This is a genomic window from Vibrio sp. OPT20 (assembly GCF_963889365.1).
Classification (GTDB): Bacteria; Pseudomonadota; Gammaproteobacteria; order Enterobacterales; family Vibrionaceae; genus Vibrio; species Vibrio splendidus.
Map to the genome: position 1 here is coordinate 26,820 of NZ_CAWPOA010000078.1, position 115,343 is coordinate 142,162.

104 protein-coding genes are annotated in these 115,343 nt (G+C 45.2%); 55 read left to right on the forward strand and 49 right to left on the reverse strand.

What is annotated here, in order from left to right:
* The 3 genes from secD to rlmJ all read left to right on the forward strand — a co-directional run.
* On the forward strand, positions 1 to 618 hold a 618-nt coding region (gene secD, locus AACR09_RS17235; protein WP_228010732.1), incomplete at its 5' end, for a protein translocase subunit SecD.
* Positions 619 to 620: 2 nt separating this feature from the next.
* A complete protein-coding gene (gene secF / locus AACR09_RS17240) occupies positions 621 to 1,559 on the forward strand; it encodes a protein translocase subunit SecF (protein ID WP_004732672.1) in 939 nt (312 codons plus the stop codon).
* Positions 1,560 to 1,795: 236 nt separating this feature from the next.
* Positions 1,796 to 2,662, forward strand: a complete 867-nt coding sequence (gene rlmJ, locus AACR09_RS17245) for a 23S rRNA (adenine(2030)-N(6))-methyltransferase RlmJ (protein ID WP_017077084.1) — start codon at positions 1,796 to 1,798, stop codon at positions 2,660 to 2,662.
* 307 nt (positions 2,663 to 2,969) lie between these two features.
* Here rlmJ and AACR09_RS17250 read toward each other — a convergent pair whose 3' ends face one another.
* The 3 genes from AACR09_RS17250 to AACR09_RS17260 all read right to left on the reverse strand — a co-directional run bounded on the left by AACR09_RS17250 (position 2,970) and on the right by AACR09_RS17260 (position 6,155).
* Positions 2,970 to 4,058: an alkene reductase gene (locus tag AACR09_RS17250; protein ID WP_193835430.1), complete on the reverse strand. Its 1,089-nt coding sequence runs from the start codon at positions 4,056 to 4,058 to the stop codon at positions 2,970 to 2,972.
* An 84-nt stretch (positions 4,059 to 4,142) separates the two neighbouring features.
* Positions 4,143 to 5,381: an MFS transporter gene (locus AACR09_RS17255; protein ID WP_193835431.1), complete on the reverse strand. Its 1,239-nt coding sequence runs from the start codon at positions 5,379 to 5,381 to the stop codon at positions 4,143 to 4,145.
* A gap of 90 nt (positions 5,382 to 5,471) precedes the next feature.
* Positions 5,472 to 6,155, reverse strand: coding sequence for an SDR family oxidoreductase (locus AACR09_RS17260; RefSeq protein ID WP_102511672.1), 684 nt, complete (start codon positions 6,153 to 6,155; stop codon positions 5,472 to 5,474).
* 173 nt (positions 6,156 to 6,328) lie between these two features.
* On the opposite strand from AACR09_RS17260, the gene AACR09_RS17265 reads away from it, so the two are divergent.
* The 5 genes from AACR09_RS17265 to AACR09_RS17285 all read left to right on the forward strand — a co-directional run bounded on the left by AACR09_RS17265 (position 6,329) and on the right by AACR09_RS17285 (position 10,172).
* A complete protein-coding gene (locus AACR09_RS17265; protein ID WP_193835432.1) occupies positions 6,329 to 7,258 on the forward strand; it encodes a LysR family transcriptional regulator in 930 nt (309 codons plus the stop codon).
* Positions 7,259 to 7,371: 113 nt separating this feature from the next.
* A complete protein-coding gene (locus AACR09_RS17270; protein ID WP_193835433.1) occupies positions 7,372 to 7,764 on the forward strand; it encodes a GFA family protein in 393 nt (130 codons plus the stop codon).
* 29 nt (positions 7,765 to 7,793) lie between these two features.
* A complete protein-coding gene (locus AACR09_RS17275) occupies positions 7,794 to 8,261 on the forward strand; it encodes an OsmC family protein (RefSeq protein ID WP_102482905.1) in 468 nt (155 codons plus the stop codon).
* 122 nt (positions 8,262 to 8,383) lie between these two features.
* Entirely contained in the window at positions 8,384 to 9,616 is a 1,233-nt protein-coding gene (locus AACR09_RS17280) for a MalY/PatB family protein (protein WP_193835434.1), read from the forward strand.
* 211 nt (positions 9,617 to 9,827) lie between these two features.
* Entirely contained in the window at positions 9,828 to 10,172 is a 345-nt protein-coding gene (locus tag AACR09_RS17285; protein ID WP_193835435.1) for a ribosome recycling factor family protein, read from the forward strand.
* Between the two features lie 150 nt (positions 10,173 to 10,322).
* On the opposite strand, the gene AACR09_RS17290 is transcribed toward AACR09_RS17285, so the two are convergent.
* The 16 genes from AACR09_RS17290 to AACR09_RS17365 all read right to left on the reverse strand — a co-directional run bounded on the left by AACR09_RS17290 (position 10,323) and on the right by AACR09_RS17365 (position 23,081).
* Positions 10,323 to 10,562: an RNA recognition motif domain-containing protein gene (locus tag AACR09_RS17290; RefSeq protein ID WP_004732698.1), complete on the reverse strand. Its 240-nt coding sequence runs from the start codon at positions 10,560 to 10,562 to the stop codon at positions 10,323 to 10,325.
* A gap of 112 nt (positions 10,563 to 10,674) precedes the next feature.
* Positions 10,675 to 11,349 (reverse strand): SDR family NAD(P)-dependent oxidoreductase, encoded by a 675-nt coding sequence (locus AACR09_RS17295; protein ID WP_193835436.1) that lies wholly within the window; start codon positions 11,347 to 11,349, stop codon positions 10,675 to 10,677.
* A gap of 261 nt (positions 11,350 to 11,610) precedes the next feature.
* A complete protein-coding gene (locus AACR09_RS17300; RefSeq protein WP_004732701.1) occupies positions 11,611 to 11,874 on the reverse strand; it encodes a hypothetical protein in 264 nt (87 codons plus the stop codon).
* 330 nt (positions 11,875 to 12,204) lie between these two features.
* Positions 12,205 to 12,747, reverse strand: coding sequence for a DUF3833 domain-containing protein (locus AACR09_RS17305; RefSeq protein WP_061021164.1), 543 nt, complete (start codon positions 12,745 to 12,747; stop codon positions 12,205 to 12,207).
* Positions 12,744 to 13,331 (reverse strand): chalcone isomerase family protein, encoded by a 588-nt coding sequence (locus AACR09_RS17310; RefSeq protein WP_061021166.1) that lies wholly within the window; start codon positions 13,329 to 13,331, stop codon positions 12,744 to 12,746. The genes AACR09_RS17305 and AACR09_RS17310 overlap by 4 nt, the downstream gene beginning before the upstream one ends.
* 3 nt (positions 13,332 to 13,334) lie before the next feature.
* Entirely contained in the window at positions 13,335 to 13,856 is a 522-nt protein-coding gene (locus AACR09_RS17315) for a DUF2878 domain-containing protein (RefSeq protein ID WP_121602100.1), read from the reverse strand.
* Positions 13,834 to 15,114 (reverse strand): SAM-dependent methyltransferase, encoded by a 1,281-nt coding sequence (locus AACR09_RS17320; protein WP_193835437.1) that lies wholly within the window; start codon positions 15,112 to 15,114, stop codon positions 13,834 to 13,836. Before AACR09_RS17320 ends, AACR09_RS17315 begins: the two co-directional genes overlap by 23 nt.
* A gap of 118 nt (positions 15,115 to 15,232) precedes the next feature.
* The gene (locus AACR09_RS17325; RefSeq protein ID WP_102501649.1) at positions 15,233 to 16,039 is read right to left on the reverse strand and encodes a DUF1365 domain-containing protein; all 807 of its coding nucleotides are present in this window, start codon (positions 16,037 to 16,039) and stop codon (positions 15,233 to 15,235) included.
* On the reverse strand, positions 16,036 to 17,307 hold the full coding sequence (locus AACR09_RS17330; protein ID WP_193835438.1) for an NAD(P)/FAD-dependent oxidoreductase: 1,272 nt from the start codon (positions 17,305 to 17,307) through the stop codon (positions 16,036 to 16,038). The genes AACR09_RS17325 and AACR09_RS17330 overlap by 4 nt, the downstream gene beginning before the upstream one ends.
* Positions 17,308 to 17,309: 2 nt before the next feature.
* On the reverse strand, positions 17,310 to 18,041 hold the full coding sequence (locus AACR09_RS17335) for an SDR family NAD(P)-dependent oxidoreductase (protein WP_054546096.1): 732 nt from the start codon (positions 18,039 to 18,041) through the stop codon (positions 17,310 to 17,312).
* Positions 18,041 to 18,472 (reverse strand): nuclear transport factor 2 family protein, encoded by a 432-nt coding sequence (locus tag AACR09_RS17340; RefSeq protein WP_017090021.1) that lies wholly within the window; start codon positions 18,470 to 18,472, stop codon positions 18,041 to 18,043. Before AACR09_RS17340 ends, AACR09_RS17335 begins: the two co-directional genes overlap by 1 nt.
* Positions 18,473 to 18,486: 14 nt before the next feature.
* The gene (gene phrB / locus AACR09_RS17345; RefSeq protein ID WP_193835439.1) at positions 18,487 to 19,932 is read right to left on the reverse strand and encodes a deoxyribodipyrimidine photo-lyase; all 1,446 of its coding nucleotides are present in this window, start codon (positions 19,930 to 19,932) and stop codon (positions 18,487 to 18,489) included.
* Positions 19,929 to 20,876 carry a YbgA family protein gene (locus AACR09_RS17350; protein ID WP_017077064.1) on the reverse strand — a complete coding sequence of 316 codons (948 nt, stop codon included), beginning with the start codon at positions 20,874 to 20,876 and terminating at the stop codon, positions 19,929 to 19,931. The genes phrB and AACR09_RS17350 overlap by 4 nt, the downstream gene beginning before the upstream one ends.
* Positions 20,877 to 21,020: 144 nt before the next feature.
* Positions 21,021 to 21,710 carry a ChrR family anti-sigma-E factor gene (locus AACR09_RS17355; protein ID WP_054541972.1) on the reverse strand — a complete coding sequence of 230 codons (690 nt, stop codon included), beginning with the start codon at positions 21,708 to 21,710 and terminating at the stop codon, positions 21,021 to 21,023.
* Positions 21,703 to 22,350, reverse strand: a complete 648-nt coding sequence (locus AACR09_RS17360) for a sigma-70 family RNA polymerase sigma factor (RefSeq protein WP_193835440.1) — start codon at positions 22,348 to 22,350, stop codon at positions 21,703 to 21,705. Before AACR09_RS17360 ends, AACR09_RS17355 begins: the two co-directional genes overlap by 8 nt.
* Before the next feature lie 110 nt (positions 22,351 to 22,460).
* Positions 22,461 to 23,081 (reverse strand): LON peptidase substrate-binding domain-containing protein, encoded by a 621-nt coding sequence (locus AACR09_RS17365; RefSeq protein WP_054541971.1) that lies wholly within the window; start codon positions 23,079 to 23,081, stop codon positions 22,461 to 22,463.
* A gap of 277 nt (positions 23,082 to 23,358) precedes the next feature.
* On the opposite strand from AACR09_RS17365, the gene AACR09_RS17370 reads away from it, so the two are divergent.
* Entirely contained in the window at positions 23,359 to 23,745 is a 387-nt protein-coding gene (locus AACR09_RS17370; protein WP_004732720.1) for a tautomerase family protein, read from the forward strand.
* Between the two features lie 140 nt (positions 23,746 to 23,885).
* On the opposite strand, the gene AACR09_RS17375 is transcribed toward AACR09_RS17370, so the two are convergent.
* Positions 23,886 to 24,683, reverse strand: a complete 798-nt coding sequence (locus AACR09_RS17375) for a DUF4344 domain-containing metallopeptidase (protein WP_193835441.1) — start codon at positions 24,681 to 24,683, stop codon at positions 23,886 to 23,888.
* Between the two features lie 392 nt (positions 24,684 to 25,075).
* On the opposite strand from AACR09_RS17375, the gene AACR09_RS17380 reads away from it, so the two are divergent.
* Together AACR09_RS17380 and gltS are read left to right on the forward strand one after the other, a co-directional pair.
* Positions 25,076 to 25,432 (forward strand): YibL family ribosome-associated protein, encoded by a 357-nt coding sequence (locus tag AACR09_RS17380; protein WP_004732722.1) that lies wholly within the window; start codon positions 25,076 to 25,078, stop codon positions 25,430 to 25,432.
* Positions 25,433 to 25,748: 316 nt separating this feature from the next.
* Positions 25,749 to 26,975: a sodium/glutamate symporter gene (gene gltS, locus AACR09_RS17385; RefSeq protein WP_004732723.1), complete on the forward strand. Its 1,227-nt coding sequence runs from the start codon at positions 25,749 to 25,751 to the stop codon at positions 26,973 to 26,975.
* 99 nt (positions 26,976 to 27,074) lie between these two features.
* Here gltS and norW read toward each other — a convergent pair whose 3' ends face one another.
* From norW to AACR09_RS17405, 4 genes are all read right to left on the reverse strand, one after another.
* Positions 27,075 to 28,244, reverse strand: coding sequence for an NADH:flavorubredoxin reductase NorW (norW, locus tag AACR09_RS17390; RefSeq protein WP_193835442.1), 1,170 nt, complete (start codon positions 28,242 to 28,244; stop codon positions 27,075 to 27,077).
* 1 nt (position 28,245) lies between these two features.
* Positions 28,246 to 29,751: an anaerobic nitric oxide reductase flavorubredoxin gene (norV, locus tag AACR09_RS17395; RefSeq protein ID WP_193835443.1), complete on the reverse strand. Its 1,506-nt coding sequence runs from the start codon at positions 29,749 to 29,751 to the stop codon at positions 28,246 to 28,248.
* Between the two features lie 385 nt (positions 29,752 to 30,136).
* A complete protein-coding gene (locus AACR09_RS17400; protein ID WP_017077057.1) occupies positions 30,137 to 30,793 on the reverse strand; it encodes an NAD(P)H-dependent oxidoreductase in 657 nt (218 codons plus the stop codon).
* Between the two features lie 324 nt (positions 30,794 to 31,117).
* Complete coding sequence (locus AACR09_RS17405; RefSeq protein ID WP_017077056.1) at positions 31,118 to 31,984, reverse strand: hypothetical protein; 867 nt, start codon at positions 31,982 to 31,984, stop codon at positions 31,118 to 31,120.
* A 569-nt stretch (positions 31,985 to 32,553) separates the two neighbouring features.
* Between AACR09_RS17405 and AACR09_RS17410 the strand changes: the two genes are divergently transcribed.
* The 3 genes from AACR09_RS17410 to AACR09_RS17420 all read left to right on the forward strand — a co-directional run bounded on the left by AACR09_RS17410 (position 32,554) and on the right by AACR09_RS17420 (position 36,379).
* Positions 32,554 to 34,461: a PTS mannitol transporter subunit IICBA gene (locus AACR09_RS17410; RefSeq protein ID WP_193835444.1), complete on the forward strand. Its 1,908-nt coding sequence runs from the start codon at positions 32,554 to 32,556 to the stop codon at positions 34,459 to 34,461.
* Between the two features lie 182 nt (positions 34,462 to 34,643).
* A complete protein-coding gene (locus AACR09_RS17415; protein WP_193835445.1) occupies positions 34,644 to 35,792 on the forward strand; it encodes a mannitol-1-phosphate 5-dehydrogenase in 1,149 nt (382 codons plus the stop codon).
* A 50-nt stretch (positions 35,793 to 35,842) separates the two neighbouring features.
* Entirely contained in the window at positions 35,843 to 36,379 is a 537-nt protein-coding gene (locus tag AACR09_RS17420; protein ID WP_193835446.1) for an MltR family transcriptional regulator, read from the forward strand.
* A 263-nt stretch (positions 36,380 to 36,642) separates the two neighbouring features.
* Here AACR09_RS17420 and nagB read toward each other — a convergent pair whose 3' ends face one another.
* Together nagB and AACR09_RS17430 are read right to left on the reverse strand one after the other, a co-directional pair.
* Entirely contained in the window at positions 36,643 to 37,443 is an 801-nt protein-coding gene (gene nagB / locus AACR09_RS17425; RefSeq protein ID WP_004732731.1) for a glucosamine-6-phosphate deaminase, read from the reverse strand.
* A gap of 564 nt (positions 37,444 to 38,007) precedes the next feature.
* Positions 38,008 to 38,361, reverse strand: coding sequence for a DUF413 domain-containing protein (locus AACR09_RS17430; RefSeq protein WP_009846107.1), 354 nt, complete (start codon positions 38,359 to 38,361; stop codon positions 38,008 to 38,010).
* Between the two features lie 156 nt (positions 38,362 to 38,517).
* Between AACR09_RS17430 and AACR09_RS17435 the strand changes: the two genes are divergently transcribed.
* Entirely contained in the window at positions 38,518 to 39,408 is an 891-nt protein-coding gene (locus AACR09_RS17435; RefSeq protein ID WP_004732733.1) for a LysR family transcriptional regulator, read from the forward strand.
* A 211-nt stretch (positions 39,409 to 39,619) separates the two neighbouring features.
* Here AACR09_RS17435 and AACR09_RS17440 read toward each other — a convergent pair whose 3' ends face one another.
* Entirely contained in the window at positions 39,620 to 39,823 is a 204-nt protein-coding gene (locus AACR09_RS17440) for a hypothetical protein (RefSeq protein ID WP_004732734.1), read from the reverse strand.
* Positions 39,824 to 40,059: 236 nt separating this feature from the next.
* Here AACR09_RS17440 and AACR09_RS17445 point away from each other — a divergent pair, with 236 nt between their 5' ends.
* The 3 genes from AACR09_RS17445 to AACR09_RS17455 all read left to right on the forward strand — a co-directional run bounded on the left by AACR09_RS17445 (position 40,060) and on the right by AACR09_RS17455 (position 42,594).
* Positions 40,060 to 41,490 carry a DNA-3-methyladenine glycosylase 2 family protein gene (locus tag AACR09_RS17445; RefSeq protein WP_017094214.1) on the forward strand — a complete coding sequence of 477 codons (1,431 nt, stop codon included), beginning with the start codon at positions 40,060 to 40,062 and terminating at the stop codon, positions 41,488 to 41,490.
* A gap of 64 nt (positions 41,491 to 41,554) precedes the next feature.
* A complete protein-coding gene (locus AACR09_RS17450) occupies positions 41,555 to 42,037 on the forward strand; it encodes a methylated-DNA--[protein]-cysteine S-methyltransferase (RefSeq protein ID WP_193835447.1) in 483 nt (160 codons plus the stop codon).
* A 170-nt stretch (positions 42,038 to 42,207) separates the two neighbouring features.
* Entirely contained in the window at positions 42,208 to 42,594 is a 387-nt protein-coding gene (locus AACR09_RS17455) for a hypothetical protein (RefSeq protein WP_102489210.1), read from the forward strand.
* Positions 42,595 to 42,608: 14 nt separating this feature from the next.
* On the opposite strand, the gene nhaD is transcribed toward AACR09_RS17455, so the two are convergent.
* Positions 42,609 to 44,048 carry a sodium:proton antiporter NhaD gene (gene nhaD, locus AACR09_RS17460; RefSeq protein WP_193835448.1) on the reverse strand — a complete coding sequence of 480 codons (1,440 nt, stop codon included), beginning with the start codon at positions 44,046 to 44,048 and terminating at the stop codon, positions 42,609 to 42,611.
* 285 nt (positions 44,049 to 44,333) lie between these two features.
* Complete coding sequence (locus AACR09_RS17465; protein ID WP_004732739.1) at positions 44,334 to 44,510, reverse strand: hypothetical protein; 177 nt, start codon at positions 44,508 to 44,510, stop codon at positions 44,334 to 44,336.
* A 528-nt stretch (positions 44,511 to 45,038) separates the two neighbouring features.
* Between AACR09_RS17465 and AACR09_RS17470 the strand changes: the two genes are divergently transcribed.
* The 4 genes from AACR09_RS17470 to AACR09_RS17485 all read left to right on the forward strand — a co-directional run bounded on the left by AACR09_RS17470 (position 45,039) and on the right by AACR09_RS17485 (position 47,812).
* Complete coding sequence (locus tag AACR09_RS17470) at positions 45,039 to 45,776, forward strand: nucleoside recognition domain-containing protein (protein WP_017082976.1); 738 nt, start codon at positions 45,039 to 45,041, stop codon at positions 45,774 to 45,776.
* Complete coding sequence (locus tag AACR09_RS17475; protein WP_004737023.1) at positions 45,776 to 46,243, forward strand: YjiG family protein; 468 nt, start codon at positions 45,776 to 45,778, stop codon at positions 46,241 to 46,243. The genes AACR09_RS17470 and AACR09_RS17475 overlap by 1 nt, the downstream gene beginning before the upstream one ends.
* 643 nt (positions 46,244 to 46,886) lie before the next feature.
* The gene (locus AACR09_RS17480) at positions 46,887 to 47,273 is read left to right on the forward strand and encodes an MAPEG family protein (RefSeq protein ID WP_017081300.1); all 387 of its coding nucleotides are present in this window, start codon (positions 46,887 to 46,889) and stop codon (positions 47,271 to 47,273) included.
* Between the two features lie 8 nt (positions 47,274 to 47,281).
* Positions 47,282 to 47,812: a DNA mismatch repair protein gene (locus AACR09_RS17485; protein WP_193835449.1), complete on the forward strand. Its 531-nt coding sequence runs from the start codon at positions 47,282 to 47,284 to the stop codon at positions 47,810 to 47,812.
* A 43-nt stretch (positions 47,813 to 47,855) separates the two neighbouring features.
* On the opposite strand, the gene AACR09_RS17490 is transcribed toward AACR09_RS17485, so the two are convergent.
* Both AACR09_RS17490 and AACR09_RS17495 read right to left on the reverse strand, forming a co-directional pair.
* Positions 47,856 to 48,491 carry an START domain-containing protein gene (locus tag AACR09_RS17490; protein WP_193835450.1) on the reverse strand — a complete coding sequence of 212 codons (636 nt, stop codon included), beginning with the start codon at positions 48,489 to 48,491 and terminating at the stop codon, positions 47,856 to 47,858.
* Positions 48,492 to 48,751: 260 nt separating this feature from the next.
* A complete protein-coding gene (locus AACR09_RS17495) occupies positions 48,752 to 49,228 on the reverse strand; it encodes a YHS domain-containing (seleno)protein (RefSeq protein ID WP_017077045.1) in 477 nt (158 codons plus the stop codon).
* 110 nt (positions 49,229 to 49,338) lie between these two features.
* Between AACR09_RS17495 and AACR09_RS17500 the strand changes: the two genes are divergently transcribed.
* Both AACR09_RS17500 and AACR09_RS17505 read left to right on the forward strand, forming a co-directional pair.
* A complete protein-coding gene (locus tag AACR09_RS17500; protein ID WP_004732746.1) occupies positions 49,339 to 50,178 on the forward strand; it encodes a helix-turn-helix domain-containing protein in 840 nt (279 codons plus the stop codon).
* 231 nt (positions 50,179 to 50,409) lie between these two features.
* A complete protein-coding gene (locus AACR09_RS17505) occupies positions 50,410 to 51,288 on the forward strand; it encodes a 6-pyruvoyl trahydropterin synthase family protein (RefSeq protein ID WP_102497116.1) in 879 nt (292 codons plus the stop codon).
* 125 nt (positions 51,289 to 51,413) lie between these two features.
* Here the strand turns inward: AACR09_RS17505 and AACR09_RS17510 are convergent, their stop codons facing one another.
* Together AACR09_RS17510 and AACR09_RS17515 are read right to left on the reverse strand one after the other, a co-directional pair.
* The gene (locus AACR09_RS17510; protein WP_193835451.1) at positions 51,414 to 52,454 is read right to left on the reverse strand and encodes an acyltransferase; all 1,041 of its coding nucleotides are present in this window, start codon (positions 52,452 to 52,454) and stop codon (positions 51,414 to 51,416) included.
* A 123-nt stretch (positions 52,455 to 52,577) separates the two neighbouring features.
* Positions 52,578 to 53,534, reverse strand: a complete 957-nt coding sequence (locus AACR09_RS17515; protein ID WP_017065068.1) for an AEC family transporter — start codon at positions 53,532 to 53,534, stop codon at positions 52,578 to 52,580.
* A 160-nt stretch (positions 53,535 to 53,694) separates the two neighbouring features.
* Here AACR09_RS17515 and AACR09_RS17520 point away from each other — a divergent pair, with 160 nt between their 5' ends.
* Both AACR09_RS17520 and AACR09_RS17525 read left to right on the forward strand, forming a co-directional pair.
* Entirely contained in the window at positions 53,695 to 54,288 is a 594-nt protein-coding gene (locus AACR09_RS17520) for a TetR/AcrR family transcriptional regulator (RefSeq protein ID WP_004732750.1), read from the forward strand.
* Between the two features lie 193 nt (positions 54,289 to 54,481).
* Positions 54,482 to 55,330, forward strand: coding sequence for an alpha/beta hydrolase (locus tag AACR09_RS17525; protein ID WP_017067239.1), 849 nt, complete (start codon positions 54,482 to 54,484; stop codon positions 55,328 to 55,330).
* A 334-nt stretch (positions 55,331 to 55,664) separates the two neighbouring features.
* Here AACR09_RS17525 and AACR09_RS17530 read toward each other — a convergent pair whose 3' ends face one another.
* Both AACR09_RS17530 and AACR09_RS17535 read right to left on the reverse strand, forming a co-directional pair.
* Positions 55,665 to 58,199, reverse strand: coding sequence for a glycosyl hydrolase family 18 protein (locus AACR09_RS17530; protein ID WP_193835452.1), 2,535 nt, complete (start codon positions 58,197 to 58,199; stop codon positions 55,665 to 55,667).
* Positions 58,200 to 58,637: 438 nt separating this feature from the next.
* Positions 58,638 to 59,102: a DUF2850 domain-containing protein gene (locus AACR09_RS17535; RefSeq protein ID WP_017092427.1), complete on the reverse strand. Its 465-nt coding sequence runs from the start codon at positions 59,100 to 59,102 to the stop codon at positions 58,638 to 58,640.
* 307 nt (positions 59,103 to 59,409) lie between these two features.
* Here AACR09_RS17535 and ppnP point away from each other — a divergent pair, with 307 nt between their 5' ends.
* Positions 59,410 to 59,691 carry a pyrimidine/purine nucleoside phosphorylase gene (gene ppnP, locus AACR09_RS17540; RefSeq protein ID WP_017089998.1) on the forward strand — a complete coding sequence of 94 codons (282 nt, stop codon included), beginning with the start codon at positions 59,410 to 59,412 and terminating at the stop codon, positions 59,689 to 59,691.
* 230 nt (positions 59,692 to 59,921) lie between these two features.
* On the opposite strand, the gene AACR09_RS17545 is transcribed toward ppnP, so the two are convergent.
* Complete coding sequence (locus AACR09_RS17545) at positions 59,922 to 60,794, reverse strand: pirin family protein (protein ID WP_017085025.1); 873 nt, start codon at positions 60,792 to 60,794, stop codon at positions 59,922 to 59,924.
* 177 nt (positions 60,795 to 60,971) lie between these two features.
* On the opposite strand from AACR09_RS17545, the gene AACR09_RS17550 reads away from it, so the two are divergent.
* On the forward strand, positions 60,972 to 61,253 hold the full coding sequence (locus tag AACR09_RS17550) for a hypothetical protein (protein ID WP_029221923.1): 282 nt from the start codon (positions 60,972 to 60,974) through the stop codon (positions 61,251 to 61,253).
* Between the two features lie 28 nt (positions 61,254 to 61,281).
* Here AACR09_RS17550 and AACR09_RS17555 read toward each other — a convergent pair whose 3' ends face one another.
* Positions 61,282 to 62,472 (reverse strand): GGDEF domain-containing protein, encoded by a 1,191-nt coding sequence (locus tag AACR09_RS17555; protein WP_050546407.1) that lies wholly within the window; start codon positions 62,470 to 62,472, stop codon positions 61,282 to 61,284.
* A gap of 352 nt (positions 62,473 to 62,824) precedes the next feature.
* Here AACR09_RS17555 and AACR09_RS17560 point away from each other — a divergent pair, with 352 nt between their 5' ends.
* The 7 genes from AACR09_RS17560 (at position 62,825) to AACR09_RS17590 (ending at position 73,151) form a co-directional block, all read left to right on the forward strand.
* The gene (locus tag AACR09_RS17560; RefSeq protein WP_102557155.1) at positions 62,825 to 63,163 is read left to right on the forward strand and encodes a DUF1840 domain-containing protein; all 339 of its coding nucleotides are present in this window, start codon (positions 62,825 to 62,827) and stop codon (positions 63,161 to 63,163) included.
* A gap of 402 nt (positions 63,164 to 63,565) precedes the next feature.
* Entirely contained in the window at positions 63,566 to 64,960 is a 1,395-nt protein-coding gene (gene uhpT, locus AACR09_RS17565) for a hexose-6-phosphate:phosphate antiporter (RefSeq protein ID WP_065111768.1), read from the forward strand.
* Between the two features lie 147 nt (positions 64,961 to 65,107).
* Entirely contained in the window at positions 65,108 to 65,716 is a 609-nt protein-coding gene (uhpA, locus tag AACR09_RS17570) for a transcriptional regulator UhpA (protein ID WP_004732761.1), read from the forward strand.
* Positions 65,716 to 67,212, forward strand: coding sequence for a signal transduction histidine-protein kinase/phosphatase UhpB (uhpB, locus tag AACR09_RS17575; protein ID WP_193835453.1), 1,497 nt, complete (start codon positions 65,716 to 65,718; stop codon positions 67,210 to 67,212). The genes uhpA and uhpB overlap by 1 nt, the downstream gene beginning before the upstream one ends.
* Positions 67,213 to 67,220: 8 nt before the next feature.
* Complete coding sequence (locus tag AACR09_RS17580; protein ID WP_065681013.1) at positions 67,221 to 68,561, forward strand: MFS transporter; 1,341 nt, start codon at positions 67,221 to 67,223, stop codon at positions 68,559 to 68,561.
* Positions 68,562 to 68,827: 266 nt separating this feature from the next.
* A complete protein-coding gene (manA, locus tag AACR09_RS17585) occupies positions 68,828 to 70,033 on the forward strand; it encodes a mannose-6-phosphate isomerase, class I (protein WP_193835454.1) in 1,206 nt (401 codons plus the stop codon).
* Positions 70,034 to 70,235: 202 nt separating this feature from the next.
* A complete protein-coding gene (locus tag AACR09_RS17590) occupies positions 70,236 to 73,151 on the forward strand; it encodes an alkaline phosphatase family protein (RefSeq protein WP_193835455.1) in 2,916 nt (971 codons plus the stop codon).
* A gap of 44 nt (positions 73,152 to 73,195) precedes the next feature.
* On the opposite strand, the gene AACR09_RS17595 is transcribed toward AACR09_RS17590, so the two are convergent.
* The 6 genes from AACR09_RS17595 to AACR09_RS17620 all read right to left on the reverse strand — a co-directional run bounded on the left by AACR09_RS17595 (position 73,196) and on the right by AACR09_RS17620 (position 77,676).
* Complete coding sequence (locus AACR09_RS17595) at positions 73,196 to 73,720, reverse strand: GNAT family N-acetyltransferase (RefSeq protein ID WP_193835456.1); 525 nt, start codon at positions 73,718 to 73,720, stop codon at positions 73,196 to 73,198.
* A gap of 96 nt (positions 73,721 to 73,816) precedes the next feature.
* Positions 73,817 to 74,074 carry a YdcH family protein gene (locus AACR09_RS17600; protein ID WP_010432560.1) on the reverse strand — a complete coding sequence of 86 codons (258 nt, stop codon included), beginning with the start codon at positions 74,072 to 74,074 and terminating at the stop codon, positions 73,817 to 73,819.
* Positions 74,075 to 74,275: 201 nt separating this feature from the next.
* Positions 74,276 to 75,265, reverse strand: a complete 990-nt coding sequence (gene trhO / locus AACR09_RS17605) for an oxygen-dependent tRNA uridine(34) hydroxylase TrhO (protein WP_017082996.1) — start codon at positions 75,263 to 75,265, stop codon at positions 74,276 to 74,278.
* A 267-nt stretch (positions 75,266 to 75,532) separates the two neighbouring features.
* Positions 75,533 to 75,964, reverse strand: coding sequence for a GNAT family N-acetyltransferase (locus AACR09_RS17610; RefSeq protein WP_193835457.1), 432 nt, complete (start codon positions 75,962 to 75,964; stop codon positions 75,533 to 75,535).
* A 73-nt stretch (positions 75,965 to 76,037) separates the two neighbouring features.
* Positions 76,038 to 76,373: a 5-carboxymethyl-2-hydroxymuconate isomerase gene (locus tag AACR09_RS17615; RefSeq protein WP_102447851.1), complete on the reverse strand. Its 336-nt coding sequence runs from the start codon at positions 76,371 to 76,373 to the stop codon at positions 76,038 to 76,040.
* 154 nt (positions 76,374 to 76,527) lie between these two features.
* The gene (locus AACR09_RS17620) at positions 76,528 to 77,676 is read right to left on the reverse strand and encodes an aminotransferase-like domain-containing protein (RefSeq protein ID WP_017081297.1); all 1,149 of its coding nucleotides are present in this window, start codon (positions 77,674 to 77,676) and stop codon (positions 76,528 to 76,530) included.
* 115 nt (positions 77,677 to 77,791) lie between these two features.
* Here AACR09_RS17620 and AACR09_RS17625 point away from each other — a divergent pair, with 115 nt between their 5' ends.
* The 7 genes from AACR09_RS17625 (at position 77,792) to AACR09_RS17655 (ending at position 85,787) form a co-directional block, all read left to right on the forward strand.
* The gene (locus AACR09_RS17625; RefSeq protein WP_017083000.1) at positions 77,792 to 78,661 is read left to right on the forward strand and encodes an AraC family transcriptional regulator; all 870 of its coding nucleotides are present in this window, start codon (positions 77,792 to 77,794) and stop codon (positions 78,659 to 78,661) included.
* Positions 78,662 to 78,906: 245 nt separating this feature from the next.
* Positions 78,907 to 80,241: an MATE family efflux transporter gene (locus tag AACR09_RS17630; RefSeq protein WP_193835458.1), complete on the forward strand. Its 1,335-nt coding sequence runs from the start codon at positions 78,907 to 78,909 to the stop codon at positions 80,239 to 80,241.
* A gap of 201 nt (positions 80,242 to 80,442) precedes the next feature.
* The gene (locus AACR09_RS17635) at positions 80,443 to 81,201 is read left to right on the forward strand and encodes an ATP-binding cassette domain-containing protein (protein ID WP_193835459.1); all 759 of its coding nucleotides are present in this window, start codon (positions 80,443 to 80,445) and stop codon (positions 81,199 to 81,201) included.
* The gene (locus AACR09_RS17640; RefSeq protein ID WP_193835460.1) at positions 81,198 to 82,049 is read left to right on the forward strand and encodes an ABC transporter ATP-binding protein; all 852 of its coding nucleotides are present in this window, start codon (positions 81,198 to 81,200) and stop codon (positions 82,047 to 82,049) included. The genes AACR09_RS17635 and AACR09_RS17640 overlap by 4 nt, the downstream gene beginning before the upstream one ends.
* An 82-nt stretch (positions 82,050 to 82,131) precedes the next feature.
* A complete protein-coding gene (locus AACR09_RS17645; RefSeq protein WP_193835461.1) occupies positions 82,132 to 83,643 on the forward strand; it encodes an ABC transporter substrate-binding protein in 1,512 nt (503 codons plus the stop codon).
* Between the two features lie 4 nt (positions 83,644 to 83,647).
* Positions 83,648 to 85,384, forward strand: coding sequence for an ABC transporter permease subunit (locus AACR09_RS17650; RefSeq protein WP_193835462.1), 1,737 nt, complete (start codon positions 83,648 to 83,650; stop codon positions 85,382 to 85,384).
* 160 nt (positions 85,385 to 85,544) lie between these two features.
* On the forward strand, positions 85,545 to 85,787 hold the full coding sequence (locus AACR09_RS17655) for a hypothetical protein (RefSeq protein WP_193835463.1): 243 nt from the start codon (positions 85,545 to 85,547) through the stop codon (positions 85,785 to 85,787).
* A 122-nt stretch (positions 85,788 to 85,909) separates the two neighbouring features.
* On the opposite strand, the gene AACR09_RS17660 is transcribed toward AACR09_RS17655, so the two are convergent.
* The 3 genes from AACR09_RS17660 to AACR09_RS17670 all read right to left on the reverse strand — a co-directional run bounded on the left by AACR09_RS17660 (position 85,910) and on the right by AACR09_RS17670 (position 92,358).
* Positions 85,910 to 88,765 carry an FAD-binding and (Fe-S)-binding domain-containing protein gene (locus AACR09_RS17660; RefSeq protein ID WP_193835464.1) on the reverse strand — a complete coding sequence of 952 codons (2,856 nt, stop codon included), beginning with the start codon at positions 88,763 to 88,765 and terminating at the stop codon, positions 85,910 to 85,912.
* A gap of 448 nt (positions 88,766 to 89,213) precedes the next feature.
* On the reverse strand, positions 89,214 to 90,353 hold the full coding sequence (gene lldD, locus AACR09_RS17665) for an FMN-dependent L-lactate dehydrogenase LldD (RefSeq protein WP_010432610.1): 1,140 nt from the start codon (positions 90,351 to 90,353) through the stop codon (positions 89,214 to 89,216).
* 313 nt (positions 90,354 to 90,666) lie between these two features.
* A complete protein-coding gene (locus tag AACR09_RS17670) occupies positions 90,667 to 92,358 on the reverse strand; it encodes an L-lactate permease (protein ID WP_017083008.1) in 1,692 nt (563 codons plus the stop codon).
* 247 nt (positions 92,359 to 92,605) lie between these two features.
* On the opposite strand from AACR09_RS17670, the gene AACR09_RS17675 reads away from it, so the two are divergent.
* Together AACR09_RS17675 and AACR09_RS17680 are read left to right on the forward strand one after the other, a co-directional pair.
* Positions 92,606 to 93,523, forward strand: a complete 918-nt coding sequence (locus tag AACR09_RS17675) for a LysR family transcriptional regulator (protein ID WP_017081288.1) — start codon at positions 92,606 to 92,608, stop codon at positions 93,521 to 93,523.
* Positions 93,524 to 93,534: 11 nt separating this feature from the next.
* Positions 93,535 to 95,595 (forward strand): prolyl oligopeptidase family serine peptidase, encoded by a 2,061-nt coding sequence (locus AACR09_RS17680; RefSeq protein WP_193835465.1) that lies wholly within the window; start codon positions 93,535 to 93,537, stop codon positions 95,593 to 95,595.
* 119 nt (positions 95,596 to 95,714) lie between these two features.
* Here the strand turns inward: AACR09_RS17680 and AACR09_RS17685 are convergent, their stop codons facing one another.
* Positions 95,715 to 95,915 carry a hypothetical protein gene (locus AACR09_RS17685; protein WP_193835466.1) on the reverse strand — a complete coding sequence of 67 codons (201 nt, stop codon included), beginning with the start codon at positions 95,913 to 95,915 and terminating at the stop codon, positions 95,715 to 95,717.
* A gap of 53 nt (positions 95,916 to 95,968) precedes the next feature.
* Between AACR09_RS17685 and AACR09_RS17690 the strand changes: the two genes are divergently transcribed.
* From AACR09_RS17690 to AACR09_RS17730, 9 genes are all read left to right on the forward strand, one after another.
* On the forward strand, positions 95,969 to 97,258 hold the full coding sequence (locus AACR09_RS17690) for a carbohydrate porin (protein ID WP_004732783.1): 1,290 nt from the start codon (positions 95,969 to 95,971) through the stop codon (positions 97,256 to 97,258).
* A 198-nt stretch (positions 97,259 to 97,456) separates the two neighbouring features.
* A complete protein-coding gene (locus AACR09_RS17695; protein WP_193835467.1) occupies positions 97,457 to 99,475 on the forward strand; it encodes a methyl-accepting chemotaxis protein in 2,019 nt (672 codons plus the stop codon).
* 446 nt (positions 99,476 to 99,921) lie between these two features.
* The gene (locus tag AACR09_RS17700) at positions 99,922 to 100,929 is read left to right on the forward strand and encodes a LacI family DNA-binding transcriptional regulator (protein WP_009846150.1); all 1,008 of its coding nucleotides are present in this window, start codon (positions 99,922 to 99,924) and stop codon (positions 100,927 to 100,929) included.
* 18 nt (positions 100,930 to 100,947) lie between these two features.
* Positions 100,948 to 102,195: an ABC transporter substrate-binding protein gene (locus AACR09_RS17705; RefSeq protein WP_017083012.1), complete on the forward strand. Its 1,248-nt coding sequence runs from the start codon at positions 100,948 to 100,950 to the stop codon at positions 102,193 to 102,195.
* 66 nt (positions 102,196 to 102,261) lie between these two features.
* A complete protein-coding gene (locus AACR09_RS17710; RefSeq protein ID WP_193835468.1) occupies positions 102,262 to 103,248 on the forward strand; it encodes a carbohydrate ABC transporter permease in 987 nt (328 codons plus the stop codon).
* A gap of 46 nt (positions 103,249 to 103,294) precedes the next feature.
* Entirely contained in the window at positions 103,295 to 104,143 is an 849-nt protein-coding gene (locus AACR09_RS17715; RefSeq protein WP_017077012.1) for a carbohydrate ABC transporter permease, read from the forward strand.
* Positions 104,144 to 104,160: 17 nt separating this feature from the next.
* Positions 104,161 to 105,510: a GH1 family beta-glucosidase gene (locus tag AACR09_RS17720; RefSeq protein ID WP_193835469.1), complete on the forward strand. Its 1,350-nt coding sequence runs from the start codon at positions 104,161 to 104,163 to the stop codon at positions 105,508 to 105,510.
* On the forward strand, positions 105,510 to 106,601 hold the full coding sequence (locus AACR09_RS17725; protein WP_004732790.1) for an ABC transporter ATP-binding protein: 1,092 nt from the start codon (positions 105,510 to 105,512) through the stop codon (positions 106,599 to 106,601). Before AACR09_RS17720 ends, AACR09_RS17725 begins: the two co-directional genes overlap by 1 nt.
* Positions 106,602 to 106,694: 93 nt before the next feature.
* Positions 106,695 to 109,109, forward strand: coding sequence for a GH36-type glycosyl hydrolase domain-containing protein (locus AACR09_RS17730; protein WP_193835470.1), 2,415 nt, complete (start codon positions 106,695 to 106,697; stop codon positions 109,107 to 109,109).
* Positions 109,110 to 109,182: 73 nt separating this feature from the next.
* Here AACR09_RS17730 and AACR09_RS17735 read toward each other — a convergent pair whose 3' ends face one another.
* Positions 109,183 to 110,130: an aldose 1-epimerase gene (locus AACR09_RS17735; RefSeq protein ID WP_193835471.1), complete on the reverse strand. Its 948-nt coding sequence runs from the start codon at positions 110,128 to 110,130 to the stop codon at positions 109,183 to 109,185.
* A gap of 64 nt (positions 110,131 to 110,194) precedes the next feature.
* On the opposite strand from AACR09_RS17735, the gene AACR09_RS17740 reads away from it, so the two are divergent.
* Both AACR09_RS17740 and AACR09_RS17745 read left to right on the forward strand, forming a co-directional pair.
* On the forward strand, positions 110,195 to 113,293 hold the full coding sequence (locus tag AACR09_RS17740) for a GH116 family glycosyl hydrolase (protein WP_193835472.1): 3,099 nt from the start codon (positions 110,195 to 110,197) through the stop codon (positions 113,291 to 113,293).
* A 96-nt stretch (positions 113,294 to 113,389) separates the two neighbouring features.
* Positions 113,390 to 114,403 (forward strand): LacI family DNA-binding transcriptional regulator, encoded by a 1,014-nt coding sequence (locus AACR09_RS17745; protein WP_108150116.1) that lies wholly within the window; start codon positions 113,390 to 113,392, stop codon positions 114,401 to 114,403.
* 466 nt (positions 114,404 to 114,869) lie between these two features.
* Here the strand turns inward: AACR09_RS17745 and AACR09_RS17750 are convergent, their stop codons facing one another.
* A complete protein-coding gene (locus AACR09_RS17750; RefSeq protein ID WP_102284712.1) occupies positions 114,870 to 115,133 on the reverse strand; it encodes a helix-turn-helix domain-containing protein in 264 nt (87 codons plus the stop codon).
* Positions 115,134 to 115,343: the final 210 nt, after the last annotated feature.

The window sequence follows — 115,343 nt, forward strand, 5'->3', positions numbered from 1 at the left end:
GCTGGCAGCTTAGCTGATGCGCAAGAGCTCGCGTTACTGCTGCGTGCGGGGTCATTGACTGCGCCTGTGACCATCATTGAAGAACGTACCATTGGCCCATCTTTGGGGGCTGAAAATGTAACTAACGGCTTTGCTGCTTTGGCACTTGGTCTTGGCCTTACACTGACGTTTATGGCGCTATGGTACCGCCGCTTAGGTTGGGTCGCGAACTGTGCATTGGTGGTTAACATGACCACATTGTTTGGTTTGATTGCGCTGCTACCGGGTGCGGTATTAACTCTGCCGGGTATTGCGGGTTTAGTACTGACCGTCGGTATGGCGGTGGACACCAATGTGCTTATCTTCGAGCGTATTCGAGACAAGATGAAAGAAGGGCGCAGCTTTGCTAGCTCTATCGATCGTGGTTTCGATAGCGCATTCTCGTCAATTTTCGATGCTAACGTCACCACCATGATCGTTGCTGTGGCTCTATATACCATTGGTAATGGACCGATTCAGGGCTTCGCTCTGACACTGGGCTTAGGTCTTCTAACCAGTATGTTTACGGGTATTTTTGCTTCACGAGCGATCATCAATTTGGTTTGGGGGCGTGACCAACGCCACGATGTAAGGATTTAAGCATGAGTACTTCAAAAATGACTATTTCAGACCGCTATTTTTCAAATAGCAATATGACTCGCCTTCGTAAGGTGATGTCTGTGATTTCTATTGTGCTGTTCATGAGCTCTGTGATGCTGGTGGCAGTGAAAGGTTTTAACTGGGGTTTGGACTTTACTGGCGGTGTGGTTGCCGAGGTTCAACTCTCTGATCAAGTAACCAAAGATGCATTAAAAACCAAGCTCGACACGGCTTTCCAACAAGACGTTCAAGTGGTCGGCATGGCAGAGCAAGATCGCTGGACAATTCGTTACAGCCAACTGACAGACGCTCCACAGCCAAACTTAGTGGATGCTTTGTCTTCTGTAAGTGACCAAGTAAAAGTGCTGAACAGCAGCGTGGTTGGCCCTCAGGTGGGTCAAGACATGGTTGATCAAGGTGGCTTGGCGGTATTGGTGTGTTTCTTGATGATCATGCTGTACCTGAGTGTGCGATTTGAATGGCGTTTGGCTCTGGGTGCGCTTGCCGCGATCATCTATGACGTGACGCTTATCTTGGGTCTGTTCGCTTTTACTCAGTTTGAGTTTAACCTGACCGTATTGGCGGCCGTGCTAGCGATTCTCGGTTACTCATTGAATGACTCGATCATCATCGCCGACCGTGTGCGCGAAATGCTGCGCGGCAATCCAAACGGTGATACTGATAACCTGCTTAACGAATCGGTTAAAGCGACCTTCTCACGCACCATGGTGACTTCAGGAACAACGCTAATCACCGTATCAGCGCTTTGGCTACTGGGTGGCGCTGCGCTGCAAGGTTTCGCTATTGCACTCGTGGTTGGCATTGTCAGCGGTACGTGGTCTTCAGTTTCTGTCGGCATCACACTGCCTAAGTTACTTGGCCTACAGCCTTGTCACTACCAAGTGAAAGCGCCAGTAGAAGTTGAGGGTGAGTACCCTTAGTCAAGCTAAGCTAGCTTATGCACGGTAGGCCGATTTACTTACGCTATTAACCGAAACCAATAATGAAAGCCCTTGAACTCACTTAGCCCCATAAGTAAGTTCAGGGGCTTTATTTTTATATAAGAGTCAATTGGTTAGAGAAAAGTGAGCCTATTTCAAAAAACGATGGATTGAGCAGGCAAGCCCTCATGATATGAAGTATGTTTAGATGACGTTAGTAGAAATGAGGCAAGGGAATGGAATATCGACATCAATGTCATGTAGGCGACCATGGTGATGCACTGAAGCATCCAGTATTGAGTGCACTTGTTCAGTCATTAATGCAGCAGCATTCACGCCTCAATGTTATCGACACGCACTCAGGTACAGGGTGTTATGACCTCACCACCGCACCAAGTAATCACGCAGGTGAGTTTGCTGAAGGAGTCGGGTACTTGTGGCGCAATAAGGCTTATCTTCCTCCGGCATTCGCTTCTTTTATGTCGGTACTGGAATACTACAATCCGAATCAACTTATCTCTTTGTATCCGGGTTCTGCCGCCATCACTTACCAACAAGGCCGCAGCCAAGATAGTTTCTATTTTTCAGACATTCAGCAAGATGAAGCTGATTTACTGCAAACCAATATTGAGAAGTTACAATGTAACCTAGATATTTCAAGCAAGCTTACGATTAGCGCAGGTGATGGGCTTAAAGCGTTACCTGATGACGTTGCTAAACATGACAACCACCATCTGATTGTTATCGACCCACCCTATGAAACCGATTCAGAATATCTCGCGGTGATTGATGCCTTAGTTAAGGCGTATCAACAATCTGAGAAGGTATCTGCACTAATTTGGTACCCGCTCTACACGGATGACAAGAGCTCACTGATTTTGAACCACTGTGTGACCGCAGTGAAAGATGGTTTGCTGCCAAGCCCGATTAAGTCGGAACTTCGCCTTCGTGATCCTAAGGGGGATGATCGCCTGATCGGTAGTGGTTTACTGTTGTTCAATCCACCCCAAGGCATTGCGGGAACGGTCGCGGATACGCTTGATTATTTACACAGCCAACTCGCGACTAATGGTGAAGGGTATTGGCAAATGAGAAGTCTATAAATCTGATTTCTATGGATTTTATGATGATTTTCTAGACGTCGTTCACTAAATCACTGTTATTTATGTGGTTTAAATTGACCAAACGCTAACTTTTATCGATTGATTAATTGCAGTGAATCATTTAAAAATAGAATATCAATGCGCACAAGTGCATAATGGCTCATAAGTTAAATAATTAATCTTAAGATTAAACTAGATTGTGGTTTACCCCCTAAACTGCATAAGGCTCGCACTAGTCATGCGAGCCTTTCTTTTGCCTGTCGGAAATGTTTCTAGTGGTTAGAAACCATCACTTCCTCCAAATTCACTACAACGCTGGGTAATCGATATAGCCTTTTTCGTTGCCGCCGAACAGAGTCGCGCCATCAAGATCGGATAGTTCTCTGCCGTTTTGTAGGCGTGAAACGAGATCTGGGTTTGCTACGAATGGGCGACCAAATGCGACAAGGTCGGCGTAGCCTTTGCTTAACACTTCTTCGGCGCGTTCTGGTGTGTAACTGCCAGCGACGATGATGGTGTTAGAGAATAGCTCTCTTAGCTCTAAACGGAAGCTTTCAGGTATCACAGGTGCGTCATCCCAATCTGCTTCTGATAGATGCAGGTAAGCCATGTCGCGTGCTTGTAGCGCCTTTGAAGCTTCTAAAATAGTTGGCACGATGTCTGGGCAGTTCATGTCTTTGAAGGTGATGAACGGAGCTAAACGAACACCCACCTTATCGGCACCAATCGCATCAATCACTGCATCCACCACTTCGATTAGAAAACGAAGTCGGTTCTCGCGGCTGCCTCCATAGTTGTCGGTGCGCTTATTTGAATTGGTTCTTAGGAATTGATCGATGAGGTAGCCATTACCACCGTGGATTTCCACTCCGTTGAACCCTGCCTCGACTGCTTTTTTCGCTGAGTTAGCAAAATCTTGAACAACACGATCGATGTCTGCTTGGGTCATCTCTCTTGGTTGGATGCAATCCACCATGTTGCCGTTACCATTCTCATCAGAGATCCAAACCTGCGTTTCTATAGGTGCCAGTGCTGAAGGTGCAATCGGCAACTCGCCTTTTTGAAAGGTAGGGTGTGATACTCGGCCTACGTGCCATAGTTGGCAGAATATCGCGGCACCTTGCTCTTTTGCTGCTGTTGTTACTGATTTCCAACCTTCGATTTGCGCATCGGTATAGACGCCGGGTGTGAATGAGTAACCTTGAGAGTCATCTGAAATTTGTGTGGCTTCAGTGATGATTAGCCCTGCACTTGCTCGTTGTTGGTAATAAGTCGCCATCATGTCGTTTGGCACGTTTCCAGGCTGGCTGGTGCGAGCGCGTGTCATGGGTGCCATAACCACACGGTTTTGCAGCTCTAGGCCTTTCAGTTCTGATGTTTCGAATAACTTGTTCATGATCTCTACCTTTATGAATTTTTAGTGCTGTGCCAATTCCAGTTTGATAATGAATTGGCACTTTGAAGTTACGGAGTTCTTAAATTATTTAGCTTCTGTGGGTGCAAATATTGAGTTGCTTTGTGGTTTCTCTTTTCGGTTAGCTTTAGCGATTAAGAACAAGCCGACGATAGGAACCACAACGGCTGCGAACGGAATCATGCCTGCGCCTAGTTGGCTGTCGAGTACCATGCCACCAAGGAATCCACCAAAGGCATTGGCTAAGTTAAACGCTGAGATATTCGCAGTTGCTGCTAGCTCTTGCCCTTCGCCACCGTGGTTCATTACTCGAAGTTGCATGGCAGGGACGTTCGCAAATGATGCAATACCAAAGACAAATGCAGCTGCAACGAAGAGGATTTTGTTGTCTACCACAAGGCCAACTACCACCAATGAAATGATCATCGCGATAGCCCAAAACATTGAAGCTTTGCCTAGGTTTTTATCTGAAGAGCGTCCGCCCAAGGTGTTACCGATGATTAAGCCAACACCTACAATCACTAAGATCCAAGTCACTGATTCTTGACTGTAACCTGTGATGTGCATGGCGATTGGCGCAAGGTAGCCGTAAAGCGTCATGAAGCCAGACCAAGCAAAAGCGGTGATTGCTAAGCTGATCAGTAACATTGGATTTTTGAACGCTAGAAGCTGAGTTTTGATGTCTTTCGCTTCACTGTGACCTGTCGATTTAATCGAAGTCAGAATGGCAAGCATCGCGATAGTGCCAAGTGTTGCCACGGTAAAGAAAGTGGTGTGCCAGCCGAATTGCAAGCTGACCCATGTACCCGCTGGAACGCCAAGAACGTTAGCGAGTGTTAAGCCTGCGAACATCTGGCCAACGGCACGACCTGCCATTTTTTCAGACACTAAGTTGGTTGCAACAACCGCACCGATACCATAAAAAGGGCCTTGCACTAAGCCTGCGATAACACGGCTGGCAAGTAGAAGTGGGTAGCTAGGAGCAAGGGCTGATAAGACATTACCGATGATGAACAGTGCCATTAAGCCAATCAGCACCATCTTCTTGTTAAAGCGAGCAAGGTAGATGGTTAAGATCGGGCCGCCGATAACGATAGCCAACGCGTAAGCACTGATTAGGTAGCCAGCTTGACCTTCTGTGATTGAAAGTGATGTGGCGATCTGTGGAAGAATACCTGCGATAACAAACTCAGCCGTGCCGATTGCAAATGCAGCGAGTGTCAGTATCCAAACTTGGAATGGAATCTTTTCTTTATGGGTAGTTTCTTTATGGATAGTTTCTTGGTTGACGGTTTCTTGTTTCATGATGATCTACCTATGTAAATTCTTGTTTGTTAGGACGTGAGATACACGCCCTAACGATTGTTCTTTATGTCTTTGCTTCTTTGCGGAGTGTTAGCCGAGTAGAGCGCCGCCATCGATATCGATGATTGACCCTGTGACGTATGGGTTATTAATTACGAACAGGTAACCCATGGCTATCTCTGAAGGCTCGCCAACCTTGCCTGCGGGTAGGTTGTTTTTGGCGTTGTCGTACATGCTTGTACGAGCGGAATCGTCCATGTTTTTGTAGGCTTCCGTCATGGTTAAACCCGGGCTAACGGCATTGACTCGAATGGGTGATAGCTCTTTCGCCAGTATTTTGGTTACGCTTTCTAGTGCGGCGTTGATGGCGGTTTTTACGTAAGTGCCTGCCACAACCTTGCGTGACAACATGCCAGTTGTGAACGTGATAGACCCGTTTGGTGTCATGTAACGAGCGGCATGTTTGGCTACGTTTAAGCTGCCCCAAAACTTAGTGTCAAAAGCTGTCTTGGCGTCTGCGGTTGCTACGTCTGTTACTTTTCCTGCGGGAGCGGATGAGCCAGCCGTTACGATTAAGTGGTCAAACACGCCAATCGATTCGAAGTATTCACAAATCGACTTTTCATCGGTGATATCAACGCCTGTGTGTCGGCTGGCAATATGTACCGTGTTGTTCTCGTTTCTTAGTTGCATCGCTAGTGCTTTGCCGATACCTGATGTGCCACCAATGATGACGAAAGTGTGTTTCTCTTGTTTAGTCGATTCGTTAGTCATGCTCTGAATTCCTGCGTTGTTCTGTTGATGTTTGTCATTATATTTATTCGACTAAAATTGATAATTGGTTAAAATATAAATTCATTATTCGGTTAAACTGAATAGTGTGGTTGGGTATTCAAATCGAGCATTAAGATCGAGAAGTAAGACGAAGAGGTGGAAGCGAGAATCGTATGGATAAGTTTTCAGATATGGCGATGTTCGTGAGCATTGTTAAGCATCACGGGTTAGCGGCGGCTGGGCGAGAGTTAGGGCTTTCTCCTGCGACGATGACAGCAAGGCTGCAGGCGCTTGAAGAACGATATGGTGTGAAGTTGTTGAATCGAAGCACGCGTCATGTGTCTTTGACCGACTCTGGCGAGCTGTATCACAAGGCATGTTTGGAGATTTTAGACAACGTCAGTGAGGCCGAAAACCTGATTCAAAATGGCGTAAAAGAAGTCAAAGGCTCGCTAAAAATTGCCGCGCCAAAAGACATCGGAAAGCAGTACATTCTTCCTATACTTTCGGAGTTTTGTCAGCAGTATCCGGACGTTATTCCTTACCTGTATTTGAACGATAACCTCTCGAACATTGCTGAATCTGGCATGGATATCGTGGTCCGTTATGGTGAATTGGTCGACAGCAGTTTGATATCCAGACGCTTATCTCCAAGCCGACGTGTGCTGTGCGCTTCTCCTGAATATCTTGCTAAACATGGAACACCGTTAACACCACAAGATTTGGTCGAACACGACTGTTTAGCCATGCTGCGTAGCAATGAAGAGCTCAAGACATGGCACTTCCAAGATCATGATATGAAGAAGGCTGTGACGGTTGTGCCGAAGCGATTTTCAGACGATGGCGAAGTGATTCGGTATTGGGCATTAAAAGGTGAGGGCATTGCGTTGAAGTCGGTACTCGATGTGCAAGACGACATCAATAACCAACGCCTTGTGACGCTACTTAATGGCTACATGAAAAACTTCAATACCGCGATGTCGGTGTCGAGCGCCGACTTGAATGTGGTGTACATCAGCAAGAAATATCAGCCGAAGCGTATCCGACTGTTTTTGGATTTTCTGTTTGAGCGGTTTGGCGATTGGGTTGAAAAGTCTAGTTAGATTGGCGAATCGGCCGCACATGACAGATCTCTCGAACTCAGCACCCGGCTACGGACAGAGAACATTGAACTGGTTATGATACGAGCAACATAAGGACGTGATTGGAGAGAGAAATGAAAGTCGTCGGTAACACGGTTATCAAACCTTTTCATAAGGCAACCTGCCATTGCGGTGCGGTTGAATTAGAGCTCAGCTTACCTAACGGGATAGAAAAACCACGCCGCTGTGATTGTTCTATCTGTCGTCGCAGGGGAGCGATTGTGGGCTCTGTTGCGCTAGATGGTATCAAGATCCTCAAAGGTGCTGAGCATCTTAAGCTTTATCAATTCAATACCAATACCGCTAAGCATCACTTCTGCTCAAACTGCGGTATCTATACCCATCACCAACGCCGCTCAAGCCCAAATGAATACGGTTTTAACATCGGTTGTTTGGAAGGGGTAAACCCGTTTGATATTGGCGATGTGGTGACCAATGATGGCGTCAATCACCCTGCTGATCGCTAAGTCGTGACACAATATAAAAGGAATTAATTATGTCTGAATATGGAGCGGTCATTCGCTGGCAAAAAGCGGAAGATGAAGCCTTTAGCGACAACCAATACAGTCGCGGTCATACGTGGGAGTTCGATGGTGGTATCACTGTGCCAGCTTCATCTTCTCCTCATGTTGTGCCACTGCCGTTTTCGGTGGAAGCGAATGTCGACCCAGAAGAAGCCTTTATCGCGGCACTTTCTAGCTGCCATATGCTGACGTTTTTGGGCATTGCCGCAAAGCAGAAGTACGTGATCGACTCTTACGTGGATGATGCGATTGGTGTGCTGGAAGAAGATGAATCAGGCCGCTCATCGGTCACTAAGGTGACTCTGCGACCTGATATTGTGTTTTCGGGCATTAAGATACCAACTGCTAAACAACTCGACAAACTGCATCATTTAGCGCACAAAAACTGCTTTATCGCGAACTCGGTCAAGACTGAAATTGTGGTCGAGATGCGAGGTTAATTTTAATTAATCACAAGATTTCTTTAAAAGCTTCGTCCTTTTTATCTCGCTATCGTCTTAAGGGTATTCAGGCAATCCAGTTGATTGCAAAAAGACCGAACACACTATTTAAGGAATCCTCCATGACAGCGTTTAACAGTGCATCGAATTACGGTGAAAATGTGTTTATCAAAAGCAAACCAGAGATGCTAGAGAGCATTTACAACACTGTCGATGTATTTCCTTACTGGATTGCCGACATGGACTTTCAGGTAGCGGAACCGATCACTCAAGAGCTTAACCGATTGGTTGAGCGTGGAGTGTACTCGTATGAGTTTAACGAACAGGCGGTGTTTGAGGCGCTATCTCAATGGTATTCAAAGCGTCATGGTTTAAATCTGTCTTCAGACAAATTCGTTCAGGTTCCGGGAGTATTACCAGGCATCGCGTTGTTACTGCGTCAGTTTACCAACGAGGGTGATGGTGTACTTATTCATACGCCGGCGTATCATCAGTTCGCTAATTTGGTGAATAAAGCAGGTCGTCAGGTCGTGAATAGCCCGTTGATTAATGACGGACAGAGTTATCAGATTGATTTTGCTGGTATGGAGCAACAGATCATCGACCAACAAGTGAAGACGATGATTTTCTGCAATCCGCACAACCCAACTGGACGAGTGTGGACACCTCAAGAAATTGAACAAGTCATCGAAATCGCCAAGCGCCACGATGTGTTGATCATCAGCGACGAAGTCCACTCCGACATTATTTTTGAAGGTCATTCTTTTACGAGCTTAACCAGCTTTGATTACGACAAGGTCATTGCCTTGATTGGCTCTCCGGCGAAAACCTTCGGTATGCACAGCATCTCAAATGGCTATGTGTACACCAACGATCATGAGTTATTTGAAGCGTTCAAAACCAATGTGGTGGCGATGTATCTTGATCATGGTAATGCGTTCAGTACGTTTGCAACCGTGGCGGCCTTTGAGAAAGGTGGAGAGTGGCTAGATGGCATGTTGGTGTATTTGCAAGACACGGTGAAATGGATCTCTGAATTTGCTGAGCAGCGCATTCCTCAGTTAAAAGTCTTCCAGCCGCAAGGCACTTACCAAGTGTGGTTTGATTTCTCAGGCTTGGATTTTTCGGAAGAAGAGCTAAAAAATGTGGTGTTTGAACAGGCTAAAATGGGCTTAACCCCAGGAGGTTGGTTTGGTGCACAAAGCCCTAACTTCATGCGAATGAACATCGCGACCTCACGCGATAATATCGAGCAATCATTTACGGCTTTAGCGGATGCAATAGAGGGTTTTGAGCGAGGAAGTCAGGAGAGTTCAAACTGCTGTGATAGCGGAAATTCAAAAAGCTGTTGCTGATTATCCATGTTGAATTGAAAACGCTTAGCTGTTGATGCTGAGCGTTAGGCTCTAAAAGAACGAAAAACCGCGAGGCTGCTTAGCGCATCACTGGCGGTTTTTTTATGTCTGTGTAATCCTACGTACGGTTTTATTGAGTGACAGTTAGAAAGTACTGAGAGATAGGTAGCGATCTCTTGGATGGTAGGAATATATTGGTTAGCAGAGAGTTATGTTTAGCGTCCCACTGAATAGTTTTGTACATCGTGTGAGTGATAAAAGCCAAGTGATGGCGCATGCTGCAGAATGTGGATGCAAGTTGAAACGAGTTCGTCGCTCGCGTAATTGGCTTTTGGTCGCTCAAGAGCATCAACTCGTTGAATTTAAAACGATGTTAACTCACGAAAAAGACGATTGGATAGCAATCGCAATCGACAAAGTGCTGCCTAAACCTGTGGTGTGTTTGGCATCTCTGTTGGTCGCGACACCCTCAATGACGGTGGCTCAGCTGGTGATGGAATCTGGATGCTCAATGGCAGAAGCAAGGCGTGCCATTGATGAATATGAAGGGCTGTAGGCGTATTCGAATCGTGTGAAAAGAGAATCGCGATCAGCAAAAAGCCCGTAACGATATTGCGCTGAAAAACGTCATATCGTTACGGGCTTTATCATCTGTGCTTGTGCTGCTATTAAGCTAAGCCATGTGGCTTATAAAGCGTTTACTCGATTAAGAGTTAGCTACTTTTACACGAATCGTGTTTTTGCCAAGCTTTGACAAGTTCAGCTTGTTTAGTGCCGCTTTAGCTTCTTCGTGCTCTGGCATTTCAACAAATGCAAAGCCTTTAGATTCGCCAGTTTCTTGGTCTAAAACTAGGCTGCACTCTTTTACTGAGCCGAACTCAGAAAATAGAACACGGATGTCTTGCTCTGCAGTAGAGCGCGATAGGTTACGAACTAGAAGTTTCATAATAAACCTTGAATATGAATTTACGCTGAGCATTGTCGCACACTTTCGTGCTCACCCTCACAAATAATTAGCGGAATAGCTCGGTTTACCTGTTCGCTGCTCTCATTAGCCGTTAACCGCGGTTTATCGTGATATCTGACACATATCCATGCTCGGTACTGGTTAACGCCTGCTGCAGCATTTGAGCGGCTTCTTGTGCGGTCATAAAGCTTGAGGTATCCATTGCTTTGCCGCTGGTTCCCCAAAACTCGGTTGCCATCCCGCCGGGGTAAACTGCAACGATCTTCATCGGGTGACCTTTGAGCTCCAACCTGACCGATTCGATAAAGCCTTTAACGGCCCATTTGGCTGCGCAGTAAGTAGACTCTTCTGCTTTAGCGCCTTGAGCCGCGGTCGACATCACAACAGCAATGGTGACGGGTTGATCTTTGTAGCGCTGCACAAGCTCGCGAATCAAAAAGATCGAAGACTCGATGTTGTTTTTCAGCATGTCGTTGATGGCGGCGGGATCTTGTTGTTCAATTTTACCGAAGTACCCACTGCCTGCGCTATGAACCACCAGCTTTGGTGTTTCAGGCAACGCATCCAATAACTCGCTCACTGATTGTGGATCACACAAGTCACAGGCTTGGCTAACAGTGTTCGCTGGCAGGCTTTTCGCTAATTCAGCTAAACGTTGGGAGCTGCGGCCAGTGATCATTAAGCGCTGGCGGCTGTTCGATGTGTTCGCATATTGCTTGGCTAAAGCTGCGCCTAAACCGCTGCTTGATCCGGTGATTAAAATCATGGTGACTCGGGATTGTTGAATTGAATCGAGATAGTAAGGCTTTGAATATCTGTTTGCTGAGATCTAAGACCAAGATGCAGAGATCCATGAGTAAGATCGATAAAACAGAGGTTTGAGAAAGTCGTAGGAAGATAGGAAGATAGGAAGATAGGAAGATAGGAAGAAAAGCAGAAAGGAAAAAATGCCTAAAGGTAAAGCTCGCAAAGGTAACGCGCGTAAAGGTAAAAGCGCCGGCATAGAGCCAGCGCTTTTGAAATCAGATTACTCTTCGTCGAACTGTTTGGTCGTGAATGAGTCTTCGATTCTGTTGAGTTCTTCTTGATCTTTCACTCGCTGTTCTTCTTGGCGAATGACTTTTGCTTCATTGAAGCGTTTCTTTTCCGACTTAGTCAGAAATTTTACAGCTTTCTTGTTGGTCAGTGCGTAAGCAACTACGTCTTCGCCTTTTTCTCTGCGGTCGTTTACACGTTGTGAGAAACGTTCATTGTCGCGAGCTTTACGCTCCGCTGAGGTCAACTTGCTCATGCTTTAAAGCCTTTTCAATTATTCATGGTAGGGAATCTACACTTAGCGAAACAATGGGGAAGTGCTCTTAATTGGTGGAACTGTGTATCACATCCGCTCAACTGAGTTTAGCCCATTTGTATGCTGGTGGCGCATCTTAGCACAAAGGCTTGAGCATGCAGGTATGCTATTCGAGGGATTAAGCAGAGCAACCCACAATTTTCTGTTGTGGGTTGAGATTGCATTGTGGGCTGAGATTGTTTGCGGGATGAGATTATATGGTGGGCTGAAAGTGTCTTTCGGGGTAACGGTTACCGTTGATGAAAATGGGAACAGGAAAGAGAGGTTAAATTAAATCTTCTCGATATATAAGATCACTTCGCCTACTTTAAACCCAAATTTAGACATCTCAGTTTTGTTGAACAAGCGTTTGTCGTCCATCAAGAACATCCAGTCGTCTAATACGACCTCATAGGTGCTGCCGTCGACTTCGATTTCTAAGTCATATTTCCAATACAGAGCAGAACCTAGAGTCTCGCCATAAGCGGTACCGACTACATCATTAGCTGTGCCCGAATAGGTGTTTTCGCCGGTTTTTATTAGGTTCCAAACACGTGTTGAGCGCTCGCCATCAGCAAAAGAGAACCACTCTTTGATTTCTCCTTTGTCACCGTCCCAAGTCGCGACAAGCTTAGCGTCAAAACGGCGTAATAGGTTACCAGAGCGGTCGAGTACCATCCCGTAAGCCATTAGCTCGCCATTGAAAAAGGTTTCAAGCTTGAGCTCTGGCGTAGTATCTACGTGGTTTTCTAAACTTGCAGAGCCACAACCCGCTAGCCAAGTGAGTGAAAACAGTGCCAAAGCAAATTTTGTTATTGTTGTTTTTGGATTCATTTGTTCAAACCTAATAGTTGTTTGCGTAGACCGGGCTCAGATGTGTTTTCAGATAACCAAATCGCGAGAAAGGCTTCACCAAATTGCTTGTCTTGGATGGTGCCGATGGGTTGCTCATCGAAATAGAAGCGACTTACGTTGTCTTCAGCAACTCGGATAGTCAGCGTGCTGCCTTCCTCAACGTTGGGCCACATTGCGTACAAAGGCTTCAACCAACGCTGGATATTGTTGTTGGAGTAACCAAGTTTGCTCCACTGGTCTTTGGTTGCGTCTACAAGGTCTTTGCTGTCAATTGCTCGGTAGTACTCAAGTTTCAAAGCACGCTCAGAGTTAGATGGAGTGGTGTAGAACTCTGCAGAATACAAAGTCCAAAATAAGTAACTCATCTCACCTTGGCCACGCTTGTTTAAATCATCGACAGCAGAAGCGTTGGCATTCCCGGTAAAAAGGAGTGCTGCGCAAATGAGGGTTAGGGTGACTAAGCTAAATAGTCGGTTTCTTGATTGCTCGCTTGTTTGAGTGCGAACGCGACTAACATCGCTCTCAGATTTGAACGCTTGCGTAGGGTTGCGTGGAAAAGCCATAAGTCACCTCGTTGTTGCCATTTTGGGTTGTACTAAGTTGGAGTAAGCGGCCACCAGTAAGGGCAACAAAATCCCCCAACTTATTGCAAGGGCAGCTAACACCGATGCGTCTGGCCAAGTAGTCAGAAGGGCGCCTGCTTTGATGCCTCCCCAATAACTACTAGTACCTGCTACGAACCCTATGACAAACAAGATCACTTTCGAGCATTTTAAAAGCCAATTTAGGCTGTGGTTAAAACTGATTAAGAACATGATCCACAGGCAGACTAGCCACACTGGGAACCAAGATTGATTTGCAATTTCAGAGTCGACGGCAAACACGCCGAAGTGAAGTAAGAGGCTATCAAGCAATAGCCCCAGTGGTAATAAAATGAGTATTTTCAGATCGCTACTGCGAGTAGGAGAGAGAAGGAAGTGAGCGGCCACAATCAGTGGTGCCACGAACGGGGCTTGCGCGGTAAAGAATGCGCTGCAAACCCAGGTCGCTTGAAACAGAACGAGATTAATAATCCAAAACCGTTTCATCTTTTACTCCAAAGTAACGAGGTTTTCGAGCAACTAAGTGATGAGTACTGATCACGCGCTCTTTGAATGCACCTTCACAGTAGCAGAAATAAAAGATCCACAAGCGCTTAAACTCTTCTGAATAGCCGAGAGACTCTAACTCTTCCCAACTGTTTTCAAAGGCAACATTCCAATCATTAAGCGTTCGAGCGTAGTGCAGGCCAATGTCATCAATTTCTTGAACCACAAGGTCTGTACTGGTCGCGAGGTGTTGGGTCATCACTGAAACCGAAGGGAGACAGCCGCCAGGGAAGATGTACTTCTGAATAAAGTCGACGCCTTTGCGATATTTGTCGTAACGACTGTCGGCAATAGTGATCGCTTGAATCAGCATTTTGCCTGATGGTTTCAACAGTGAAGAACATTTCTCAAAGAAGGTCTGTAGGTATTCATGGCCGACCGCCTCAATCATCTCGATAGAGACCAACTTGTCATACTCACCAGTGAGGTTACGATAATCCTCTTTAAGCAGGGTGATTTTGTCGGTTAAGCCAAGCGCTTTTACTCTCTGTTCTGCAAGCGCGTGTTGGGCATCTGAGATTGTGGTTGTGGTGACATGGCATCCGTAGTGTTGCGCCATGAATATCGCTAAGCCACCCCAGCCGGTACCTATCTCGACCACGCTGTCTTTCTCTGACAACTCTAATCGCTCACAGATGGTTTTCATTTTGTTTTGCTGAGCTTTGGATAGGGTTTCTGCTTCTTCGCTGTAGATAGCGGAAGAGTATTGCATCGAGCTGTCTAAGAAGCGTTCATACAACTCATTGCCAATATCGTAGTGCGCAAGAATATTACGTTTAGAGCCTTGCTCGGTGTTGGCATTCTTACGACGCATCAATAGGTTTTTGATGCGAGAAATCCATTGTGTTTTATCGTCAAGCTCGTCGAGTTGAGATTGATTTCGAGCCATGATTTGAATCACTTTGGTGAGATCTGGGCTTGTCCATTTTCCATCAATGTAGGCCTCAGAGGCGCCAATACTGCCGTCAATCACGACATCTCTAAAAAAGGTTGTATCGTGAATCACGATTCGACCTTTCAAGTCTGCTTCTCGATCGCCGAACACCGAATGCTGGTCGCGCTCAATAATCTCAAGCGTCGCGAATTGCAGGCTTTCTAGAACCTTAAAGATTAAAGCTCGATATTTACAGTTGCTTGAAACAGCAACGGCTTTAGCTTGTTGTTCAATGTTGTTGTTTTGTTTGGCAAGCTGTTCCATGTAAACCTCGCTGATAACTCATTCTAATATTTTGTGCCAACTAAGCTGGGTTGTGCCCCTTGGTTGGAGCGAACCCAAGCTTGGGTCGAGTTCTATTATTTGGTTGCTGTGAAGACACTTAAGATGTTGAGTCTGGATGCCCCACAAACGGTACTTTTTTCAGGAATAATTTGAGAGCCTGATAATAAATGCCCATCACGACTTTGATTGTCATCGCCGGAATCTTAAATACCGTTCGTCTAATGTTTGTCTTGGTTACTGACTGTTTCGTCAGAGCCAGGGTCGCATCGAAAAGCTTGTCGTCTCGGCGGCTTTCGATATGAACTAACGTGCGTTTCGCTGGTGGCTTAATTTTCCAAAAATAAGTCATGTTCAAATCCATGAACGGCGAAACGTGAAACTCTTTTTTTACCTTTAATTCTTGGTGCATGTCGATCAGGTAGTAATGTCGTTGGCGCCAAGGCGTGTTACTCACCTCAGCCAACATGTACTTACAATCTCCAGTCTCGTCATAACAGAAGAAACAGTTGATTGGGCTGAAATAGATACCTAAACAGCGGCATTGAGCCAGCATCGTCACACGGTTTGAATCAGACCAAACCCCACCAAGTTTTTGCACTTTGGAAGCTATACGTTGTTTAAGTGATTTTGGTTCATCCGTGGTAGCATTTTCTTTTTTTTCAGCGAGATAATCCGATTCGACGAAGCGAATCGGGTTGTACCATCGAGTTCCGAACAGCGCACTACGCGCTGTGGTTTGGGGCAGCTCATCAAGATCTAACCCCATCATATACAGCTGATAGCTGAACTCATGAGTGATGTCGCCAAAGCGGCGGTGTCTGACGTTGCCCCAATAGATACCGCTGAGCTCTTCACTCTTTTCGGATGCGATCTCCATTTCGGATGTCAGGGTTTGACTGTTCATAGCGCTGAACTCGTACTCAAATCTAAACCGAAGCGTTTGGTCACATCGAGTGCACTGTGGACACCGTCTTCATGGAAGCCGTTGTACCAGTATGCGCCGGCGAAGTGCGTCTGGTTTTTGCCACAAATCTGCTCACGCTTGTGCTGAGCTTCGACCGTGTTCGAGTTAAGTACCGGGTGATGATAAACAAAGCTGCGAATGATTTTTTCTGAGTCGATGGCTTCGCTCTGATTTAAGGTCACACAGAAGGTGTCTTGGCTTTCAATGCCTTGCAGAATGTTCATGTTGTACGTGACACAAGCAGGTCGTTTACTGTCACCATCCAACATGTAGTTCCAGCTTGCCCAAGCCAGTTTCCTGTCTGGTAACAAGCGAGTATCGGTGTGCAGAACCACTTCATTACGGCTGTATGGGATTTCGCCCAATACCTGCTTCTCTTGCTCTGTTGCATCGCCGAGTAAACGTAACGCTTGGTCTGAGTGACAAGCAAATATCACTTCGTCGAAGTCTTGTGTAGCGCCATCTTCAAATTCAATCGTGACGCCCGTTTCTTGACGAGTCACTTGTTTGATCGATGTGTTCAAAGCGACGGATTTGTTCAAGCGTGAAAGGATGATTTCAACGTAAGAGCGCGACCCTTTAGGAATTACATACCATTGTGGACGGTTCGCGATGTCGAGTAGCCCGTGGTTGTAGAAGAATTGAATGAAGAATTTAAGCTCAAATTCTTCCATCTCTTCTAAGCTTGTCGACCAAATTGCTGCGCCCATCGGTAGGATGTAATGCTGGCTGAAAAAGTCGGAAAACTGGTTTTCACGTAGGAAGTTGCCCAAGGTAACATCCGGTGTGAACTCGTTACTTTCAAATTGAGCCTTACACAGTTTGTTGAACTTGAGAATGTCAGAGACTAAAGACCAAAATTGAGGTTTGAAAATATTACTTCGTTGAGCAAACAGAGAGTTGATGCTGTGACCGTTGTATTCGAATTTAGTCGTGGTGTTGTGGACGCTGAAACTCATCTCAGTCGGTTGCCTTTCGACACCGAGTTGTTCTAGAAGCTGATTGAAATTCGGGTAAGTTCGATCGTTGAATACGATGAAACCTGTATCTATCGAAAACGCCGAGCCTTGATGTTCAATATCAACGGTGGCGGTGTGGCCCCCAACATAATCGTTCTTTTCGAATACGGTCACGTCGTGGTGCTTATCTAATATGTGTGCGCAAGTGAGTCCAGAGATACCTGACCCAATAATGGCGATTTTCTTCATTGTTATACCATCCTTGAAGCGAGTTTTTGCCAAACTGGAGTTGGAAGCATTCTTAGTAGCTTCATCAACATGATGAATCGTCTTGGGAAATCGATTTCACTCTTTCCTTGAGCAATACCATTTACGATTCGCTGAGTTGCGGCCTCACTACTAATAATCATAGGCATAGAGAACGTGTTTCGCTCGGTTAATGGCGTTTCAACAAAGCCTGGGTGCACAATTGAGACATGAATATTGTGCTCGGCCAGATCAACCGACAGTGTTCTGCCTAAGTAGGTGAGGGCTGCCTTTGAAGCGCCATAAGCCTCGGCTCTTGGCAAAGGTAAAAAGCTGGCGCTGGAGCTTACTAAAACCAAACGGCCGCCGGGCTTGATGTTTTTTAGCCAGGCTTTAAGGGCGTAGCCAATTGAAATTAGATTGATGTTGATGACGCGCTCGAAAAGCTCAGCATCAAAATTCACTGGGTCGTTGATGTATTCACAATCACCCGCATTTAAAATCAGCAGATCGAGCGGCTTGTCTTGGTCGAGCTCTGGGAAGTTGTGGTAATCGGTCAGATCGAAACAGAGCGGCGTAATGGATGAATGCGCGATGTCTGTCTCATGAGAATCAACCAAGGCTTGCAGTTTGTCTGGGTTACGGCCACACGCAATTACCTGATGCCCTTGTTGAGCGTAATCGATAGCGAGTGATTGGCCGATACCTGAGGTCGCGCCTGTGATCATAATACGCATTATTGGCTCGCTCTCTTTTTGATGGATTTGATGGCGCAGCCCAGAACTGGAATGTGTTCGTACAACATAGAGCCGACATCAAGATAGTCTCTGTGATAAACCACTTGGCCGTCGAGCATCTTGAGGTGGCTGTGTCCTTGTACTTCGATTGGCTTTTGCCCATTTAATTGCTTGTGAGCAAACTGCATCGTCCAATACACCGAAGCTTCGTCGTTCACTTCGAAAGTGTGTTCGATATGGAAGTAACAGCTCGTTACCTGGGTGTAGAGGTTCTCGAAGTAGTGCGTAAGCGCCGAAATACCGCTGACATGATGCAGTGGGTCTTGGAATTCAATATCAGGGTGATAAACCGTCTTAAGCACGTCGAAATTGTCGGTTCCGAGTTCTCGATACATGTTGAGAAAGTTATCAAGCCATAGAGAGTTATCCATAATATTCACTCTAATTATTTGAAGAAGGCTAAGGCTCTCAATCGTGCTTCTTTGTGCTCAACGATGGGTTGCCAGTATTCGCTGTCTATTCCGTTTTTAGCGATAAAGTCATGTGGGAAATGAACATGTTTATCTGGGATGTTTTGCAGCTCTGGTATGTACTTACGAATAAAAATTCCTTTTGGATCAAACTTTTCACTCTGAGTGATTGGATTGAAAATTCGAAAGTAGGGTTGAGCATCACAGCCAGTACTTGAGGCCCACTGCCAGCCACCATTATTCGCGCTGAAATCACCATCGATAAGGTGCGACATAAAGAAACGCTCACCCCAACGCCAATCGATCAGCAGGTGCTTGGTTAGGAAGCTTGCCACCACCATTCTGAGCCTGTTGTGCATCCAGCCTGTCTCAACCAATTGACGCATCGCTGCATCAACTAATGGGTAGCCTGTTTTTCCTTCGCACCACGCCTTGAAGCTAGGGTTGTCGTGATACCAATCTAAGCCGTTGTATTTCTGCTGAAAGTTCGCACCTTTAACCAGTTTAGGATGATGAAACATCAAATGCTTATAAAAATCTCGCCAAATCAATTCATTAAGCCAAGAAAAGGCTGGTAGTTGTGTGTCAAACAACAAATCGGGTTGTTGCTGTATCAACTGAATCGCTAACCAACGTGGGCTCACAGCGCCAATCGCCAAGTAAGGAGAAAGGCCAGACGTGCCTTTTACCGATGGAATGTCTCTAAGGCGAGAATAGTCATTAACTTTATTGGCTAAGAAATTGGGAATCACATTGCCCAGCACATCTTGGCTTAATGGCCAACGGCTTGAATCAACACGCGGAAAGTCGAAATCGTACTCGCCAGAAAAACCACTTAACGATTGTTTCAGTTGTGATGGATTCTGAAGCGAATCCGTTTCAGATGAACCTGCTTGCGCTGATCCTGTTGAATGCACTGGAGCGTGGCTGCAAATGATGCCTTTCGCTTGCACTTCTTTTAACCATGCGTTTTTGAAAGGTGTGAAAACCTTGAACATCTCACCTTGTTTATTCAGCACGCTACCTAATGGCAGAATCGTATCGCAGTCGGTTATCTTCAGTTTTATACCGCTAGCGATTAAGCGTTTGTCACGTAACTGCTCGTCTACTTCAGGCTCAGAATTTGCGTAAACACACGTCGCATCAAGCTGTTTGCACAAGTTGATGAGTTGAGTGGCTTGATCGTTAAAGTCTGTGGCTTTGAGGTGCAGAAGATCGATCCCAAATTCAGCGAGTTGGGATTCAAGTTGCTGCAGGTGACGATAGATTAAATCGGCTTTGATTGGCGCAAGGTGGTGTTGCTGCCATTGCTGTGGCGTTGAAATGAAAACGGCGGTCGTCACACCGTTTTCAACTGCCGCGACGAGCGCAGGGTTATCTTGAATCCGCAGGTCTCGTCTTATCCATAGAATGTCGCTCAATATCCGTATCTCAGCTTAAGCTCTTGTGGGTGCGGGTTTAGGTAAACCTGTGATTCAAGGTACTCGTTTGGATATTCCATCAAGTAGTGGTTAATCAGTGTTAGTGGAACTAACAGAGGAACAAGACCTTCTCTGAATGATGAAATCTGATTGGTAAGCTCTTGCTTGTGCGCGCTACTCAATTGTTTCTTAAAGTAACCTTGCAAATGATGCAGAGTATTGGCGTGGCTACCACGGTTCGCGTGGTGAGATAATGCCGTCATCAAGCCTTCAATATATTGTTTTGCCAACTCATCGATTTCAAGATCGTTGCTTGCTAATAATTTCCCAAGTTTCTTGTAGCCTTCAATGTGGTGACACATTACCAGGTACTTGTGAGCGCTGTGGAATTGAATCAGCTTGTGTTTAGTTACGCCTTCGTCAACAAGGTTGAGCCACTTCTGGTAAGTGAAGACACGTGTCATGAAGTTTTCGCGCAAAATAGGGTCATTGAGGCGACCATTCTCTTCAACAGGAAGTAATGGGTTGCCTTCCATCACTTGTTTGGTGAACAAGCCAACGCCTGTCGATTCAGAGCCACGTCCATGGTGGTGGTAAATTTTTACTCGCTCCATGCCACAGGTTGGGCTTTTCTGACACACAATAAAGCCAGCGATGTGTTGGTTGTTCTTTGAATAATTTTGACCGAACTCGATCAGTTCATCGGTGACATCGCCAGAACCATCTGGGCGAGAAACATGGATGATATCGTCTAACATTCTTGTTTGACGGATGGTTGGTCGAGGCGTTGGAAGACCAATGCCCATCTCTGGGCAAACAGGTTCCAACTCTACGTAATCTGCAAGATCGTCGGTGCAGAAGCGCGAACGTTTATGACCAGTATCGAACCGAACTTTATGACCGGCGACACATGCACTAATGCCTATTTTTATTTTTTTATCCATTGGTCAATTCCTTACGCTCATTGCTCGTTGTTATTCTTATGTTGTGTGTTTTGTTGCTTATTAAACATTACTTTAGTTCGGTTTTTACTTTGCTTACTAGCCAACTCTATGAATCTTGTGAGGTACCCGGTAAATCTTTTCAATCTAATAAATGTATTTACCCAGTGGGTTGAATAACTGGCTCACACCTTTTGTGAAGTAAAGCGCATCACTTGAAACAGTTAAACACACACAACCTTCTTTGGTGGCTGGTTGGTGGGTGTGGTCACCATCTAACCAGATGAAGTCGCCTTTGTTGTAGACGCCCATTTCGTCTTCGAAACTGCCTTCTAAAAGAAGCGTAATCTCAAAGCCTTTGTGGGTGTGGCATGGCACTTGTCCATCTTTGTCGATGTGCAGCAAACTGGTGTGGTGTGCTTCGTCGTCAAAATCGAGTCGCGCTCGCGAAATTTTGCCTAAGTTCATCCAGTCTTTTCTCGCCACTGAGTTCAACGCGCGAGGAATAGTGAACGTGGTGTCTGCAACCGTAACTTGCTGAACTTCGGGTGTCACTTCGATAGCTTGAGATGAATCAGCAGTGATCTGGTCGATAGCGTCAAAATCAAATTCTTCGTCATCGGATAGGAGCGCATCCATTTCGCTGTCAGAAAGTTGAAGCCCTGATGTATCACTTTCAAAGACTGAGTCAGCAGCTTGCGCCGTCAGCATGCTTACTTGTTGTTGGCAGTGTTCACACAGTTCTACATGGCTAGAGACAATCAAAGAAACTGAGTCTGCAAGTGTGCCATCGACAAAATCTTTCAAAATTGCGGCATTTGGGTGGTGTTTAATCATGATCTTGTTCCCCCATGTGAACCTTAAGTTTGGCTAAAGCGAGTCTTAGACGTGATTTCACGGTTCCAAGTGGGACGCCAAGTTGTTGAGCGAGTTGCTCTTGTGACAACTCCTGAAAGTAAACGCCTTTAACAATCGTTTTCTGAGCCAAAGGCAACTTCTCTATTTGAGTCATTACATGGCGGCTCATCAAATGATCACCAAACGGTAATTCATCACTTTGAGATTCCGCGACCATTGCATCTATTGGCCAAATGTCGTCAGCGATGGTTTGCTCTGCTTTAGCTTTTACCTTTCTTAGCATGTCGAAAGCAGCGTTTCGCATCACGGTGTAGACCCAAGTAGTCCCAGCGCCTTTCTCTTCGTTGTAGAGATGTGCTTTCTTCCAAACGTTAGTCATTGTGTCTTGAACTAGCTCGTTTGCAGCAGCCTCGTTGCCCAATTTGCTGATTCCAAAACGCTTGATCTTAGGTGCGAAGAACTTAAACAAACAGGTGAAGGCTTGTTTGTCTCGGTCTGAACCAACCAAAATCAACCAGCTTGAGAGCTCTGTAGGTACCTTATTTTCATTAGGTAGTTTGTTGTCGGGGATAATGACATGCTCCTTGCCGTTCCCTGAACTTCTGCTTTCGACTTGCATAGTACTTAACCATCATGCGAATTTGAGTGGCACTACGTGAAAGGAGAAGGTCGGGATCACTTTAATTTAAATTAATTTCCACTATACAAAATTATAGTGAAGAAAAGTGCTTATTGCCCCGTAATGATTTGATTCAAAAAAGGAACTAAAGAAGGAAAGCTAGCGGGTTCGGTAAATTCTGTTTTCTTTTCCAATGGGATAGGCATCATTTCGAGTAATCGCGCACAGATCCATCGTGGACTTTCGAAGTCTGGAGTGGGGTAGAGCGTTCTGATTGAATCGTGGTCTCGAAACAGCTGTATCAAGAATGCAGTAAATACGTTCGGTACTTTGCATTCTAGATCTGGCCAATGAGGTAATAACCTGAATTGGCTTTTTATCAGGTCATCGTCGTCTCGAAATGATCCCTGAAGCTGAACCAGTTGTTGACCTTCGACATCGATTTCCAAAATTTGGTCGTCAGACATGTTGAAATCAACGATGGACACTTTGGTTCCCCAAGAACTGAGATGTTCAGAGTTGGTGCTGTCTTGGGTGGCAATAATGAACCCATCTCCTTGGGCCGCATGTACAACCATAGCAAGATATTTTGGTTCAAAGATGCGTAGCCTCTGACGACCTCCGGGCAGAAGGAATATCGGAAGGGGAAATACGGCGAGCTTGAGAGAAGACTCTACGAGTGCCTCTGGTTCGGCGTCTGTCCGTGTGGTCTGGCTCGATGAATTCGGCACATAGCACTCCTTAGTTCAAATGTAATTTGAGAAGATATACGTGGACTCGGTGGTGTTCGATCAATTGATTGTGGCTGTTGTTATTGGGTGATGAGCTACAGACACGAGCCAAAGCAGATGATTTTTTGTTGCACATGCTCATAAATTCATTGTTTTTACCTTCTTTCATACGCGTCATTAGGTAATATATGTACGAATAGTAAGCGGATGGGTAGTCGCCAGACGATGCTTCTATCTAACCTTCTTCTTTACCTGACATCGCATCAAAGGAATGGTCATGATTGTTATATATGGTATCAAAGAGTGCTTGAATCCAATTAAGTTGCAGCTCTCTAATGTGCTGCAACAGTGCTTAAACAGTGAAATGGGTTTACCCGATGACAAGCGAGCGCATCGATTTGTACCATTGGAGCGGGATGATTTCTTTTATCCAGAAGGAAGAACAGAAGCCTATACCGTTATAGAGATCAATATGATGGAAGGTCGAGCGGTCAACACCAAGAAGCGCTTAATTAAGAAGATATTTTCTGAGATAGAGAAGCAGTTAGCTATCTCTCCTATTGATATCGAAATAACCATCAAGGAACAACCTGCACACTGTTGGGGATTTCGAGGCATGACCGGTGATGAAGCGCAAGACCTGAAGTATAAAGTGAAGGTCTAAGGTCTCTGGTTTAAGGACTCTGGTTTAAGGTTTCAGGTATATTCCACTTCAAACATTGGATTTATAGATTACTGAGAGCGGCTTTAGAAAAACACTAAGCCGCTTGTTATTGAAGAAGACCAATAGAGAAGGTTAAACCATTAGCTCTCGTCGTTCTCTTTTAGGTAACGGTGCCAGTTGGCATTGATGACATCAAAGTGCTCCACACAGAACTCTTTCCTATCTTTCAAATAGTCGTTTTCCACTTCATCGAGCAAGTTCTTGTAGGCATCAGGATCGCTGCCATACACCAAGCATAACGTGGAGAAGTAACGCTGTAGATCAAAACTGTGCTCATCAATGTATTCACCCAAGTCGTAATACTCAGGGCGGTCTTCTGACTCGAAAGCGAACATGTCAGCGGCGCTGATTGCGGCATCGCCTCCATGTTCTACATAGTTAAGTAAAAGCACGGTCGCGAGGTTATCAACGGCATCTTCCTCTTTGCCCAGTATGGCAATATTCTGGTCTTCGATATAAGCGTGCCCAGCTTCGTGCAGTAGAGTATGAAACAAGGTATCGATAGCACCAGTTTGCGCGGTCTTTCCATACTCTTTTTTGTATTGATTCTTTTCAAAGTAATTAAGCGACTCAGAGTAGAAGCTATACGGGATAAGCACTTGATGCGTTTGTGGATCGTAGAGTGGACCTTCTTCCCCGCCGTATTGAATGGTTAATGGCTTTTCAAACATGAAGAGTTGGTTTGACAGGTCAATCACAGTGTCATTGACGCCACTGTTTTGAATTTCACGTTTGAGCTGCTCTTCTTCAGTATTTTGTGGTGAAGAGAACTCAACGATTAGGTTACTTTGGGTTGTTTGTTCACTAGATGCATAAGTGGCGGCAAACACTGAGCTAAGGGCTAGGCTGTAGGTCAGTGTTTGTTTCAATAATGTCATCGGCTATCCTTGTGATTATGCTGCGATTCAGGCTCGGTGTTAAGGTGAACCCCCTAAGTCATGTAACTCAAGTTACGCGATCCAAGTTATGTACCTTAAGCTGTTTAAGCCGTTTAAGTTATTTGAGTTAATTAAGTTATTTACGGTGGTTAGATTACAAGTTTAGACTGAATTTTGAAGCATCGAGGACAGCAATTTTTGAAGTCGACACTGGCTGATTAATGAGTGACCCGCTTTGAGGTTTGGGTACAAAGAATTGGCGAGCTGAATGACCAGCGTTGATGTGATTCGTTTCTATTGGTAATTGATAGATAAATTTCGGTTCAAGTGAACCCTTGTGCTATACTCCGCGCCCCAATCCGAATTGGCTTGTTAAATCTTAGGAAATTATTATGAGTGTTAAAAACGAACTTCAACAAATTAACAACCGTCTAGACAAATGTCGCAACAAGTTAGCGGCTGCTAAAACTCGTAATGATCGTCCTGTTGTTCGTCAATTTGAAGACGAGATTAAGAAGCTAACCAAGAAAATTGCTCAGTTGAAACACAAAGAAAGCTTCGATGTAAATCAAGAGCGTAAGTCTTTGGTTGATATGCCATTTAGCCGTGAGATTACAAAAGCTGAGCAAGCGGATATGGGTAAACTTAAGAAGTCTGTAAAAGGGCTCGTAATTGTTCACCCAATGACGAAGATCGGTAAAGAGCTTCGCATTGAGGTTATGACTGGTTACGCACCGAAAAAATTCTAATTACCAGTGATGGTGATGAAAGAGGAGCTAGCAATAGCTCCTTTTTGCTTTTTTAGGTATTAAAAAAGCAGAGTCAGCGGCAAGGATACTCACGCCGTTATCAACTTTTTGGAGGTGATTGTTGTCACAAATCCTTTTATCTCCTATAAAAGTTAACGTGTCACTAACATGGCACTAAGTGAACGCAGTAATGTGTTCGCTTTTCGAATCTACAATTTCTCTCCAGTTTGTATAAATATAGGTAGAGCAGCACAGATAATTACAGATAAAACTAGACTCATTAAGGAAGATGAGAACGTAAAAAAATAGAGGTTATATGAATCAATTAATTTCAATTGGACCACTAGAATCCTTCCTAATCGCGATTAGTGTTTTGTTTCTAGGTCATTTCGTCAATGCAAAGCTTCCGGTTCTCAAAAAGTACAATATTCCAGAGCCCATTGTCGGCGGCTTGATTGTCGCTTTTGCTATTACGGCCCTGCACTTTAACGGCCTTGATCTTGAGTTTTCCTTGCCCCTGCAGAACACGTTTATGTTGATGTTCTTTGCAACGGTCGGCCTTGCGGCTAACTACACGCAGCTGATAAAAGGTGGTGCTAAGGTATTCCTATTCTTAGGGGTGGCTTCGGTTTACATCATTATCCAAAACGGTGTAGGCGTAACACTTGCGACGGCACTAGGCCTTGAACCCTTAATGGGTTTGATTGCTGGATCTATCACGCTTTCGGGTGGTCACGGCACGGGCGCAGCTTGGTCTCAAACTTTTTCAGACACGTTTGGCATTGCCAATACTCTAGAAATCGCGATGGCTTCAGCGACGTTTGGTTTGATTATCGGTGGTATTATCGGTAGCCCAGTAGCACAAAAGCTGATTGATAAAAACCAGCTTGAATCTGAGTACGGCACTGGCACACAAACCCACGAACGTTTTCCTGAGCTTGTTACTTACAACGAGTATGAAGAAGACAAAGTAACAGCGAAGAAGGTGATTGAAGTATTGTTCATTCTTCTTATCTGTATCTCGGGGGCGAAATACCTAGAAGAGTGGGTGGCGACTTTTGAAATTTCTTGGTTGATGATTCCTGACTTCGTTTACGCGTTGTTTATCGGTGTGTTCATCACTAACGTTTTTGAAGTGACTAAACTGCATAAGACTGACAGCGAAACGGTCGATATTCTTGGTACGGTGTCATTGTCGCTGTTCCTAGCGATGGCGCTAATGAGCCTTAAGCTTTGGAACATCTTTGACCTTGCGATTCCGTTCTTGGTTATCCTTGCGGTTCAGGCTGTGGTGTTGGGTATCTTCTCTTACTTTGTGACGTTCAAAGTAATGGGTTCTAACTATGACGCAGCGGTTATGGCCGGTGGTCACTGTGGTTTCGGCCTAGGTGCAACACCAACAGCGGTAATGAACATGGGTTCTTTGGTGAACCGATTCGGTCCGTCGCCACAAGCCTTCATGGTTGTGCCAATCGTTGGTGCCTTCTTTATCGATATCGTTAACCTGATCATCCTTCAAGGTTACATCTCGTTTATCGGTTAATGTTCGGCTGTGCTTAAATGCGATGAGCTAATCGCACTAAGATGAATACAAGAAAGCCAGTCTGTTGACTGGCTTTTTTTGTATTAGCGCCTCTAGGACTTATGCGGGTGAGCTTGCTTGTAGCTCTTTAAGAAGAGGGAACGCGGCTTTGCTGTGCTCTCCCGTGACAATGAATCCAACCAACTGGTTATCTTCATTGAAGCCTTTGGCGACAATGCCTTTAGGATCGAATCGCGTTTCCCAGCTCTGAGCAGTGTGAATATCGCGCCCTGCGAGCTGAATAGGATAACTCGGTGTTTTCACCTTGGTGATCATATGAGGCAAGCTGAGCTTTGCTTCGCCCACTTTGATCTCTCCTTTATCCTTAGTCAGCTGCTTCGCCAACACGTTTGCAGACAAAATAGCGGGCTGCAAATAGGCCATCACACGACCTTCAATTTCAGCGCAATCACCAATCGCATACACATTGTTAGCACTGGTTTTCAGGGTGTCATTGACCACAATGCCTCTGTTTACTTCTATTCCCGCTTGCGTGGCTAACTGCGCGTTTGGCCTTAATCCTGCTGCAGCAATCACAGTATCTGCTCGTATTAGCCGAGAAGAGGTGGTTTGTAGCCTAACTCCATCAGACAGGTAAGTCGCTCGACGAATCACAGAGTCGGTTTCGACGGTAACCCCTGCTTTTGTCAGTTCCCTTTCCAATTCAAGCGAAACGAAAGGTGGCACAAGGCTATTCAACAGATAACTTGCGGGTTCGATAATCGTGACATCTTTGCCCGCAGCTTGAAGGTCGAATGCGAGCTCGACCCCAATCAAGCCTCCACCCATTACGGTGATGCGTTGAGCGTCATCGATCTGAGCTTTGTGTTTCTCGAACTCTTCCAAACTATTTAACGTAATGGTCGCGCTGTGTTTAAGCCCTTCCGCTGGTGGTATAAAAGGCGTCGCGCCCGTTGCTAATACCAACTTCGAATAATGGATAGTTTGTCCATCAACACGAACACACTGCTGCTTGGTATCGATTTCGCTGACTAAAGCCTTGGTTTTGACGACTACGTTGTACTGCTCAGCCAATTGTTGAGCGTTATTAACGGCTAAGGCTTGTGGTGTTTGAGCTTGGCTGAATACGTGTGAAAGATTCGGCTTACTGTACTCAACTCCCGCATCTGCCGTGATCATGGTTATCGCGATATCTTGGTCAATTTTACGTACCATCTTTATGGTTTGTAGGGCGGCGAAACCACCACCCACAATCACAATGTTCGACATGTTACTTCTCCACAAATACTTCTTTGCCTAAATGGCATTCTGGGCAAAGGAAGTCATCCGGCACTTGTGCCCAAGGTGTTCCTGGTTCAACGCCTTGGTAGGGTTCACCCAATTGTGGGTCGTACACCCATTCACACACTGTGCAGCGCCAGCAAGTGCAATCTGCGCTGTGGTTTGACTTATCTTGAGCTACTTCTGTTTCCTGCTCTGTCGTGTCTTTGAGCTCGGCAGTGGTGTTTGCCGGTGCTGGTGTGGCTTCAAGCGGTGTAACATTGCGTGATACTTGCTTTGGTGCGCTGACTTCGTCTGGATTCACACGCCAAACCTCGGCCAGTGTTATACCGTAATCAATACATTGACGAAGTGCGTCTGTATCTGGTTTCCAGTGGATATGCTGAGGTGCGCTCACTTCGAAGTTGGCTTCACGTAAGCGAGCGTCGATACGTTTTACCGCGCCGCCAGTCCACCCTGAAGAACCAAATGCTGCGGCTCTTTTACCAGCAAAGCGCAGGCCGTGTACTTCTTCAAGTAGCGCGGCGATTTGCGGCATCATCACATTGTTCATGGTCGATGAGCCAACGAGTACACCCTTTGAACGGAAGATATTGGCAAGGATGTCATTCTTATCGTGCTTAGAGATATTAAAGACTTTGATTGCTGTTTCTGGGCTGCCTTTACGGATACCTTTTGCGATTGCGTCAGCCATCATGCGAGTGTTGTTCGACATGGTGTCGTAGACAATGGTGATACGATCTTCTTTGTAGGCTTTAGACCACTCGTAATATTGCTCAACAATTTGCGTCGCGTTGTCGCGCCAAATACAGCCATGAGAAGTAGCAATAACATCGATTGGCACGCCTAAACTCAGGACTTCTTCTATCTTCGCTTTCACCAAAGGCGCGAAAGGCGTCAGGATGTTTGAGAAGTAACGCAGACATTGGTCATGCAGTTCTACTTGGTCTAGTTGGTCATTGAATAGGTTCTCGTCGCAGTAGTGTTGGCCGAAAGCATCGTTACTAAACAGGATTTCATCACCGGTTAGGTAAGTCGCCATTGAGTCTGGCCAGTGCAGCATTTTCATCTCTACGAAGATCAGTTGTTTTCCGTTACCGACGTCAAGAGTGTCACCGGTTTTGACGGTTCTGAAGTTCCAGTCTGGTTGGTGGTGGTGACCAACGATGGAGTTCACTCCCGCTTCCGTACAGTAAACCGGCGTGTTCGGAATTTTAGCCAGTAGCGCAGAGAGGGCGCCTGAGTGATCTTCTTCTGCATGCTGACAAATGATGTAGTCGATCTCGTTGATATCGATTTCCATCTCTAGGTTTGAAAGGAATTGTTCAGTAAAGCGATGATCGACAGTATCGACAAGCACTGTCTTCTCTTCACGGATCAGATACGAGTTATAGCTCGTACCTTTGTTCATGTGGTATTCCTTACCGTGGAAGTGCTCGGTTTCCCAATCATGGACGCCGACCCAATGAACATTTGATTTAACGTGAATAGTCATAATGATAATACCTTATTTAAATATCTAAGGCTCTCATTGCACTAGTTGTGCCATGTTTTTAAGTATTTGTTTTTATGGTGTTTGTTTGGTTTTTGATCGCCATGATGTGTCTTTATGACATTGTGGTTTATGTAATCAAAATAGACTTGGTGTGTCTTTATGACTAAGTGGTTGATGGTTGATGGTTGATGGTTGATGGTTGATGGTTGATGGTTGATGGTTGATGGTTAATAGTTGGTAATTGCTTGGATAAATAACAGATACAAAAAAGGCCAGACGAGAGTCTGGCCAAATAAGGCAGTGTGATTTAACTGTTAAAGCTATTAGCTTTATTAAAATTAACTAGACCTATTAGTGCTTTGAAGCCACTAATAAATACAAGCTATTAAAGCGTAGTAACCACTTCATCAAGCGCTAGACGCGCTTTTGGTTTACCGTGGTTGTAGTCTTCGCCGTCTTTGTGGAAGCCGATAGCCAGTGCTACATCAACAACGTGACCTTCCAGTTCGTCAGCAAACTCTTCGCCGATCATAGCGGCATCTACGCCTTCCATCGGTGTTGATGCAATACCAAGACGAGCCAGTGTGTGCATTGTGTTACCTAGTGCGATGTACACTTGAGACTTAGTCCAGTTACCGTTGAAACCCGTTTCGTCTGTGTTCATTTCTGCGAATGCGTAAGCACCTAAGAATTGCTCGTACATTTCAGCAGGTAGGTGACCAGAACTTACTTCTGTATCAGCACGCTTCGCGAATTTCTCTTTAGTGTATTTAGGATCGTGAGCAAACAGGATCGTGTGTGACGCTTCTTTCGCATGTGGTTGGTTAAACTGGAACATGTTCTCGAAAGTATTGTGGAAACGTTGTTTTGCTGCGTCGCTCTCAATGATGATGAATTTCCAAGGCTGAGAGTTGATAGAAGAAGCTGATAAACGAAGTGCTTCTTTGATTACTTCCATGTCTTCCGCAGAGATGCGTTTGTCGGCATCGTATTTTTTAGCTGTGTAACGAGTGTTTAGATCAGTAATGATTGGATGAGTCATGTTGAATCCTAATATCTATCAATAATAAATGTTGTAGGGTTTTATGTTCGGTAACGTCAACAATAAACGGATAACGCATTTAGGCAGTATCTCTATCAAAATCGTTGCTAGAACCGTCAATTTCTAAAAGACCTAACGCTTAAATGGCTATCGAACATGCCCCCATAAATCGAGTATCTGCGGTAGCTCAAGTCGATGGGTGTAAGATAATAGAATAATGACTCGGGAAAAATAGCGAACACATCAAATCACTATGGTTGATAATGTCCATAATGATTTAATTAGTGTGATCTGGATGTGTGTTGGTTTTCTACAATCAGCCAGTTAGTACGCTTTGATTCCATATTGGCGTAATAAAGAGGGAAGTACGCTGTCGAGGTTTGGGATATCTTCAGGGTTAAGTTCAATCAAGCTAAAACCGTGCTCTTGGTAAATTTTCTTGGTCGCATTTCGTTTGTCTTCTTCTATAGGGCCTGAATCTGTTCCCCAGAACTGAATGTATACCTTGCCGCTTGGCAGGTAGAAATCGCTCATTACTTCTTTTGAGATCGGCAGCGGACGTTCGTACGCATGAACCACTCCTGCCATATAAAGCCAGTTATCGATGATCAGCTCTCCCTTTGAACGAACATAATGCCCATCTAAGCTTCGGTGCTTCGCTTCGAATTTTTGACGAAAACTGGAAAATGACACGTCAGTAGAGTGGCTTTCAGCATCATGCCCTAGGAATTCAACAACAGACTGCTTCAAACGTTTATTGCGAACCAGTGAGTCGTGCCATACCACGAATAAGTTTTGAGTCGCTTTATCTTCTCTTTGTTCACCACCGGCTTTTAAGCCTGTAGAGGTGACATGCCAGCCGTCGTCTTCTTTTGTTATCCAGCCAAGCTCATTGAGCAATAAGTTGATTTTCTTTGCGCTGAGTTGAAAGGCACCGCCGAGCTGAGTGGCGGTCAATGTGTTGCCTGAGAATGAATCTAAATCGATAAGCAGTTTCTCTGGCCAGACAATAAAGACACCGAACTTCTTATGTTCGACATATTCCCCACCAAAGCTTTCTCCTCGTTCTGTAAGAACCCAGCGCTCTTGTGAGCGCACGATATAACCCGCTGTTTTTAGATCGCTAAATAAAGTTTTAGCTTCTATGCCTTTTTGTTTAGCAAGTGCGGATGTGGAAATTTTGTCTGACATAGTCTTTTCTCAAATAGCAGAGTGATCCGCTGATGGGTTTTGGAGGGATACATGATGTGATAGCACTGGTAACTACCATATCACATCTACTAATGCTAACTGCAGCTCACTGGTCTATGTTTTTAGTAGAAAGTCATGTCTGGTTTTGATGTTGTGGGAAATGTGGTTCTTTTGTAATTAAATTACATAATTAGCGATTTTGCTCATCTAGGTGCATACTTTCTATACGTGACACGATGTTCTTTTATACGGTTTATATAGATATTAGATGCTGCATTTTATTAAGTGTGATTTGCATCACTATTTATTTTTAAGTATTACAAAATAAAGTGTGATCTAGATCTTGTGTTAATGATATTTATTCTCATCAATTTGGCTTTGTAATTTAAATTCATGGTGTTTTTGTGATCTAAAGTGCTCTTGTTAACCCTAAAGTGTTTTTTGTGTGTGATGTTTGTCGCAAAAGTTGGGCTAAGGTGCATTTTGGAAATGTTGTGATACATTTTAATCGACTTTTGAGTACACACTTTCGGTCATTTGACCAACCAATACATTACGGGGTTCTACCTATGTTATCACCAGAAGCAAAGATTAAGGTTCAAAACTTTGGTCGTTTCTTATCCAATATGGTAATGCCAAACATCGGCGCATTTATTGCGTGGGGTTTCATTACTGCACTATTCATCCCAACCGGTTGGTGGCCTAACGAAACGTTAGCATCAATGGTTGGCCCTATGATTACATACCTACTGCCACTATTGATTGGTTACACCGGTGGTAAAATGGTTGGTGGTGACCGCGGTGCGGTAGTGGGTGCCATCACGACAATGGGTGTTATCGTTGGTACTGATATCCCAATGTTCATGGGTGCAATGATTGTGGGTCCACTAGGTGGTATCGCAATTAAGAAATTCGATGAAGCTGTTCACGGTAAAGTGAAGAGTGGTTTCGAAATGCTAGTGAATAACTTCTCTGCGGGTATCATCGGCATGATCTGTGCGATCATCGCGTTCATCGTGATTGGTCCTGCGGTTAAGATTCTATCTGGCGGACTTGCTGCTGGCGTAAACGCAATGGTAGAAGCAGGTGCATTACCTCTAGCATCTATTTTTGTTGAACCTGCGAAAATTCTATTCCTAAATAACGCAATCAACCACGGTATCTTCTCTCCACTAGGTATCCAGCAATCTGAAGAGATTGGTCGTTCAATCTTCTTCTTAATCGAAGCAAACCCAGGTCCTGGTTTTGGTCTTCTACTTGCTTACATGGTGTTTGGTAAAGGTAGCGCGAAGCAATCTGCTGCTGGTGCATCTATCATCCACTTCCTAGGTGGTATCCACGAAATTTACTTCCCTTACGTTCTAATGAACCCACGTCTAATTCTTGCGGTAATCGCAGGTGGTATGGCGGGTGTATTCACTAACGTAGTGTTCGATTCTGGCCTTATCTCTCCAGCATCTCCAGGTTCTATCTTCGCAGTCTTACTGATGACGCCAAAAGGCTCTTACATCGGTGTTGTACTTTCTGTAATCGCTGCAACGGCTGTGTCTTTCATCGTAGCTTCAATCCTACTTAAGACTTCAGCTCAAGGTGATGATGAAGATTCACTAGAAAAAGCATCGGCTCAAATGAAAGACATGAAAGCGTCTTCTAAAGGTGCAGCATCAGAAGCTGGTGTAAACCTAGCGGATGTGAAAGCTGTCTATGTGGCTTGTGATGCAGGTATGGGTTCGAGTGCAATGGGTGCTGGTCTACTACGTAAGAAAGTAGCAACAGCTGGCCTAGACATTGAAGTGACCAACTACGCAATCAACAACCTGCCGGCTGATTCGCAAATCGTTATTACGCATAAAGACCTAACAGACCGTGCTCGTAGCACTGTGCCAGGTGCGATGCATATGTCTCTAAGCAACTTCCTAGACGGCGGCGTATACGACCAACTAGTTGCTGAGCTGACAGAAGCTCAGGCTACAAATGATCTAAGCGGTGAAGCGAAAGTAGAAGCTCCGGCGCCTGCTGCAGCTGCAGCACAAGAAGGCAACAAGCTTGCACTGACAGACGACAGCATCTTCCTTGGCCTAAAAGCGACTCAGAAAGAAGACGCAATCAAGTTTGCTGGCGAACAATTAGTAAAACTTGGCAACGTATCACCGGAGTACGTAGACGGCATGTTTGCTCGTGAAGAGCTTGTGTCTACTTACCTAGGTGAGTCTATCGCTGTGCCACACGGCACAATCGAAGCGAAACAATATGTACAAAAAACCGGCATTGTTTTCTGTCAGTACCCTGAAGGTATTCAGTGGGGCGAAGATGAAGATGATATCGCGAAGATGGTTATCGGTATTGCCGCACAAGGCGATGAGCACAACATGGTGCTGATGGCTATTACCAATTCACTCGATGATGAAGAAGCTGTGGAATGCTTACAGAACACAACAAACCCTGCTGATGTTCTACGTATTCTCAACGGAAACTAAAAAGCTCTAGTCAAGCTCCTGAGTGAAGGAGGCCAGTATCCCCCTACTGGCCTCATTTCGGTCTTAATCTTTCTTACAAGGTTCAGTCTGAATAGCTTACTGCTTAATGCCTAAGGCACATCGCCAAGGTATGTTGTTGAGCCGTTAGCTATCTAGATTCAAATATTTATAAGGTCAAAATTATGAAAGCGTTACATTTTGGTGCAGGTAATATCGGTCGTGGTTTCATTGGTAAGCTTCTTTCTGATGCAGGTATGAAGGTTACGTTTGCTGACGTAAATGAAACGGTTGTAAATGCGTTAATTGAACGCCAAGAATACCCAGTTAAGATTGTTGGCGAAGAGTGTGTTGTAGAAGTGGTTAAGAACGTGACAGCAGTAAACTCAGCGACAAGCGCTGTAGTAGATTGCATCGCTGAGTCTGATCTTGTGACGACAGCCGTTGGCCCTACTGTTCTTAAAATCATCTCTAAATCTATCGCTCAAGGCATTGAAAAGCGTGCAGCAGCAAACAACACGGCACCAATGAACATTATCGCGGCAGAGAACATGGTTCGCGGTACTAGCCAATTAAAAGCAGCAGTGTTAGAGCACCTTTCTGATGAAATGAAAGCCTTCACTGAAGAGCACATTGGCTTTGTTGATTCAGCGGTCGACCGTATTGTGCCACCGGCAGAAGCGGGCGAAACAGACCCTCTAGCCGTAACCGTTGAAACGTTCAGCGAGTGGATCGTAGATCAAACACAATTTAAGGGTGAGATTCCGAACATCCCAGGTATGGAATGCACTGACAACCTAATGGCTTTCGTTGAGCGTAAATTGTTCACGCTAAATACGGGTCACTTGGTAACGGCATACCTTGGTGTACTTGCGGGTCACGAGACAATCAAAGACTCTATCGAAGATGACGTAATCCGAGCTGAAGTAACAGCAACGATGGAAGAGAGTGGTGCGGTTCTGATTCAGCGTTACGGCTTTGATCCAGAAGCTCACGCTGCCTACATCCAAAAGATTCTTGGTCGTTTTGCTAACCCGTTCCTACGTGATGAAGTAGACCGTGTTGGTCGTCAGCCAATTCGTAAACTGAGCCCACAAGACCGCCTAGTTAAGCCTCTGAATGGCACATTAGAGTACGGCCTACCGAATGTTCACTTAGTAAAAGCAATCGCAGCTGCGTTCCATTACAAGAATGAAGACGACCCACAAGCGGTTGAACTTCAAGCAATGTTCGCAGAAAAAGGGTTTGCTGAGACATTAGGGCATTATTCTGAGCTGAATAGTGACTCAGAAGTTGTTAAACTAGCGGAAGAAGCTTATCTAGCATTGAAATGATAAACCATCAAAGTGCCACACCAGTGGCACTTTCTTATTGTCGAGCCGTTATGCCAATACAAACTAGCCACGAAACTGAATTACTCGAAGCTCTATCTGAAGCTGAGAGCGCTAGCGCCTGTCTAATGGCGGCTTACGATGCATTGGACGACACGGTAGATGCCGTATTAAAAAACATTTTCAAGAAAGACGACACGGCAATTAAATTTGTTGTTGAACCACTTCTCAACAGTGGCGGTCCGTTGGGCGAGATTATGATCCGCGCTAAGCTGCTATTAGGGCTTGGTGTGATCAGTAAAGAGCTCTACGATGATTTAGAGATTTTCGTTACTTTGAAAGAGTGGGCGAAAATACAAGGTGAAGACACCAGCTTCACAGAAGTCGACGTGATATTTGAGCTCAACAAGGTGCAGGCGATTCAACGCATAATGCCTATCGAATATGACTCGGAGATGGTGGAAACCATGTCGGGCCCAATGCTTCAAATGTTCTTGGGTCGACACAATCAGAAAGTGAAGTCGACGATCGTTTTGGCTATCACTGACATTATCACGACCTTATGCCGAGATAACGCTCTGAGTTCTTAGTTCTAGTTTGCAGTCCTGCTTATCTTGTTCCACATCCTACATATCTTGTAGCTGTTCGTTCGTTTCAATCCAAAGCTTAAAATGATGGCGGTTTCTCTCGTTGGAGAAATCGCTTTGTTGTTTTTGTGTCTATCAAAAACTCTCGACACTTTCCCCCGCTTATCAAATACAAAAGTAGCAGGTACAAAAAAAGCCACACTCAGTGGCTTTTTCTATTCAAGACGCTTTTCTATTAAAAACGGCTTTCTATTCAAGACAACCGATTATAGGTCTTGGATGTTCTCAGCTTCTAGCTCTTGGAAGTAGCGTAGAGTCTTAACTTTTAGCTCTTGTTGAGCTGGCTCATCAGCAACGATGATAGCTTTACGGTGCATCTGTAGAGCGGTAACAGTCCACATGTGGTTTACAGAACCTTCGATAGCCATTTGAAGCGCTTGCGCTTTGTTGTGGCCTAGAGAAAGGATCATTACTTCTTCAGAATCTAGAAGAGTAGCAACGCCGATAGTTAGTGCGTATTTAGGAACTTGGTTGATGTCGCCATCGAAGAAACGAGAGTTCGCGATACGAGTGTCTTCAGTCAATGTTTTGATACGAGTGCGTGAAGATAGAGAAGAACCTGGCTCATTGAATGCGATGTGACCGTCGATGCCTACGCCGCCCATGAACAGGTTGATTTTGCCGTATGAACGGATTTTCTCTTCGTATGCTGCACAGTGAGCATCGATGTCTTCAGCTTTTCCGTCTAGCAGGTTGATGTTTTCTGCTTGGATATCAACGTGGTTGAAAAAGTTCTCGTGCATGAATGTGCGGTAAGACTCTGGGTGGTTAGGGTCGATACCAACGTACTCATCCATGTTGAATGTTACAACGTGCTTGAAGCTTACTTCGCCAGCTTTGTGTAGCTCAATTAGCGCAGCGTAAGTAGTTAGAGGTGTGCTACCAGTAGGAAGACCTAGTACAAATGGACGCTCAGCAGTAGGAGCGAATTTGTTGATAGAATCTGCGATGTGACGAGCAGCCCATTTACCTACTTTAGCTTTGTTGCTTAATGGAATAAGTCTCATTGATTTTGCCCCTAGAAATAAAATTTTATAGTGTTCTGAAACATTAATTCGCATTATAAAATAAGTTATTAAATTCCGCTATTGTTTTAGGTCAAGTTTTTGCTTTTTTCGTCGTATCTGTGACTAGAACTCTCAAATTTGCACAATTATTGTATGGATATTTGGTAGCGTTAAACAAGATTAATACGTTTGTCATATATCGTCAGGTGGGTTTGATTCAGGGTCTGAAAGATCAACAAGCTTTGTTGAGTGGATGAGTGGTTGGATGGTTGGTCAGGAGTGCAATGGACGTATGATCAAAGAGTGATGCTTATGTGGCACTGCCGTGCAAAAATAGGAGAAAAAGTGAGGAAGTATCACCGACAGGCGTGAATGAGCATGGGTATATTTAAGAATAGTGATTATTCAAAGCTATCACTATGAATTTTCTATAAATATTGGTAAAACTGGACAGGTTGGCTAAACTTACCAATTATGAAGAAGATGCGTGTTTTTTTTAAGTTGCCGCTAATATGCTATGAAAAAAAAGCCCAAAGTGATTAGGTATCACTTTGAGCAGTTTTACTAATCTTCTAACACTAACTCTCTTTCGTATTCTTCCCTAGGCACTTCACCGCGTTTGCAGCCGTTTAGGGTATGAAAGCGACGGCGTCCACGAGCCAGTTGAATGTACTTCAACCAAACACGGTCTAACTTGGACTTAGCCTTATGCGGGTGAGCCAATACTTTGATGAAATGTCTTTCTTCAGCATTGGTCGGTGTTAGTTCACCAGTCTCAAGTGCAAGCATAGTGTCGCCAAACAAGGTTAGGATTTCTTCTTCTGAAAGAGTAAAATCACCTGACTTAGCGAACCCTCGTGGGAATTTAATGGTGTCATAAAAACGTTTTTTTCCGTGTCGGAATTCGGTCTCAGACATATCAGCCTCAGTAATGTGGTTAGATAGAAATTAGTGTTTATTGCTCACGCGAAAATATTGTTAAAAGGCTAAAATAGGAAACAAAACGTTTTTGCCTTTACGATAAACAATCCTAGATCGGCTAGTTAGCAGATTTATTACAGAGATGTATTTTTGATGGATGTGAAAGTATTTAGAACCTTTCTTGAGGTTGCAAGGGTGCGCCACTTTGGGCGCGCAGCTGAAAACTTGTATTTAACACAAGCAGCGGTGAGTGCGCGGATCAAACAGCTTGAAGGCTATTTTGATACTCAGCTCTTCATTCGTGACCGCAATAACATCAAGCTTACCTCTTCCGGTGAGCGTTTGATTGGTTATGCTGAAGTGATGGTATCCACCTTACAACAAGCCAAGTTTGAGCTGTCGTTAGAGAGTGGAAAAGCCTTGCAGTTAACACTAGGTGGCACTCCGAATATTTGGGATGCGTATCTGCAAAACTGTTTAAGCGTAGTGACCGATTCGTTTGGTGGTTATGGCTTCATGGCTGAGGTGATGGGGCGCGAGCAACTGAACCGTAATTTGCTAGAGCGAACCTTAGATATGGCTTTCGCCTTCGATCAAATTAAAGCGGAAGAGCTAAACTGTAAAAAAGTCGCTGATTTGGTTTTGGTGTTGGTATCAACGCAGCAAGATGATCTGGAATCTGTGTTCCAACATAAGTATGTGTATGTCGATTGGGGAACGCGCTTCGGTTCAGAACACGCAGAACGTCACCCAAAAGTTCCAGCTCCGTATTTACGTACCTCTACGGCTCGTATTGCCCTCGATTTCATTTTAGAGAAAGGTGGCAGTGCGTATTTACCTGTTTCTATGGTTGAACCTTTTATCGACTCAGGTCAGCTGCATAAGGTGAAAGGGGTAGAAGATTGGTATCGCCCAATTTATCTCAGCTACCGCAAAAGCAGCACCTCGGTTGATGCGATCATGCAGGTCGAGAAGTTGGTTAACGAGATTGATCCATCGACCGCTTATACGTTGCAACAAGCCGCTGAACAAGCACCAGAGTAGCGGCATTCGCGGTAAGCAACGGCTTTGTTGATTAGATTCAATAAAAAATGGCTCCTAACTAGTTATATAGTTGGGAGCCATTTTCGTTTTAAACCAGAGATGATCCTCATTGCCAAGTCAGAGATAACCCTAACTCGGATAAATCAGTTTAAGCCTGGTATGCGTAACCTTTTAAAGCCCTATCACTTCAAAGCACTATTCTTCGAAAATTCTAGAGATTCATTAGATTCTCAATAGACTCTTCAAGAGAGTGTGACAGGTATGAATGGATTTGATTGCCATCCGTTGCGTCAATCTCAATTTTAGAAATCCCCTTACTCGCTTCGTCTTCAAGAAAGCTGAGAGACTGCTCGACTGATTGACTGGTGAGAACCTGTTGGTTTGATAAAACAATACGACACGTGTGAAGAACCATAGCCTTTTCCTTTTTATATTCGACAGGTCTCTGCATCTTAGTGTGCTAAGTACCTATCGTTGACGTTGTGAGAAGAGTTTCTTCTCAAGGTTAAATTTAGTCGAATTGCGTGAAAAGAAAACCCTTTTTTGTGATTTATCTAACCTTCAGTTCCGAAAGTGGCTAGCGACAATGACAGTTCACGGTAAACTTTTAGGTATCGGAGTAAAAGTTATGGCAAATGGGAAGAGCACAGCATGTCGAGAAATATTCATCACAACAGTACGTTAACGAGTGAACAGTGCCATTTGGCTCGATATGCGCGAGACGCTCGCTTTGATGGGATGTTTTTTACGGCGGTAAAAACCACCGGAATTTTTTGTCGTCCGATTTGCCCAGCAAGCCCGCCCAAAGAAGAAAATGTCGAGTATTTTTCTCATCAAGCTCAAGCCTTGAAGGCTGGGTATCGCCCATGCTTACGTTGCCGGCCAGACAGCGCGCCTTTTTCTCCAGCTTGGAAAGGTGTTGAAACGACTTTCTTGCGTGCTTTACAGTTGATTGATCATGGTGCGCTGAACTCAGGGTCAATCGTCGACCTTGCCACTCGATTAGGCATTTCAGACCGCTATTTACGAACCTTATTCGACAATTACATCGGCGTGTCGCCGAAGCAATATAGCCTTTATAGCCAATTGATGTTTGCCAAGCAGTTGCTGCACACCAGTAGCATGAGCATTACCGATGTTGGCTTTGCGAGTGGTTTTAATAGCACGCGTCGTTTCAATGATGCCTTTCTAAAAGAGCTTCAGCTCTCGCCAAGCCAAATCCGACGAACAAAGCTAAGTGAAAACCTGAGCAATCATATTCAGCTAGTCTTTCACGGCCCATTAGACTGGAACCATTTGCTGGGTTTCTATCGACGAAGAATGATTGAAGGTGTAGAGGACGTTGGCGAAGATTATTACAAACGCACAGTGAATGTTAATGGGTCAAAGGGTTGGTTCAAGGCTACTTTGGCCAAAGAGAACCGCTTAGATATTGAATTTGAGTTGGACGATATAAGCCAGTTAAGAAGCTTGATTACCAACATTCGACGTATGTTCGACCTTGACGTCGATATCGCCAAGGTCGAGGCCTTCTTTACGACTATCGATCCTAACTTGGTGGCTAAGAGTGGCATCCGCATTCCTGGCGTGTGGAGTGCTTGGGAAGCAGGAGTAAGAGCGATTCTCGGACAGCAAGTCTCGGTAACCGCGGCCATTGGTCAGCTTAACTTGTTGGTGCGAGAGATTTCTGGAACGCATTCGGCATCTTCTTTAGAAGATCCTGCTAATTCACAAGAGTCGTCTGTAATCCAAGAGAAAGCCTACTTCCCAACTCCTAAACAGATAGCGGAGGCTGATGTCAGCTTCTTAAGAATGCCGGGAAGTCGCAAAGAGACCTTAAAGCGCTTTGCCGAATACATGGTCGACAATGAAGCCGAACATCCTTCTAAGTGGATTGAGCTAAAGGGCATTGGGCCTTGGACGATTCAATACGCGCTACTTCGCGGGTTAAGTGAACCTAATCATCTGTTGGTTGGCGACCTGGTGGTGAAGAAGTTCATTGAGCATCGCCCAGCCATCAATACAGAGAGTGTTTCGCCTTGGGGAAGTTATGCCACGTTCCATTGTTGGAATCAGTCTTAATAGAAAGAGCGCCCAAAAACATCTGCAACCCACAAACATATGCAATAGCAGGCTAGGAGATATTATGGCTAACCGTTTTACTTATTATGAGAGCCCGTTGGGCACGGTGACTTTACAGGCGAACGATGAAGGGCTGCTCGGCCTTTGGTTTGAAACATACACCACCAAGCCAGAACAGTTAGGCGTTCAAGATGATGGCTTTCCGATCTTTGAATTGGTCGCCGACCAGCTCAATCGTTATTTTTCTGGTGAATCAATCCAGTTTTCTGTGCCGATCGCCGCAAAGGGCACGCCATTTCAGCAATCGGTTTGGCAGGCTCTTACTACCATTCCTTATGGAGAAACATGGAGCTATGCACAATTGGCCGACGCGATTGGTAACCCCAAAGCGGTGCGAGCCGTGGGTTTAGCGAATGGAAAAAATCCGGTGTCAGTGATTGTGCCGTGTCACCGTGTGATTGGTAAAAATGGCAAGCTGACCGGGTATGCGGGTGGTGTAGAACGTAAACAGCGCTTATTGGTGATAGAGGGAAGAGAGCAAGACTAGCAAGCGATTTAGCAATGAGCCTGTCGAGATGCAGACCGAGGATCACGTATCACTCATGGTGAAAACTAGTGGTTCTTAAAATGTGACTTTGCATTAAAATCAACGCTTTCTGGAAAATATCGATTTGGTTGCATATTCTTTGACTATGTTCTCTAGGCAAGGATGCCCAAATGAATAGATTCCCCTTACTTATATCTGGCTGCAGCTCTGTATTATTGCTGACCGGTTGTTTAACTGATACCAGCCGACCTTTTGAGCTTCCACAGCTTGCTCTGTTCAAAGGTATGTATGAGAACGCAGATAATGACAGTTATCTACTTTTTGAATCCGGGCAAGTGACTTATCAAACAGCGGATAAGTCCGTTACTCGAACCTATCGTGTTGATGATGACTTGATCACCATTGAGTTCAATTCTGGAAGCAGTCGAACTGACTCTAGACTAGTTATGCGCATTCAACAACAGGGCGAGATGCTAACTTGCAACCAATGCCCAGCGATACAATTGAGTAACGTCTGGACACTTGTTGAGAAGCCTTTGAAAGACAGTTCGAATTAGAAAAGATCTCCGAATTAGAAAAGATCGCCATTCAGCCATAGGTGAGCGGCGATACTGACGGCATAGCCAATCATGATCACTGGCATCCATTTCAGATGTCCAAAGAAGGTGTATTTTCCATGCGCTGCCCCCATCAATGCCACACCTGCTGCACTGCCTATAGATAACAAGCTACCACCGACACCTGCGGTTAAGGTGATCAGTAGCCAGTTGCCCATCGACATTTGGGGTTCCATGGATAACACGGCAAACATCACCGGAATGTTATCGACAATAGCCGATAAGATCCCCACCATGACGTTGGCCCAAATTGGATCCCATTGGCTATACATCACGCCCGAGGCTAACTCCAAGTATCCAAGTAAACTCAAGCCACCGACACACATTACGACACCGTAGAAGAACAGCAATGTGTCCCATTCGGCATGCGAAACTCTTCGAAATACATCGAATGGTACAACAGACCCCAGTCGTTTCAGGGCGCCTTCATCGTTATTGGCGATCGCCACCGCTTTTTTCTTCGCGAGTGAGTTGGGTAAAGTCTTACGTAAGTAATAACCAAAGAACTGCAGGTAGGCGAGTCCCATCATCATCCCCATCACAGGAGGGAAGTGGAGTACGGCATGGAAAGCAACCGCGGTCGCTATTGTCATGATGAACAAGAATACGATTCGTCTTGCACCACGTTTTAATTCAACGTGTTGATGAACCGTGTCGGGCTGAGTCGTGGGTACAAAATAAGACATGATCAACGCAGGGACGAGGTAATTCATCACCGAAGGGATAAACAAAGGAATGAACTCACTAAAACTCACATAACCAGCCTGCCACACCATTAGCGTTGTGATGTCACCGAATGGACTGAACGCGCCGCCAGCATTGGCGGCTATCACGATATTCACACAAGCGAGATTAACGAATTTAGGGTTAGAGCCTGCAACCTTGAGAACAACGGCACACATCAATAGAGCTGTCGTAAGGTTGTCGGCAATAGGCGAGATAAAGAAGGCGAGAATACCGGTTATCCAGAACAGAGAGCGGAAATTGAAGCCTTTGCCTACCATCCACGCTTGCAGCGCATCAAACAGTCTTCTCTCTTCCATAGCACTAATGTATGTCATGGCGACGAGCAGAAAGAGTAATAGCTCGGCATATTCCAGCAGGTTGTGTTCGAGCGCTTGTTTCGCTACCTCAGTGAGGTTGTGTTCTTGGTAGGTGAAGCCAATGATGATCCAGATCAGGCCCGCAGCAAGTAAAACCGGCTTGGATTTTCGGAGTTTTAGGTATTCTTCCATCATCACCACGATGTAGGCGACAACGAAAATAGTCAGCGATAGGTAGCCAGCAAATGAACTGGTTAGCTTAAGTGGCTCTCCCAACTGAGAAGTGGCAGCGCCTGCTACCGTAGAAAAAAAGAATAAAGAGAGAACAGCAGAAAGCTGGATACCTAACATGGATTACGCTCCGAAGTTAATAAGTTATTAACACGGGTAAAAGCGTAGACCTAAATAACCATGTGCAGTGTGATAGATATCTTAATAATTCAATAGATTATATAGAAAACAGTAGATTGGGTGAAAACGTGAGGTCACAGTGAAAGCCGTTGATTATAGGAACCCTGTCGTTCATAGGAAAACGGTCGATCATCGGCAACTCGTCAATCATAGAGAAAATAGAGATTATAGGGAAAAAGCCCTACCGAGTTTAGTACCGATAGAGCTTATTCGCCATTGCCAATATTATGCAGCATTGAGATCAAACGTCAGTGTTTGTTCTGCGGCACATACTTCAACAGGCCAGCCGTAGGATTGATATTCCAGCGCAAGCTTGTCCGCTACTGCGCGAGATACCGTTGCAGTGATCCACATGCCTTTGCCCATTACTTGATATTTAAGCGTTCTCATTTCCATCATCATCACCACCGTTCTCCTTCGATATTGGCAGCGCGAAGTCTATAGCACCTCTAAGGGTTGAAATTTCGAATTAAGCTCAAATTCTTTATAAAATGGCTCACGGTTTAGCCACGGTTCAAAACTCGACCAACAATAGGTAAACGATTGCATTTTAGAAGAGTAACCATGATTTAAGCCGCTGTATTATAATCGAATTAAAATTGAACAAAAAAGCATGTAAGAGATCACTTACATCATTATCAGAGATCAGACTAGGTAAAAACCTGTCATTTGAAACCTTACTTGTGTGGTGATTGTGTGCGTTTTTGGTTGCGCTGTTGAAGCGAATTTTGTTTAGTTTTGTATGTGAAATATTCTAATTATTTTAGCGTATGTCTCTGCTTTTAAATCTAAATCACAGTTTTATATGTTGCTGTGGTTCTTTTGTTCAAACCGATACGCTATTTGATTTTGGTCATTAACCTATTGCTCATTAGTTTGCACTATCTATACGTGTTCTGTTCCACATAAACGAGATGTATAGAGGTCCTTATGACTAATCCAACTAAAACCGATCGTAAAGTTACGATCGGCAGCTATATCGCACTCGCATTCGCGATTGTGTTCTTTTCAGGTTTAATGCAGTCCAATGAATGGTATGGAGTGCTCGATTTTACAACGCTCAACGGTTCATTTGGTAAGGTCGCTTACGATGTCAGTGAAACGGCCGATGGTATCCAAGCGGCAACGACGTCATTGCGCGGTAAAGGCGGTAGTGGTGCTCGCGACGGTTTCATTTTTGCTTTGACACTTATTCCGACAGTGATGTTTGCACTGGGTATGATCAACGTACTTGAGCACTACGGTGCACTGGACGCGGCTCGTAAACTACTGACACCTCTACTTCGCCCTCTAATGGGTATTCCGGGTAACTCAGGCTTGGCACTGATTGCTTCTTTGCAAAGTACCGATGCGGGTGCTGCGATGACCAGACAACTGAAAGATGAAGGGCATCTGACTAAGCGTGAAACCGATGTCTTCACCATGTTCCAGTTTACGGCGGGCGCGGCGATCGTTAACTTTTTCTCTTCAGGTGCGGTTCTGTTCACTCTAACGGCGATGGATGGTTCTTTGGCGGTAACATCGTCAATTGGTTTGGCTGTGGCTGTGATGTTCATCTTCAAGTTTGTCGGTGCGAACCTGTTCCGTATTTACCTCAACATTACTGAAGGCAAAGAAGACAAACCAAAATCAGACAAAGAACAAAAACTGGAAGAGGAAGTAGCATAATGAGCGAAGTTAAAGCAAAGAAACCAATGGTTACTGATATTTTCGTTGAAGGTGCTAAGAAAGGCTGGGTTATTGCGACTACCTCTACGGTACCGAATGTTCTGATGGCGTTTGTGATCATCAAGGCATTGCAGATCACCGGTGCGCTGGATTTGATGGGCAGTGTATTTGCTCCAATCATGGCGGTATTTGGTTTACCTGGTGAAGCGGCAGCAGTATTGATTGGCGCTTGGATGTCGATGGGTGGCGCAGTGGGTGTGGTTATCACGCTGTTTGACCAAGGCATCCTGAACGGCAACCATATCGCTATCTTGGCGCCAGCTATCTACTTGATGGGCTCTCAGGTGCAATACATGGGTCGTATTATGGGACCAATTGGTACTGAAGGTCGTTATATCCCGGTGATGATCGCGATTTCGGTATTGAATGCCTTTGGTGCAATGTTCTTGATGAACATTATTTTGTAACGTGACTTTTAACGGTTAGCTACTATTAACGGTCAGCTACTAACAGCTTTTAGACGTTACAAAAAAGGAAACCCCGTTTGGCTTTCACCAAACGGGGTCTATTCTTTTCGTAGCCATCCTGCTACTGCGCGTTACTTATCTTTCAATAGGTAACTGGTGCTCCCTGCATCGTTCCTTGACGTGGCTAAATCCTTTAACCTATCCAATTCATCGCCTTCCTAGCGGTGTCCTTGCTAACTCATCATCCTGACAAGCGACTCTATCCTAGAGCAAAACTTCCTTGCTGATAACTCATCCTAAGCCATCAAATCTTCATCCTGAAGATACCTAATCCGTTAGGCTTTTTCCTGTTCCTGCCAACTCCCTGTCGACATGTGTATTAAACACTGCAGAGGCTTTACTCACAATCCACCTCAAGAAATAAATGTACTCACTAGCCGAAAGAAATATGCGTGGATTCATACAAAACAAGGGGTTGGGTTTGTATTTTAGGAATTTTCTGCGAAGCTTGATTGTGATCTCTTACGTTCGGTGTGAGAGATCTCTTACAAGTGCTCGGGCGTGATTATCATTTTATCTTGGCGGTTAATGTCGAAAAGATAGAAAAGAACACTGAGTTAAGACAAAACAATAGGGAAATATGATGGTTACAGCACTTTACGCAGCTCTGCTGACGGTAGTAATGATTTGGTTGGCGGTTGAAGTTATTAAACAAAGACGAATCAATCTTGTTGCTCATGCCGATGGCGGTGTTGAGTCGTTACAGATAGCACGTTCGGCACAAAGTAACGCGATGGATTACATCCCAATCACGGTGATTTTGATGGGGTTGCTAGAGATGAATGGGGCTGGTGTGTGGCTTATTCATGTCATTGGTGTGGCGTTTATTCTGGGGCGAGTGATTCACGCTAAAGGGATCTTAGCGAAGAATTTCAAAGGCAGAAAAGTGGGTATGGTGTTAACGCTTATCTGCATGATCTCCTTGATTGTCCTAAACTTAGCTTACCTACCTTTTGATAAAATGTTCTAGGGAGCATTATGGCATTGCGCCTTCCTCCTGCTTGGGCGATTGTCCTTGCAGGGCTAATACTCAACATCATGGCGATTGTCATGTCGAGCTTGGTGTTGGACAAAATTGAAGCGGAGAAATCGGAATACAACGATCGTAAATACGGCAATGTGTATTCTATACAACTGTCCTGGAATACGATCGAAACCTTAGAGCGTAAGCGTGAAGCGATTCTGATTCACCTTGATAAGCTATCCTCAGAAATCGCTCAACCTGCCACTGTTCTTGATGAAGCGCTTCGCGGACAACTTCGGAGTTGGGTGAGTGATGAGGTGCCGGCCATCTCGTTGGCTAATTTACCTAAGCTTATGATGCTGATAAACAATGCCCAAGAATCGCAACGATCACGAATTGATGACTACTATTTGGATAATCTGACCTTGGTTGAGTTAATCCAAAGGCTTGATGAGAAAATGGCTTTCTACAAGAATATTGCCCTGTTTCTTCAGGTGTTTGGTTTAGCACTTATCTTGGCTCGCGATCTAGCCAGAAGACCATAGCCTATCTGGCTTTTTCGGTTAGCGACTGGAATTATCTCTACAGCTAACGAGATTCGCTTGGCAGGTTAGGGTGCTGTTGATCTTGGTACTTTGGTAGCTGTTCTTTCAATCCTTTAAACGTGCTCAGTGCACTGCCAATCGATAATTTATTCATCAACCAATTTGGCAAGATGCCACCTGCGTTCGCATATGCGGTGTAGGTGATGTAAGTATTGCCATTAGTGAGCGGTTGCAGCGTCCAAAGTGCGTCCACATCGTAAATTCGAATATACCCCGACTCTTTCGCCAAATAGTTAGAGGCATCTTTAATCGACAAGACAAACTGCCCATCCTCAATGCTGTATTTTGAGTAGGTCACCATATCGCGATCTCTAGCAGGCCAAGGCGCTTTGAATTGGGTATAGACGATGTTTTCTGCCTCAGATATCTGCATCAAGACACGGCTTTGCGACACATTGTCTATCCAGTTTGGCACGTTCTCGCTGTCTTCCAATAACAGTAAAAAACCGGAGTAAGTGGTGGGCGTTTGCATTTGTGCTCGTATCTCTACTAAGCCTTCACTGTGAGGCCTCTTATCAATGATGATGCCGTCTTCACTTTTTACGAACTGCCATGGAGCTGCATAAGTCAGTGTTGATAAGGCGCAGAGCCCGAGTACCAAAATCCTAGGTAATATCATTATTCTTCCATAAAAAGAAAAGCTTATCTTCTAGGAGTATAGAATAGAAATGGGCTTGATTCGTGCTAAAGGCTGACGGGTTTTTCCTGATTTGAGCTGCGCATCGCTATTTATTGTGGTGATAGCAATAGCTGGAGGCTTATTAAGATTTGGAACGTCGAAATGAAAACGGAAGCGTTCGGCCGCTTCCGTTTTTATTAATGGGCAATGGATAAAGGTTAAAGTTACTAGGCTAAAACTTGTAGGTTAAAGCTTATAGACTAAAGCTTATAGGCTTCTACGGTTTTGATGGTTGTCCAGTTGCTGTTGGCGTCTTGGATGAACTCTTGCGTATCTTCCAACCATCGTTTTTGTACTGATTTGTCTAAGTTCAGATACAGCTTTCCATCTTCGACTTTCCATGCGTTAGGGTCGGTCTCAAATTTCTTACCCATAGCCACACCAAAGGCACAATAGCCACCGTATTGAGGCGCATAAGCTTCAGGATTGGTGCGGAACTGATCTCGGTTGTCACTGTTTGCGAACTGATAAATAGCGTTCTTATAAGTAGCAGTGAATTCTGATGAACCTTGAACGGCACCAGCATCAGTAAAGTAAGCCACTGGGTCATAGCCTTTGATCGCGATGTCATTGCTATCAACGCTCATGTCGATGTCTGCTGCCATCAGTGAAAAGCTGGTTCCTAGTAACGCGGCCAATAGAGTGATTTTTTGACTGGTCGATTTCATGTGTGACATATCAAGTTCCTTGTCAGTGTTGGTTATCTTGTTTGAAATAATTTAGCCCACTCGTCCGGTCTATAGAGGGACAAAAGAACTTAAAAGTAAGCGAATCGTTCGGAGGATGCATGGATCTGCTTTCACAACTAATGGAACACTTCTCGATACGTACCGGTGTTTTCTATTCTGGCAATTTGTGCGGAGTGTCGTCATTTAAGCCGCAGCAGGGTAAAGAAGGGCATCTTCATGTATTGAGCGCGGGTGAGTTGACCTTGTCTAGTGCGCACACGGAGTACAGGCAACTGTCACAGCCCTGCATTGTTTATCTGCCGAATAGCACACCACATGTGATTGAAGGTGTGGGAGACGGTGCTGAGGTCGTGTGTGCGAATGTCGAATATCGTTCAGGGCAGATGAATCCTTTATTGTCTGCTCTGCCTGACGTGATAGTGATTCCGTTTGCGGATGCACCTAACTTAATGCCAGTGATAGAGGTGCTGTTTCGAGAGTCGGGGCAAGCATCTTCAGGACAACAATCGTCGGGGCAACAATATCTAATGGATAAGTTAAGTGATGCCTTGATGGCTTTGATTTTTCGTCACCTCATTGAACAGCAGCAAATTGATCAAGGGGTATTCTCAGCCCTAGCTCATCCACGATTGGCTTCGGTGGTTACGGCCGTTCACCTACTGCCTGCTCGTCATTTTTCGATTGCGGAAATGGCGTCACTGGCCGCGATGTCTCGAACTCAGTTTATTGAAGCGTTCAAACGAGAAGTCGGTGAGACACCCGGAGATTATGTGCAAAAGTGGCGAGTCTCAGTGGCTCAATCCCTGTTATTGCAAAATAAGCCCATCAACTGGGTCGCTGATGAAGTGGGTTACAGCAGTTATTCGGGATTTTCACGCGCTTTTCAGCATGTTGCTGGGGTGTCACCGCGCCTTTGGCTAAAGCAAAATGTATCGTGAAACGCTCGGCAACCTTACCCAAGATATGGCTATTCGCATTGGGCTGGTCTATGTTTTAGCGGAAATTGTGCAGAGTTTGTTCTTTTCTCAAAAGAGGGTCTAAAAAGGTGGACTTTTTAAGCTTGTCGTAACATCCTGCTCGTCCTATTTTATCTAGACACCAATGAGACGAAGTGCCTGCTGGACATTATTCAGCCTCCCGTATCTCATTAAAGTATTAAGGAGTTCAACTTGAACCTATTTGTAAGAGACCTTACCGTTATCGATTCTTCATACATCTGTGAACACAGAGGGGTCGTAGGAGATAGTTGGATTTTAGATGTCACCATGTCTGGTGAACTTAATGAAATGAGCATGGTGCTGGATTTTAGCAAGGTCAAAAAGCAGATCAAACAGCTTGTCGATGAGCACGTTGATCACCGTTTGCTGCTGCCAATGCAAAGCGCTGCAATTGTTCTTCAAGCGAGCAAAGCGGGCTACTCTAAGGTTGATGTGTTGCGTGGTGACAAGAGTCTTCATCTACATTGCCCTGATGAAGCATATTGCCTGATTGATGCAGAAGCGATCACCATCGAGAGTGTGACCGCACACGTTTACAATATTCTTCGCGATAACCTACCAAGTAACGTCACAGGGTTAGAGATCACCCTACGTCATGAGAACATTAATGGCGCGTTCTACCACTACACCCATGGTTTGAAAAAGCATGATGGTAATTGCCAACGCATCGCCCATGGTCACCGTTCTCCAGTAGAAATCGTGGTCGATGGTCAGCGTGACGAGCAACGCGAACAAGCATTTGCTCAGCGTTGGGAAGACATTTACTTAGGTTCTAAAGAAGACCAAGTTTCTGTTTCATCACTTAACCTGAGTGAACACGCGAAAAGTGTTAATGATGAAAGTCACTATGGTTTTTGCTACACCGCGCCACAAGGCGAATTTGAGCTAGCGATTGCTAAGAGTGAGACGGAAATTTTACCGACAGATACCACGGTGGAATTACTGGCAGGCTATATTGCGGATCAAGTTGAGCCTAGCCTAGCGGAAAGCCAATCACTACAAATCGTCGCTTATGAAGGTGTTGGTAAGGGCGCAATGGCGTTCCGATAACACTTCAACGAGTGACACAGTCTCGTTACTGACATGATGAAATAAAGGCAAGATAATCCGTTATCTTGCCTTTATTTTTTGTGGCTCTTTAAAACTGATTTAGCGGATAGTTTTAGGCATAAAGACTAGCGAAGTAGCACGCGTCGCAGTGGTGTTTTCTCGATTCCAACAACCAACCCGAAGCTCAACAATACGGTGCCAAAAAATACCGTAACGTCTTTTGCCAATTCCGTAATCCCTAAAGCTCCACAGACATTGAACAACACGATAATGATCAGCAGATGGCAAACGTAGATACCCAGCATGCGATTTGAAATGGCACGAACCCAAGCGTAGTTACCCATGTTTGGATTAGCCAAAAGCCACATAAACACGCCCATCCCCCATAGCGCCGTGCCAAACAAGAAATCATTCGTGTTGAATCCGACGTCGAACGTGGTGAGCCATGCCGTTTCAGCAAAGTGAATCAACATGCCTAACGCTAATAATACCAACGCTTTAGTTGATGACACCTTCCATTGATTCTGACGAATAAGGAAACCTAAGGTCACCATTAACGTGCCAAAGAACGGGCCATTTCGCGTGAAGAAGGGTGCTTCTAATCCGGTCAGCGTTGCGTAGCTTCCTGCCAAAACACCATAGCCATAGAGTGCAATCGCGATCGGTAATAGCAGTTTGTTGAGTTTCAATTCAATCAATAAAGCGATGATCAACACTGCGCAAACAAGGGCAGGAATGAACCACAGATGCACCAGACCTCCCTCTAAGAATGAGTTAAGAGGAGTGCTCATTAAGAAACCCCAATAGCCTTCACGTTCACCTAGATAGCCAAACTCTTCTACCTTCGCGAGATTGAATGGCATCACTAAGCAAATGATGCTCCATGCCAACCAAACCTTAAGCAGTGGTTTAGAGTAGTTCAGGACGGTTTCCCATGGCAATGCAGCCAACTTGGGCTGAATAAGGTAACCAGAAATCAGGAAGAACAGAGGTACCGCAAAACGAGCGGCTTGGTTGAGCACATAACCGATCCAAGGCACTTCATCTATTTGCCAATAAGTGAGTGCCATTTGGCCGTGTAAACCAATGATCGCCAAGATAGCAATCACTCGGCCTAACTCGATACTGGCGATGTGTTGTGAAGGCGTATGTTGAACGGAAGACATATCAGATCTCTTAGTAAAATTTTTACGAAATCTAGCAGCCTTTATGCCCAATCAGTTAGTCCTAAATCAAGGCTTATGACCTTTATTTCAGGGCTTGTGTCGGTTTTTTGAAGCCTGTCGCAGCTATATTAAACCCATTGCGGTGAGTGCAAAAATACCTAGTGTGCAAGTGATAAGAGAAACAACGGTCGTGAGCGCGATGATGTTAGCCGCCAGGGTTGAATTTCCTCCCATTGCACGAGCCATAACATAGCTTGCCGCTGCCGTTGGTGCAGCACTCATCAAGAAGATAAGCCCGAGATCGAGCCCTTCAAACCCTAAGTACCCAGCAGCCAATGTAATCAGTAACGGTGAGGCAATTAACTTGTAGCTAGAGGCGAACCACGTCGACAACTTTTCTTGTTTGAGCGAGCTAATATCCAGCGACCCGCCAGTACAGAGCAGGGCTAAAGGTAATGTCATATTGGCAAAGTATTGCCCAGCGTCAGCCACCATTTTTGGAATAGGAATTGAAAGCGCATAGAAGACGACCGCTAAGAAAATAGCGATGATCAACGGGTTTTTGGTGATGGACTTGACGATTACTTTAATGGCTTTAGCGCCGGTGTCTTTGCCTTTGGGTGTCAGTGCAATCACAGCTTGAATGTTATACAGCACGGTTAGGGATGCGACATAGATAGCCGCCAATGCCACACCTTGGTTGCCATAGATATTAGCCACATAGGCGAGGCCGATGATCGCGGTATTAGCGCGGAATCCACCTTGGACAATCACACCTTGATCTTTCGAACCTTTGAATACCAACTTGGTTGAGAAAATCGTGAACAAGAAAAAGATAAAATTTGCGATGACGCCAAACGCCACTAACGCGCTACTGGCTGAAAAGTTGTGATTCGATTGAACAATGCTTAGAAATAGCATCGCGGGTAGAGTGACTTGAAATACGACCTTAGATGCGACATCAATGAAATTGTCATTGATTAAGCCGATTCGCTTGAGCATCACACCGAGAAACAGCATTAAACAGATAGGGCCTGTTACTGACGCCGAAAACGCAAACTGTTCCCAAAGTGTGTTCATTGTTTTTCCTTTGTTAGTCGATTTCAATTTCCTTTGAATACTGTCGCATTTTTCCACAATTCTTTGATAATACAAAATGAATACCAAGGGTTAATTAAAAAACTTGAAAAAAAGTACGAACGTGCTAAAAATAAAGAATCAGATTTATTATTGGTGAATAATGAGCAAAGGAAAGATAACTAAAGAGTATATTTTGAGCCATGCATTTGCACTTGCGAGTGAGAATGGTCTTGAGAGTTTGACGATTGGCGAATTAGCCAAGCAGTGTGGTATGTCTAAGAGTGGATTGTTTGCGCATTTCAACTCTAAAGAGAACCTGCAACTCTCTGTACTCGAATATTCCAACGCCATATTCACTGAAAGAGTCATCATTCCGGCGAGAGAGTTGGGCGACGGTGATATTGAAGCCAAGCTGAAACAACTGCTCGATAACTGGCTGGGCTGGAACCATTCGTTCCAAGGCAGCTGCATGTTTATTGACGCTTGGAAAGATGCAGGCAGCGAAACCTCTGTGATTCAGAAGGCACTGCAGAAAACCATTTCAGTGTGGATTGACTACTTGACGATTCAGGTAGCAAAAGCGGTTGAGAGCAAACAGTTCAGGGCTGATTTAGACCCTAAGCAGGCAACTTTTGAGTTATATGGTCTGTATTTAAGTGCGAACTTGTTTTACTCATTGCGAGGGCAGCAAGCGAGCCATACTCATTTTTGGAGTGGTGTTGAGCGCTTGGTCGCTAGCTGGAAAGCGGTTTAATACATACAGCAGGTTAACTCGCAAATCATGTGAGTCTTGCTGAGGTAAGGTTTACAACAAAATTTTAGAGAAGTGGTGGTAAGCGATGATAAATCGCAGTAGCGCCATTTTTTATATCAACAAATAGCACGGTCGTTCGATTTTTAGGGCCGAGCTCGATCCGCCAATAATGATGGCGATACAAGGAACGGTCATGAGTGACAAAATCTATTTCAATACATCGAACAAATTCAGCTTCAAGCGTAGCTTGATTGGCGCTACAACCAATCTGCACTACATTTTAGCGCCGAGCCACGCAAAGAAAACGGCACGTAAACTGCTGCTCACTCCGATGCGTACCGAGCAAAAGAATGCCGATCCAAAAGGTTTGATTAAAAGTGAAATCAAAGGTCGTGACGGTGTATTGAAGACATACTCTCTGGGTACGGGCCCCGTTTGGGTGCTGACCCATGGTTGGTCTGGCACCGCGAGTCAGTTTTTCCCTCTGATGGAGCATATTGCTGCTAATGGTTTTACGGCCTTGGCTTACGATCATCCTGCTCATGGTGGCAGTGATGGCGTACATGGTCATATCCCAGCGTTTGTGAATGGTTTGGAAGCTGTTCTAGATTCGGTGGGGGAAGTGGCAGGTTTGGTCGGTCACAGTATGGGTACCGCTTCTGCGTTGGAGTGTAAGCACGTTAAACTAGAAAACAAACCTTTGTTGCTCATTGCACCTGTGTTGGATTATCTAGAAAACCTATTTGGTAGCGTTGCGCGTTCTGGTTACTCAATGAAGTTGTTTGAGGCGGTCGTGGGTGAAGTGGAAGAGCAGTTTAACTACCCAATTCAGTCTGTTGATCCCTATGGAAAGCTAGCGCTTCGTGAGTCTCAGACGATCATTGTTCATGACGAGCAAGACAAGTTTACTAAGTTTGATGTGTCTCAGCGTGCTGCTAATGAAATGGGTCGCGTTACCTTGATTGCGACTCAAGGGCAGGGTCACGGGCGAGTAATGAAGTGCCCACAAGTATTCGAGAGCTTTGATAACTTGATTGGCTAAGTCTAATACCAATCGTAGTAAATAACTGTTCACCCTAGCTTGTTAAAAATCTCGATAACGTCGTTAGATTTTTTGATTGTAGAATAACTACTTATCGAAACTATTTATTGAAAAGAGCAGCCTTGTTCTCAAGCTTTTTTCCTGCGCTATTTTTGAACACTTGCTTACTGTGATTGGTATAACGAGCGCAAGTCAGTAGGACGCCAGTAAAAAGATCGTAAGCTCAAAGCTCAGAAAACATAAATAAAAAGGCCAACCAGACAGTATCTGGTTGGCCTTTGTTTTAGGGATTTAGTTGATGCTTAGTCAGTATCTAACTAAGCACTATTTTTAGTTAGCAGCTTGCAGGACCGATCTCTTTCCACACGCCCCACTGGCCTGTCGTTGTTGGATCTTCACCTGTTGTCCACCATTTCGCTTCCCAAACCTTACCGCCTTGAGTTACTTGGTCGCCGCCAGTGTAGACCGCACTTGAATCCCAAGCGTTAGTACACGTACCGCCGCCTGTGGTTTTCTTAAGAACGTTCACTGATGCAGCAGCGACTGATGTATCTGTACCATCACTCACTGTTACTGAGAAGTTCAGTACCGTGTCTTGCGTGTATTCCGCCGCGACAAAGCTCACTGAAGAACCTTGAACCGTTGCATCAATACCAGCAGGTACATCCCATGTGAAGGTTAATGTGTCTTGGTCAGCATCGCTCGAAGCCGAAGCATCAACCACGACTACGTCACCCGCATTCACTTCAGCCGGAGCCGTAACCACAGCAACTGGTGCTGTATTGACTGGGCCTGTGTCTTTAGGAGTTACCGTTACAACAACGGTGTCAGTTGCAGTAGCACCTTCATTATCAGTTACCGTTAGGCTGAACGTTAGTACTTCTTGTTGAGCGACTTCAACCACATCGAAGCTTGCAACTGTTGCATTCGAGTTGGCCAGCGTTACTGCCGTACCGCTTACTTGTGACCAAGCGTAGCTCGCAATCGTGCCGTCGCTGTCTTTTGAAGCGCTACCGTCTAGAGAAACAGAAGCTGGGCCTTCAACCGATTGGTCTGCGCCCGCTGCTGCGGTTGGTTTACGGTTTACAGGATCTGTTGTTCCGCCCGCTAGGCCTTCATGCATTGCGTTGAGGATGTCGCCGTTATCTGCATCAATTTCCCAAGAGAATAGACCCGCAAGGCCAAGGCTACGAACGTACGCGCCTTTTGCTTTCACTGAACGGTCATCATCAAATGTGATTAGCTTGCCCGAAGTACGGTTCCAAACGTAAGGCGCTTCTGCCATTTCGTCGTAACCATATTCAAAGCCGTTGATGCCTTGGTTGTTTGCACCAAGCATGTTCGCTTTAATGCCTTTGTAGTCAATAACGCCATCTTCCCATACGCCTTGCGCTGAGCTGCCGGTTAGTTTGCCATTACCTACACCCGTCATTGGGTCTGTAGGATCGGTGAGTGATGAAGGTAATACGCCTTCCCAACCACGACCGTACATCGCTGTACCAACCACAAGTTTGTTCGCAGGAACGCCTTGCTCAAGCAGCAACTGGATGCCGTTGTCAGTGGTGTAAGCTGGGCCAGTGTATTGTTCGCCATTTTCATCAAGCCCTGTGCCATCACATTGACCAGGGCGCATGAAGTTACCGCAGTTGAGTGCTGTTTGGTGACCTAACACGTTGTTCCAACCGCCGTAGAAGTCGTAAGTCATTGCGAAGATGTAATCCATGTATTGGATAGCATCGCCGTAGTTCACGTCTTCAATCTTGTCGTGACCAACACCAATCGCAGAAGTTAGCTCGTAAGTGCGACCATTTTCCGCTTCTAGCTCATCTAACATAACGCGCAGCTCTGCCATCAATGCAATGTAAGCAGGGCCGTCATTTACAGGGTCACCAAGATCGGGAGCAGCACCGCCTCCACCTGGGAATTCCCAGTCAATATCGACACCATCGTAGAATTTCCATGTATTTAGGAACTTCTTAACCGATGCAATGAAGGTGTCGCGGTTGGCTTTTGTAGTGAAATCGAAGAACGGGTCAGACAGTGTCCAACCACCAATTGATGGGATGATTTTCAAGTCTGGATTGCGCTGTTTTAGCGCCATCATCATTGCGTAGTTACCCTTGATAGGTGAGCTGTATTCGTGACCAGCTTGCGGGAAACTCTTTTGGAAAGCTGCCCAAGGGTCATGAATCACCACTTCGTAATCGTTTACACCCTGACAGGCTGTCATGAGTGCGTTGTAGCTGTTGCCGCCTACCGATTTTACTGATTCATTAGGACCACAAATTGGGATGAAGCCATAAAGGATATGGGTCAAGTTGTCAGCGGGTAGGTTATCAACCGTGTAATCACGACCATAAATACCCCACTCAACAAAGTAAGTGCCTACTACCGTGTTTGGGTCGGTGTTGTATGACTTATTGTTCGGATCAACATTCATTGCAAGTGGCGCTAAGTGTGAACCATCGGTATCTGCAATCGTGATCTGAGCGGGAGCACTCTTGGCGCAGCCTGTTTCGTCACACGCCTCGATTTCCATCTGAAATAAGCCGCCTTGGCCGTATTCGAATGAAGCTGTAGTTTGGCTACCAGTAATAGGGCCAGTGGCAACTTTAACGCCATCGAAGTAGATGTTGTACGTGTTTCCTGACGTTCCGCTCCATTGGTTGAACTTGACGTCGACCTTTGCTTTGTCGTGATATTTAACCATCTGGTTGTAGCCTGATGTGGTTTCCATCGCGAGTTCAATTTTAGAAAACTGCAGGTTGTTGGAACCGTACATGTCGATGCTAGGTGCTGTTGGAGCAGCTAATGCTGTACCAGATAGCGCTAGAGCAATGCTTGCCGCACAGGTATTTATACGAATCATACTATTTCTCTCATTCCTTGAAGGTTACGAGAACCAAATGGCCCCATAAACGGCTCCAGTCAGTTTTGAAGGAGCTTCCCAGTCAGTATTCGAGAGAGTTTTAATTTTATAACTGAAAATAAATCCGTTTTCGATGGACAACTAAAAAATAGTATTTCGTTACAATTCTGTTGCTTAATGAGTGAGAGGCTGAGTCCATGTTTTATAAAATAAAACACCCTTCAGAAGTAAAATCTCATAAGTGAAAATCCACGACATGAAGTTATGCAAAGATGCGACAAACGATAAGAAAATATCGCAAGTTGAAGCAGTATCACAAAGCGAAGTGTGCTGGGTGAGCGGTGCAGATCGGTAGGTAAATATGAAAGTAGTGATGCGGAGAATACTTTTTACGGAGAAGACTATTATTTAGACGACTGAAGAAGACTGAGAAGGGGATTATCTTTTGAATTGCTCGGCTAAGGAAGCGCGTCTTTGTTGCATAACACTGTGGGTATCACCAGCTGCAGTATCCTCGTAGCCTTCTTTAATAAATTGCTGAGATGGTACGCTTGGCTCTAGTCGCTTCAAGCGAGGAGAATCGTAAGTACCACTGATGGTGTAAACGGTGGTTCCAGAGCCTGTGCTAATCGTGACAATCTTGCCATCAAAATCAAACGAGGTAGCAATGAGGCGATGATTCATCATCACACCATTATCTGAAAGTGTCAGGGTATCAGTATTGTAAGGTGGTGCTGCAATCTCTATCCATGTGCCATAGACATTGCTTGGGCTGACAGATTGTTGGTGGGCTTGGTAAGCAAAATAGCCCGCGGTGAGGGCAATCATAAAACCAGCTAATAGGAAGCTGTAGAGTAACGAGTTGGCAAATAAATCTCTGCTTTTGACCGACTTTTTTGCCATTATTTCTTCATTTTCCCACTGATATTATTTTAGATTCTATTAACTAAAACCTTAGTTTGCAAAAATTGTTATAAGAGTTAGAAGCAGGATCGAATGTTCCAATAAATTTGGTTGCGTTGGCGATTTTTTGCCTGATTCCTTGGTATTTACGTTATCAATGAAAGCGAATTCAAGAAATGCCTAAGCTATGCGTATTTATTTCTTGTAGGACAGTCTCGAATTGGTTAAAACAATTATCACCTAGATTTACGCATAGGCTCATTCGTTGAGTCCAATAATTGCAATTTTGAGATAACAAGGAAGTACAATGATTAAAGAAAACACATACTTTGAAGGTGGCGTTAAGTCGTTAGCGTTTAACCAAGCAGGCGCTGATGTGAGTGTTGGTGTGATGGCAGCTGGCGAATACACATTCGGTACTGCGGCTCCAGAAAAGATGACCGTTGTTAAAGGTGCTTTAATTGTAAAGCGTGTTGGTGATGATGACTGGACGACATACCAATCTGGTGAGTCCTTTGACGTTGCGGGTGATTCTTCATTCGACCTACAGGTAAAAGAAGCGACAGCTTACCTGTGTGAATATCTGTAACTCGCTCTAAATTCGTTTAATTAGGGCACCGTTGGTCTCTGATTTAATAGAAAAAAACCACGCTCTAGGAGCGTGGTTAAATAAGTGATAGTAACCGGCAGTGGATAGTGTCACTTGTTTTTGCAGTCATCAAATGGATGACCAAATCGTTGTTCGTTGCAAAATCTCTTCAATCTTCAATCTTCAATTCTCGATTCAAAATTCAAAGCTCAAAAACAGACATTGGTAAATCAGTAAGTCTCAAATACGCCGTTGTTGTAATCCTGAATCGTTTGTTCAATCTCTTCCATTGAATTCATGACGAACGGACCATAGTGCACAACAGGTTCATTAATCGGTTCACCAGAAAAAACCAGTACACCTGAATCTTCTAAGCTGTCTAAAGAAAGCCAGTCAGCTTTGGTGAGCAGGGCAAGCTGACCTTGCTTGATCACTTTGTCGCCGATCTTAATGCTGCCTCGGTACACATAAGTCATGGCATTGTGATTAACATTAGTCCCTAACGTCACTTTTTGCCCAGAATGAGAGCGCCAATCCGCAACGCTTAATGGCACACCTGTCTTTTGCAATGGACCTTGCGCTCGTAAAGCCTCTGAATCATCGTCAGTTTGGTTATGCAGTTCAAACCCACCGGCTATCACTCTCAATAAACCACGTTGTTCGCTTTGGTGTTCTGTAATGCTTTCACTCTGGAAGTCGTGATATTGCGCGGGCAGCATTTTGTGTGACGCAGGTTGATTTATCCAAACCTGAAAGCCATGCAGTGCGCCTTCTTCCATCATTGGCATTTCGCTGTGAATAACACCACGACCTGCGGCCATCCACTGCGCGCCACCGCTGCGTAGCTCTCCAACATTCCCCATGTGGTCTTTGTGTTGGAAGTGACCTTGGAGCATGTAAGTGAGCGTTTCTATCCCACGGTGAGGGTGTGGAGGAAAGCCTCCAACATAGTCTTTGCTTTCATCCGACTTAAGTTCATCAATCATCAAAAATGGAGAGAAACGCGTGTTATTGAAGCCAGCGAGTCTTTGGATTTTGACGCCATCACCATCGGAGGTGGCATGTGCTGCAATCACATGATCTACTGTTCTTACACTCGTCATTTTGAAATCCTCATAAACTTGAATAGCTGTAGTTTATGTAATTCGATTTAAAAAGAAGATGGCATAGCGTTGAGTGACTTATTCGAAAATTTTGAACAGGTAACAATAATTTTGAACAGGTAACAATATGAAATTATGTCTATACTCAATATAGAGTAGACCGCCAAGGAGGCCGCTATGGCAGTACAGCAAAAACATGGCGAAAGGCAAGGTCGGATGGGCTTTGATAACGATTTTACAACGGAGCAAGGGCAGCGTTTTACCGAGGTTGCGAACAGCGCGGTTAAACGTCGCGTAAAAAAACGTGCGATTGAAGCACCGTTTATTCAGTCGGCTAAGCAAGCTGCTTTTAAAACGGTAGTGAGACCTAGAGGCAATAACCCAAACCGAACACGACAAGTCGTATGGATGATTGTGATCGGGTTAGTGAGCCTATGGCTTATGTATATGGCAGGTTAGTGCGTTTAGCAGTCAGCGATATTAATGGTTAACGTTGACGCGTTTTTAACAGCGTAACATTGTTCCCTTCGACTTTTGCTTCAAGACAATCTTCAAGCTCAGATGAATCCGATTCTGAGAAGGTTAGGTTCGTCGGTAGTTCTTCGATCAATGTCGATACTGGATTGTCGTGATAATAAGCGTATCGGTTTTTTCCTGAATGCTTGGCAACATACATCGCTTTATCTGCACATCTCGTCAGTTCATGTAGCTCTTGAGCATCTTGCGGATACAAAGACACCCCAACACTGAGCGTCAATTCCTTGATTCTCTCGTTTGTCTGGCAACCACTTTCGAATAACCCACAAATCCTATCTAAAATACCGTCTAGATCTTTACGAGTAGGTACATCATAGAGCATCAAAACAAACTCGTCGCCAGCAAAGCGCGCAATTGAATAGTCGTATTCATGGCTTTTTCTGTCTCTGGTTCGAATGTTGTTACTCAAGCGATTGGCAAAGTGCTGTAAGACACTGTCTCCTACGTCGTGCCCGTAGCTGTCGTTAATGCCTTTAAAGTCGTCAATATCTAAAAAGACCAATGCCGTAAGTGATCGCTCACTATCCACTGTCGCAAGCTTTTCCACCGCCCAGCGCTCAAAGCTCCAACGGTTTGCCAATCCGGTAAGTTGGTCTCTGTAGGCGAGATCTTCAATGCCTTCTTTATAAAGACGTTGGATATAACTGACGGCTTTTGTGTAGTAATAAGCGGATGTGTGACACACCAAGCTCATGGTAAACAGGCTAAGAATAAATCGGTGTGTGCTGTTAAATGGCAAAGAAAAGTTGTTGGGCATCGCCGTAATTAAGGTGCTGATAAACAGGCAAAATGAGGTGCTGAAGATAATGCCAATTCTGAAATCGTTAATGAAAATGACGGCTGCCAGAATCGGATAGAGCCAAAGTATCCGGTCGGGAATCGCGTGACTGTACAAGAATAGGATAACCCCTTGTACTAGAAGAACGCCACTCAGAATCAATTCGGAATATTCAGGGTTAATGACTTTTCTTACGTAAAATGCATTGGAGATAGCGATCAGTGCAAAACACAATTCGAAAACCGACAGTGTGTAATGTTGGCCTTGGAAGTAAGCCCAAGTGTAGAAAATGAATAACGCAGCGGCAGTCAGTGAAAAGGAGTGGACAATTTTTTGCTTGCGGGTGGATCGTATGTCCGCCATTTCTTCTAGGTGTCTGCCGACCAGCCTTTTCATGTGATTTGTGCCAAAGATTTTGATAATGGAGTTAATAGTAGATTAAATAATAAGCTACGCAGAGGTTTAGATGGCTATTTAGTGTGATTGTTATCAAGGTTTTATATTAAAAAGTAATCAACCAATAATAAATAGTGATGTGTATCACTGACGGCGCAAGCTTGTCCGAGCGTGAGGATAATCAAGGTTCGATTTGGCAAAAGCGATTTAGTTATTATGTACTTGCTTTCCAATGATTTACTCAACATAGTTTGTATATAGCTAAATGCTTGTAGATAGCTAAATGTTTATAGATACCTAAATTTGATAGAGGCTCATTATGTTAATTACTTTTAGTTGCAAGGCTCATGCTAGTGTCACGATGTTTGGTGAAGTCGGTCTTCAGTTCATTAAGATGCTTGGACATAGTGGCGCGATCCCAGGAGCCATTGATGCTCCAGACGTTCCTCAAGCTCTGGATAATTTACGTACTGCGATCGCCGCAGAGCAGAGCAAACCGGTAGAGCAAGAAAATGCGGATGACGACAATGAAGAAGAGGTTGTTGAAGCGCCTGTTAATATCGGTAGCCGAGCTTTTCCGCTAGTCGAACTATTGAAAGCAGCTATCAAAGATGAATGCGAAGTGATGTGGGAAGACGGCAGCGGTAAACGACTGTAGTTCGATTCGCGCAAAGCGTAACAAGCCTATCGAATCTATTTCAATAGGAATGAATGTTGAGCCAGTATCGGGCATACCATGGAGTTTGATGGTGATGAATCGACACTGGCGCTTTTTTTAGGCGAAGTGTTTCACTTGTGTCTGTTCGTTTACAAAGTTCATCAGCCTTGAAATGAGTAACTTTTGTTATCGTAATATCAATACATAACAGACCGTAAACAAAGTGATGCTGTTCACGCTTTCTTGACTCCCAATTCTGAACTAGGAATTTTTCCTAGTTATTCTAAGACCCTCTCTCATGCGGTCGATTTTTAGACTCCTTATTATTTCACGGTCAACTAACAAAGAATGCATGGTCGCAATTATGCCGTGCAGACCTCATAAATAATAAGAGAGTTCACAATGTTAAAGTTCCTAGATCAGGTTCGAAAACCGACACTGGATCTTCCGGTCGAAACCAGAAGAAAAATGTGGTTTAAACCCTTCCTACAATCTTACCTAGTCGTGTTCATTGGTTATCTAACCATGTATTTGATCCGTAAGAACTTCAATGTCGCGCAAAACGACATGATTTCTACTTATGGGTTATCAATGACGGATCTAGGTCTTATCGGTCTTGGTTTCTCAATTACTTATGGTATTGGTAAAACCGTCGTTTCCTATTACGCCGATGGTAAAAATACCAAACAGTTCCTGCCATTCATGCTTGTCCTTTCTGGTATTGCCATGTTGGGCTTCAGCTTCAGTATGGGTGGCGGCAGTGCTAGCTTATTCATGATGGTTGCCTTCTACGCATTGAGTGGTTTTTTCCAAAGTACGGGTGGCCCTTCAAGTTACTCAACCATCACTAAATGGACGCCTCGCAATAAGCGTGGTTCATATTTAGGTCTTTGGAATATGTCGCACAACGTGGGTGGTGCGGGTGCTGCTGGTGTTGCTCTGTTTGGCGCAAACTACCTATTTGATGGCAACGTAATTGGTATGTTTGTTTTCCCATCTATCATCGCGATTGTGGTCGGCTTTATTGGCATGCGTTTTGGTAATGATTCTCCAGAAGCATACGGTCTAGGTACGGTTGAAGAGTTGTTTGATGAAGAAATTAGCGAAGAAGATACCGCTGCTGAAGAAAATCAAATGACCAAGAAAGAGATCTTTGTTGAATACATTCTAAAAAACAAAGTGATCTGGTTGCTCTGCTTCGCGAATATCTTTTTATACATTGTTCGTATCGGTATCGATCAATGGTCTACCGTTTACGCGTATCAAGAGCTAGGCCTATCAAAAGAAACGGCTATTTCAGGCTTTACTCTGTTTGAAGTCGGTGCTCTGGTTGGCACATTGATGTGGGGTTATTTATCAGACCTTGCGAACGGACGTCGTGCTTTAGTTGCTTGTGTATCGCTTGGATTGATTATTGTCTCTCTAGAGTTCTACCAAAATGCAACGAGTGAGTTCATGTACCTAGCGTCACTATTCGTACTGGGCTTCCTAGTGTTCGGTCCTCAACTGTTGATTGGTGTTGCTGCGGTAGGTTTTGTACCTAAGAAAGCAATCAGTGTTGCTGACGGCGTGAAAGGCACATTTGCTTACCTAATTGGTGACAGCTTTGCCAAACTTGGCCTAGGTATGATTGCGGATGGAACGCCAATTTTTGGCTTAACGGGTTGGAAAGGGACATTCGCAGCACTCGATACGTCAGCTGCCATTTGTATCGTGTTATTACTATTCGTTGCGGTTGCGGAAGAGAAGAAAATTCGTCACGCGAAGAAGATGCACCTAGCTGCTCAAAACGCGTAATTATTATCACGTGCTTTATTTGATTAAAGCACGTGAGATCATACCAATCGCTAGTTCGATTCAGTATCATCTCTATCAATAAACTTAATATTAAATAGCTCCTGTCGGGGCTATTTTTCTTTCTTACTCTTAATTCTGGTTAATATCATGATTAATGTTGCGCTTGTTGATGACCACGTCATTGTTCGTTCGGGCTTTGCTCAATTACTCAGTCTTGAAACTGATATTACGGTCGTGGGTGAATTTAACTCTGCGGCAGAAGCGCGCCTCGGATTGCCAAGTTGTCACCCTGATGTCGTTATCTTGGATATTTCAATGCAGGATGAAAGTGGCTTGAGCTTATTGGAAGAAATTCCATCAGGCATTGCCAGTATCATGCTGAGCGTACATGACTCTCCGGCAATGGTTGAGAAGTCATTAGAGTTAGGAGCTAAAGGCTACCTCAGTAAGCGCTGTAGCCCAGATGAGTTAATCCAAGCCGTACATACGAGCGCAAATGGTGGCTGTTATCTCACGCCCGATATCGCTATAAAGCTTGCGACACCAATGAAGAATAAAGCCTCTTTAAACCAACTCACCCGCCGAGAAAGCGAAGTGTGTCAGTTATTGGCAACAGGGCTCGATGTGAAATCTATCGCCGTTGAGCTAGGGGTTAGTCATAAAACGGTGCATGTACACCGTGCCAATGCGATGGACAAACTCAATGTTAAGAACAACGTTGAGTTAGCTAAATTGTTCACTCAAGATCAGTACTAATGCGCTCCTATCTAGCCACTTCACTATGTGGGGTTTTTATGGCTGGCTGTGCATGGTTTTGTTTATGGGTTATTGCCTTCTATTTTATTAATGACCCTGAGTTAGCCATTCTGCTTTTCCCATTCTCACTTCGATTGGGAATGACGCTGCACACTCGTACTCACTATTGGCCTGCTATCTATATTGCAGAGTGGGGACTTGCGATCGCGTTAGCGTTATTGCTTGATGAACCCCAATGGCTGACCATACTAGTCGCCAGTGGATTAAGTATTCCTGCCACTCTATTTGCCAAGCGTTATTACTATGGTGATCAAAATCGTCACTTGTTAGTGATGGCGAGCTTAATCATGGTTACCGCATTAATTAACGTTGCCGTGGTGGGTTCTCATGTTCCAGCCGTTTACATGGTGTGGTTAGCGAGTATCACGGGTGGATTGATGCTGGTGCCTATGTGTTATCTGGTATGGAATTACCTATTCCAAAATAAGTGGGCGCCACTGAGCTCTTACTTAATCCATAATGTTGTAGAGTTCAAAATCCGTCACATCGCTTTATACAGTGTGTTGCTGGTGGCCAGTATTTTGATACAAACCAGTTTGCCTGATGAACTAAGGCGCTTCGCCCCATTTTGTATGGCGATCCCTATTATCTTGCTGGCCGTACGTTACGGGTGGCAAGGCGCTTTACTGGCGACTCTGTTAAACAGTGTTGCGCTGATTGCTGCTCATAGCGGAACGTCTAAACTCGAAATTACCGACTTACTCTTGTCTCTATCGGCTCAAACTATTACCGGTATATTGCTTGGCCTTGCGGTTCAAAAGCAAAAAGACCTCAATTCGAAATTGCGCAGTGAGCTCTCCAGAAATCAAAATCTTTCACGTCAGCTAATCACGGCTGAAGAATCGGTTCGTCGTGACATTGCTCGTGAGCTACACGATGAAATCGGTCAGAACATCACGGCGATTCGCACTCAAGCAAACATTATTAAGCGTGTTGATGCCGCTGAAATGAGTATTCGTTGTGCGGGCACGATTGAGTCGTTGTCTTTGAATGTTTATGACACCACCAAACGTCTACTTACAAAACTAAGACCTAAGATGTTGGACGATCTTGACCTAAAAGATTCCGTGGAACAGCTTATTCGAGAGATGGAGTTTTCGGATCATGGCGTTGATATCCAGTTAAATTGGCAAGGTGATTACTCGTGTTTGAGTGACACGCTCAAGGTCACTATCTTCAGGCTGTGCCAAGAATCTCTAAACAATGCCTCTAAATACGCCAACGCGAGCGAAATCAGAATTGAACTGATTTTAGATGATCAGGCTTATCTTCGGATCTCAGACAATGGCGTTGGTTTTACAGCGCAAGACCTTCTCAAAGGAATGGGGGTTCGTGGTATGCAAGAGCGTGTTCAGGCGCTCGGTGGCAAGATGACAATCAACGCTAATGGCTCATCTTCGGGTACCAATATCAGCGTTACATTACCTAAAGTGTGAGAACGAATATGTTTGGATTTCTGCGCTCGACAACGTCAAAGAGTGATGCTCTAACTGATGATGAGATCAATCAGAGTTATCGCTACTGGCGCCTCCACATCATGATAGGAATGTATGTCGGCTATGCCGGTTTTTACTTCACTCGTAAAACCTTTAATTATGCCGCGCCAGCCATGATCACCGACCTTGGCTTGGACAAAGGCGATATCGGCTTAATTGGCACGCTCTTTTATCTTTCTTATGGCTTATCTAAGTTTATCTCAGGCACGATATCGGATCGGTCGAACCCGCGTTACTTCATGGGGCTCGGCCTAATCGCGACAGGTTTGATCAATATCGCGTTTGGTTTTTCTAGTTCGTTGGCTGCTTTTATCTCGCTTTGGGTGCTTAATGCATGGTTCCAAGGTTGGGGCTGGCCATCGTGTTCTAAGTTATTGACGACTTGGTATTCTCGCTCCGAAAGAGGCTTTCGCTGGGCTATATGGAATACAGCACACAACGTTGGTGGGGCGCTAATTCCTATTCTCGTGGGTTATCTAACGCTGCAATTCAGTTGGCGAGCTGGGTTTATCTGGCCAGGTGTGATTGGTGTATTTATCGGTCTTATCGTTTGCTGGCGCTTACGTGACAAGCCCACCACCATGGGACTCCCGACGGTAGGGAAGTGGCGCAGTGACCATCTAGAGTTGGCGCAAGAGAACCATGGACAAGGGTTAAGCTATCGAGAAATATTGAAAACCTATGTGTTCAGCAATAAGTACATTTGGTTGCTCGCCTTTAGCTATGTGCTGGTTTACATCGTAAGAACGGCGGTCAACGACTGGGGTAACTTATACCTAACCGAAGAACACAATTACAGTTTGATAAACGCCAACGCTGCCTTGTCTCTGTTTGAGATTGGCGGTTTCGTTGGTTCACTTGTTGCTGGGTGGGGCTCGGATAGGCTGTTTGGTGGCAACCGCGGTCCAATGAACATCTTGTTTGCCATCGGCATATTTCTTTCAGTTTCAGCATTGTGGTTAATGCCTTTAACCAACTTTGTGTTTCAAGCGGCTGGGCTGTTTTGTGTCGGCTTTTTTGTTTTTGGTCCTCAAATGCTTATTGGCATGGCGGCGGCAGAATGCTCGCACAAAGACTCTGCTGGGGCGGCGACAGGTTTTGTTGGCTTGTTTGCTTACATGGGTGCAGCACTTTCTGGTTACCCATTAGCGCTCGTTCTAGAAACTTATGGCTGGAGTGGATTCTTCATTACCATCTCGACTTGTGCGGCCGTTATTGGCTTGCTGCTACTGCCTTTCCTACAAGCTCAATCACCTCAGAAAAGCGCAGAGGCTCGCTCTGGTTTTTAAGGGGCTTCTTCGTTAATAAGATAGCTGCTAATGGTCCTCTGGTTATTGTGCAGCTATCCTATCTTCAGCGTTTTTTATACGTAGCATTCGAATGTGACTCTTTTCACGCTTTTCACCGTTCTCACCCGTTTCTAAGAATTTTTCCTATTGCGTCTAAGACCTCATCTCATGTGGGTTCTAGCTGCTCTCTGTAGTCTTTCTAATTATTTACGTTATTAGAATCAGCTCTCTGAATTGTGTTCAAAGGGCTCACTACGGAAAACGCCATGTCACTCAGCCACTTCTCAGAACACTCATTTTTCCCAATGGAAAACACCATCCAAAATTATGCATGGGGGAGTATTTCTTCGATACGTGAACTGTTTGGCTTTAAGAATGAGTCACAAGAGCCGCAAGCGGAAGTTTGGATGGGAGCGCATCCAAAAGGTTGCTCAATGGTCAAGCTGGACCAACATTTGGTGCCTCTATCTGAATTGATTAACAAGAATAAACCCGCTTATCTATCAAGCGATATTGCGCAGGAGTTCGGTGAGCTACCGTTCTTGTTTAAGATCTTGGCTGCAGAAAAAGCGTTGTCTGTTCAGGTTCACCCAAACAAGCGTCAAGCTGAAATTGGCTTTGCTAGAGAAGAGCAAGCAAGCATTCCTCTGACCGCAGGGCATCGTAATTACAAAGACTCGAACCACAAACCTGAATTGGTTTACGCGATCACTGAATACCAAGCGATGAATGGCTTTCGAGAGTTCGATGAAATATTAGGTCTGTTCAGAAAGTTGGATTCGAGCGAGCTGGCTAATTTGGTTGAAGAGTTTGGCAACCACCTTGATTCTCTAGGCTTAGAAGCATTTTTTCGAGATCTGCTAACGTTGAATGACCAACGTAAACACCGAGCATTAGAGCAACTTCTGACTTACGCAGCATCTCATCAAGACCAAGCTGAGTTTGCTTTGGTTACTGAGCTTAGCCAGCAATACCCGAACGATATCGGTCTGTTTTGTGTTCTTCTGCTTAACTTGATCACACTGAAGCCAGGTGAAGCTATGTATTTGAATGCGAACACTCCGCATGCTTACATTAAGGGAACCGGGCTTGAGATTATGGCAAATTCAGACAACGTGCTACGAGCCGGTTTAACGCCAAAACACATTGATGTCGCTGAGTTAGTCGCCTGTACAAAATTCACGCCAATTCCGTTCGAACGCTTGTTGTTAGCGCCCTCAAAACTGGGTCAATGTGATAGTTATGATATTCCTGTCAGTGATTTTGATTTCAATATCTTTCATCGCCCTCATCAAGAAGAAGTCATCACAAGCGGTGCTGAAATTTTAATGGCGATAGACGATGATTTAACGTTAATGAGTCAGAAAGGTGAGCATTTAACCCTTACTAAAGGGCAATCGGTATTTATCCCAGCCTATATTGGCCATTACGAATTGAGCAGTAACGGCCGAGTGGCCAGAGCGTTTAATTAGGGGAATAGCTGTCGTCTAACATTAGAAAGCTTTCGGGCTTTGGGTATGCGGTAAAGTCGTAGAGATATTAGTAAGAATGAACATTTCATAACAATAAGAGCTCTTCGAATCAGAAAACAAACGTTTTCATAGGTTGACTAATAAATGCAAACTGAAACAATAAGTCGCATTTATAGAAGTGTGTTGATCTAAAGGAAATTTGATGAGCTCTTATTCTCACGTTCGCAGTTACGCCAGTTTATTCAGTGTCTTATCGTTGGCGGTTACGTCAGCTCCGAGTGCCGCTGATATATCAACAACGCCCGTCATTGGTGGCGTTTTTAGCTCCAGTGAAGTGTTGAAAAATGAGGTGCTTTCAAGCCTAAGTTATTCTGCCAAACTCACTCGTGATGCAGCTCTTTTCACGATTGGTGGCGTTACATTAGATGCGTATATTCTCGCTCTCCCTTTAGATGTCAAAACAAAAGCCAGAGTCGTTGCTCAGTTATCTAACCCGACGTACTCAATTCCTCTGGGTTATTTTCTCTATAGTTATTACGACCGCTATTCAGGCTTGGGCAGTGAAGATGTGTTCAAATCTTACTTGTCGACGGTTTATGATAAGCAGGCGCTAAAGGGCTTTGAACATAGCCTCTATCATGTTGGAGATAAGCCAGCCTCAGATCATCACGAGCCAGATACCTCGACTGAAGCAACGGGACATCATGAAGGTATTCGTATCGATGAACAGTTCATTGCCAACATGGTGGTTATCTACGATGCGTTATTCGAAATTGGTGTTTGGCAGGATATGGACACGCTCCCTGCGAATTACACATACTTAACCAATAGCCCTGAAGATCTAGCGATCATCGCTCAGATTCAACCGATCATTGTTGATTTGATCGGTAAAGCGGCATTGGGAATGGATGACGGCGACATGAAGTCTGCAATGTTGGCGATTGCAGAAGATGGTAAACCAGAAAACGCTGATAAGCCGAATAACAAAGCACAAGCTCTTACCATCACGCTTATTGATTTTGTGCGCTTAAACTTGCTGAAAGCCTACCGACAGTTTGTGTTTAAAGAAGAACGTGCAGAAGCGCTCGATGATTGGATGCAACAAGCGTTCAGTGACCAGCCTGATGCGCTAATACAATTCTTAGAATCCCAACAGCACAAACGTTTTGCGGTCCAAGTGACCGTCGACGGTTTACAGCAGGGTTTGATCGAAGGCTTGGTCGATGAAGATTCACCTTTCATTTCTGTTGCTTACCAAAATCATAAAAACCGAGCGCAATACAAACCTAAGCTAGAAACGGTGATTGAGCCTGAGCATCAACAGCAGGTGAGGTTCATGGAGGTTCTGTCTGAACAAACCTACCGTGATCCGAATTATCTTCCGTTCTTCAAAAAACTCTATCAAGAGAATCGAAATAATATAAGCCGAGTGGGTATCTCTTCTACTCCGACGATAAGCGTACGTAATCTACCGATCATTAAAACGGGCGCGAAAGTATCGGGGCAAGGTGGTACGGGTATCCCTAATTTCCACTTTGTTGACCGAGAGATCGACCGAGCGTATTACTTCTTTGGTAATGATGCCCTGCAGTTAGATGTGTTGATGGCAGACAACAAGGTACAAACCATGTTTGATCGCCTTGATTACCTGAAAACGCTGAACTGCAACGCTCAATATGATTGGAATGCTCATACCACTTACGACGGGCTAGTAAACCTAGGTTTGGGTGAGTCACTGCGTGATTATGGTGAGAAACGTTGCGTTAAAGAGCTTCAAGAACGTTCAGAAGTCGAAGTGGTTTTGCAAGAAAAGCGTCAAGCCTTGATTGAAGATATTGAAGCGTATCAGTCAATATCTGGCTTTGATATTTTCACTAAGTTTTCAAAGAGAGCTCAGGTTAAACAGTCGATCACTCAGTTTGCCGAGTTAGATGGAAAAGGGATGCCAGACTACACCTTGGTGTATAACCCATGGCCGGATCACTTCGCACACTTTACCGGTCCTTTTAGTGACGAAATTCTGATGCCGACTGGAGAGCTTAACCGACTGGACTATTGGATTCGCCAGATTGAAGCAACTTACCGTAGTGCGGGCGTTTACGATAAAACGCTATGGGGCATGGCTGGGGATCATGGTTTAACGCCAGTGTTCTACGCGCTCAATCCCGAAAAGCAGGTATTTGAAGGTTTGCAAGCAGAGCTAGAGTATCCAATTGTGGTTAAGAAGATATCTTCAGACGAGGGGGAAGGGCCTAAAATCACCAATGCTCTAAGCTACCCAAGCTCGAAGGAATTGGATGTGGTGGTCGCCTCTACTGCTGGTGGTAACTTCATGATGGACTTCTTTAATTCGGCTCAAGGGTGGCAGGTTCAGCCGGTTTACCAAGAACTCACGCAGTGGTCTCCGATTGTAGCGCCAGCTGGTCAGAACATAGACATCATCAATCAGATAGCGCAACGCTTGCCTGAGAGTCTTGATTATATGGTCGTAAGAGAAAGCACATGTGATCAACAACGTTGCGCTGTTCGTGTGATTGGCAACCGTGATTTAAAACGGGTCGATGAATTGATCACACGTGAAGGTGACAAGCTTTTCTATGAGTCATTGGAAGACAATCGAGCGCCGATTTTGCTCAATACGCAAAGGTTAAATCCATACCTAGCATCACCAAGCGAAGCTGATTTTTCACAATATTCTCAATTGGTCGACAAGTGTATTAACCGAGCGGTTAAAGCGGATGTGACAACGTGGTGTAGCAGTGCTGAGTGGACTTCATTGACGCAGCCAACACTTCGACCAGATTCAGTGAATCAACTGGCTAATATCTACCTTGAAGATAGGGCTGGCACGGTTAACTTGTTCCCTAAAGCGGGAATTGGCTACAACACCAAGGTGCCGGGTCGTCATGCTGGTGAGGATTACTTAGAGAAAGATGCTTTCATCGGATTCTGGGGAGCGCCAATTGGCGATAACTCTCAGCAATTGAAAATTGAAGCTAACGGATCTTTAGCGCCAACGCTGTTTGAGTATTTGACCGGAGAACCTGTGGTCGAAGGCGAGAACGGTTGGGGTTTTCCGTCGTTGATTGAGAAATTAGATATTTCAAGCGCGCGCTAACGTAAACGCTCTCTATCTACTCGCTATCTGTATTTTCTCTATGGTTAGCGAGGCTGAGAGTTAGCTAGGTTGAGAGCCAATCCCACAAAATCATCATCTCCTTCATCAACAACTCGGTAGCCAAGTGACTGATAAAAGCTAATGGCGCGAGTGTTACTTCTAAAGCTTGATAGAGTGACTTGGCTTCGTTGCTCTTCCATGGCTCTCTTATGTATGAGAGTCATGACTTGCTTGCCAAGTGAGCGGCCTTGGTTTTGAGGGAAAATGATCAGCAGATGAATATGGTATGCGTTGTCATAAGGCTTAAAACACACAAGTCCAATCCTCTCTTCTCCTCGGTATACCCAATGAAACCAAGAGGGATGGTAATCGTTTAAAAGTCGTTGACGTTGGAAGTCGTCATCCCAACCGAAAACGTCATCTACGTGTATGAATATACCTTGTTTCACACACGCAAATAGTTCTTCGAATTCATGATTTGAAACGAGCTGGAATTGTATATTCTCTTCTTGTCTTGCCACAGTGTCCGCTTCCTTATCAAACGCCTTTGAATAAGCAAACAGTAACATAATTGAAGAAGCCGAATTAGCTTAGATTTGCGATGTGATGAAACCAAAAAGCCATGCGTAGTGCATGGCTTAAAATAGAGTTTTGGATTGATTTTTCTATACGATCTTAAGTGCGTGGTGGCGCGTGAGCTGTTTGTGTAGCGAGTCTTTTAGCGCCATGCGTTCAACTTTGAGGTTGTGCATGCTGTCGTCATCGATAGGGCTGCCAGAGATTTCTAGCTGACGGATGTCGTAGTCGAGTTGGTGGTATTTCTGCATGTCTGCTTTGAATTTTTCGTCGTCGTGGTTGAGCTGAACAATGTCTAATTTAAGATCTGGGAAATCTAAGATAAAGGCATGGTTTTCATTGAGCATTGGCACTTCCTCTCTAGTCGGATTATTAACAGTATAGAAGCAATTTATCGAAAGAAATGTGGTTCAAAACACAAAGCCGTAAAGCGATCAAAAAAGGGCTCAAACTCGAGGAATCATCTTCGAACTTGCGCCCTTTTGTATGTATATAGCTAACTATTTATCGTTACATGTTTAGAACTATGTGTGTTGAAAGCAGAAAGCTTACTTCGCTTTCTTACCAGAGCGTTGCTGCTCTTTGTGTGCTAGCTTTTCTTTCTTACGTTGATCGATAAGGTGAGCGGCTTCGCCACCTACGTGGGTTTCGCCACGAGCATTCGACAGTTGAACTTGCTTTTCACGTTCGCGGAAACGGGCTTTCTGCTCGTCGCTGTGCTTATCAATACACTTAGGGCAGCTTACGCCTTTCTCGAAGTGCTCAGAGGCTTTGTCTTCGTCAGTGATTGGCAGGCGACAAGCGTTACACACGTCGTAGCCGCTCTTCTCTAGCTGGTGGTTTACTGCAACACGACCATCAAATACGTAGCAGTCGCCTTCCCACATGCTCTCTTCTTCTGGTACTTCTTCTAGGTACTTAAGAATGCCGCCTTCAAGGTGGTAAACCTCATCAAAGCCTTGCTCTTTCATGTAGGCCGTTGATTTTTCACAACGAATACCGCCAGTACAGAACATCGCGACTTTTTTGTGTTTCTTAGGATCGAGATTTTCTTCAACGTATTGAGGGAATTCACGGAAGGTTTCTGTGTTTGGGTTTACAGCATTTTTGAATGTACCGATGTCCACTTCGTAGTCGTTACGAGTATCAACCAGAATCACATCAGGATCAGAAATCAAAGCGTTCCATTCGTTTGGTTTCACGTAAGTGCCGACAACGTGGCGTGGGTCGATACCCTCAACGCCCATGGTTACGATCTCTTTCTTAAGCTTAACTTTGGTGCGGTTGAATGGTTGTTCTTCGTTGAACGACTCTTTGTAAACAACATCAGCCAAACGAGAATCTTGTTTGAACCATTTAAGAAGAGCGTCGATAGATTCGCGCTTACCTGCAACGGTGCCGTTGATGCCTTCGCTCGCAAGTAGCAAAGTACCGCGGATTTGGTTGGCTTCTAACACGTCAGTGAGTGGCTGGCGAATTTCTTGGTAATCATCAAGTGCTACAAATTTATACAGAGCACATACAACATATTGAGACATGGTTTTTCCTTTCTGCGAGCTGGAACGTAAATCCAGAGCGTTGCCTTTTATGATACATACTGAGTTTGATTTACTCAGGTTTGCCCATATTGGCTTATTAAAATCCGCCGCAGTATAACCAAGCCAAGGAAGGACAAAAACCAACCAAAAGTAGGGCTATTTAGCATTATTACCAGTGTGGTTTTAGGTGTGTGGAGGTGGTAGCTATTTGATAAGCAGTTTTAGCTCAGATAAGTAGTGATATCTTGTTGTTGATTGAATATTTGGCTACGAACTTATGTTGTATCTCATTTCAATGAGCTGGTGTTCCCCGACGATTTCTACTTCACGAATGAACTCAAAGCCAAACTTTTCATAGTAATTCTTTAGGTATTGATGGGCGTGGATTTCAATTACTTTAGCACCATGTTCAGAGGCATGTTTTAGAAGTGCCGTGACAATTTCAGATGCGATACCAAATCCTCGATAAGGCTGTAGAACAGCAACTCGCGCCATAGTTGAGTGTCCTGATTCATCAATGTGCAAGCGTGCAGTCGCGACTAAATTATCTTCATCGGTGATGAGTGCATGATGTGAGACAGGATCGAGCCCATCAAGATCCAATATCTGCGGTATGCCTTGTTCAACAACGAAGACTTGATGACGAATGGATTGTGCTTTCATTATCAATTCAGGGTTGTTACCAATCACCACTTCCATTTATTGCTCCATGTTGTCTAACTAATGCTTTGAAAATACTCTATTTGAGGGGCTGTTCGTTTGTGACTTGCCTTTAAACTAAGGCTTTTGAATAGCTACTTGCCTCTATATCAATGATCTCTACGGTCAGCGAAGCATTGGATAGTGGAAGAGTCAGTAATTGATCCAAAATGGACCTGGAGAGCATCGTTTTAATGCTCTCGTTACGCCCAGACAAAATACGCACAGAGACATGCACGAAGTCTTCTTTTACTTCACCAGTTTGGTAATGCTGGTAGGCAAGGCTGCGTACTTTGATGTCTTCTCCTGTTGGTGAGAACAACTGAGATTCCATCGCGCCGAGAAACACTTTCTGATTGAGTTGCTGACCATCAACAGTGGATGAGTGTTCGATAATACAATGAGGCAAAGTGATGTCCTTTCTGTGTTTTATAGCGACCTAAAATTAAGGCCAATGTGACTCTCTTGTTGAGAATGACATTGGCCCTTAATGCTGATTCGTTGCGGCTTTCTCGGCAACAAGCCGATCAGGCAATCACCAAAGCGGTCAGTATCGTCAGCGATTACGCTTGGTTCAGTACTTCCGCTAAGCGTTTCACCGCTTCCGTCAATTCTTCTGGGTTGGCGTTGGTGAAGTTTAAGCGCAGTGCAGCTTTAGCTTCATCGGCCTTTGGATAGAATACAGGGCTTGGTACTACCGCGACGCCATTCGATAGCAAAGTCTTAGCTAATTCGAAGGTATCGCACTCTGGGATCTCAACCCAAATGAACATCCCGCCATCGACGGCTTTTAACACACAATCTGCAGGCAGTTGTTTTTCTAGTTCTGAGAACAGCACCTCATAACGAGACTTGTATAGCGTGCGAATGTTTTCCATATGCACGCCAAAGTCTTCATGTTTTAGAAGACCAACAAGCAGCGCTTGCATGGGTACACTTGAGTGTAAGTCAGCGCCTTGTTTCACTTTGATCAGTGGCTCAAGGTAGCTGCGTTTGCCTGTTACCGCGCCAATACGTAGGCCTGGCGATGCAATCTTAGAGAATGAACGAAGAACGATAGAGTTATCAGGGCAGAACGAAGAAACCAATGGCAGTTCCGTACCAGTGAAACGTAGCTCACGGTATGGAGCATCTTCAATGAAGGCTACGTTGTATTTGATACACAGCTCAGCCACTTTTTGACGAGTTTCTGTTGCCCAGCACACACCGGTTGGGTTGTGGAAATCAGGCACGGCATAGAACATTTTTGGCGCTTGCTCGGCAAAGCATGTTTCCAGTTCATCTAGGTTCGGGCCAAATTCAGTTTGAGACACGGTAGCGATGTTTGCTTGAACTAGGCCAAACACCTGCATCGCACCTAAGTAGCTTGGCGCTTCCATCACAACCACATCACCCGGGTCAACATACGCACGAGCAATCAAATCCAAACCTTGCTGAGAACCTGTACAGATCATGGCCGTGTGAGATTCTGGCAATTGGTAGCTTTGTGTTAGGTGATCAAGCAACGGGCCATAACCGGCGGTCGAACCGTATTGGAAAACTTCAGGCATGTTCGCTAGGTTTTCTAGCGTAGGCTTCATTAAATCGATAGGGAATGTTTTCGCATCGGGTAAACCACCGGCCAACGAAATAACATTTGGATCGCTTGCGGCTGCGAGGATCTCTCGAATGTATGAAGATTGAATCTGTTGTAATGACTGTGCGATTTCCATGTGTTGTGTCTCGTCGTTTATCGTTTTTATTCTATCGCTTGATATTACACGGCAATTGTAAAAACTGGCGTGTCCGTTTATGCTCTTAAACATGTCCATTTATGCTATTTGAACGATGTCACGACAACACATATCCCGAATCAATGATGTTTTGTTCCATATTCACCAAGACATCAGTCAGCCTTTGTCGGCAAAAGCGCTCTCTGAGATTGCTGCGTATTCAGAGCAACACTTTCATCGCACGTTCAAAAGTGTGGTTGGGGAGTCGTTGCATCAATACATTCGACGCACTCGAATGGAGTATGCGGCTAATCAATTGATGTTCGATACCAGCTCGTCTGTGGTTGAGATCGCCCATAAATGTGGCTTTAGCTCTGTGTCTTCGTTTAGCCGAGCATTTAAAGCGACCTTTAATATGTCGCCCGGAGAATGGCGTAAGCATGATTTACAGATTGCAGAAAAACCTTACCTGAAAGATCCCGAAGTGGCGGCAGGCTATTTGAATGTGTCGCAGCGGGAGTTACCGGAACCTAAAATTGTTGAAGTATCAGACCGAATGGCAGCTTATGTTCGACATACTGGCTATAACCGATCCATTCGTAATGCGTGGTTGATATTGAAAGCATGGGCGAACTCTGAACAGCGTGATTTTTCGAGTCAATTCGGCTTGCATCACTCTAACCCTGCTTGGGTTGAAATGGATCAGTGTCGTTATGTAGCGTGCATCGCGATAGATGAGCCGATCAAGTATCGAGGTGTCGTGAACCAGATGGTGATTCCAGGCGGTTTGCATGCCGTATTTCGACTTAATGGTCGTTATGGTGAGTTGCTACCACAGATCAGTATGGTATTGGAAAAATGGTTGCCGGCTTCTGGTTTCAAACAGCGTTCGACTCCTGCGTATGTGCATTATCATCGGAACCATTTTCTTAATAGTGATGAAGTGTTTGAGCTTGATTTCTACCTCCCTGTGAGTTTTTACTGAGTCTTTATCAGGCTAACTAATGAATTGGATCGGTAATTGGTTTTGTTGTTTTTTGTCGAGCGTGGCTTTACTCATTTGTTGTGGCTAATTTGCTCACTCAATGGCTGAAAGGCATCTTATGTTGGTGATGTAATGAAGAGAAAGCTTGTTGATAATTTACCTCAGTAATTGATGACAACGTACGGATTAAGCGATAGCATTCCGTTCTAATTGCAAATAATTCTTAATATCACTCGATAGAATATATGACCATTACCCATAAAGATTATCTTAAAATCGCCTTCCCCTTCATCATCTCTACGGTGACACAGCCTTTGTTAGGTGCGGTGGATACTGCTGTTATCGGCCAACTTGGCATTGCTGAATTGATTGGTGGCGTGGCGATCGGCACTATCATTATGAACACCATGTATTGGCTGTTTGGTTTTTTCCGTGTTAGTACCACGGGACAAAGTGCGATGGCACTGGGCAAAGGGAATCGTTCTGATTTAGCGGGCAGCTTGATGCGTCCATTTGTGTTGTCTGGTTTGGTAGGTTTGATCTTTATCTTGATACAACCACTCATCTGGCAAGGCGCGATGTGGGTGATAGAACCTGAAGCAAAAGTGGCTGAGCACGCGCATATCTACTTCAGTATTTTGATTTATGGTGCACCTTTTGTACTGCTTAACTACACCATTATTGGTTGGTTAATGGGGCAGGCGAAAGCCAAAGAAGTTCTTTACACACAAGTGTTTGGTAACGTGTTGAACATTGTATTGGATGCGGTGTTTGTACTTTATTTCGATTTGGGTGTTGCGGGTGTGGCCTACGCAAGTTTGATTGCACAAGTCACCACCTTCGCTATTGGTATGACACTGGTGATTAAGACCAGCAATATCTCGATCTCTGAGTTCCTACAAGGTTCGAAGATGACCAAGAAAGACCTATCGACAATCATCTCCTCAAATACTGATCTCTTACTTCGTACCATCTGTATTTTAGTTTTCTTCAACATGATGGCGCGTACTGGTTCTAAACTGGGTGCCGATGTTCTGGCTGCTAACGCGATCTTGATGCAGGTGACCTTCATTGTCAGTTACATGTTTGACGGCATTGCCAATGCATCGAGTGTGTTCGCGGGTAAAGCGGTAGGTCAGAAAAACCCTTCAATGTTGGATCGTGTATTAAGACTTAACTTCCAATGGACGGCGAGCTTTATTGCCGCACTGACCTTCCTCACCTTGGTATTCAAAGACAACATTGTCTTCTTGTTTACCGATATCCCAACGCTTGTCGCTCTATATCAAGAGATGGCTCCGTGGTTGATTGTGTTCCCGCTGGTGTCTGGCTTTGGCTTAACGGTTTACGGCATCTTTACCGGAACGGGTACCACGCGTCCGGTTAGGGACTCTAGCATCGCTACTTTGTTGGTTTTCTTAGCGGTACAGGCATTATCAATCGATATGTGGGGCAATCATGGTTTGTGGTTGGCGTTTACCTTGTTTTATCTTGGACGTATTGCCTTCTTGTATCCGTTCATCGCACAAGTTAAGCAGAAGTGCCTTCCAACAGAAGGTGCATCCGCGGCGTGTCATTAGGTTAGAAACACAATCGTTATTGCCAGTACTTTTGAAAGCGCCTGACAGCATTATGCTAAGGGCGCTTTTTCTATCTAATGACCTAGTAAAAATGGTCAATCAAACAGCAAATAAAATGCGATACGGTTCAATGTTCGCTTTTCATCATGTAGGCTTAATGATAGAGTTGTTATGTTATAACATTCATTTATGAGTATCTGCGTGAACGCCCCACTTCTGTCTGTTGACCAATTAACGATCAAAACCTCTTCGAGAACACTTTTTCAAGATATTTATTTCGATGTATATCGAGGTGAGCTGTTGGCGATCATGGGTCCATCAGGCATTGGTAAGTCTATGCTTTCACGCGCGATTGCGGGTTTTCTGCCAGATACGGTTGAGGTTGAAGGCCATATTTCTCTTTCTGGCGATGCCGTGTGTGGCTTGCCTATGTTGCAAAGAACCGCAGCACAGCGCCCCGCAGTTATCTTTCAAGATGCGCTTCAAGCATTAAATCCTCTGGTTTCTATTGAAGGTCAACTCAGTTTGGCATTGACGGGGACGCGCACTAAGCTTAAATCACAAGACAAGATCAAACTCACTGAATTGTTAGTGCAGCTTGGATTTCCTAACCCTGAAACCATCTTGCCGTTATATCCGAGCCAAATTTCGGGAGGGCAACGTCAACGGATTTGTATTGCGATTGGCTTGCTGAGTAACGCCGATCTCATCATCGCCGATGAACCAACCAGCGCGTTAGATCCGGTGACAGAGCAAGAGATACTTAAGCTGATTCAAGACAATGTTAAACAGCGACAAATCGGTGGCTTGTTGATTACTCATGACCTGCACAGCGCATTAGCGTGTGACAAGTTGTTGGTCATCGATGATGGTGGAGTGGTGGCTTACGGCGCACCAAAACATGCGCTTGAATCAAGCTCTCACGCTTTCTGTTGTTCATTGAGAGACTTAATCGAATGAGCCCGACCTTACCACTAAATTCAGAAGTCTCGCCGTTAATGCCAGTGATAGATTCAGACACACAAACACCGATCGAGATTAAGTTCGAGAATGTCGGAGTTCATTATTACTCAGTGCCAAGTTGGCTGGGTGGTAAGGCGTTCAAAGCGCTACAGAACATCGACCTCAATGTTGAAGACAAAAGCTTAGCCATTGTTGGCCGTTCTGGTGCCGGAAAATCGACACTGATTGAGCTGTTATTTGGCCTAAAATCACCGACTGTTGGCCGAATCAGCCTATTTGGCCATTCGCTGCCGATTCGCAATAGCAAAACGCAGGCAAGGGTGTGTCGCTTGATCCAGTTGGTACCACAAGAGCCTCATACCAGTCTCAACCCTTACTATACCGTTCGACAGATCTTAGCCGAACCGCTAAGCAACTTAGACGTTTCTGGTAATCATGAAAGCATTATTGAAGAGACGCTATTGGACGTGGGCTTACCTGCCAGTTTGCTCTCATTGAAACCTAATCAGCTTTCTACAGGCCAAGCTCAACGTGTGGCTATCGCTCGGGCTCTTGTCGTTAGACCCGCAGTGTTGGTAGCCGATGAGCCGACTGCCAGCCTTGATCCTGTGAACCGTCAAAGGTTGCTGGATTTACTTAACTCACTGAAAAATAAGCGCGACATGCGAATCGTTTTGGTGACGCATGATCTCGGTGCGGCAAAGGCGCTTCGTGAAGAAATTCTAGTTCTTGACCATGGCGAGATAGTGGAGCACGGACCGACACCTCAAGTGATGAGCACACCTGCTCACCCTGCGACTCAGTTGCTGATCGAATCTCAGCCACTTTCGAAATCTACTTGTTAAACACAACCTTATTTATTACGAAATACTGCTTATTAACGAAAGACTGTTTATTAACACAACACAGCTACAGAGAAAAATAACTATGCGTTTTAATTCAATCAAACTGGCTTGCGCGCTTGCGTTGGCTCTGCCTTTGACGGGCTGCTTTGACTCTCAACCAGAGTCGAGCGATGCGGCGGTCAAATCTGAAATTCGTGTTGCGATGATGCAGCCACCAAGAACGGGCCTATCGCCACTTTCTGATGATGCGTTCAAATTATCACGTTGGAGTACGGCTGAAACGTTAGTGAACTTGAGCCCAACCTCAGAAGCAGAACCAATGCTAGCGACTGATTGGAAACATCTTGATCCACTGACTTGGCAGTTCACTATTCGCCAAGGCGTTAAATTCCATGATGGCTTTACGTTAACCGCAGAATCCGTAGTGAACTCTTTGCAGAAAGCGCTTGAGGCTGCACCTAAGCCACGCATTCTAGATGGTGTCGATCTACAAGTGAAAGCGATGGACAACTACCGCGTAGAGATCAAGACCAGCTTTGATGATCCTCTTTTACCAAGCCGTTTATCAAGCCCTCAATTAGCGATTCTTGCAGCAAGTGCTTACCAAGAAGATGGCCGTGTTAGCCCAATGGGTGCAGGTACGGGCCCATTTGAGTTGACTGAAATTAACGGTACAACCAGCGCGAAGCTAAAACGTTTCGATGGCTACTGGGGTCAAAAAGCACAGGTTGAATCTGTGATTGCAGAATACGTTCCTAACGGTTTTGCGCGCGCTGCGGCTCTAAGAACAGGCACGGCAGACATCGTTGAAGCAGTGCCCGTTTCACAAATCGCGACCATTGATCCGAACCTACTTTATGAAGTGGCGATGCCTCGTACCAATACGCTTTACCTAAACAACAAGTCAGGCGTATTCAGCGATATTAACTTGCGTAAGGTTGCGGCTGCTGCGGTGGACCGAGAGCAAATCGTGAATACCGTTTATGAGAACCACGCGGATATTGCACAAGGTCTATTAGGTCCTGCTCTTGCTTGGGCTGAACCAATTCGACCTGAAGGTCAGGCATTAGACAAAACTCTAAAAGCAAACGGTGAAAGCATTGTTATCGGTACCTTTACCGACCGTGCAGAGCTTCCAGAAGTGGCAGCGCTACTGAAGCAACAACTTGAAGCGGCTGGTTTCAAGGTTGAGCTGGATATCCGTGAATACGCTCAGATCGAAAACGATGCGCTATCAGGCAAGTTCGATGCGTTTATCCTTTCTCGTGCAACGGTTCTAGATTCTGGTGACCCAGTGGCTTACATGATGAGTGACTTTGGCTGTAAGGGTTCATTCAATCTTGGTCAATTCTGTTCTCAAGAAGTAGACCAAGCACTGACTCACGCTGATCTGCAACCACTAGGCGCACTGCGTCAGCAAGCGATCATCGAAGCTGAGCAAAAAATCCTTAACGACTTCGCTGCTATTCCACTGCTTCACGAACGTGTGATTCAAGGTGAAAGCGAGCGCGTGAGCAATGTGGTTCGTGACCCAAGTGAGCGCCGTTTAGTTGACCAAACTACACAGATCAAACAAGCGAAACAGGCTAACTAAATAGATGCTATCTGCTGAGACTCTGCGTCGAACCTTATTTCTCTTGACGCCTTGGTTATCAAGAATCGCCTCACTGATTGTGGTGGTGATTCTTGTTGGCTTGATGCCTGACATTGCAGGCATCGACCCAAGCCAATCCATTCTGCGTGCGAGAGCGGGGCAACAACATCTGCTTACGCCTGAAGCTTTAGCAGCGGTACGCGCTGATCTTCAGCTTGACCGTTCGGCGAGCGAGCGCCTGATCGACTGGATAGGAAGTGCTTTTTCGGGTGACCTAGGTAAATCCTGGATTGATGGTTCTTCGGTTGCATTAGGCATTCAAAAGACAGCGTCTACGTCCCTGTTTTTGATGTCTAGCGCATTGGTGATGACTTTCGTGCTGTGCGGTGCAGGCTTGCTTGCTACTTTGCGCAGTTGGAAGAAGGGCAAACTAGGGCAGAGTTACAGTAGTTTAAGCACCGTATTAATATCCTTGCCAGAGTACGTAGTGGCCTCGGTATTAATACTGGTGTTCTCTATCTGGTTAGGTTGGCTGCCGCCGTATGGTTGGCAAGGTTGGCAAGATATCTGGTTACCGAGTTTAGCGCTCGCATTGCCCGCCAGTGGCCTATTTAGTCGCCTACTCAGAGACAGTTTACAACGCGTTCTCAATGAGCCTTGGGTGATTACTTGGCTTAGTGCCAACGTTCACTCCAACCAAATTATTCGTTTTGCGCTGAAAAGAGCGCTGAGCAGCCTGATCCCACAAATAGCGATGATCGTGATTGGTTTGACTGGTGGCGCGGTCGCGGTTGAGCTTATCTTCTCGATTCCGGGTATCGGGCGCATGATCTTAGGCGCAGCTAAGGCGCAAGATTTACCAATGCTGCAGGGCGGCTTATTGGTATTGCTGCTATTTTCAATTGCTGTGAGCAGCATGAGTTTGTTTGTTCAACAGCTGATTCTGGGTCATAGTCTGAAAAGCGGTAAGCTCATTAGTAGCCACTCTTCGTTTCGTTTTACACAAAGCCGCACCAAGCGTGCTGTTGCTTTTTCAATACTCTCATTCCTGATTTCAATCGTGGTTTGGGCTGCATTTCGTGACCCATACACCAGTCAATTTGCTCGCTTAGCGGATCCAAGTTGGCAAGCACCATTAGGCGCGGATGGCATTGGCCGAGATCTGTTAGCGAGAATCGGTTCAGGTATGGTCGCGACCTTCCAAGCCGGTATCTTGGCGACGTTTTTGAGTTTGGTGACAGGCATCATCATGGGCTTCAATACCCGCTTTAGCCAAGGCCTTATCGAGATCACTAAGGGTATCCCTTACATCATTGCAGGCCTGCTGGTTGCTGGCTTAACGGGGATGAACCCGAACAGCGCATTGATCGCGATTGTATTGGTATCTTGGGCACCATTGGCTGCTCACTGTTCAAGCTTGATCGTGGAAGCAAAGGCTCAACCTTATACGCACCTCGCGCCATTGTGGGGCACCAGCAAGCTTCGAATCTTCCGTTTCTACTTGCTTCCTTATGTATTGCCACCTTTGCTAAGGCACGCGATGTTGAGGCTGCCAGTAATCACATTGAGCCTGACCTCGCTTAGCTTCATCGGCTTGGGAGCGAAACCGCCTGCACCCGAATGGGGTTTGATGATTGCAGAAAACTTGCCCTACATTGAACGCGCGCCATTGGCAGTCATGGGGCCAATTGTTGGGTTGATTCTGTTAGGCGCAGCCATCAACATGATGTTTGATGATTAACGAAAAAGTGCAGGTTGCTTAAGTCCTTGATTGGGTGTTCGATAGAGTGTTCGATTTGGCATTTATGTTGTAACCTTGAGCCTGTTTTTTTGAATTGGCTTTCGGATCGGTTGTCGATCGGTTTTTAGCTTAGTTAAATGTTCAGCGTTAAGGATTCAACATGTATCTCGTTTTGTATTGCCACAATATTGGTATGACCGATTTTTCCTTCTTTGAAACGGAAGATTTCGATAAAGAAGATGGCTATATCGTGCGAGGTAAGTGGCCGAACGAGAAAGCGTTTCGCGACTACTTGACCAAAGAGTTTTGTGACATGAGCGAATTCCAAGTGATTGACTTAATCGCCAAAGGCGCAGAAGCAGAACACTACTTACCAGAAGAGTTGATGCGTTTAGCTCAGTAACCGTTAGCTCAGCAATATCTAGCTCGGTAATGCGTTTTAAATCGAATAAAGAAATGGCAGCCTGATTGGGCTGCCATTTTTCGTTTTAGGTTTAAGTTAATACCTTTGCGCTATGAACGATGCTATTGCGCGACTTCGTCCACCAAGTACAAGATTGACTGATACGGAATACCACTGTGATGTGACAAACCGATCTCACAGGTTCGGCTGTTGCTGAAGCCACGAGTACAGTTGCTCGGCACTTGCTCTTTGAGTGGGTGTACCGCCGCTTCATTCAGCTCTGGCGTGGTAAAACCTTTATCACCCGCCCAACCACAGCATTGAATATGCTCAGGAACGATGACCTCTTCGGTACACGCTTTAGCAAGGCTCAACATCGCGCCTTCCAAGCCCATTCGACGAGAGCTACAAGTCACATGCAACATCACGGTTTCTTGCAGCGGCTCAAGTGTCAGGTGCTCAAGCAAGTATTGATTCACAAACCCTGTCGGCTCTAATACCTCTAACGGTTTGGTGAACTGTTCAATACTGCGTTTAGCACATGGGCTGGTATCCATTAAGACTGGGTATTCACCCTGACGACTGGCCTGCCACAACACTTCTTCGAGCTGTTGCGCTTTAGATTGGGCTAAATCGGTCATCCCTTTGCTGTCGTAAGGCATGCCACAACATTGGTCGTCTAGCTTCTTCGGAAGAATTACCTCAAACCCTGCTTTGTTAAGCAAAGACATGGTCACTTCAGTTAGAGGACGTTGGTCGCCCGCATCGCTTTGTTGTCCCATGGTTCGACTTGCACAGGAAGGGAGGTAAACCACCTTCTTATGATTGCTTGAGGATTCTGCCGTCACTGGTGATGAGACTAGCGAGTGACTATTGGATTGCGGCATCTCAGGCATCCAAACCGGCGTCGCACCTTTAGTTATTGAGCGCAAGCCGTTGGTTAGCTTGCCGACTGTGTTTGCGCCTAATACTTTGCTCGCCACTTGGTTGGTTTTGAGGCCTGCTTTAGTCAGTTTAGTAGTGGTCGAGAAATGATCCGCTGTCCACTTAGCGATTGGCGTAAATTTTTCGTACTTGGCAATCCGAAGCTTCTTGATCAAATCGCCGGTGTTGATTCCCACTGGGCAACGCTCGGCACACAGGCCTGTCGCCGCGCAGGTATCAATGCCTTGGTATTCGAAGGTTTTCTCTAGTTCGCTTGCTTCTATTTCTTCACCTGCAGCTCGGCGGCGTTGTAGTTCTCGGTACAGAACAATGCGTTGGCGTGGTGATAGAGTCAGCGTACGAGACGGACAAACAGGCTCACAGAAGCCACATTCAATACAGCGGTCGACAAGGTCATCGGCAGCAGGCATTGGCTTCAAATTGGTGATGTGTGAATTTGGGTTGTCGTTGATGATAACGCCGGGGTTGAGCAGTCTTTCTGGGTCAAACAGCGCTTTGATCTGTTGCATCAAGGCATAGCCGTCTTTGCCCCATTCCAATTCCACATAAGGCGCCATGTTACGACCAGTACCATGCTCTGCTTTTAGAGAACCTTGGTATTTCACCGCAACCAGCTCGGCAACATCGTCCATGAAACCGCCGTAGCGATCGATTTCTGTTTGACTGTCGAAGCCTTGAGTAAATACAAAGTGCAGGTTGCCTTCGAGGGCGTGACCAAAAATGATCGCTTCGCTGTAGTCGTATTTGTCGAACAGCTCTTGTAGCTCTCGAATACCGTTAGCGAGGTTTTCGACAGGGAAAGCCACGTCTTCGATGATAACGGTTGTGCCAACTTCACGAACGGCTCCAACGGCAGGGAACATGCCTTTTCGGATGCCCCACAGAGTTGCGACTGTCTTTGGATCGGAAGTGAAAGGCACCGATTCAACAATCGTGTATTCAGTCAATGCGTCCAAAATTGATTTACATTGTAAATCTAAGTCCGGCTGGGAGCTGGCGTGTGATTCAACCAAAATCGCTGCGGCTTCTAAATCCAAGTTCGGCATGAATGCAGGCATACCCGGTTTATCAGCTACTGAGCGTAGCGCTCTGCCATCCATCAATTCAACCGCAGCAACGGGTGTTTTTGATAGCGTAGTAACGGCTTTACTGGCTTGTTCGATGTCGGCAAACACCAACAGAGCCGAAGCTTTGTTCGGATGTTCGATCACCGTGTTGTAGGTAATCTCAGCGATGAAGCCTAGCGTGCCTTCAGAACCTATCATCAAGTGTTTGATGATCTCAATTGGGTCGTGGTAATCGACCAGTGCATTGAGCGCGTAGCCAGTGGTGTTTTTGAGGCGGTATTTATGGCGGATTCTGTCAGCGAGTTCTTGGTTTGAAGCTGTCTGTTGATGTAATTCGACAATACCTTCAAACAGTTCTTTGTGTGATTGCTTGAAAGCTTCAACACTTGCGTTATCTGCCGTATCAAGCAGGGAGCCATCACTCAATACGATTTTCATGCTCTCAACGGTGCGATACGAGTTTTGCGCAGTACCACAACACATGCCGCTGGCGTTATTCGCCGCGATACCACCGATTTTACAGGTATTGATTGAAGCTGGATCTGGGCCGATTTTACGCTGGAAAGGGGCAAGGTATTTATTAGCATCAGCGCCAATTACCCCTGGTTGTAGGATGATCTGATTGCCGTTATCGACAATTTCGTGGCCACGCCAATCGTCGGTCAATGTGATGAGTACCGAGTCTGAAACCGCTTGTCCTGACAGGCTGGTGCCTGCGGCGCGGAAGGTAAAGTGAATGCCGAGTTCGCGACAGCTTTGAATGGTGAATATCACTTCGTCTAAGTTTTTAAGCCTTAGAACCATTTTCGGCACCAAGCGATAAAAACTCGCATCGGTGCCGTAGGCCAATCGCTTTGCCTCTTGCGTGACAATGCGTTCCGTTTCTATTTTTTGAGCCAGTATCGCTTCAAGCTGCTGATAAGCTTGTGCGTCTATTGCTCGCTCATGGGATGTGGTTGTCTCCATCTTTGCTTCCTTGTGCTTCTTATTTGGCACTGTTCAGGGCGTGTTGACCTTTCGTGATTAAATTTTGTTCGAGATAAAAGCGTTTTAATCGCGGCGAGGGGGAAGTAGCCTAGTCACTCTAAGCAAATCCCCCTCAACAAAGAGTAAAACGCTTTTAGCTGAACCCTTCGGGCAGCGTTTGCTGGCCATTTCTACTACGTTATCGGCTTCTTATGTAGGCTAGCTACACATCGACGCCTCTGCCTTGTATAAATACCCAGCAACTCGCTGCAAAAATCAGCTCGAAAGATCAACACGCCCTAGTTTTTTTATTTTATTTTCCAGTGCTTAAACGGTGTCACAACGGCAGTGTAATTGCTGTGACACCGATTGAACTTCAGTCTAAGTAGACCAAAGCATGAGTCCGAATCCGAATCCGAATCCGAATCCGAATCTAAATTGTTGAGATTTAATCTAGCCCTACCAGAGATTCGCGAGTTAAGTCTTTGATTGTCTTAGCGCCTGTTAATGTCATGGCAACGCGCATTTCTTTGTCATATAGGTCGAGTAGGTTCTCAACACCTGCTTGTCCTTGCGCTGCTAACGCGTAGACGAAAGAGCGACCAAGCAAGGTGCAGTCTGCGCCCATCGCCATCATGCGAACCACATCTAAGCCAGTACGAATGCCAGAGTCGACCAGAATCTTGGTGTCGCCTTTTACCGCATCTGCAATTGCAGGCAGTGCTTTAGCACTTGATAGAACACCATCTAGCTGACGACCACCGTGGTTTGAAACTACGATACCGTCTGCACCAAATCTCACGGCGTCTTTTGCATCTTCTTCATCAAGAATGCCTTTAATGACCATCGGGCCGTCCCAGAAATCACGGATCCACTCTAGGTCTTTCCATGAAATCGACGGGTCGAAGTTGTCACCCAACCAACCGATGTAGTCTTCCAGTTTGGTTGGAGAACCTCGGTAAGTAGAGATATTGCCAAGATCGTGTGGTTTACCCAAAAGGCCAACATCAACGGCCCAGCTAGGATGACGCATAGATTGGAATACACGACGTATTGCTGCATTCGGACCACTCATTCCTGAGTGCATGTCACGGTAGCGAGCGCCAGGTACCGGCATGTCTACAGTAAATACCAGTGTTGTTACGCCTGCCGCTTTGGCACGTTCCAATACGTTCTTCATGAAGCCACGATCTTTTAGCACGTAAAGTTGGAACCACATTGGGCGCTCAATCTTAGGTGCGACTTCTTCGATCGGGCATACCGATACGGTCGACATGGTAAAAGGGATGCCTTTGTTGTCGGCGGCTTTTGCTGCTTGTACTTCACCACGTCGTGCGTACATACCTGTTAAACCAACAGGAGCTAATGCAATCGGCATCGCTAGCTTTTCGCCAAACAATTCGGTTTCCAAATTTAGGTCCGACATGTCATTGAGGACACGCTGCTTGAGTGCGATCTCTGCAAGATCGGCCGTGTTGCGGCGTAGGGTATGTTCTCCGTAAGAACCGCCGTCAATGTAGTGGAAAAGAAACGGTGGTAATTTCGCTTTTGCTGCGGCGCGGTAATCAGTCGATGCGGATATGATCATAATTTCAGTCCTAAATTCTTGGGATGTTGCCCTTCTATGAGAGCTTGGCTTGGGCTGCTTTAATTCTTGAAAAGTAAGTGTTTGTTGTTTCTTAATCGGTGAAGCAACTCATCGATAAATAAAATAACCAGTGAAGCAATTAATCTATGAAGCAAATAAACAGTGAAACAGTTAAGCAATAAAATGGCGTTAATACCCGGGGGTGTTGATGTGTTTTAGTATCCATTCCGAAACTCATCAACTGTCTTATTAGACGGTGTTGCAGTCGGGGAATTGAGTATTAACGCCAAGTGCTTTTGTAACGACTTATGGTTTACATAAGTGCGTCTGTCATATTGAAGCCGTAGATAACCACTAGGCCGATGATTCCGGTCATCACCAAGTAGTAGAACGTTGGGATGATTGTCTTACGTAGTGTTGCTCCTTCGCGTCCTAATAAGCCTACGGTCGCCGATGCGGCTACCACGTTGTGAATCGCAATCATGTTACCTGCTGCAGCACCAACGGCTTGCAGAGCAACAACCACTGCACTAGAGATAGACAGTGTTTGTGCTACTTCGAATTGGAACTGGCTGAACATCATGTTTGAAACGGTGTTCGAACCTGCAATGAAGGCACCTAACGCACCCACCGTGGCACTTAACGCTGGGAATGCGCCGCCGACTAGGTCAGCTGCAAAGTTTGCAGTGGTTACTGGCATACTTGCTAAATCGGCACCGTTCACGCCAGAATTAATGAAGATACGAACCATTGGGATAGTGAACACCAACACAAAGCCAGCGCCTATCAGAGTTTTGCTCGACTCACCAAAGGCTTTAGCCAGTGGAGCTGCACTGCGAGATTGCATTAGAACCGCAACCAACGCGACGAAGACTAAGATGCCGCCTGGTAGATACAGAGGTTGAATCGCTGTGCTTACACCGGTCTCGCCAAGGATGTTGCTGAAAGAAAGGCTAACGCTCTTAAGTAGGCCTTTGAACTCAGGGCTCACACGGCTAGCAACTAGAGTGACAGCGAGCAGCACGTAAGGTGCCCATGCCATCGCCATGCTCATCTTTTTATGATCTTTGTTGTCGTCTAAATCGATCTTCAAAGAACCTAGCCATTCTGCTGGCCATTTATCTTCGCTTTCAAAATCCCATTTTGATTTAGGGACTAGGAAGCCGCGTTTTGCTGCTGTTACAACAATCGCAAGGCCAACCAAACCACCAATCAGTGATGGGAACTCAGCACCTAGGAAAACACCCGTTAGTGCGTAGGGAATAGTGAAAGCAGCACCGGCGAACAGTGCGAACGGTAGGATATCAAGACCTTCAGTCCAGCTTTTGTTCTTACCGAAGAAGCGAGTCAGCATCATCGCCATCAAGACAGGAATCATCACACCAACGCAGGCGTGGATGATTGCAACACTTGATGTGATCTGTTGTAGGTAAGCATCCCATGTTGAACCATTGGCAATCAGGCTTTCACCAATGTTGTGCGTATCCAAACCTTTGTTTACGCCAACAATGATAGGTGTACCAACCGCGCCGAATGATACTGGCGTAGATTGAATCATCATGCCCATCAGTACAGCGGCTAATGCTGGGAAGCCGATGGCAACCAACAATGGAGCGGCGATTGCAGCGGGTGTGCCGAAGCCAGATGCACCTTCAATGAATGAACCAAAACACCAAGCGATGATGATCGCTTGTACACGACGGTCTGCTGATATGTCAGTAAAGCCGTTGCGGATGGTGGTGATAGCTCCGGTGTGTTTCAAAGTGTTTAATAAGAAGATGGCGCCAAACACAATCCAGAGAACCGACACGGTAATGCCGAAGCCTTGGAATACTGAAGCCAGCACGCGAGTGCTAGACATATCCCATGCGAATAGGGCGATAGCAACGGTTAACGCAAATGCCACGGGCATCGCTTTTTTTGCAGGCCAGTTAAGGCCAACCAGCAGAATCGCTGCAACAACTATTGGCGAAAAGGCCAATAATGCTAGTAGAGTTTCACTCATGGGTACTTCCTCGTACTTGTTTTCAAACGTTCATGTTTGAAGTGAATAACACGTCATTAGTTTTGTAGGTGTAATCTGAATCTCGAGGATTCAATTGTTGTAATTAGAGTCGCTTTATTTGTAACCGATGTGATTGCAAAAGCTGTTTTTGTAATTGTTTTGTTAATTTGGCGTGAATTTACCCCTTTATTTTTTATTGATATAGGGAAATAATGAAAATAATTAATTCCAAAATTGGCATAATCAAATGCGAGCAGACGATTTGATCCTGTTTTCACAGGTAGTAGAGCTGGGCAGTTTTAGTAAGGTGGCAGAGCAAAATAACCTTACAAATTCGGTAGTTAGTAAGAGAATTGCGCGTTTGGAGGAAGAGATTGGCGTGCAGCTATTATATCGAACCACGCGTAAATTGACGCTTACCGAGGCGGGTAAGGCAATGTTACACGGAGCCAAAAATGTGAAGCAGGCGGCTCAAGAGGCTATGGACGCAGTTTCAGGCTTTGGTGAAAATGTTAGTGGTCATATCAAAATGTCAGTGCCTACTATCTCCGGAGATTTGATTCTGGCAGACGCTGTTGCCGAGTTTTGTAATATGCACCCAGGTTTAACGGTCGATATGTCTCTTAACAATCGCTTTGTGGATCTGGTTGATGATGGTCTCGACTTGGTTATTCGAACCGGCTACTTGGAAGACTCTAGCTTAATTGCCCGTCATATCTTGGACTCTCAATGGGTGGTATGTGCTTCTCCGTCTTATATCGCCAAGAATGGTAAGCCGATGCAGCCCAAGGATTTGGTTGAGCACAACTGCTTGCAATACGCTTATCAAACAACGGGTGCCAGTGAGTGGCAATTTCTGCATAGTAAAGATGGCTTCACTGATAACGATAAATACATAGTGCGCGTCTCGGGCTCTTTTTCTACCGATAATGCGACGGCATTAAGAAAGGCGGCGTTGGGCGGTCATGGGGTCGCGTATGTACCGCGCTGTTTGGTTTATCACGACATTCGTAACGGCCAGCTGGTGGATATCTTCCCTGATTTAGTCGGCAAGAAGCTCGGTATTTATGCGGTGTACCCCTTTACGCGCCAGCCACCGAACAAGATTAAGTTATTGATTGAACACATCAGAACGCGTTACCTGACGATTTCACATTATTTTTAATAAGGATCACGATGAGCTATTTAAAAGAGTATCAATATCCAGTCACCAACAAACAGATCGTCAGCGATGACTATTTTGATCACATAGTTGAAGACCCTTATCGCTGGTTAGAAGACGACAGAAGCGACGAAACCGCGCAGTGGGTGGCGAGCCAAAATGAGGTCACGTTCGATTACCTTGCTCAAATTCCGTATCGCGCTGAACTGCGAGAGCGATTAGCGAAAGCGCAAGACTACAAGAAGAGCTCGCAGCCGTTTGTTCGAGGTGAGCACACCTATTTCTATAAGAACGATGGCCTGCAGAATCACAGTATTCTCTATCGTCAGAAAGAAGGGCAACAAGAAGAAGTTTTCCTAGATCCGAACACTTTCTCGGAAGATGGCACTACATCACTGGGTTCGGTGTCGTTTTCTAAAGATTACAGCCTAGTGGCGTACAGTATTTCAGAGGGTGGTAGCGACTGGCGCAAGATCTTTGTGATTGATACCGAGACCAAACAACAGCTCGAAGTCGAAATCACTGACGCGAAATTTACTGGAATCTCTTGGTTGGGTAATCGTGGCTTTTATTACTCTAGCTACGATAAGCCAGACGGTAGCCAGCTTTCTGCACGTACCGAACAGCACAAACTTTACTTCCATGAGTTGGGTACAGAGCAAGCTAGCGACAAAGTGGTTTTTGGTGAGAATAACGCCGAGCAGCACCGCTATGTGTCGGGTTACACCACCGAAGACGACCGTTACTTGATCATTCTAGGGCGAGAGTCGACATCGGGTAACAGACTGTTCTATATCGATTTAGGTTCAGAGAATCAATCGCTGAACACGCTGATTGATCATGTGGATAGCGATACTTACCTCATCGATAACCAAGATGAAGTCTTCATTTTATACACCAATCTCGATGCGCCTAATGGCAAGGTGGTGAGTTTTGATACTCGCGATAGGAAATGGCTCGAAATCATTCCTGAAAAGCCACAGCCGTTAGATATCAGCACGGGTGGTGGTTACTTGTTTGCCCACTACATGGTCGATGTGGTGTCTAAGATTGAGCAGCTGGATTACCAAGGCAATCTGGTTCGTGAAATTCATTTACCTGGGCTAGGAACGGCTAGTGGTTTGGGTGGTAAAAAAGAGCAAACTCAGCTTTATTACACCTTTACCAACTATGTAACGCCGCCAACGATTTTCTCTTTTGATGTTGAATCTGGAAGTTCTGAAATCTACCAACGCTCTGAGTCTCCGTTTGAGTCGGATCAATTTGAGTCTAAACAAGTCTTCTATACCTCGAAGGATGGCACCAAGGTTCCGATGCTTATCTCTTATAAGAAGGGATTAGTGTTAGATGGTAATAATCCAACCATGTTGTACGCCTATGGTGGCTTTAACGTTAGCCTAACCCCTTCCTTCTCGGGAACGGTGGGCAGTTGGCTGGAACTGGGTGGTGTGTATGCAGTGCCGAACTTACGTGGTGGTGGCGAATACGGTAAGGCGTGGCACAAAGCGGGTACACAACAACAAAAACAGAATGTATTTGATGACTTCATTGCTGCTGCAGAGTTCTTAATTGAAGAAAACTACACCAGTAGCGATAAGTTAGCGATCCGCGGCGGTTCTAACGGTGGTTTGTTGGTGGGGGCGTGTATGACACAAAGGCCTGAGTTGTTCCAAGTGGCTTTACCTGCGGTTGGGGTGTTGGACATGTTGCGTTACCACACATTCACGTCTGGTGAAGGCTGGGCGTACGACTACGGTACATCAGCGCAAAACAGAGAGATGTTCGAATATCTGCTTGGCTATTCTCCGGTTCATAATGTGGTGCGTGGCACGGATTACCCTGCGACATTGGTGACGACCGCTGATCACGATGATCGCGTGGTACCGGCTCACTCTTATAAATTCATTGCAGAGCTGCAAGATAAGCATGAAGGCGGTGCCCCCGTGATGATTCGTATCGATGTTAATGCGGGCCATGGTGCTGGAATGCCGCTGAGTAAAGCGATCGATCTCACTGCTGATATCTACGCATTTACCCTGTTCAATATGGGAATTGAGTCCCTAGATTCATTGTAGCGAATACTTGATTTTAGATAACTGGGTATTTTACTCAGACCAAAAAGCCTCAAAATCTGCCTTAGATTTTGAGGTTTTTCATATATATGAAAACCAATCAAATTCACACCTCGTTCTCTTTAATTTTCGGCACCCTTTTCCGTGATAGCCGCCACCATTACTGATGAAATGAAAGCGATTTCAAGCTGATATTTTACGCATTTTTCACTATAACCTGTTGATCTAAAATCAGTAGTTTTCGTCATGGATTTTCTAAAAGTTTCATGGCATTTAAGCTGATTTATCAGTGTGAACAGCGACCAACTTTTCAACTCTTTCATTGCTTAATATTTCCCTGTTCGATGAAAACTCAAAAAAATAATAGGGAAATACAATGCAAAAATTTAAGCTTTTGCCAATAACGGTCGCAGTGGCGGCATCGCTTGCTTCACTCTCTTCTTTTGCTGCTGATACTAATATCGAAGCATTAGAAAAACGAATCCAAGAGTTAGAATCTAAGGTTGTGGATATTGATTATGTTAATGATCAACAACCCGCAGTTTTAACAGCAGAAACTAAGGTGCCAGATGGCATCGTCTTCTCTGGTTATGCTCGTTACGGCGCTCACTACAAGAGCGGTGATGAGCGTTACGTAGACATCGGTACAACAGGTCGTTCTGTCGGTCGTTTGGGTAACGAAGCTAATGGTGGTGAGGTTCAGCTAGCTAAGCTTTTCCAAGCTGACAATGGTGCGATTTGGGACATCGTATTCATGGCTGACCACTGGGAAGCAGACGCTTGGGCTGACGACGGCGGCCTGAGTATGAAAAAAATGTACGCAGGTGTAACCAATGTATTTGAAAGCCAACCAGAACTTTATATGTGGGCTGGTCGCGACTTCCATCAACGTCCGCAACAAGGTTTGAATGATTACTTCTGGATGACACACGATGGTCAAGGCGCTGGTTTTAACAACCTAGATTTCGGCGGCGCGAAGCTAGATATGGGCTTTGTAGGCCAAGTAAAAGGCGGCCTCGTAAATGACAACGGTCGATACGCAATTACTTCTAAACTTCACTCAATTAACGCGGGTATCGGTCAACTAGACCTCTATGCAAACTATGGTTTTGCTTCAGATGAAGCAGACTCAGACGTAGCGGGTGATCCAAAAGTCAGTGATGAAACGGCATACCTAGTAGGTGCAACATTAGGCTTGGGTGAGTCTAACAAGTTGGTTGTTAAGTACGGTGACGGTGCCGATTCATCTGTATATGACCTTAAAGGTGATTACCAGACTTTGTATGCAAGTGTTGAGGGTAGCTACGCTGCATCTGAACAGTTCATCATTGATTACTTAGTGTCTTACAAAGACAATTCTGGCTCAGACTTAGATCGTGAGAATACTGAATACGCGGGTATCGTTCGTCCACAGTACCAATGGGATGATGTTCACTCTACATGGTTAGAAGCTGGCTACGGCATGGTTGATTACGATGACGACGGTGAAGAGAATGCGTGGAAAGTAACGCTGTCTCAAAACGTTTCTCTAGGTGGCTTACCTTGGAGTCGTCCAATGCTTCGCTTCTACACAACCGTGGGTGATGTAGAAACGAAAGGCAACACAGTGAAGACAACCAATGTTGATACATTGTCGTTCGGCGCAATGTTTGAAGCTTGGTGGTAATCACAAGCTAGAAACAACAGCTCTTTGAATTAGGCATATTTTCAAGGAGCCATGCTTTCAAATATCTATGCTTGTTAAGAGCACGTAATACTGTCCATTTTAGCCCTAAAGGCAGATTGATTAGGGCACGTTTCAATTAACTCCATTCTTGGGCACATTTTTGTGCCCTTTTTTTCGCCACTAGATCAAGGAATAACGATGAGGCTTTCTTCCATCGTGTCTCGAGTTTATTTAGGTTTCTTCACGCTGATCGTAATCATGCTTGGTAGCGCATGGTTGAGTATTAGCAGTAACAAGAACATAACCACACACATCGAAACCATAACTCAACAAGCCACTCCTTTAATGCTCCAATCCTCCACGCTCACCATTCGTTTTTTGGACATTAATCGCAGCACTACTCCCTATTTATCCGCCAACTACATTGATGAGCTCGAACCGCTGAAACAAACCGTCGTGAGTAACATCGAGCAATATCAGCAGCAGTTAAATTGGTTTGATGGCAAGGCTGAATCGGACTCACCACTTGAACCCATACTCCAAAATATTGAAGAAACGGGCGTTGCCACCATCAATAAGATAGAACAGTCCTTAAACTTATACGTCTCTTATCTGGATAGTAAAGATCTCGGTTCGATGGAGCAGGAACAATTTCAATCTGTGGTAGGACAACTCAATAACACCTTGGTGAATCAATTGGCGAGTACGAGTTCGGGTGACACGCAAAAAGCGGTAGAAGCCTTGTTGGTTCAGTTGAGTTTGATTGCAGCAGAAGCGAATGAAGCTTTCTCTCTGCAAACGTCATCGGAGGTTCGTGGTGTAGAGCGTCGTCTACAAAGTCGTAAAGAGCGATTCGAACAAGCTGTATCAGATTTGGATAATCTGGACTCATCTTTGTTACGCCGCAGTAAACAGTCTTTATCACTGCTCGCTTCACATGTATTTTCAGCGCAAGGATCTGTGTCAACGCATATGGAAACCGTGAAGCTACATGAGAGCATTGCTCAGCAAAGAGTGGAGATCGAACAGCTCATTGATGTGCAGTTAAGCCATTTTGATGAGCTTTCTATGTACGCGGAAGACACGGCTAAACGTTTATATAACGAGTCGATGGACTTCTCTCATCAAGCACTCTTGATGCAGGCCATCATTGCTATTGGGTCGGTTTTTATTGCGCTGCTAATCGGGCTGAACATTGCTAAAGGGATTCGCAAGCCAAGTAAATTACTGCAAAGTGCACTAGACCAAGTCGCCAAAAAAGACTTGAGCGTGATGGTTCAGTATCAAGCCAATAATGAATTTGGTTTGGTGAGCGATAAAGTCAATTTGGTGATCAGTCACCTGACCCAAATGATTGACAACATGCGCCACTCCTCAACACGTTTAAAGGAAGCTTCCCTTGAGAACCAAAGCACCAGTCGTTCTTTGAATGAAGCGATGCAAGAACAAACCAATCAAACGGTGATGGTAGCGACAGCGATGGAACAAATTGAGTGCTCAGTGACGGAAATTACTCAGGCGGCCAACCAAACTCTAACGCTAGTGACCGACGCGGTATCCAGTTCCAGTGATGGGCAAAAGACCATGGATAAAAGCGTCGAATTGATGGGCAGCTTAGAAAATAAGCTGGTGGAATCAACGGCGACCATTGGTCAGCTTGAAAGCGAAAGCGCCAGTATTGGGTCCATTCTGGATGTGATATCTGGGATCTCTGAGCAAACCAATTTACTGGCGTTGAATGCGGCAATAGAAGCCGCGCGAGCTGGAGAACAAGGGCGTGGTTTCTCTGTGGTTGCGGATGAGGTTCGCGTGTTAGCGGCCAAAACTAATGCTTCTACGCAAGAGATACACAACAAGATCGAGCAGTTGCAAACTAGCTCTAAACTGGCGGTTGAACAGATCAATCAGTGCATGGTGGGTATGATTCAATGCGTAGAACAAACTGGCGAAGTGAATCAATCGATATCGACGGTGTCTGATCTTCTCAACGAAGTAGAGCAACGAAGTCATCAAATTGCGACCGCGACGACAGAGCATCAAGTCGTTGCCTCTCAAGTCACTCAAAATATCAGCCAGATACACACCTTGGCTGAAGATAACTCGCAACGTTCTCAAGTGCTTTTTTCCCACGGTCAACAGCTTGAAACTATGTCGCAACAGCAATTCTCATTAACTCAAGAGTTTAAGTTAGCGGAATCATCTAATCACAAAGATTAGAGCCAGTTAATTTCTTCCATGATTTCACGCCCAGCCTTCCGCTGGGCGTTTTCGTATCTGGTTTTTTGATGAAAAGGCTTTGAGCTAAAAATCACCGTGAAATGTTCTCATACAATTTCGAAAGGCCATTGAAATAACAAGGTCACTTTCCCCGTGTATATTGCCGTCAGCTGCGGATTCATCATCAAATGACGTTTTAAAAAAATGGATTTAGGCGGACTTGTTTGACCTGACGAACAAGTAACCGAGCGCCATCTTGATAATATGAACAATAATCTCATGAAACAGTTTCATGGCGTGAAGTGAATCTGTAAGCGCTTTCATGATTTCCACAACTGGCCTTTTTACCTCCAACTTTAGTGTGATGACACTCACTTCAACCAAGACGCCTTTCTTTAATAATCGTTTTGTAAGCGGTTACAAGCTAATGAAGTATCGAGGTTCGAGTGGCAACAATTAAACACGTATCAGAACATGCAGGTGTGTCTCAGGCGACAGTGTCTAGGGTTATTAATGGCACTAGCAGAGTCAGTCATGACAAGAAGTTAAAGGTTGAAAAAGCGATCAAAGAATTGGGTTATCGCCCGAACTCTATCGCTCAAGCCTTGGCTTCAAGTCGTACTGGTAGTGTGGGTGTTGTTGTTCCAGAACTTGGCGGCTCTTTCTATTCAGGCATTTTGCATTGCATAGAAGAGAACCTACGCCGCTTTGGTTACCACGCTGTAGTTACAGCGGGTTCGAATACTGAGCAAGGGCAACGTGAGTCTGTGGAGTTTCTGTTGGGGCGTCGTGTTGATGCTTTGATTCTTCATACTCAACTGCTCAGTGATGATTATTTAATTGAATTGGAAGAACAGGGGACCCCTGTGGTTTTAATTAACCGCTTCATCCCAGAAATGGCGATGAGTTGCATTGATATTGATAACGAAGTCGGGGGGCTACTCGCTACTCAATATCTTTTGCAAAAGGGACATACAGATATCGCGTGTATTACCGGGCCTTTAGATAAAGCAGATGCTAGGGGGCGTTTGCAGGGGTATCGAAAGGCCTTGGAAGAAGCGGGTGTGCCATACGATGAAGCATTAGTCTCGGAAGCGGGCTTTACTGAAGAGACGGGCATCAGTGCTATGAAGAAGCTGATTAATCGTAAGTGTCATTTCACAGCAGTATTTGCTTCGAATGACCACATGGCATTTGGCGCCTTCGAGGTGTTGCATCAAGAGGGGCTGTCTGTTCCTAAAGATGTATCACTGGTGGGCTTCGATAACACCATCTTCGCGCGCTATCTGACCCCTAGTTTGACCACCATTAATTTCCCTATTGAAGAGATGAGCGTTGAAGCAGTACAGCTCACTCTACAGAAGCTAAAAAAAATAAAACATGACGTGAACTTTAAATTGCTGCCGACGTTGGTCACTAGAAACTCGGTATCGGATTTACCAGTTACCCTATAAAAATATTAAGGATAGAACATGAAATTTAAGACCTTAGCACTTTCATGCGCGGTTGCTTTAGGATTAGGTACAACAGCTGCAAATGCAGCAGACAAAGAAATTCGTTTCGACGGTTTCCCTGATTTCGATAGCAGCCTGAAGGTATTACTGCCTGATTTCGAAAAGGAAACGGGTATCAAAGTTGATTACCTTATGAACAACCACGGTGACCACCACACGAAACTGACAACGAACCTTGCAACGGGTTCTGGTGCGGGTGATGTGATTGTTGTCGACGTTGAGAAAATTGGTCCATTTGTTGGATCTGGCGGCCTAGTTAACCTGTCTGAAAACTACGGTGCAGATAAATACGAAGAACGATTCGCACCTTACGCATGGGCACAAGGTAAAGGCGCTGACGGCGACATGTACGGCATTCCTGTCGACCTAGGTCCAGGTGTTATGTACTACCGTACCGACGTATTCGAAAAAGCGGGCATTGATGTAGAAGAAGCAATCAAAGATTGGGATTCATACATCGCTGCTGGTGAAAAACTGAAAGAGCAAAACGTACAACTTATCGCTTCGGCAGCCGACGTGGCACAAGCGATTATCTTCACGACCGTTCCTGAAGGTGAAGGTCTGTACTTCGATAAAGATGGCAACCCAGTGGTTACATCAGAGCGTTTTGTTCACGCTTTTGAAGTAGCAAAAGAAATTCGCGACAAAGGCTTAGACGGCCGCATTCTGGCTTGGTCTAACGAATGGTACGAAGGCTTCCGCAACGGCACATTTGCAACTCAACTTTCTGGCGCTTGGCTTCTTGGTCACCTAAACAACTGGATTGCTCCTGAAACTAAAGGTAAGTGGGCAGTAGAAAACCTACCTGATGGTATCTACGGCAGCTGGGGTGGTTCATTCCTTTCAATTCCAACTCAATCAGACAATCCAGATGAAGCTTGGGCGCTTATTGAATACATGACGACTGACCGTGAAGTACAGCTTAAGCACTTCGAAACGATTGCCGCTTTCCCAGCGAATATCACAACGTATGACGATGAGCTTTTCCAAGAAGAGATGGAGTTCCTAGGTGGACAAAAAGCCCGTCTTCTTTTTGCTGAAGTGGCGCAAAACATCAAACCAGTATCTCCAGCACAAGGCGACCACGTTGCACGTTCTATTATCTTAGAGAACGCATTGATGGAAGTACTTGATGAAGGTAAAGACATCAAGACTGCGCTTAAAGAGGCAGAGCGTCTAATCAAGCGTCGCACGCGTAATCTTTAATTTGTTTTTACTTTAAGTAAGTGAGGAAGCGTGGATAACGCGCTTCCTTTTTAAGAGGTCGTTACTATGAATCATACAGTGAGCACAACGATAGAACCTGCGGACAAAAGCCTTTTTTCTCGTCTAAATTTGAAAGCGCTTACACCGTATGGATTTCTTCTGCCGTTTCTGATCATTTTTTCTGTATTTGGGATCTTCCCGCTGTTGTTCTCTGTTTACCTGTCGTTCCACGAGTGGAACCCGGTAAGAGGCATGGATGCGATGGAGTTCGTTGGTTTTGAGAACTATCACATTGCTTTAACGGACCCATGGCTATGGCGTTCATTGAAGAACACGCTTTGGCTAGCGATCACTTCAGGTGTGGCTCAGCATTTAGTCGCTATTCCCGTCGCTTACATGTTGGTTTCAATGGGTGACCGTATGCGTCACTGGCTAACATCGGCGTACTTTCTACCGTTCATTACATCAACGGTCGCAGCGTCACTGATTTTCTTCAATATGTACTCTCCTAACTCAGGAATTATTAACCAAACGCTAATGGCACTAGCCGATAGCACGCTGTTTGGTTGGGCATTCGCTTGGGTTAACGATTTCCAACCCATCCGTTGGTTAGACGATGCCACTATGGTGAAGCCGTCTATCGCAATCATGGTTTTCTGGAAATACACCGGTTTTAACATCGTCCTTTACACCACAGGTTTAATGACGATTCCTAAAGACATCTTAGAAGCTGCACGTATGGATGGTGCCAATGCCTTCCGCCGCTTCTGGAACATTTCACTACCAATGATTCGTCCATTCATCTTCTTTGCTATCACGATGACCATCATCGGTAACCTGCAAATGTTTGAAGAACCGTTCGTACTAACACGTGGTACAGGTGGTACTGGCCAGTCTGGTTTAACTATCTCGATGTACCTCTACAAAGTGGGCTGGGAATGGCTAGAAATGGGCACAGCATCTGCTATCTCGTGGTTACTGTTTGCACTCATCGCGACTTGTACATTGGTTCAATTTTTACTCTTCGGTAAGAAAGGCTTAGGGGAACATTAAGATGTCGACATCAATTAAGACAAATACCTCACCACTAAGTGGACTGATGCCAAGCGAACGCAGCATGTACATTCTGACTAAGATCTTGATGGTCATGTTAGGCATCTTACTGGTTGTTTCAGCGCTGATTACAGTCTTTCCATTTGTATGGTCGGCGCTGCTATCAACGCGTGACCGTTCTGAAATTTTCGGTACGGGCATTAGCTTTGCGATTGGCGATAGCCTGGCGATTAACTACGCCAAATTGCTTGAAATCATGCCGTTTTGGAAAGCGATGTTTAACTCGATTTACGTGGCTTTCTTAGGCACCACCATCTCGCTGCTGTTTTGTAGCATGGGTGGCTACGCGTTTGCTGTATTTAAGTTCCGCGGTAAGAACGTGTTGTTCGGCATGCTGGTTGGCTCAATGGCGATTCCGCCGGTGCTTAGCTTGATCCCTTACTTCATGATCGTGAAATTCTTAGGCTTGCTGGATAACCACATGGCGGTATGGCTACCGTTCACAACCACACCATTTGGTATCTTTTTGATGCGTCAGCACGTGATTGCATCGATTCCAAAAGAGCTACTTGAAGCAGCGAAATTGGATGGTGCTGGTGAGTTCAGAACGTACTGGAGTGTGGTACTGCCACTGATGAAACCAGCACTCGCAACATTGGCTATCGTTCAGTTCGTTTTCTTCTGGAACATGTTTATGCAGCCTCTCGTGGTGCTTAACAACCCAGATAACTATGTTATTACGCAAGCGCTTCGAAGCGTTCAAGGCATTCCGAATACGCCATGGGGCGCGGTAATGCTAGGCACCACAATTTCTATTTTACCGCTCGTGATTACTTACCTGTTCGCATCGAAACAGATGATCAGTGGTTTAACGTCCGGCGCAGTCAAAGGTTAGGTTTAAGGGTTATAACAATGAATAAATATCAACTTCCAAGTGATTCAAAGTTACGCAGTAAGGAATTTGTATTCGGTGTCGCGACATCTTCATACCAAATTGAAGGCGGCGTTGAAGAGGGCGGTCGTACACCGTCTATCTGGGACACTTTCTGCAAGACGCCGGGCAAGGTCGATAACGGCGACAATGGTGATGTGGCGTGTGACCACTACCACTTATGGCAACAAGATATCGAGATGATTCAAGGCTTAGGTGTTGATGCTTACCGCCTATCAATTGCATGGCCGCGTATCTTGCCGCAAGACGGTGTCGTCAACCAGCAAGGTCTAGAGTTTTACGGTCAGATCATCGACGAGTGTCATGCTCGTGGCATGAAGGTGTATGTGACTTTGTACCACTGGGATCTTCCGCAATACCTTGAAGATAAAGGCGGTTGGCTAAACCGTGAAACGTCTTACAAATTCGCAGAATACGCAGAAGTGGTGAGTAAGTACTTTGGCGATAACATTGACGTGTACACCACGCTGAATGAACCGTTTGTGTCTGCATTCCTAGGCTACCGCTGGGGCGAACATGCGCCAGGTATCAAGGGCGAAAAAGAGGGCTACCTAGCGTCTCACCACCTAATGCTGGCACACGGTTTGGCAATGCCGATCCTTCGCAAGAATGCACCTCATGCTAAGCATGGTGTGGTATTCAACGCGACGCCAGCTTACCCGCTGACGCCACAAGACCAAGCGGCAGCAGACTACTGTGAAGCGGAAAACTACCACTGGTTCATCGACCCAGTATTGAAAGGCGAGTACCCACAGCTGGTGGTTGAACGCCAAGCGATGAACATGCCAATGATCCTTGAAGGTGACTTAGACATCATCAGCGCTCCGGTTGATTACATTGGCATCAACTACTACACACGCAATGTCGCTCGCTTCAATGAGAACGGCGATATTGAATCGGTGAAACAAACTGAAGCTGAACACACTTACATTGGCTGGGAGATCAACCCACAAGGTTTAACCGATTTATTGGTAAGACTGGATGCTCGTTACGAAAATATGCCACCTATCTACATTACAGAGAATGGTGCTGCAGGTAACGACGAGCGCGTTAACGGACAAGTGATGGATGACCAACGAGTTCGTTATTTCCAAGGTCATATCGAAGCGGTTCACAACGCCGTTGAAGCGGGTGTGAAAGTCGACGGTTACTTCGCTTGGAGCCTGATGGATAACTTTGAGTGGGCATTCGGCTACTGCCAGCGTTTTGGCATCGTCCATGTTGACTACACCACCCAAGAAAGAACATTGAAACAGAGCGCAATTGCGTACAGAAATATGCTGCTAGAGCGCGCTGAGGAGAACAGATAATGGCTAAAGTAGAATTTAAGAACATCAAAAAATCATTCGGTGATGTTGAAGTCGTCAAAGAGTTTGATTTTACGGTTGAAGACGGTGAGTTCGTGGTTTTCCTTGGCCCATCAGGCTGTGGTAAATCGACAACGCTACGCATGCTTGCTGGCCTTGAAAGCATCAGCTCTGGCGATATCGTGGTTGGCGGCAAGCTGATGAATAAAGTCGACGCGAAAGACCGTGACTTGGCGATGGTATTCCAAAGCTACGCACTGTACCCGCACATGACGGTGTACGAGAACATCGCCTTTGCGCTAAAACTGAAAGGTATGCCAAAAGCAGAAATCGACGTAGAAGTACTAAAAGCGGCGAAAATGCTAGAGCTTGATCCACTACTGAATCGTAAGCCAAAAGAGCTTTCTGGTGGCCAGCGTCAGCGTGTGGCAATGGGTCGTGCGATGGTTCGTACGCCGAAGGTTTTCTTGTTTGATGAGCCGTTATCTAACCTCGATGCAAAACTTCGTGGCGTGATGCGTGAAGAGATCAAACACCTACACCGTGAACTAAAAACCACAACGATCTACGTAACCCACGATCAGATCGAAGCGATGACATTGGCGGATCGCATCGTGATCCTAAAAGACGGTTATGTTGCTCAAGTTGGTACACCAACCGAGGTGTTCCAGCGTCCTGCAAACAAGTTTGTCGCGCAATTCATTGGTAACCCGTCAATGAACATGTTGGAAGCAAAACTGATTGAAAAAGAAGGCGAGTACTTCGTTGAAATCGGCGATGTTCAGATCCCACTGCCTGAGCGCTTTAAGTCTCTGGCGTCTAAGAACCTAGCGCTGCATTTTGGTGTTCGTCCAACAGACATTCACCTACGTGCCGAGCAAGTTGACCACGACCGCGTGCTGCCATTCCCTGTGAAAATCAAAGACAAGGAATTACTGGGCGCAAGCATTCTTCTGAAAACAGAAATTGGCGGTCAACCGTTGATGGTTGAAACCCAAGCGGCTGAAGTCGATGTAAAAGATCTGACGCTTTATTTGGATTTGGATGCTTTCCACTTGTTCGATGCTCTGAGTGAGAACTCGCTAGCGAGCTAGCCAATCAATTTAAATCAGTCATTGAGCTGACACCAACCAACTTACGACAAATTGTTTTGGCTCCTCCTGATTTGGGAGGGGCTAGGGATAGTGATGATGAAATTCGGATATTTTGACGATAAAAACAAAGAATACGTAGCAACCACACCGTGTACACCGATCAAATGGTGTAACTATGTCGGCACATTAGATTTCGGTGGCATTGTAGATAGCAACGGCGGCGTGTTGTTGTGTAAGGGGGATCCTGCACTCAACCGTATCACTAAGTACATTGCACAACTGCCAAATTCAGATTTTAAAGGCTCGACCATGTACCTCAAGGTACGTGATGAAGCGGGCAACGTAGAAATATTCTCACCTTTCTACACCCCAACCTTGAAGCCGCTAGATAAGTTTGAAAACCACACAGGCTTGTCTTACACCACCATCATTGCAGAAGCCTTTGGTGTGCGTTGTGAAGCGACTTTCTTCGTGCCAAAAGCTGACCAAGTACTGCTACAAGACATCAAAGTCACCAACATTTCAGACAAAGCACTGCACGTTGATGTGGTACCTGTGTACGAATTTACACACTTCGATGCGCTTAAACAGCTCCTTAATGCTGACTGGGTGCCACAAACCATGACGCTTAAAGCGCATCAGCAAGAATCGGGTCATACCGTGCTTGAGCAGTATGCCTTTATGAAGCGTGACTACGCGGTGAACCTGATGACAGCGGATCGCCCTGCGACGTCTTTTGATGGTGATCGCCAATCGTTCCTAGGTAATTTGGGCTACGGTACATGGGCAGCACCACAAGCACTAAACAATGATGAATTAGGCAATACTGAGTGTTTGCGTGGCGACAACATTGGCGCACTGAACCTGCGCCTAGGTTGGTTATCTCCAGAGCAGACAGAACGTACGATTGTACAAATCGCGCAAGAACAGAGCCTAGAAGCTGCACTGCCTTTACTAGCTAAATATCGTGACCATCAAGTGGTTGATTCAGCTTTCGCTGAACTGGCTGAACATTGGGATGGTTACCTACAAGCGGTTCAGGTTGAAACGCCAGATCTTGCAATGAACTCAATGCTTAATGTACATAACCCACGTCAGTGTCACACCACCAAAAACTGGTCTCGTTACCTGTCTCTGTATCAGCTTGGCTATGGTGCTCGTGGTATCGGTTTCCGTGACTCTTCGCAAGATACGTTGGGCGTGATTACTCACATGCCAGAAGAGGCGCGTGAGTTCATTGAGCGTCTGTTATCTGTGCAGAACACCAACGGTTCTGCGATGCATCAGTTCTTCCCATCAACGATGGAAGCGAACGCCGGTGATTCGCGCGAAGAAGAAGATCGCCCGGATTACTACGGTGATGATCACCTGTGGATCATCTACGCGGTGACGCAATATGTGAAAGAAACGGGCAATGCAGACTTCTTGAATAAAGAGATCCCGTTTTATCAAAAAGACAAAGCGGGTAACCCAGTAGAAACGGGAACGGTTTGGAACCACCTGTGCCGCGCGATTGAATTTACTTACTGCAATACTGGTGAGCACGGCCTACCACTGCTAGGTTTTGCTGACTGGAACGACACGGTGAACCTGCCAACCGGTGCCGAGTCAATGATGGTGGCGAACATGTACGGCAAAGCACTGCTCGACATGTTGGACTTATGTGAGCTGCGTGGCGAAGTGCAACTGACGGCTAAGTTTAACGATCAGTACCAACAGATGCAGAGTACGGTGAATGAGTGCGGTTGGGATGGCGAATGGTTTGTTCGTTACTTTGATGAGCAGGGCTTGCCGATCGGTTCTCATAAAAATGAGCAAGGGCAGATCTACACTAACGGTCAAAGCTGGCCTGTGATCTCTGGTTTCGCGACTCAAGAACGTGCAACGCAAGCACTAGATTCGGTTTACAACAAGCTGAATACAGCGAATGGCATTAAGCTTTCAACACCGGGTTACAACGGTTTTGATCCTCAACTAGGTGGTGTTTCAACTTACCCACCAGGTGCAAAAGAGAATGGCGGTATCTTCTTGCATTCAAACCCATGGGTGATGATCGCAGAAGCGAAAATGGGCAACGGTGAGCGTGCTTACGAGTACTACCGTCAAATCAACCCGGCTTCTAAGAACGATGACATTGATACCTTCGAATCTGAGCCTTACTGCTACCCACAAAACATTTTGGGTGACGAACATAAGCAATTTGGTTTAGGCCGAAATGCATGGCTTTCTGGTACTTCATCTTGGACATACGTTGCAGGTACGCAATGGATTCTAGGTGTTCGACCGGAAGTGGATGGCTTGCTGGTGGACCCATGTATTCCTGCTGAGTGGCCTGAGTTCAAAGTCCGTCGTCAGTTCCGTGGTGCGACTTATCATATTCATGTCACTAACCCGAATAACGTGTGTAAGGGTGTGGTTGAAATGAAGGTAAATGGTGACCTGATTTCAGGTAATAAAGCGCCAGTGTTTACCTCTGGTGAGCACACCATCGAGGTGATTTTAGGTTAACAAAGAGAAGGGCGCTTTATGCGCCCTTTATTGCTTTTTGGTTTCTCTTTAGTGTCGCTTTATTTTGGTTGCATCACTGTGGTTGATAGCTAGCTTGGCATTGCCAAGTAAAGGTCTGAGATTGGTTCGGGCTAAGCGTCAATAAGCCTATCTGGTTATTGAATGCATCAGCTGGGCAAGTCATTGGTTCTATTGCAATACTTTGTTCGCTAGTCGGCGTGTATAGCTGAACGAATGGGTAGCTTGCATCTTGTTGATAGCGAATTGCGGCAGACGAATCTGAGCGCGTAAACGTAAGTTGATTCGTTGTCTTGGAATCAAATTCAAAGCAGTGATTTAAGCTTTGATTGGTGAGTGAATCACCCAAAGACAAACAGTCAAAAGCCAGTTTTTCACCATTGGGTAGGTCGTTTTCGTGGATGACCTCAGAGCAAGGCGACATAGCGAGTCCACATTGTGCTAGCTCAGTGCCGAGTGAGAAATAAGGGTGCCAAGCATCACCGAATGGGAATGCAGAATCACCAAGATTAGAGACGGTCGTTGAGGAAGTGAGTTTACCCGTGATATCGATAGTGAAGGTGACTTCAAGGTTGAACGCAAACGGGAAAGCAGGATGCAAAGATGACGTTTGATACTGCAACGTCACACTGGCGGATTCTTCAGTGGCTACGTTGTTTGTGATTGAAAAAGGTTGGTTGTAGATCAGGCCGTGTACGGCGTGATCAGACCAAGGAAAATTAGCTGGGAGTTGATGGTTTTGGTTATCGAAACTGTAACGACCTAAGTTTAAACGGTTTGGAAAAGGGAATAATTTAGCACTGCGGGAAAAGAACGGATGTTGGTTGATCAGTTCATCATAATTCTGATAACCACAAATAAAAGAGAATGGACTGTTATTTACGATATACTTATTAATAACAGCACCAAATCCATTGATTATTTGAAGTTCTATACCATGTTGGTGGTTTATTAATGTGACAGAGTCAATATTTCCAAATTTTTCATTTATAATTTTAAACATGTTGATGTCTCCATTTTTAAAAGATATTAACAAGAAGAAAAAAATATTCAATGGCGGTTTTAAAATGAATAATAAAATTCCATATACGAGATACTCAGGAAATTCAGAACACTTGTGTAAAAAAGGTGATGCAGTTGAATTTATTCAACCTTGGTACACGCCAATTTCGACTACACCAGAAAATACCGGTATGGCAGTCGGCGGAATTGGTAACACATTTACACTCACACCAAACGGCAACACGCCTAACTTCAGCTTTATTCCGGGAATTTTTGTCGATTGTTCAGAGCAAGTTATTAATTTTAATGATTTTTATGCGTCAGTGATGAATGTGCCAACCATCGACACGCTGCAAGTTCTTAATGAACAAGAGCTAAGCGTTCACCTGAACTTCTATCCTGCTTTGTTTGATGGAAAAAAGATTGAAAGTAGAGAAATGTCGAATGCGATTAGTCTCATTCAAACAGCATTAAAAAATGGTCGATTCTACCAAGAAAATAAAACTAACTTTACAAAATGGAACGTTGAATTTTCAAATAAGACTCAATTGTTGATTGCAGAAGATTCAGGTTCAACTATTTGTCAATTATATGTAGCCTTAGATTTCTTTAATGGTTTATTAATAAATGATACAACGAGATTATTATCACTCACTGCGGGTGATAATAATGATATGGATAGTATCAATGGCAGTGATATAGATGGTGTTAATGGCAGGGATATAGAATACCAAGCTTTATATCCACTGGCTGAATATAAATACAATAGCTTCGACGATATTAATATAAAGCGTAAGGTAGTCTCTCCGATCGTTAAAGAGAACAAACGCCTGTGTTCTTTACCGATGCACTGGAATCACTTCGAATTAACCAATAATTCATCGCAACCACGCGTGATTACGCTTGCTCAGCCGCTTCAAAACTTGATTGGTTCAACCTACCAAAAAGGCCGTGATGGTATTCAGGATTCGGCATGCACCTTGTCTCAAAATCCGATTGCTCAGCAGCATGAAGTGGTTAACTTAAAGGGTGAAAGTCGCAGCTTTACGGGTGTTCAACTGTCTAGCCAATCGCCTTATCAAAGCGATATTGAAGGCGAAGTGGTGTTTGGTGTTCAAGCAGATAACCATTTGACTGAATCTGGTAAGGTTTCGATTTCTGTCAAACCAACGCTTTATACCTCTAAGACTGCTCAGCAAACAGAGTTCGCACTGAAAACAGGCCGTACCAACGCGGAATTCCAAACAGGAATTTACACAGGGCGCGAAGCATTGAGCGCATTGGTTGTGGTTCAGGTTGAATTAGAAGCGGGTGAGTCTGTTGATCTGCGTTTTGCACAGGTGATGGCACACAGCAAAGTCATGCTTAATGGTTGGCACTCAGATAAGGCTTACACGCAATTCTACCCGCAAGTAAAGCCTGCATTACCTATGTTAGAAGACATGTTGCCAAAGCTCGAAGCGATTGAGCAGCAGATCGTCGCACAACAAACCGCTTTCCTAGAACAAGCTCAAAACAAGATCTCGCAGCCTGAATCGGCACTTCGCTATGCAACGATGGCGATGAACTCATTGTCCTTCCTAGCAGAATCAACGGTATGGGATAAAGAAGATAAATTCTTGGTTAAAGAGTGTGTCGACTACCCATTCTTTAACTCTCTTGATGTGTATTTCTACGGCTCGTTCTCGTTGCTTTATTTATTGCCTGAACTTGATGGCTGTGTGATGAAAGAGTTCTCGAAAGCCATTTTAGCGGAAGACTTTACCGAGCGCCGATACTGGGAATACGAAGCGACGCCCAATGCCGAATTGATTGATGACAAGTACCAAGGTGTGCGTGCCATTCGAGGTGCGGTAATCCACGACTTGGGTAGCCCATTCGACATCCAGCCCGATGCTTACAGCTGGCACAACGTGAAAGAGTGGAAGGACTTAGCGCCAAAATACATTCTGATGGTGTACCGCCATTATCAAAACACCCAAGATCTCTCTGTGGTTAATGAGTGCTGGCAAGCGGTAACTGAAAGCATCGATTTCTTATCGAATTTGATCGCTGAGGGTGACGATTTACCACTCACCCGTGGCACAGACGATACCTTCGATAACCTCGCGTCTCACGGCATCTCTATTTACTGTGCGAGCCTGTGGGTTGCTGGCCTGCAAGCCGCGAGCGAACTTGCACAATTGATGGGCGAAAGCGAACTAGCTAGCGGTTACTTAACGCGTTCGAAAAAGGCGTTAGCAACAGTTGAGCAAAGCTTGTGGGATGACAAAGAGGGTTACTACCATTTCTTCGTGACGCCAGTTCAAGCCAAGCATCTAACGGGTGAAGGCTATCAAGCTCTGGAAACCTTAGGCCTAACTTTGACGGGCGATGCGGTTGCCGATAAGAACACTCTGAATGAGTATCTCAATGAAACAGATACTTCAATCAGCATCAGCAAGGTGTCTCAAAGAGTCTCTAAGAAACGCTTGCTGAGTGAGACGGCGCCACAAGCCTTTACTCAAGAATACTTAGATTTAGTGCCAGATTCTGACAACAGTTTTGGTGATGCCTTGTTGGCCGACAGCTACCTAAAGCTCATCGGCTTAGACGGTATTTTCCCGCAGGAGAACATCCAACGCGCATTGGACTATGTTTATAAGCACAACTTCGAAATTAATAGTCCTAAGTTGGGTGTTGCGAATATGACGTTAGCCGACGGTTCACCGCATGAGGCATTTCAGGCTCAAGATGTGTGGATTGGTGTGCAGTTTAGTGTCGCAACGGCGTTGAGTCTGGCAGGTAAAAACCAGCAAGCAGAAACATTGATGGATACCGTGTATACCGCACTCTATGACTATTCAAAAATTCCATTTGCAGCGCCAGAAGGGTTCAATTGCTCTGTGTCTGTCTATGAGAAAGATCTTATAGAAGCATTTAAATTGACGCAAAATGATGCGAAAAACTGGCTAAGTGTACTTAAATGTCAAAACTGTGTGCTGTCTGACGGTCGGATTAATCCAACCTTGACGAAAGATACTGATAATTTTGTTAAAATGGTGAGCGGTGAAATTCCGTTAGAAAAGCTGGCAGGCTTACACAAATGGTTACTGAGTACTGGCTTGAAATATACGGCTGGTCGCTACTTTAGACCGGGGATGATCTTCGCCTACTTGTATTAACTTAATGACACGATTTTCAGCTAAAGCAGTGGTATGCAGGTTGAAACTGATGGGGAGCTTAAAGCTCCCCGAATGTCACTTGATTAGGGATTCGAGATGCGCACTAAAACAAAAAAAACAACAGTATACGATGTAGCAAGACTGGCTGGCGTTTCTCCCAGCACCGTGTCTCGCTTCCTTAATCGAACCACTTATGTGTCTGATGATAAAAGCCAAAACATTGAGCAAGCCATTAAAGACACGGGCTACAAACCTAACTTCCAAATGCAAGAAAACACCAACCGACGCTCGCTCACTATTGGTGTCTTGGTGCAACACCCTGATAGCCCCTACACCAGTCGTATCCTCAACGACATGGAAAAAACGCTGATCGCTCAAGGCTACTCATTAGTGATTGCGACAGGGCATTGGCAGAAAAAGTTAGAAATGCACGCGTTGGAGTATCTCGCAAAAAGTAACGTGGATGGAATGATCATCGTGACAGGAAGCATTACTCAGGAAGAGATTGCTAAGTATGCACAAGATATCCCTATCGTGATGGTTGGCTACGATTTTGTTGAGAATAACGTCCGCTCGATCAATATCGACAACGTGTTGGGTGGCTACATGGCAACCTTACATTTACTGCAACAAGGGCATGTGAATATTGCTCATATTAAGGGGCTTTCAAGTCAACCTGATTCAGGAAATCGCTTTGAAGGCTATAAGAAAGCACTTCAAGAGGCGGGCATTAAAGTGATGCAAAAACTCGTTAAACAGGGTGATTTCAGTAGTGAGTCTGGCTACGAGAAAACGGTAGAGTTGATTGAATCTAAGGTTCACTTCTCCGCCTTGTTTGCTGCAAATGACCAAACGGCTTACGGTGCGATTAAGGCGCTGTCTGACCACGGTTATAAAGTGCCAGAAGATGTGTCTGTGATTGGCTTTGATGACTTGCCGACGTCTAAGTATTTCACGCCAGCCCTGACGACGTTGAGACAGCCGATTGAAGAGATTGGCGAAGTGTGTGCTCAGTCGATTTTGAACCTGTTATCTGGCGAGAGGCATGAAGCTCGACTGCCACCAATTGACTTGATAGTGAGAGAATCGACCAAATCTTTGTATCGTTAATTTCAAGACAAGCATCAAGGTGGTGCGCCCGTGATGATTCGTATTGATGTCAATGCGAACCATGGTGCAGGAATGTCGCTGAGTAAAGCTATCGATCTCACTGCTTATATTTGCGCGTTCACATTGTTCAATATGGGGCAGGTGAGCTAAAACACTTCTGCCCCGTTATCATTTTCGGCCAGAATATTCGCGATCCTAGACTGCGGGTATTTGCCCAAATACAGCTCATGTCACGGAAATAAGATTCATGCAGAAATAGTGGGGGTTTATATTTGTAATGTCGCTTCAGGACAAAGGCGACTCTCGAGAAGTCGCTCAGTATTGAGCGGCACTAGTCGCGAACCTAGCGTGCCACTCACCGTTGGGTATAGCCGTTAAATTTTAACAAAGGGCTCTGTTTGTGGTGATAATGAGAGGTGCCACTATCGACAAGGCATAATAGGCTTGATAGATACGTATCGGCCCTCTAAACCAGTCCAAATTCACTATTGGTGATTTGGTTCAATTTTTTACTGAAGTTGCCTCTGTTGATACCTAAAATCCTTGCGGCCTTTGACTGGTTGCCGCGAGTATGAGTTATCAACTCAGTAAACAATATTTCTAACACCGCAGGCGTGACCCAAGACATATCAGGGTTAGCTGATTCTGTATCAAACCATATGGGTTCCAGTTCTTGTCGGATAAGCTTCTTAAAATGATCTTTGTTGATTGGGGTTAGTTGGTCATTCATATATATTTATGGTGATTAATCGATTTTTTTGTTGGGACTAATTTATCACGAATCCGCCTCAAAATCTGCGACTCATGGACTGAGGTCATGCACGTTTTGGCTTGAACGACATTGAAAAATACGCCATCAAGGCACACTCCTGCCTTCCTTTGATTATTTCTCATATTTTGTATTTTCCTCAAGTCCTCCCGCCACAATAGACATCTCCTA

What these genes read in the sequence shown, in the direction of transcription:
- AACR09_RS17720 (WP_193835469.1), top strand. Translation starts at nt 104,161, where the DNA reads ATGAATAAATATCAACTTCCAAGTGATTCAAAGTTACGCAGTAAGGAA.
- AACR09_RS17455 (WP_102489210.1), top strand. Translation starts at nt 42,208, where the DNA reads ATGAATAGATTCCCCTTACTTATATCTGGCTGCAGCTCTGTATTATTG.
- AACR09_RS17740 (WP_193835472.1), top strand. Translation starts at nt 110,195, where the DNA reads ATGAATAATAAAATTCCATATACGAGATACTCAGGAAATTCAGAACAC.
- AACR09_RS17545 (WP_017085025.1), bottom strand. Translation starts at nt 60,794, where the DNA reads ATGACGAGTGTAAGAACAGTAGATCATGTGATTGCAGCACATGCCACC.
- AACR09_RS17475 (WP_004737023.1), top strand. Translation starts at nt 45,776, where the DNA reads ATGAGCGAAGTTAAAGCAAAGAAACCAATGGTTACTGATATTTTCGTT.
- AACR09_RS17275 (WP_102482905.1), top strand. Translation starts at nt 7,794, where the DNA reads ATGTCTGAATATGGAGCGGTCATTCGCTGGCAAAAAGCGGAAGATGAA.
- AACR09_RS17420 (WP_193835446.1), top strand. Translation starts at nt 35,843, where the DNA reads ATGCCAATACAAACTAGCCACGAAACTGAATTACTCGAAGCTCTATCT.
- AACR09_RS17520 (WP_004732750.1), top strand. Translation starts at nt 53,695, where the DNA reads ATGAGCAAAGGAAAGATAACTAAAGAGTATATTTTGAGCCATGCATTT.
- AACR09_RS17590 (WP_193835455.1), top strand. Translation starts at nt 70,236, where the DNA reads ATGAGCTCTTATTCTCACGTTCGCAGTTACGCCAGTTTATTCAGTGTC.
- AACR09_RS17325 (WP_102501649.1), bottom strand. Translation starts at nt 16,039, where the DNA reads ATGAACAGTCAAACCCTGACATCCGAAATGGAGATCGCATCCGAAAAG.
- AACR09_RS17375 (WP_193835441.1), bottom strand. Translation starts at nt 24,683, where the DNA reads ATGACATTATTGAAACAAACACTGACCTACAGCCTAGCCCTTAGCTCA.
- AACR09_RS17580 (WP_065681013.1), top strand. Translation starts at nt 67,221, where the DNA reads ATGTTTGGATTTCTGCGCTCGACAACGTCAAAGAGTGATGCTCTAACT.
- AACR09_RS17310 (WP_061021166.1), bottom strand. Translation starts at nt 13,331, where the DNA reads ATGGCTTTTCCACGCAACCCTACGCAAGCGTTCAAATCTGAGAGCGAT.
- AACR09_RS17435 (WP_004732733.1), top strand. Translation starts at nt 38,518, where the DNA reads ATGGATGTGAAAGTATTTAGAACCTTTCTTGAGGTTGCAAGGGTGCGC.
- AACR09_RS17500 (WP_004732746.1), top strand. Translation starts at nt 49,339, where the DNA reads ATGGATCTGCTTTCACAACTAATGGAACACTTCTCGATACGTACCGGT.
- AACR09_RS17340 (WP_017090021.1), bottom strand. Translation starts at nt 18,472, where the DNA reads ATGGATAACTCTCTATGGCTTGATAACTTTCTCAACATGTATCGAGAA.
- norV (WP_193835443.1), bottom strand. Translation starts at nt 29,751, where the DNA reads ATGACTATTCACGTTAAATCAAATGTTCATTGGGTCGGCGTCCATGAT.
- AACR09_RS17320 (WP_193835437.1), bottom strand. Translation starts at nt 15,114, where the DNA reads ATGGAACAGCTTGCCAAACAAAACAACAACATTGAACAACAAGCTAAA.
- AACR09_RS17685 (WP_193835466.1), bottom strand. Translation starts at nt 95,915, where the DNA reads ATGAAAGAGTTGAAAAGTTGGTCGCTGTTCACACTGATAAATCAGCTT.
- AACR09_RS17680 (WP_193835465.1), top strand. Translation starts at nt 93,535, where the DNA reads ATGAGCTATTTAAAAGAGTATCAATATCCAGTCACCAACAAACAGATC.
- AACR09_RS17710 (WP_193835468.1), top strand. Translation starts at nt 102,262, where the DNA reads ATGAATCATACAGTGAGCACAACGATAGAACCTGCGGACAAAAGCCTT.
- AACR09_RS17525 (WP_017067239.1), top strand. Translation starts at nt 54,482, where the DNA reads ATGAGTGACAAAATCTATTTCAATACATCGAACAAATTCAGCTTCAAG.
- uhpT (WP_065111768.1), top strand. Translation starts at nt 63,566, where the DNA reads ATGTTAAAGTTCCTAGATCAGGTTCGAAAACCGACACTGGATCTTCCG.
- AACR09_RS17270 (WP_193835433.1), top strand. Translation starts at nt 7,372, where the DNA reads ATGAAAGTCGTCGGTAACACGGTTATCAAACCTTTTCATAAGGCAACC.
- AACR09_RS17555 (WP_050546407.1), bottom strand. Translation starts at nt 62,472, where the DNA reads ATGGCGGACATACGATCCACCCGCAAGCAAAAAATTGTCCACTCCTTT.
- AACR09_RS17610 (WP_193835457.1), bottom strand. Translation starts at nt 75,964, where the DNA reads ATGGAAGTGGTGATTGGTAACAACCCTGAATTGATAATGAAAGCACAA.
- uhpA (WP_004732761.1), top strand. Translation starts at nt 65,108, where the DNA reads ATGATTAATGTTGCGCTTGTTGATGACCACGTCATTGTTCGTTCGGGC.
- AACR09_RS17430 (WP_009846107.1), bottom strand. Translation starts at nt 38,361, where the DNA reads ATGTCTGAGACCGAATTCCGACACGGAAAAAAACGTTTTTATGACACC.
- AACR09_RS17560 (WP_102557155.1), top strand. Translation starts at nt 62,825, where the DNA reads ATGTTAATTACTTTTAGTTGCAAGGCTCATGCTAGTGTCACGATGTTT.
- AACR09_RS17630 (WP_193835458.1), top strand. Translation starts at nt 78,907, where the DNA reads ATGACCATTACCCATAAAGATTATCTTAAAATCGCCTTCCCCTTCATC.
- AACR09_RS17265 (WP_193835432.1), top strand. Translation starts at nt 6,329, where the DNA reads ATGGATAAGTTTTCAGATATGGCGATGTTCGTGAGCATTGTTAAGCAT.
- AACR09_RS17655 (WP_193835463.1), top strand. Translation starts at nt 85,545, where the DNA reads ATGTATCTCGTTTTGTATTGCCACAATATTGGTATGACCGATTTTTCC.
- AACR09_RS17725 (WP_004732790.1), top strand. Translation starts at nt 105,510, where the DNA reads ATGGCTAAAGTAGAATTTAAGAACATCAAAAAATCATTCGGTGATGTT.
- AACR09_RS17550 (WP_029221923.1), top strand. Translation starts at nt 60,972, where the DNA reads ATGGCAGTACAGCAAAAACATGGCGAAAGGCAAGGTCGGATGGGCTTT.
- AACR09_RS17405 (WP_017077056.1), bottom strand. Translation starts at nt 31,984, where the DNA reads ATGTCAGACAAAATTTCCACATCCGCACTTGCTAAACAAAAAGGCATA.
- AACR09_RS17250 (WP_193835430.1), bottom strand. Translation starts at nt 4,058, where the DNA reads ATGAACAAGTTATTCGAAACATCAGAACTGAAAGGCCTAGAGCTGCAA.
- AACR09_RS17535 (WP_017092427.1), bottom strand. Translation starts at nt 59,102, where the DNA reads ATGGCAAAAAAGTCGGTCAAAAGCAGAGATTTATTTGCCAACTCGTTA.
- AACR09_RS17370 (WP_004732720.1), top strand. Translation starts at nt 23,359, where the DNA reads ATGATTGTTATATATGGTATCAAAGAGTGCTTGAATCCAATTAAGTTG.
- manA (WP_193835454.1), top strand. Translation starts at nt 68,828, where the DNA reads ATGTCACTCAGCCACTTCTCAGAACACTCATTTTTCCCAATGGAAAAC.
- AACR09_RS17440 (WP_004732734.1), bottom strand. Translation starts at nt 39,823, where the DNA reads ATGGTTCTTCACACGTGTCGTATTGTTTTATCAAACCAACAGGTTCTC.
- ppnP (WP_017089998.1), top strand. Translation starts at nt 59,410, where the DNA reads ATGATTAAAGAAAACACATACTTTGAAGGTGGCGTTAAGTCGTTAGCG.
- AACR09_RS17645 (WP_193835461.1), top strand. Translation starts at nt 82,132, where the DNA reads ATGCGTTTTAATTCAATCAAACTGGCTTGCGCGCTTGCGTTGGCTCTG.
- AACR09_RS17285 (WP_193835435.1), top strand. Translation starts at nt 9,828, where the DNA reads ATGTTTAGCGTCCCACTGAATAGTTTTGTACATCGTGTGAGTGATAAA.
- AACR09_RS17360 (WP_193835440.1), bottom strand. Translation starts at nt 22,350, where the DNA reads ATGCAAGTCGAAAGCAGAAGTTCAGGGAACGGCAAGGAGCATGTCATT.
- AACR09_RS17530 (WP_193835452.1), bottom strand. Translation starts at nt 58,199, where the DNA reads ATGATTCGTATAAATACCTGTGCGGCAAGCATTGCTCTAGCGCTATCT.
- AACR09_RS17305 (WP_061021164.1), bottom strand. Translation starts at nt 12,747, where the DNA reads ATGAATCCAAAAACAACAATAACAAAATTTGCTTTGGCACTGTTTTCA.
- nhaD (WP_193835448.1), bottom strand. Translation starts at nt 44,048, where the DNA reads ATGTTAGGTATCCAGCTTTCTGCTGTTCTCTCTTTATTCTTTTTTTCT.
- AACR09_RS17625 (WP_017083000.1), top strand. Translation starts at nt 77,792, where the DNA reads ATGTCACGACAACACATATCCCGAATCAATGATGTTTTGTTCCATATT.
- AACR09_RS17640 (WP_193835460.1), top strand. Translation starts at nt 81,198, where the DNA reads ATGAGCCCGACCTTACCACTAAATTCAGAAGTCTCGCCGTTAATGCCA.
- AACR09_RS17350 (WP_017077064.1), bottom strand. Translation starts at nt 20,876, where the DNA reads ATGGATAAAAAAATAAAAATAGGCATTAGTGCATGTGTCGCCGGTCAT.
- uhpB (WP_193835453.1), top strand. Translation starts at nt 65,716, where the DNA reads ATGCGCTCCTATCTAGCCACTTCACTATGTGGGGTTTTTATGGCTGGC.
- AACR09_RS17415 (WP_193835445.1), top strand. Translation starts at nt 34,644, where the DNA reads ATGAAAGCGTTACATTTTGGTGCAGGTAATATCGGTCGTGGTTTCATT.
- AACR09_RS17620 (WP_017081297.1), bottom strand. Translation starts at nt 77,676, where the DNA reads ATGGAAATCGCACAGTCATTACAACAGATTCAATCTTCATACATTCGA.
- AACR09_RS17260 (WP_102511672.1), bottom strand. Translation starts at nt 6,155, where the DNA reads ATGACTAACGAATCGACTAAACAAGAGAAACACACTTTCGTCATCATT.
- AACR09_RS17675 (WP_017081288.1), top strand. Translation starts at nt 92,606, where the DNA reads ATGCGAGCAGACGATTTGATCCTGTTTTCACAGGTAGTAGAGCTGGGC.
- AACR09_RS17400 (WP_017077057.1), bottom strand. Translation starts at nt 30,793, where the DNA reads ATGACTCATCCAATCATTACTGATCTAAACACTCGTTACACAGCTAAA.
- AACR09_RS17490 (WP_193835450.1), bottom strand. Translation starts at nt 48,491, where the DNA reads ATGATATTACCTAGGATTTTGGTACTCGGGCTCTGCGCCTTATCAACA.
- AACR09_RS17660 (WP_193835464.1), bottom strand. Translation starts at nt 88,765, where the DNA reads ATGGAGACAACCACATCCCATGAGCGAGCAATAGACGCACAAGCTTAT.
- AACR09_RS17600 (WP_010432560.1), bottom strand. Translation starts at nt 74,074, where the DNA reads ATGCTCAATGAAAACCATGCCTTTATCTTAGATTTCCCAGATCTTAAA.
- trhO (WP_017082996.1), bottom strand. Translation starts at nt 75,265, where the DNA reads ATGTCTCAATATGTTGTATGTGCTCTGTATAAATTTGTAGCACTTGAT.
- rlmJ (WP_017077084.1), top strand. Translation starts at nt 1,796, where the DNA reads ATGGAATATCGACATCAATGTCATGTAGGCGACCATGGTGATGCACTG.
- AACR09_RS17480 (WP_017081300.1), top strand. Translation starts at nt 46,887, where the DNA reads ATGGTTACAGCACTTTACGCAGCTCTGCTGACGGTAGTAATGATTTGG.
- AACR09_RS17745 (WP_108150116.1), top strand. Translation starts at nt 113,390, where the DNA reads ATGCGCACTAAAACAAAAAAAACAACAGTATACGATGTAGCAAGACTG.
- AACR09_RS17450 (WP_193835447.1), top strand. Translation starts at nt 41,555, where the DNA reads ATGGCTAACCGTTTTACTTATTATGAGAGCCCGTTGGGCACGGTGACT.
- lldD (WP_010432610.1), bottom strand. Translation starts at nt 90,353, where the DNA reads ATGATCATATCCGCATCGACTGATTACCGCGCCGCAGCAAAAGCGAAA.
- AACR09_RS17735 (WP_193835471.1), bottom strand. Translation starts at nt 110,130, where the DNA reads ATGTTTAAAATTATAAATGAAAAATTTGGAAATATTGACTCTGTCACA.
- AACR09_RS17515 (WP_017065068.1), bottom strand. Translation starts at nt 53,534, where the DNA reads ATGAACACACTTTGGGAACAGTTTGCGTTTTCGGCGTCAGTAACAGGC.
- norW (WP_193835442.1), bottom strand. Translation starts at nt 28,244, where the DNA reads ATGTCGAACATTGTGATTGTGGGTGGTGGTTTCGCCGCCCTACAAACC.
- AACR09_RS17715 (WP_017077012.1), top strand. Translation starts at nt 103,295, where the DNA reads ATGCCAAGCGAACGCAGCATGTACATTCTGACTAAGATCTTGATGGTC.
- AACR09_RS17300 (WP_004732701.1), bottom strand. Translation starts at nt 11,874, where the DNA reads ATGAGCAAGTTGACCTCAGCGGAGCGTAAAGCTCGCGACAATGAACGT.
- AACR09_RS17695 (WP_193835467.1), top strand. Translation starts at nt 97,457, where the DNA reads ATGAGGCTTTCTTCCATCGTGTCTCGAGTTTATTTAGGTTTCTTCACG.
- AACR09_RS17595 (WP_193835456.1), bottom strand. Translation starts at nt 73,720, where the DNA reads ATGTTACTGTTTGCTTATTCAAAGGCGTTTGATAAGGAAGCGGACACT.
- AACR09_RS17255 (WP_193835431.1), bottom strand. Translation starts at nt 5,381, where the DNA reads ATGAAACAAGAAACCGTCAACCAAGAAACTATCCATAAAGAAACTACC.
- AACR09_RS17705 (WP_017083012.1), top strand. Translation starts at nt 100,948, where the DNA reads ATGAAATTTAAGACCTTAGCACTTTCATGCGCGGTTGCTTTAGGATTA.
- nagB (WP_004732731.1), bottom strand. Translation starts at nt 37,443, where the DNA reads ATGAGACTTATTCCATTAAGCAACAAAGCTAAAGTAGGTAAATGGGCT.
- gltS (WP_004732723.1), top strand. Translation starts at nt 25,749, where the DNA reads ATGAATCAATTAATTTCAATTGGACCACTAGAATCCTTCCTAATCGCG.
- AACR09_RS17295 (WP_193835436.1), bottom strand. Translation starts at nt 11,349, where the DNA reads ATGATTTTAATCACCGGATCAAGCAGCGGTTTAGGCGCAGCTTTAGCC.
- AACR09_RS17690 (WP_004732783.1), top strand. Translation starts at nt 95,969, where the DNA reads ATGCAAAAATTTAAGCTTTTGCCAATAACGGTCGCAGTGGCGGCATCG.
- AACR09_RS17730 (WP_193835470.1), top strand. Translation starts at nt 106,695, where the DNA reads ATGATGAAATTCGGATATTTTGACGATAAAAACAAAGAATACGTAGCA.
- secF (WP_004732672.1), top strand. Translation starts at nt 621, where the DNA reads ATGAGTACTTCAAAAATGACTATTTCAGACCGCTATTTTTCAAATAGC.
- AACR09_RS17410 (WP_193835444.1), top strand. Translation starts at nt 32,554, where the DNA reads ATGTTATCACCAGAAGCAAAGATTAAGGTTCAAAACTTTGGTCGTTTC.
- AACR09_RS17315 (WP_121602100.1), bottom strand. Translation starts at nt 13,856, where the DNA reads ATGAAACGGTTTTGGATTATTAATCTCGTTCTGTTTCAAGCGACCTGG.
- AACR09_RS17465 (WP_004732739.1), bottom strand. Translation starts at nt 44,510, where the DNA reads ATGATGATGGAAATGAGAACGCTTAAATATCAAGTAATGGGCAAAGGC.
- AACR09_RS17380 (WP_004732722.1), top strand. Translation starts at nt 25,076, where the DNA reads ATGAGTGTTAAAAACGAACTTCAACAAATTAACAACCGTCTAGACAAA.
- AACR09_RS17670 (WP_017083008.1), bottom strand. Translation starts at nt 92,358, where the DNA reads ATGAGTGAAACTCTACTAGCATTATTGGCCTTTTCGCCAATAGTTGTT.
- AACR09_RS17510 (WP_193835451.1), bottom strand. Translation starts at nt 52,454, where the DNA reads ATGTCTTCCGTTCAACATACGCCTTCACAACACATCGCCAGTATCGAG.
- AACR09_RS17485 (WP_193835449.1), top strand. Translation starts at nt 47,282, where the DNA reads ATGGCATTGCGCCTTCCTCCTGCTTGGGCGATTGTCCTTGCAGGGCTA.
- AACR09_RS17495 (WP_017077045.1), bottom strand. Translation starts at nt 49,228, where the DNA reads ATGTCACACATGAAATCGACCAGTCAAAAAATCACTCTATTGGCCGCG.
- AACR09_RS17750 (WP_102284712.1), bottom strand. Translation starts at nt 115,133, where the DNA reads ATGAATGACCAACTAACCCCAATCAACAAAGATCATTTTAAGAAGCTT.
- AACR09_RS17355 (WP_054541972.1), bottom strand. Translation starts at nt 21,710, where the DNA reads ATGATTAAACACCACCCAAATGCCGCAATTTTGAAAGATTTTGTCGAT.
- AACR09_RS17330 (WP_193835438.1), bottom strand. Translation starts at nt 17,307, where the DNA reads ATGAAGAAAATCGCCATTATTGGGTCAGGTATCTCTGGACTCACTTGC.
- AACR09_RS17650 (WP_193835462.1), top strand. Translation starts at nt 83,648, where the DNA reads ATGCTATCTGCTGAGACTCTGCGTCGAACCTTATTTCTCTTGACGCCT.
- AACR09_RS17280 (WP_193835434.1), top strand. Translation starts at nt 8,384, where the DNA reads ATGACAGCGTTTAACAGTGCATCGAATTACGGTGAAAATGTGTTTATC.
- AACR09_RS17470 (WP_017082976.1), top strand. Translation starts at nt 45,039, where the DNA reads ATGACTAATCCAACTAAAACCGATCGTAAAGTTACGATCGGCAGCTAT.
- AACR09_RS17445 (WP_017094214.1), top strand. Translation starts at nt 40,060, where the DNA reads ATGTCGAGAAATATTCATCACAACAGTACGTTAACGAGTGAACAGTGC.
- AACR09_RS17335 (WP_054546096.1), bottom strand. Translation starts at nt 18,041, where the DNA reads ATGCGTATTATGATCACAGGCGCGACCTCAGGTATCGGCCAATCACTC.
- AACR09_RS17290 (WP_004732698.1), bottom strand. Translation starts at nt 10,562, where the DNA reads ATGAAACTTCTAGTTCGTAACCTATCGCGCTCTACTGCAGAGCAAGAC.